Below are 113,666 nucleotides of genomic sequence, written 5' to 3'. Positions count from 1 at the left end.
GCGTTGCAGCATCGAACCGGGGTACTTTCGGAGCCAAGCAGCGACCCCGAACACGGCAGCAAGACCGGTAATCGCACTCAACGCGGGTACGGCGTTCTCCGAAAGCACGTTGACCGTGATTCCCAACGCGACCGTGCCGAGCAAGAAGGCACAGCGGCAGCATGGTGGCACGGCTCAGCCTCCATTGTGTCTAGGCCGAACAGCTGAACCCGAACGGGCTATTCCTGATACTTTGCCGGGTCATTGGCGGGCCATTGGGGCAGGCAGAACGAGGCCACTCCAGGCCACCCCATGCACCAGCCGCCAGCACCGTCCGCACCCAGGTAGGCGATCTTGTGCGGTTCCCAAGCCGACAGTGCGGGTTCGATTCCCGTCGCCCGCTCCACACACGAAAGCCCTGGCCAGGACCGATGGTCCGCCAGGGCTTTCGTCGTTCTAGCTGGCTGAAACAGAGGGGCGTGCCTTTAACGTGCCATTAGGGGCCGGCGACGTTCTCGCAGTTCACGGCCGTGTCGCCGGTCCAGAGTTCGCAGCCGTCGGTGTCCGGCCCGCCGTCCAGCTGCTCGGCCGCGCTGTCCTCGTCGCCGCCGTCCAGGAAGTCGTCGCCGGCTTCGCCGAACAGGTGGTCGGTGCCGGGGCCGCCGAAGAGGTAGTCGGCGCCTGCGCCGCCGCGGAGTGTGTCGTTGCCGGGGCCGCCGTCGAGGCTCTGGTCGCCGGCGCCGCCGGAGAGCGTGTCGTTGCCGTTGCCGCCCCAGATGCTCTCGACGTCGGTGGCGATGGTGTCGCCCTCGCCATTTGCGCCGTCGTCGCCCTTGACGCCGTCTGCGTCGGCCGTGATGTCCTCGGAGTACTGGGTGTAGATCACGGAGTCCAGCTCACGGCCGGGGCCGCCGGAGTAGTAGTCGGCGCCCTTGGCGTTGCCGTTGATGGCGCTTGCGTAGATGAAGTCCGGCCCCGGGCCGCCGTAGACCCGGTCGTTGCCGTCCTCGGGACGCAGCTCGTCCTCGCCGTCACCGCCGGAGAGGAAGTCGTCACCGGCGCTGCCGTCGAGGTAGTCGTCGCCGGTGCCGCCCCAGATCGAGTCGTTGCCGGCCTCGCCGATCAGCCAGTCTCGTTCGGCGCCGCCGTCGATGACGTCGTTGCCTTTGGCGCCGAAGATCTCGTCCCTGCCGCTGCCGCCGTAGATCCGGTCGACGCCGCTACCGCCGAAGATGGTGTCCTTCGCGGCGTCGCCGTAGATCGTGTTGGTGCCGGACCAGTCCCAGATGTGGTCCTCGCCGCCGCCACCGTGGATCCGGTCGGAGCCGGTCCAGCCGTGCAGCTTGTCGTTGCCCGAGCCTCCGGTGATCACATCGTTGCCGGTGCCGCCGTCGAAGTCGGCCGGCACGCTGGTGCTGTTGCGGATCGAGTCGCTGCGGTCGTACGTGTAGATCTTCACCAGCTTGGGCGCCTTCGAGGTGCGGCACTTGACCTTGGTCTTGTCGCCCTTGACCTTCTTGCAGCCCTTGCCCGCCCGGACCGCGACCCGGTCGTCGATCGTCACGGTGTTGCCGGAGCGGGTCACTACCACCTTGTTCTGGGTCTTCTGGGCGGCCTTGTACTGCACTGTGCTGACGCCCGCGGTGGCCACGCCGGTGGTGGCGGCCTGTGCGGGCGTGCCGGCGAGCAGGCCGGCTGAGGCGGTGGCGAACAGGATGACAGCGAGATGCGCGGAGCGTCGCATGGATTCTCCCCCGTGGATCCGGCGGCGAGCGCCGCGCGGATCACGAGCATAGAGCTCGATGAGATCCGATCTGGATCGTACGAATGGACCGGCCCCGCGCTGCCGTGACGGCGTGAGAGGCAGCGCGGGACAGGGCCGAGTGATCGCCGTTGATGGTGTGACCGAACGCTGTCGGCCACACCACGGAGCCGATCAAACGAGTTTCAGACCACGACAATCGTCAGGCCGAGGTCGGTATTGCCGTGGGCGGAGCCGTAGAGCGACACGTTCCCAGCCGCGTCGGTCAGCTTCACACCGGTGACGGTGCAGCGGCCGGTGAGACTGCGGATCTCGATTTTGACCGACGCCCGGCCATCCGCGCCGATGACCGGCGTGTGTGACACCTGCGTGCAGACATCCGAGTCGAGGTCGACCGAGGCGAGGCCACCGACCGCGCCCGACACCGCGAAGGTGAGATCGGCGCTCGGAACCCCCTGCGCCGGGGCCGACACCGTGGCCGGGAGTTGGAAGTCCGAAGCGGTGATCACGTCGTTGCGGCTGACCGTGATCGCCGGGACGGTCTCGGGGGCGATGAGCCGGGTCAGGTTGCCGGCCCGGTCCCAGACGTCAACGCGAGCCGGGGCCCACGTCCCGCTCGGGCTGCCGGCCGGCACCTGCACCGTGGCCGTGCACGACAGGTTGAACGGACCGTAGAAGTAGGACCCGTCACCACAGGTCTTCTCGTATCCGTTGTCCGCGACCTGGAACGTGCCGGTCAGAGTCCTGCCGGCCGGGCCGCGTAGGACGATCCGCCCCTTGGCCGGCGTGGAGCCCTCGTCCATGATCTCGAACCGGTAGCGCAGCGCGACGCCAGTGCCCGGGTCGTAGACCTCGCGGAGCTGGCCGACGTCGGCCGACGCGATCCCGATCTCCGGGCCTGTGGTGTCCACCAGCCCAGTGACCGCCAGTTCGGCGCCGGGCATCTTGAACGTGCGTTTGTGGCCCTGGTCGTCCTCGGCGGTGACCTTGATGACCCGCCAGACCACGTTCGCGGCCACGCCCTCACGCGGTACCAGGAACTCGAAGCGATAGGCGGAGCTCTGCGCGTTCCCGGATTCGGAACTCACGTACGGGTAACCGAGACCGAGGCCGAAAGCGATCGTGCGGGCCGACTCGACCGGCTGGTCGCCGACGAACGGCCGCAACTCGACGGTGCCGCGCAGCTCCCGCGCGGCAGCGTCCGAGTCGGTGATGGTCCAGGTGAGGTCCGTCGCCGCAAAATCCTGGGTGACGTCGACCTGGCCAGTGGCGAATCCGATCGGGCCGAGCCCGATCGGGTTTCCGCGAGCAGCGACCGCCGCCTGTGTCGGTAGGAGAGCGATCGTGGCGGCTGCCGCCAGGGCAGACCACTTTCGGACACGTGACATCGAATGAATCCTCCGACTCGATCAGCGCGCCTCGATGAGGCCGGGCGCCAGGATAGCCTCCGGATCTTGCGGAAATCTTGGCTATTTCGACGGGCCGCGACCGCCATGATCGACATGTTCGCCTGAGGGCGTAGGGTGCCGGGCATTCATGATCTTGGTTGCGGGGGCCGTTGTGCGTGCTGTCTCGTCTTCTTTGTTGGGCGTTCTGCTGGCTACGAGCCTGGGCGCACCTGCTGTCGCGGCGGAGGGCGATTCGGTACGGCTTGATGTTGGGCTAAGTGCCGGCGCTGACTCTGCCGCCGTGGTCGGGGTGCTCGGCGATGCCGTGCTGAGCGCGCGGCCGGTTGTGGGGCTGCAAGCGATAACGGTCGAGGTGGCTGCGGATCAGGCCGACGCGGCTCTGAGCACGCTGGCCGGCACGGAAGGCGTCCGGTATGCCGAGCGCAGTGCTCTGTTGGGTGCAGACGGCGAGATCCTGCCCGCGGTGCTGCCTCCGGTGGAGGTTCCGCAGGCGTGGACATGGAGCCGGGGCGATGCCGGCGTCACGGTTGCGGTCGTCGACAGTGGTGTCAGCCCGAACCTCGATCTGAAAGCGAGCCGTCTTACCGCGGGCCGTGACTTCGTGGACGGGGACGAGGACCCGGCGGACGATGATGGACACGGCACGATGATGGCCAACTTCATCGCGGCGCAGAGTGGGAACAATGTCGGCACGATCGGCGTGTGCGGCGTCTGCCAGATCATGCCGGTGCGAGTCCTGAAGAACGGGCAGGGCACAACTGCGGACGCCGCCGCCGGCATCGCCTGGGCGGCCGACCACGGCGCCCAGGTGATCAACTTTTCGGCGAGCACCGCGTCACCCAGTCAGTTGTTGCAGGACGCGGTGGAACATGCGCACGCCAAGGGTGCGCTGCTCATCGCCTCCGCAGGCAACGAGGCCTCGACCAGGCGGCGCTACCCCGCCGCGTTCGAGCCGGCCCTGGCCGTCACCGAGGACGATCCGTACCACTACTTCCCAGAGAAGAACACCTCGACACGGCAGTGGGTCGACATCAACGCCTGGGGACAAGCCTCAGTGCTGAGCAAGGACGGCCAGGTCGTTCTGACCCAGGGCTCCTCGGTAGCGACCGCCGTGGTGTCGGGAATCGCCGCACTGGCGTTCGCCATGAAGCCGGACGCCACCGCGACCGAGGTGAACGCTCTGATCCGGCGCGCCGCGGACCGGCAGCCGGCCTCGCCCGCGTATCGGACGCCCACCGTCAACGCGGCCCAGGTGATGTACGACCTCGGCGGCACCGATACCAACCCGCCCGCCATCTACAAGACGGATCTGACCGACAACCAACTCGTCTCCGCCGGCGGCGTCTACGTTCGCCCCATCGCCACCGACGATCACGGCATCGAGCACATCGACCTGGTCATCGACGGTCACGTCGTCGCCACCGTGCAGCAGCCGCATGTCAGCGCGAGCAGCACCGCACGCGTACCCGTGCCCGCCGGTTACAACGGGCCGTTGCCGGTGACCGTCGCGGCCTATGACTACGCCGGGAACACCACCGCGGCGACCACCACGGTCCAGGTCGACTCGACCCTGCCGACCATCACCCTCATCTCGCCCAAGCCCGCCACGCCCATGCACGGCGACACCATCGACGTCACCGTCTCGGCATCCGACGACGCGTCCTCGATCGTCGCCGACAGGCAGGGCAGCCTCCCGGCCTACTCCCTCAGCGCCGTTCCGGGCACCAACCTGTGGAAGGGCCGCGCCTCGGTGTCGCCGGAGGGGCAGATCGGATTCGGGTTCTGGGACGAGGCCGGCAACTACGACAGCGTCGTGTACACCCTTCCCGTCGACAACGCGCCACCCGCCGGCGGCACCATCACCCCCGGTGCCGGGGCCAAGGTGCGCGGCACGTTCGTCAGCGCCCTGGGCGGCGTCACCGACGCCAGCGGCGTGGCCAAGGCCGAACTCTGGGCCAACGGACGCTTCATCGGCGCCGACGCATCCGCGCCCTATTCCCTCGCCGTACCCACCGGTGCCTACAGCGGCACACTGCAGCTCATCTGGCGGGTCACGGACGGGTGGGGACAGAGCCGCACCCTGCCCGCCCGCACCGTGATCGCAGACAACAAGCCACCCACCGTCAAGATCACCAAAGCGCCCAAGAACAAGGCCAAGGTCAAGGGAACCGTCAAGGTCTACGTCAGCGCGTCCGACAACAGCGGCATCGCCCGGGTCGAGCTGATCGTCAACGGCAAGGTCGTCGCGCGCGACACCACCGCCGCGTACGTGCTGACGGTCAACACCAAGAAGCAGAAGAAGACCATGAAGGTTCAGATCCGGGTCTACGACCGGCTCGGCAACGTGACCTACGCCGGCGCCCGCACCTGGCACCGCAGCTAGGGCGGTCGGGCGAGGCTGCGCGAACTCCGGGTCAGCGCGCACGGGGCAACGGCTTGCATCGATTTGTGTAACCATGGGTCGCTTCTAAACGATCAACATGGGGGAAATGCATGGATTTCAGGCCTTCGCTGCGCCGAACCGGATCCGCGGCCACTGTGGTCGTCGCCGGCCTCGCCACTGTGGTGCAGGTCGCCGGTCCGGCAGCCGCCGCGGCGCCGTCGCTGCGGACCGAGCGGGTCAGCGTGTCCAGCACCGGCGCGCAGGGGGATGCCTCCACCATCGTGGGTGATCTGAGTTCCAACGGCCGATACGTGGTCTTCGATTCAGATTCCTCCGGGCTGGTGCCCGGCGACACCAACGAGACCGGCGACGTCTTCCTGCGGGACCGGCAGACGGACACCACCACCCGGCTCAGCGTTTCCGCCGCCGGGGAGCAGAGCAACGGCTCGAGCGGCTCCCCTCGGATCAGCGCCGACGGGCGGTACGTCACGTTCATCTCGTACGCGTCGAACCTCGTGGCCGGTGGTTCTCGACCGGAGATCGGGTACGACGTCTACCTGCTCGACCGGCAAGACGGAACGCTCGACCGGATCAGTGAGACCCCGGACGGCAAGCCGGGCGACGGCGACAACTTCAACCCGTCGATCAGCGCCGACGGGCGGTACGTCGCCTTCGAGACGTACGCGAGCAACCTGGTTCCCGGCGTCGGCGCCGGCAACGTCGTGATCTACGACCGGACGACCGCCCAGCTCAGCCCGGTCAGCGTGGCGGCCGACGGCACGGCCACCGGGTCGGGCAGCTTCGCCCCGGCCATCAGCGACAACGGTCGTTACGTTGCCTTCGTCTCGTTCTCGGCCGACCTGGCACCCGGCGACACCAACGGGGTGGGCGACATCTATGTCCGCGACCTCGTGGCCGGAACGACCGTGCGCGCCAGCGTGTCCGACGACGATCACGAGATCGCCGGCGACAGCCGTGGCGGCGAAGTCAGCAACAACGGCCGCTACGTGACCTTCTGGTCCGACGACAGCACCCTGGTCCCCGGCGACTCCAACGGCGCATCCGACGTCTTCGTCCGCGACCTGCAGGCCGGCACGACCCGGTTGGTCAGCACGTCGACCGACGGGGTGCCGGCCAACAGCTCCAGCGACCAGCCGAGCATCACCGCGAACGGCCGTTACGTGGTCTTCGACAGCGCCGCGACGAATCTCGTCGCGGGGGACACCAACGGCGTCTTCGACGTGTTCCGTAAAGACCTGCAAACCGGCACGACCACGCTCGTCAGCCGCCGCACCAACGGCACGCAGGGCGACAGCGACAGCGTCAACCCGAACGTCACCCCGAACGGCAAGATCGTCGCCTACGGCTCGGACGCGACGAACCTGACCGCCGGCGACACCAACGGGCAGACCGACCTCTTCGTCACCAAGCTGCTCGGCTGATCCCTCGGCGGTGACCTGACTGTCAGGCGGGACAGCACGCCGAGTGCCGGCCCGCAGGCTTCCCAAGCTGACGGTGCGGGTTCGATTCCCGTCACCCGTTCCAACGACTGAGGCCCAGGCCAGCGGCATGATCCGTGGCCTGGGCCTCGTCATATCTGATCTCTGTTCGGCGGGCGTGCCCTCCGGGCTCGCGTGCCGAGTCCGGGTGGAGCGGTGTTGCTCGGGGATACCGTCTGTGACGTGGCTTCGCTTGGTGGGCTTGTGGGGGCGGTCCGCTGTTGCTCGACTTTGATGGGCCGGTGTGCAGCGTCTTCGCGGGCTTGCCTGCGGCGCGTGTGGCGGCGGAGTTGGTCGGGCTACTGCGTGCTGAGCGTGTCGACCTACCGAGCGATGTCGCGGCGGAGTCGGATCCGCTGGCGGTGATTCGGTGGACGGGGTACCACTGCGACTCGGCGTTGACGGCTGCTGTCGAGGACGCGTTGACCGCGCTGGAGCTGCGTGCTGTCGCGTCGGCAGTGCCGACGCCGTATGGGCACGATGTGATCCGGTCGGGTCGGGGTGTTGGCCTGGCGGTCGCGATCGTCAGTAACAACTCGGGCCGGGCGGTGTCGGCGTACCTTGCGGCGCACGGGCTTGCCGATCAGGTCGTGCGGGTCGTAGGGCGTCTCTACGCTCGGCCCGAGCTGATGAAGCCGGAACCTGGAATGGTCCTCGACGCGGTCCGGGCAGTCGGGGGTGAGCCGAGGGCTTGCGTGCTCGTCGGGGACTCGATGAGCGACATCGTTGCGGCGCGGGCGGCCGGGGCTCGTGTCGTCGGCTACGCGAATCGGCCGAGCAAGGTCGTACCGTTCGCGGTGGCCGATGCGTTGATCACAACCATGGCGGATGTGGTGGCCGCGTTGTCCCCGGACAACCTCTGAGCGGCGGCAGGCAGATCTATCGTCGCTTCCCATCGAGCCGTAGGTGGGTGCGGGCCTGCTCCCGCTGCCACTCCACCGACCTCAACGTTCACCCCGACCGGCCCAGGACGCCCACAGCGTGCCGTTGACGGTGCGCCAGAGGGGGATTGAAGTGCGAAAACGAGGGATCCGTGTGATGGCAGGTGTCTCCGAACGGGCGCGACCTCGATCCGAAGGGCGGAACGTCGCCCTGGCCAGGCGGGGCTAGAGTCCCGTTGATCTAGGGGTGAGGATGCGGTGATCAGAGACAATTTGGGTTGGCTGACAGCGGCGGCGCTGGAGGCGGTCTTCTATCCCCTCAATCAGTGGCTCGTTCGCCGCAAGGGTCTGGATCACCGGCCGTATTTCGTCCCGAGCCTGTGGGGACTGGTAGGAACCCTGATCATCGTCATGGCCGAGCCGATGGGTTGGCGCCCAGCCAATCGTTCAGCGATCCAGCCGGGTGTAGCGCCGGCCGCCCTGTCGCCCGACTCCCCGGGCCGTTAGCGGGCGGGGGCGAGCCGCCGGACCCCAGGGCTGCCGCCGTCTCGGCGTGATCGACTTTCGTCGGGTCGGGGCCGTATCCTCGTCGGGATATTCATGGGTGTCATGGGGGAGCGGTTGTGGGTAAGGGGCGTGCTGCGGCGGTTGCCGGGCTTGTCGGGTTGCTGATCGTGACGGGTGCGGGGCCTGCGGCCGCGGACTCGGTGCCGGTGGTGACCTCGACGGGGCTTGCCGAGGGGCAGTTGATCGGGATTCAGCAGACCGTGCGGCCTTCGGTGAGTGCCGACACGGTGAGGATCGATGTGCTGGTCGACGACAGGCTCGTCGCCAGGTCGCGGACCGCGCCGTTCGCCGTGACCCTGTACGCCCCGGTCGATCTTGATGACCGCGACGTGGACGTGACGGTTCGGGCCTATGACGTGGCGGGGGTGACCGGGGAGGCCAAGACCCGGGTTCACGTCGACGCCGAGAGGCCGGACGCGAACTTCACTCCGCGGATGGTCTCGGTCGTGCACGGTCCCACCACGATCACCGTTGACGTGCCGGACGACGTCGTCAGCGTTGTGCTGAGCGACGACGCCGGCGAGATCGACCGGGCGACCGGCGCGCCGTGGACTCTCGACTGGGACGCGACGGGTCACAACGGCAAGGTTCGGTTCGCGGTGACCGACCGGGCCGGGAACGTCTCGACCTTCAAGGGTGGCTACCGGGTGGACGACCTGGGTCCGCAGATCTCCTTGTACCGCCACCCGGATTCGCCGGAGACCCAGCCCGCCGGGGAGAGCTACCTGGATGCCGAGGTCAAGGACCTCACCGGGTTGAGCCGCATCGAGTGGTGGGTCGAGGGTGCGATCCGGTCGACGGATCGGGCGCTGCGGTACGACTTCGGTCCGCGCAGCCGTACCGTGCCGATCGAGGTGCGCGCCTGGGACACGTGGGGCAACGCCTCGGTCACCGCGTTGTCCGTCGTCATCGACGCGGACGCTCCCCGCGTCACCTCGATCACGCCGGCGAACCTCGCCCTCGTCCGCGGCTCGCGGATCACCAGCACCGTGCAGGCGACGGACGCCACCGGCGTCTCGTGGGCGACGCTGGACGGCGCCGCCTCGGACCTCACGGCCCCGTACACCTCGTCGATCCCGGCGGGCCGCGACGGCAGGAAGACCCTCACCTGGTACGTGATCGACTACTGGGGCTACACCACCACGGCTCGGCGGGTGGTCATCGTCGACAACACGAAGCCCACGCTGAAGATCACCAAGGGGCCCAAGAACAAGGCGAAGGTGAAGGGCACGGTCAAGGTCACCGCGTCGGCCGGCGACCGCAACGGCGTCGGCCGGGTGGAGCTGCTGATCAACGGCAAGGTCGTCGCCAAGGACGTGAAGCCGGGGTACAGCTTCTCGATCAAGACCAGCAGGTACGGCAAGAAGCTCAAGGTCGTGCTGCGCGCCTACGACAAGGCGGGCAACTCGACCAAGACCGCGACCCGCACCTGGTACCGCTGAGGCCGGCCGCTCGAACCCGCACGTCATCGCGTTGGTGGAGATCTCGACGAGTTGTCCGATGTGGACTAGCGTCCGATCTGATCACCGACGTCGATGCGGTGACGCACGGAGACGGGGGAACGGAATTGATCAAGACAATTGTCAAACGGACCTGGCGGGTCGCCGGAGGTGCGTTCCTGGCGGCGGTTCTGACGGCCGGACTGGTCGCGGTGCCCGTGTCGCCGGCGTCCGCGGCCATCGACTGCTCGGTCAGTCACTCCAGGAACGGCGAGGGTAGCGGCTACACCGAGGTGTCCAAGCCGCTCAAGGTCGGCCCGTACGGTGACTGCGCCAAGACCGGCGCCAACACCGGCGCCTGGGGCAAGGTCTGGCTGCACTGCTACGAGTACAACAGCTACGGCAACCTGTGGTGGTGGGTCCGCATCGACGGCACCAACAGCGCCGGCTGGATCTACTCGGACCACCTGACCGGCGTCGACTTCGACGACAACGACGACGGCCACGAGGACATCACCTACTGCTGATCGGCCCGGTCTGGCCCTCGTGCAAGCCACGGGGGCCAGCCGCGATCGTAGGATCGCGGTGAGTTTTCCGCGGCTGAGAGGAACACACCGTGTACCTGATGATCTCGACCTATCTCGCGCCCCTCGACCAGGTCGACCAGGCTCGGGACGCGCACATCGCCTTCGTCGAAGAACTCGGGCGGGCCGGCGTGCTCGTCTCCGCCGGCCGGCAGGATCCGCCCGTCGGCGGCGTCATCATTCTCGACGCTGACACCGAGGCCGAGGCGCGGGAGCTGCTGGCGCCCGACCCCTACCTGCTCCAGGGCCTGGCCGAATACACGGCCACGGGCTGGACGCCGGCCCGCGGCGCCCTCGTGGACTGGAAAAGCTAGACAAACCGGTGGACTGGAAAAGCTAGACATACCGGCGACCGGCCACGGGAGTCGTGGCCGGTCGTCCGCCGGGATGATCAGTTCGCCCGGTGCTCCACGTGCCCCTCGGGGCCGGGGAACACGAGCGCCTCGTGGTCGGTGTCCAGCCAGCGGACCCGGTACGGCGGGGTGCCGTCGGGGTGCGGGACCTCGACGATGTCGCCGACCCGCTGGGGGTCGCCGACGTGGATACCCTTCAGGACGAGCCGGTCTCCGGTGTGCGCGATCATCGTTCCTCCCGTCTGGGTCGGGGCCCGAGGGCCCGCGGGCCGCGGTCGCGCCCGAAACCGGACTTCCAGCGCCGTCCGGTCGCACCCCCGGGGGTGATTCGCCTCACAAGTGCGGGGCGTGCGCGCGGTCAGAACCACCATCGCACAGATGTGACCGCCGACACCCATGGTCGGCGATTCCGGGCGGTGGCCAGGAGATCGACCACCGTGGACCTCGGCGAGGGGGCGTCACGCCCCGTGGGAGCGGAGCCGGCCGACCTGGCCGGCGATCGTGTTGATCAGCAGGGTGTTGAGCAGGGCGCCGGCGGCCACGCTCAGCCAGAGCATCGCGACCGCGAGCCAGCCGTCGCCGAGCAGGAAGACCGGCGCGAAGATCACCGAGACCGGCGCGGTGAGGCCGATGAGGTAGGCCGCCGCGGTGGACGGCTCGTGGTTGCCGGTCGCGAGGTTGCCGCCGATCAGGATGACCGCGGCGACCGCGACGGCGAACAGATAGATGCGGGTCGCCCAGTTGCCGAAGAAGAACTGCGTCATGCCGTCCATCGTGGTGAGACCGGGGTGGCCGCTCCTGAGTAGCGCTACTCAGCGCGTACGTGTGCTCAGCTCAGATCTTCGCCGGTCAGCAGGCCGCGGATGCGCAGCTCGGCCGAGACCGCCGGGTCGCACTCGTCGACGATGACCGCGGTGCCGACGGCCTTCGCGCCCAGCGATTCGACAAGGGTGTACAGGCCGCGGGCCTGTGCGCCGGTGGCGGCCCAATCGTCCACGACCAGGACGCGGTCGTCGAGGCCGATCAGCCGGCTGCGCAGCCCGAGGTGCTGCTGATCGCCGCGATGATCGGCCGGGACGGCCGCCCAGGCCATCGGCTCGGCGATCGGCCGCCGCGCACCCGCGCGGTACGCCTCCACGAATCCGACGCCGAGCGCGCGGGCCACCAGCGGGCCGACGAGGAACCCGGTCACCTCGGGCGAGACCACCACGGTCGGCTCGGCGTCGGAGAAAAGTGCGGCGAGTCCGGGACCGAGTTCGTCGAGCACCAGCGGGTCGCGCCACCAGCCGGAGCGGTCGCTGACAAGCAGATCGGTGTCCGGACCGGGGTCTGTCCAACGGAATCCGGCGCGCAGCCGGCCGCGCAGTTCTGAAGCCACACCGCCATCGTGTCATCGCGGGTGGGGTTCGCCGGCGACGAGTGGGCAGAACCCGCTCAGACTAGGGGTCAAGATGATGCAGCCGCCCTGGTCGATCAGGCATGCTGTTCGGCGTACCCATGCCTATTATCCCGGCGGGCCGCCACCCGCTCAGCCCAGGATCCCGCGCCGGCCTCGGCGCGGCCCTCGCGCTGCTCGTCGTCGTGTCGGCCGTGGAGCTGGCGGACGGTCCTCAGGCGAACTTCGTCGGGCTGTACGCGGCCGCGCCGTTCCTGGCCGCCGTGTTCGCCTACTGGCAGACGGTGCTCGCGGTCGGCGCGCTCGCCACGGTCGTCGGCATGGTCTTCTCCGGTGCCGACGCCCGGTTCGACACGATCGGCATGGTCAACGTCGCCGGCATCATGCTGGCCACCGGGATCGCGGCCGCGGTCGCCACCGTCCGGCAGCGTCAGGCCAACCGGATCGCCGAGCTGGTGCGCCTGGCGGCGGTCGCGCAGCAGGCCGTGCTGCGACCGCTCGGCCCGCAGGTCGGCAACCTCGCGGTGGCGGGCCGCTACATCTCGGCGTCGGCCGCGGCGGACATCGGCGGAGACCTCTACGAGGCCCTCGACACCCCGTACGGGGTGCGGATCATCATCGGCGACGTGCGCGGGAAGGGGCTCGAGGCGGTACGGCTGGCGAGCATCGTGCTGGGCTCGTACCGGCATGTCGCGTTCGAACGGTCGGACCTGCGGGCGATCGTCACCGACCTGGATCGGGCCGTGGCCCGCAGCGTCGGCGACGAGGACTTCGTCACCGCTGCCCTGGTCGAGGAGCGCGGCGGCACGCTCACCATCGTCAATTGTGGACATCCGGCGCCGCTGCTGTTGCGGCGTGGTCAGGTCATCGCGCTGGACCCGCCCGCTCCGGCGCCCCCGCTGGGGTTCATGCCGGTGGCGCGGCCCCGGGTGGAACGTCTCGAGCCGGGTGACCGGCTGCTGCTCTTCACGGACGGGCTGGGCGAGGCGCGACGTGAGGGCGAGTTCTTTCCCACCACCGACCGGGCGTGGCGGCTGTTGGGACATGGCACGGTCGGCGACGGCCTGGCGTCGCTCGAGACCGCGCTTGTCGACTGGGTGCACGGGCAGCTCGAGGACGACATCGCCCTGGTGCTGCTCGAGTACGGCGGCCCCGACGGCAGCGCGGCGGCAGCTATGCCGAGCTGGGAGGTCGGCGCGGCCGGCAGCTAGCTCAGGTCGTCGTCGGCGGGCTCTTCCGCGGCGGGCGAGTCCTCGGGGGCGGGCAGAGGCGCAGGGATCACGGGTACCGATGCCCGGGCGGCGACGGCGTCCGGCTGCCGGTGCCGGCCGACGTAGTGGCGCGGCTGGTCCGCCTGGCGCGGCTCCGGAATCAGGCTTTTGATCGTGGCGAACATGGTGACCTCCCCGGGTCGGCGCGTACGTGCCTTGCTGTACATCCGGAGCAACGAACCGCTGAGCACGTCGATACGTGTATGCGGCGCGGCGGCTTGCAAATGACCGAACGGTTGTCCTGTTTCCCACCCGATCGGAGACGTTTGACCCCCAATCCGACGGACAACCGAAGATCGAAGCCGACTTGTCGATACCTACCCGCGGGTAATACAGTGTTAGTTACTGACGGGTAACTCGCGTCCGGAGGGCGGGGCCAAAACGACATGAGCCACTACAAGAGCAACCTGCGCGACCTCGAGTTCAACCTCTTCGAGGTCTTCGGGGCTGATCGTGCGTTCGGTCAGGCGCCGTTCGACGGCATCGACGCGGACACCGCGCGCGACGTCCTCGCCGAGGTGAACCGCCTCGCGCGTGAGGACCTCGCGGCGAGCTACACCGACTCCGACCGCAATCCTCCGCGGTTCGACCCGGTGAACAACACGGCGGACCTGCCGGAGTCGTTCAAGAAGTCCTACGCGGCCTTCATGGCGTCCGAGTTCTGGCGCCTGGACCTGCCGGAGAGCCTGGGCGGCACGCTCGCGCCCCGCACCCTGTGGTGGGCGCTCGCTGAGCAGATTCTCGGCGCCAACGCCCCGGTCTGGATGTACTCGTCCGGTCCGTCCTTCGCGCACGTCGTGCACGTCGAGGGCACCGACGAGCAGAAGAAGTGGGCCGAGCTCTTCATCGACAAGCAGTGGGGCTCGACGATGGTGCTCACCGAGCCCGACGCCGGCTCCGACGTCGGCGCGGGCCGCACCCGGGCCATCCCCCAGGCGGACGGCTCCTGGCACATCGAGGGCGTCAAGCGCTTCATCACCTCGGGTGAGCACGACCTCACCGACAACATCATCCACTACGTGCTGGCCCGTCCGGTCGGCGTAGAGGGCGTCGGCGGTCCGGGCACCAAGGGCCTGTCGCTGTTCATCGTGCCGAAGTACCACTTCGACGCGGAGACCGGCGAGCTGGGCGACCGCAACGGCGTCTACGCCACGAACGTCGAGCACAAGATGGGCCTCAAGGTCTCCAACACCTGCGAGATGACCTTCGGCGAGAACGGCACGCCCGCCAAGGGCTGGCTGCTCGGCGAGGTGCACCAGGGCATCCGCCAGATGTTCATGATCATCGAGTACGCCCGGATGATGGTCGGCACGAAGGCGATCGCCACCCTCTCGACGGGTTACCTCAACGCGCTCGAGTACGCGAAGAACCGCGTACAGGGCGCCGACCTGGTCGAGAACAACGACAAGGCGGCCCCGCGCGTCACGATCACCCACCACCCCGACGTTCGCCGCTCGCTGATGCTCCAGAAGGCGTACGCGGAGGGCCTGCGCTCGCTGGTCATCTACACGGCTTCCTGGCAGGACAAGGTCGCCATCGCGGAGGCCGCCGGCGACACCAAGGGTGCCAAGATCGCAAGCGGCGTCAACGACTTCCTGCTGCCGCTGGTCAAGGGCGTCGGCTCGGAGCGGGCGTACGAACTGCTCGGACACGAGTCGTTGCAGACCTTCGGTGGCTCCGGCTTCCTCCAGGACTACCCGCTCGAGCAGTACGTCCGCGACGCCAAGATCGACACCCTGTACGAGGGCACGACGGCGATCCAGAGCCTCGACCTGATCTTCCGCAAGATCGTGAAGGACAACGGCCGGTCGCTCGCCGTCATCGCCACCGAGATCCAGGAGTTCATCGAGACCGAGGCCGGCAACGGCCAGCTCAAGGTCGAGCGCGCCTCGCTCGGCAGGGCGCTCGGTGAGCTGCAGAACATCCTCGGCATCCAGATGACCTGGCTGCAGGCGGCGCAGGGCGGTGACGCCCGTGAGCTGTACAAGGTCGGCCTCACCTCGCGGCGGGTGCTGCTCGCGCTCGGCGACGTCGTGGTCTCCTGGCTGCTGCTGCGCGGCGCCGAGGTCGCCCTCCGGGCGCTGGGCACCGAGATCTCCGAGGCGGACAAGTCCTTCTACGAGGGCAAGGTCGCCGCGGCGCGGTTCTTCGCCCGCGAGATCCTGCCCCGGATCGGCTCGGACCGCCGGATCATCGAGAACACCACTCTCGACGTGATGGACCTGTCCGAAGACGCGTTCTGATCTTCGTACTCTCCTGACAGCCGAAGCCGGCGGACAATGTTGTCCGCCGGCTTCGGCTTTTCCGCTTATCCGCGTGCGGTGTGCGTGAGCGCCAGGGGCATGGAGCCCGGCTCGGTCTGCGACCAGGAGGCCTCCGTGCGGTGCACCGCCATCCCGGAGGTCTTCAGGCCCTCCAGCACGGCGTCCCCGTCGTAGGGGCGCAGCAGGATGGACACATCGGACATCGTCGGGTTGTGCCCGATGACCAGCACGGTGTGCACCTCGTCCGGTACGGCCCGGAGCAGGTCGATGACCTCCGTTCGCCCGCCGTAGTAGAGGTCACGCTCGTAGTGCACCTCCGGCGACTGGGCATCGCGATCGGCCTGCGCCAGCGCCACCGCGACGCCGTGCCACGTCTGCCGCGTCCGGGTCGCCGTCGAACAGATCACCAGCCCCGGGCGCAGCCGCTCGTCCGCCAGCCAGGCACCGGCCGCGTCCGCGTTCGCCCTGCCGACTCCGGTGAGTTGTCGCTCGAAGTCGGGCAGCTCGCCGGGCGTCTCGGCCTTGGCGTGGCGCAGCAGTACGAGGGTCCGAACCGTCATGGGATCAGCTTGCCTGATTGAGCGTTCCGCCGTGTGGGTAGACACACCCATCGACGTTTTGCCGCCACCGAGTGCGGCAGCCAGGAGTCACGGAGGCCACTATGGGCATCGGCGGAAGCATCTTCCTACTCGCCCTGGGAGCGATCCTCGCGTTCGCCGTCAACGCGGATATCAGCGGGCTCGACATCAACGTCGTCGGCTATGTGCTGATGCTGGCCGGGCTGGTCGGCCTCGTCGTCACGATCTGGTTCTGGAACAGCCGCCGCCGTCCGGCCGTCGTGCGGACCGAGCGGCCGGTGGTGAGCGGCAACCCGGCTTACCGCGAGGGCGAGGTCGTCGAGGAGTACCGCGAGACCACCCGTCGTCAGCCCCCGCCGCCCCCGCCGTACGCCAGCTGATCGCACGGCGGGTGCCACCACAGCGTCGTGGTGGCACCCGTCGTCGTACTCAGGCGAGGGCCGCGCGGACGGCGTCGGCCAGCGGGGTTGCCGGGCGGCCGAGAAGCTTCGCCAGGTCCGCGGTGCCGGTGTCCAGCAGACCGGCGGACGCGCCGCGGTCCGAGTCGGCAAGGATCGCGGCGAACTGCTCGGGCAGGCCGACCCCGACCAGGAGCTCGGCGTACTTCTCCTGGGACAGATCGGTGTAGGTGACCTCCCGGCCGGACTGCCGGGAGACCTCGGCGGCCAGCTCGGCCAGGGTCACGGCCTCGCCGCCCAGCTCGTACGCCTGCTTGTCGTGCACGTCGGCGACGACGGCCGCCGCGGCGGCCTCGGCCAGGTCGGCGCGGGTGGCGAGGCTGATCCTTCCGTCGCCCGCTGCGCCGAACAGGCCCCGCTCGAGCGCGCCCTTGAGGTCGTAGTTCTCCACGTACCAGCCGTTGCGCAGGAAGACCGACGGGATGCCGGAGGCCTCCAGCGCCCGCTCGGTGGCCAGGTGCTCGCCGGCCAGGATCAGGTCGGACGTGTCGGCGTGCGGCGCGCTGGTGTAGAAGATCCGGCCGACGCCGGCGTCCTTGGCGGCCGCGATCACGTTGGCGTGCTGCTCGATCCGCCGGCCGACCTCGCTGCCGGAGACGAAGAGCAGCCGGTCGGCGCCCGCGAAGGCCGCGCGCAGCGACTCCGGCTCGTCGTACGACGCCCGCACGACGCGTACGCCGCGGTCGGCGAGGTCCTGGATCTTCTCGACGCTGCGGCCGCCCGCCACGATCTGGTCGGCGGGTACGCCGCGCGCGAGCAGCGACTCGACGGCGAGACGGCCCAGGTGCCCGGTGGCGCCGGTGACGACGATGGTCATGTGCGAACTCCCTCAATGTGGCGATGGCGGCGGCCGAGTGGCCGCCATCGTGCACAACAGGGCAGTTCGAGGATCACTTCCCAATAGAGAGTGAGCACCTTGAAGTGCAGTACGCACTCCAGGGATAGTGACCTGGTGGAACCTTTCGCGTACGAGAAGGACTGCCCGGGCCGGCAGCTGCTGGACCGGATCGGAGACGCCTGGAGCGTGCTCATCGTCTGCTCGCTGGCCGACGGCGACCTGCGCTACACGGAGCTGGCGCAGCGCATCCCCGCGGTGAGCCCGAAGATGCTGACCCAGACGCTGCGCGGCCTCGAACGCGACGGCCTGGTCACCCGGACGGTCCATGCGGTCGTCCCGCCGCGCGTCGACTACGCGCTGACCGCGCTGGGGCGCAGCCTGCTCGGCCTGGTCGGCGGGCTGCTGGACTGGGCCGAGACGAACATCACCGACGTGCTCAAGGCCCGCGAGGCCTACGACTCCAGAATCTAGGCGTAGAGCGCGAAGTAGATCGCGATGTGGTGGCAGATCGCCGCGACCAGCGTGCAGGCGTGGAAGAACTCGTGGTGGCCGAAGACGGTCGGCCAGGGGTTGGGCCGGCGCAGCGCGTAGAAGACCGCGCCGACGCTGTAGATCAGGCCGCCGACGGCGAGCAGCACGAGGCACGTCACGCCGCCGTTGTGCAGGATGTCCGGCAGGATCGCGACCGCGGCCCAGCCCAGCGCGAGGTAGAGCGGGGCGCCGACCCAGCGGGGCCCGTGCGGCCAGATCAGCTTCAGGGCCACCCCGCCGAGCGCGCCGCCCCAGATCAGGCTCAGCATCAGCACGGTCTTGTCCGGATCCAGGAGCAGGACGCAGAACGGTGTGTAGGTACCCGCGATGAAGATGAAGATCATCGAGTGGTCCATGCGCCGCATGATCTGGTAGCCGCGCTCGCTCCAGGCGCGCCGGTGGTACAGCGCGCTGGTGCCGAACAGGCCGCAGACGGTGATGCTGTAGATGAGGGTGCTCACGAACGGCGCGATGCCCGGACGGGTCGCGGCGATCGAGCAGAGGACTATGCCGCAGACCAGCGCCACGAAGAAGGCGTACTGGTGCAGGCGGCCGCGCAGCCGTGGTTTGCCGAGATCAGCGCGCTTCATGCGGAACGGAGCTGAGGTCGTCACGGCTACTAGGTTACGGCACCGTAGGTTACTCGTGGGTAGTGTTCCGCCTCACGTGGCATGACCAGCAGGTTTCAGGCGTCCAACCCGCGCAGGATCAGGGGGAGCCGGCTCGGCGCGCCCGGCTCGATCAGTACCGGGACACCCCAGTCCTGGCGGGTCAGGTGGCAGGCGGCGTGCTCCACGTCCGCGTCGCACGTCGCGGCCTGGGCCACCACCTGGAGGATGCCCTTGGGCACGGCCGGGTTGAGCACCAGCCGCCGGGACAGCTCGGTGGTGGTGCCCTCGCCCTCCAGCAGCAGCTCGGGCGGGGAGGCGGAGACCACCAGGCGGGTCGACGGCCCGTAGGTGGTGTCGAGCTTCTGACCCGGCGCCGGGGTGAAGACCACGTCCAGGACCACCTCGCCCGGTGCCAGCGGGGACGGCGGCCGCTCGGTGCGGTGCCGCTCCCCGGCGACGGTGGTGACCGCGCCGGGTGCCAGGCGGACCAGGCGGTGCGCACCCGACTCGACGACGAAGACCGCGCCGTCGCGGGTCACCAGGATGTCGCTCGGCTCGGCCAGGCCGGAATCCACGGTGGACACCGTGCCGGTCGCCGGGTCGAGGCGGCGGACGGCGCCGTTGTAGGTGTCCGCGATCAGCACCGAGCCGTCCGGCAGGGGGCCGACGCCCAGCGGATGCTGGAACAGGGCGTCCCCGGCCGGGCCGTCGACGTGGCCGAAGTCGAAGAGGCCCTGGCCGACGGCGGTGTGCAGCTCGCCCGCCTCGATCCAGCGCAGCGCGGACGTCTCGCTGTCCGCGATCCACAGCCGGTCGCCGGCGGCGGCGAGCCCGGACGGCTGCGCCATCCAGACGTCGGGCAGCTTGCCGTCGCGCAGGGCCTCGACGGTGGTGCCCGCGTACACGCCGGCGGCGCCGGTTGCCGGGTCGAACCACCACAGCTGGTGGATGCCGGCCATCGCGACGATCACCTGGCCCTCGAACCAGGCGACGTCCCACGGCGAGGAGAGCGACTCGCCGTCGTCCTCGGCGGAACGCCACTGGCGGCCGGTGCCCGCGACGGTGGTGACCTCGCCGGTGTCCAGCCGCAGGCCGCGCAGCAGGTGGTTCACCGTGTCCGCGACGACCACGTCGTAGCCGGCGGTGCCGGCGGGCAGCAGGCACAGGCCCTGCGGCTCGGAGAAGCTCGCCGCCGCGGCCGGGCCGTCCGCGCGGCCGCGCTCGCCCGTGCCGATGCGGCGGATCAGGGTCTCGCCGTCCGGGGCCAGCTCGACGAGGGAGTGGCGGGCAGAGTCCGAGACGAGCAGGTTGCCGTTCGGCAGCTCGATCGCCTTGCCCGGGAAGCGCAGGGTGGTTTCGGCGGCGGCCGGCGGGACGTACGGCCCGTCGCCGCGGTGCAGGGAGCCCTTCGCCTCGTGCGTGGCGATCAGCTCGTCCAGCAGGCGCCGGAGTCCCTCGGCGTGGCCCTCGCCGGCCATCGAGGCGACCAGGTAGCCCTCCGGGTCCAGCACGGCGAGGGTTGGCCAGGCCTTGCTGGCGTACTGCTGCCACATCGCCATGTCGGCGTCGTCGAGGACGGGGTGGTGCACGCCGTAGCGCTCGACGGCGGCGGCCAGGGCCTGCGGGTCGCGCTCGTGCTCGAACTTCGGCGAGTGCACGCCGATGACGACCAGCGCGTCGCCGTACTCCTGCTCAAGCGGGCGCAGCTCGTCCAGCACGTGCAGGCAGTTGATGCAGCAGAACGTCCAGAAGTCCAGCAGGACGATCTTGCCGCGCACGTCGGCGAGCTTCAGCTCCCGGCCGCCGGTGTTCAGCCAGTTGCGGCCCTGGAACTCGGGCGCCCGTACTCGCGCAGTCATGATCCCATCGTGCCGGATACCCGGGAATCGGCTCACGCGGGGCGGATCCGGGCCCGGAAACCGCCACGCGCCCGACGCGCGGCCACCGGGCGAGCCGGGATGACCGCGCCTCGAGCGCGTCGTGTGCTCAGGCGCGGGGCTTGAGGCAGAGCACCTGGGAGCCGCCGCCGGTGGTCGGGTTGACCACGTACGGCTGGTTGAGGTCGGGGCACTTCTCCTTGGCGTCGACGATCGCCGTCACCTCGAAGGAGCCCGCGTCGGTGCAGTTCGCGGTGACCGCCGCGGTGCCCTCGCGCTTGACGCAGTCGCCGGCCTTGACCGAGAAGCCGCTGCCGCCGGTGTCGCCGTCGTGCGAACCCCGGGCGATCAGCCAGGTGATGCCGAGGGTGAGGCCGACGAGCAGGCCGGCGCCGAGGATGACGCCGAGGATCACCGGGAGCATCCGCACGTGCGGGGTCTCCGGCTTGGCCGCCTCGGCGGGTGCCGGCTCCGGCGCGTCCGGCCGGAACGAGTCGAACCGGCCCTGGTCGGCCTCCCCGGGTGCGGGGCGGCTCGGCCAGTTGGCGGTCTGCTCCGGGTCCGGGGGTGCCACGGTCGCGCGGCTGGCCGGGCCCGGGAAGACGCCGCCCATCCGCGGGCGCTCGCCGAACGGCTGGGTGGAGTCCGGTGCCGGCGCGGGCGGGAAGCCGTTCTCCAGCGGCGGCGCGGCGTGCATCGTCGGCAGGGCGGGCGCGGGCACGTACGGCTGGCCCGGCGGCTGGTTGCGGCCCGCCACGTCGGTGGTGTGCTCGCCGTACTGCTCCGGCGGGGCCGTGCGGGCGGCGGGGCTGCCCGGCGCCGGAACGGCCTGGCCGCGGCCGGCTATGTCGGTGGTGAACTCGCTGAACGCCTGGGGGCCGCGCTCGTTCGGCTGGTCGGCCGGTGCGGGCGGGGCGAAGGGCTGCGCGGGCGGACTGACCCGGGCGCTGGCGGTGGCACGGGCCGCCGGGCGTTCGGGCGGCTGATCGCTACCCGGTGCCGGCACCGCGCCGAACGCGCCGGAGCCCGGTGCGCCGTCGGGCGCGCCGGTACGGCCGTCGAAGGGGCTGACCGGCGCGGCGCCGTATGGGCTTACGGGCGCGGCGCCGAAGGCGTCCGGGGACGGCCGGGTGGCGAACTGGTCCGACGGGGAGTCGGGCAGCCCGGACGCCGGTCCGCCGCCGAAGGGAGCCTCGGCCGGGCGGCCGTAGGTGCCGTCGGGGCTCTCCGCCGGTGGGGCGTAGAGGCTCTCGGGTGTCTGTTCGTAGGCGCCGGAGTTAGTGGCCGCGCCCCTGGCGCCGGAAGTGGGCGCGGCACGACGTGCACCGGACCCCGGTGCCGAGCCGTACGTGCCACCGGCCGAATGGTCATCGTCGTGGTAGGGATGTCCGGCGTCCCGGTAGGGATGCTCGGGTGCGGCCGGGGCCTCCTCGGCGGGTGCCGGGCGGCCGTAGACCCGCGACTGCGGGTTGGCCTGCGGCGGCGGCAGTTCCTCGGCCTCCGGGGGCGGTGCGACCCGGCTGGACACCGGAACGGAGGCGCTGGCCGAGACCGGGCGGGCCGTGCCCTTGGCCGGTCCGGAGTGCTCGGCGGGCGGCTCGGCGGCGGACTCCAGGCGCTCGGCTGGGTCGCGCGGCAGCGGAACGGACGCGGCGCTGCGCGGCTCCGCGACGACGGGTGCGCCGCCGCTGCCGAACGAGGCGCCCGGCACGCGCTGGGCGTAGCCGGCGCTGCCGCCGTCGGGCTGGCCGAGATCCGGTGAGCCGGCGGCCGCGTAGGAGGTGCCGGGGACCCGCTGCGGGTAGCCGCCGTCCTGGTCGGCGCGGGCGAACGGTGCGGACTGGTCCGGCTCGGCCGGGCGGTCGCCAAAGGGGCGGCGCGGGGGCAGGGCCGGAGCCGGCTGGCTGTCGTGTCCCGGGCCGTCGAAGGCGCCGCGGGCCGGGAAGCCGCCGCTGTCCGGCGAGCCCGGCGCGCCGAAGCCCGGTGCGTCGCCGGTGGACCCGAACGGGCTGCCGTCGGCGTCGCCGCGCTGGACGGGGGAGCCCGCCTCGCCGGGCGGGGCGAACTGGCCACGGGCGGCGAACGCGCCGCTGTCACTACGGGCGGCGAACGCGCCGCTGTCACTACGGGCGGCGAACGCGCCGCTGTCACCGCGGGCCGTGAACGCGCCACCGTCGGCGCGGGACGCGAAGGCTCCGCTGTCGGTGCCGGCCGCGAACGCGCCGCCGTCGGCCGGGGCCGCGTAGCCGACGCTGCCGCTGTCCGGGCCGCCGCGGACCGGGAAGCTGCCGCTGCCCGTTCCGCCGCGCAGCGGGAAGCCGCCGCTGTCGGAGCCGCCGCGGGGCCGGTCCGCGCCGCCGCGGGTGGGCAGGCCACCGCTCTCGTCGGCGTCACGGGGCGGGAGGCCGTCGGCGGGCGACGTGTCGGGCAGGCCGGTCAGGGTCGCGCCGGGCACCCGGATGCGCTGGTCGCCGAACGCGGACACGCCCGGCGCCCGGCCGGACTGACCGTCGGCGTCGTCGGGGCGTGCCGAGCCGAAGGGCTGCGGCGTTGCGGATCCGAACGCCGGGCGGGGCTCGCCGCCCGGCTGGGGCGCGCCGTAGCTGCCGGGCCGGCCGAACGACGGGGCGGGCGGCGCGGCCTCGGCGGGCTTGCGGGTGGGTGCGAAGCCGTTGAAGTCGCCGACCGGGCCGTCGAGCGGTCCGCCGGCGATGCCGGGCGAGCGCTGCGGCAGGTCGCCGGCGCCGCCGCCGTAGGGGTGCGGCTCGGCCACCCGGGGCACGAACGGGTTGTCCTCCGGCGCCGCGCTGGGCTGTGCCGGCGGCGGGGCCCACGCGGACTCCGGCGCCGGGTAGGCGCCGCCCTGTGCGGACGGGGCCGGTGGCCGCTGCGGAAGCTGGCCGGGCTCGGGCACGCGGGCGGAGCCGCTGGAGGAGAACTTGGCCGCGCCCGGCCCGAACGTCGGCCCGGGGAGCTGGGGCGCGGGGGACCCGGGCGGCGGCGTCTGGCCGGCCGGCGGGACCGCGGGCACCACGAAGGGCGAGCCGCCGTTAGGGGTGGCTTGTGGCGGCGGGCCGTACGCGCTGGGGAAAGACTCCTGCGCGTGCGGATAGGACGGGCCGCGATCGGCGGCCTGCCGACCGTCGAGGTCGGGTGGGAAACCGTCGGCGCCGAACGGGTCGACCCCGCCGCCCGACATGGCCCCCGGCTGCTGACCGGCGTGCTGGCCCTCGGACGTCATACCGCCTCCTCCATGACTGTCGGCCGTGCCAGCTTCGCACGGAGCGGCCGACCCTGCCGAGCTGGGCGTCGCCCGGTCGCTGTTGCCCGGCCGGCCGAGCCAGGGCGGCGACCGGGACCAACCGTACCGGTCGTAGCGGGTTCGAGGAATCCCGGTGTACGCCGTCCGGAGCGCAGTGGTGAGGCGAAAATCACGTCCCCGGGCGACGGTTAATCCCTAATTGCCCCGGTTGATGTGCCGACGGCCCGCCCGGAACCCGGGCGGGCCGTTCGATTGCGACGTCGATCAGAAATTGATCAGAAGACGCGGTGCTGGCTGAAGATGGCGATCTCGTCACGCATCGACTGCGTGGGTGCGGACGTCATCGCGCGCTCGATGGCGCGGGCGTCACGCTTGGCGATGCGGCGGTTGCGGATGCGCTCGATGGTGCTCATGGTGGTGCTCACTCCCTCGGCCTGCCTGGCCTCGTCTTTGGTGCCGTGTTCCGGCGCTAGATCTATTTAACTGCGCCGGAACACGACCCACCAACGATTTAGGGGGTGATCCCGCTTACCTGCCTAAGGATCGAAGGCTCCATAGCCCACCCGCCAGAAGAAACTCAGGTCCAGGAGAGCAGTGCGCCCTCCGGGTCCTCGAGGAAGGCGCCGATGTCGCGCAGGAACTTCGAGCCCAGTTCGCCGTCCACCATGCGGTGGTCGAAGGACAGGCCCAGGGTGGTGACCTGGCGAATCTTGATCTTCCCCTTGTGCACCCACGGCGTGGGACGGATCGCCCCGAACACCAGGATGGCCGCCTCGCCCGGCGGCAGGATCGGCGTGCCGGTGTCCACGCCGAACACGCCGACGTTGGTGATCGAGAGGGTTCCGCCCGACATGTCCGACGGCGGCGTCTTGCCCGACTTAGCGGTTTGCACAAGGGCGTTCAAAGCATCTGCCAGCTCACGCAGCGTGAGCCGCCCGGCGTCCTTGACGTTCGGCACGATCAGGCCGCGCTCGGTCGCCGCCGCGATGCCCAGGTTGACGTAGTCCTTGACGATGATCTCGTTCGTCGCCGCGGACCAGGTCGAGTTGACCATCGGGTGCCGCTTGACCGCCAGCAGCACCGCCTTCGCCACGAGCAGCAGCGGCGAGATCCGGACGTCGCGGAACTCGGGCCGTGCCTTGATCCGCTCGAGCGACTTCATCGACCGGGTCACGTCCACGGTCAGGAACTCGGTAACGTGCGGCGCCGTGAACGCCGAGGCGACCATGTTCTCGGCCGTCAGCTTGCGCACGCCCTTGATCGGGATGCGCTGCTCCCGCGAGGCGTCGAAGACCGCGGCCGGCGCGGAGGCCGGCCGGGCGGCGACGGCCTCGGCGGGCGCCGCCACGGTCCGCTGCACGTCCTCACGCGTCACCGAACCCAGCGGGCCGGTGCCGGCGATCGTCGACAGGTCGACGCCGAGGTCCCGGGCGAGCTTGCGCACCGGCGGCTTGGCCAGCACGGGCCCGGCGGGCCGGACGCGTGCCGCCGGAGAGGCGGGTGCCGGTGCGGCCGGCGCCGGTGCGGCCACCGGAGCCGGAGCCGGCGCAACGGCCGCGGGTGCCGCCGGGGCCGCCACCGCGGTAGCCGCCGCAGGCGGGGTTGCCGGTGCTGCGGTTGTCAGGCCGGTGGGCGTACCGATGCGGGGTCGGCGCTTCGCGGCGGCGGTCTTCGGGCCGTAGCCGACCAGGACGGCCGTGCGGCCGCCCGGAGCCGGACCACCGATCAGGCCGGGCTCGACCGCGCCCTCCGCCGGCGCGACCTCGACGGCCGCGAGTGACTCGGCCGAGGGGATCGGGCCCGCGCCGGGCTGGGTGTCGATCGAGATGATCGGCGAGCCGACCTCGACCGTCGTGCCGGCCTCGTGGAAGATCTGCGTGACGACGCCCGCCCACTTCGCGGGGATCTCGACCGCCGCCTTCGCCGTCTCCACCTCGACGATCGGCTGATTGAGCTCGATCGTCTCGCCGACCTGGACCAGCCAGGTCAGGATCTCGCCCTCGGTCAACCCCTCGCCCAGGTCGGGCAGGTTGAACTCCTTGATCCGCGACATCCCCGTCACCAGCCGAACGAGCGGTCGACGGCGTCGAGCACCCGGTCCAGGTCGGGCAGGTACTCCTCCTCGACGCGCGCGGCCGGGTAGGGCACGTCGTAGCCCGAGACCCGCAGGACCGGCGCCTCGAGGGAGTAGAAGCACTCCTGGGTGATCCGGGCGGCGATCTCGGCGCCGAGGCCGAGGTTGCCGGGGGCCTCGTGCACGACAACGGCACGGCCCGTCTTGCGGACGGAGTCGTACACCGGGCCCAGGTCGAGCGGCGAGAGGGTGCGCAGGTCGATGACCTCGAGCGTGCGCCCGTCCTCGGCCGCGGCCTGCGCCGCGTCCAGGGCCGTCTTGACCATCGGGCCGTAGGCGATGACGGTGGCGTCCGAGCCCTCGCGGGCGACCCGCGACGCGTGCAGCGGGAACGAGGCCGGAGCGTCGAGGTCGACCTCGCCCTTGTCCCAGTAGCGGCGCTTCGGCTCGAAGAACACGATCGGGTCGTCGGAGTCGATCGACTGCTGGATCATTCCGTACGCGTCGGCCGGGTTCGAGCAGGTCACGACCTTGAGGCCGGGGGTGTGCGCGAAGTACGCCTCGGGCGACTCGGAGTGGTGCTCCACCGCGCCGATGCCGCCGCCATACGGGATCCGGATGACGATCGGCAGCCGGACGTTGCCGCGCGAGCGGTAGTACATCTTCGCGACCTGGGCGACGATCTGGTTGTACGCCGGGAAGACGAACCCGTCGAACTGGATCTCGCAGACCGGCCGGTAGCCGCGGATGGCCAGGCCGACCGCGGTGCCGATGATGCCGGCCTCGGCCAGCGGGGTGTCGATGACGCGGTCGTCGCCGAAGTCCTTCTGGAGGCCGTCGGTGATCCGGAAGACGCCGCCGAGCTTGCCGACGTCCTCGCCCATGATGACGACCTTGGGGTCGTTCTCGAGCGCGCGGCGCAGGCCGTGGTTCAGGGCCTTACCTAGGGTCAGAGTCTCGGACATCAGTGTGCGCTCCCTTCGAACGAGGCCTCGTAGGCGGCGAACTGGGCGCGCTGTGCGTCGATCTCGGGCGAGCCGTTCGGGTAGACGTGGTCGAACATCGAGACGGGTTGGGGATCCGGCATCGCCAGGACCCGTTCGCGCAGGTCGAGCGCGAGGGTGCGGGCCGAGTCGTCGACCTCGCCGAAGAACGTGTCGTCGGCGATCTGCTGCTTGGTCAGGAACGCCTTCAGCCGGCTGATCGGGTCCTTGGCCTTCCAGGACTCGACCTCGCTGGCGATGCGGTAGCGGGTCGGGTCGTCGGAGCTGGTGTGCGCGCCCATCCGGTAGGTGTACGCCTCGATCAGGGTCGGGCCCTGGCCGTTGCGCGCCTGGTCCAGCGCCGCGCGGGTCACCGCGTAGGTGGCAAGCACGTCGTTGCCGTCGATCCGTACGCCGGGGAAGCCGAAGCCCGCCGCGCGCCGGTAGAGCGGGATGCGGGTCTGCCGCTCGAGCGGCTCGGAGATCGCGTACTGGTTGTTCTGGCAGAAGAAGACCATCGGGGCGTGGAACACCCCGGCCCAGACGAACGACTCGTTGACCTCGCCCTGGCTGGTGGCGCCGTCGCCGAAGTAGGCGATGACCGCCTCGCCGTCCGGGGTGCCGGTCTTGCCGTCCATGGTGATGCCCATGGCGTAGCCGGTGGCGTGCAGCGTCTGCGACCCGATGACGATCGTGTAGCCGTTGAACTTGTACTTGTTCGCGTCCCAGCCGCCCTGATCGACGCCGCGGAACAGGCCGAACGGCATGATCGGGTCGATACCGCGGGTGTAGAGCACGCCGTGCTCGCGGTAGGTGGGGAACGCCATGTCCTGCGGTCGCAGCGCGCGGCCCGAGCCGACCTGTGCGGCCTCCTGGCCCAGCAGGCTGGCCCAGATGCCCAGCTCGCCCTGCCGTTGCAGCGCGGTCGCCTCGGCGTCGAGGCGGCGGACCGTCACGAGGTCCCGGTAGAGCTCGCGGTACTCGTCGTCGGTGAAGTCGACCGAGTACGTCACGCCGTCCGCCGTGGTGGCGCTGTCCACGCGCTCACCGTCGGGCGTGAGCAGCTGAACGAAACCGCCCGCCGGGGCGTCTGCCCCGACTTCGCTTTCGCCGTTCGCCATCCGTGTCTCCCTGTTTCATCTCTCTGGCCCACGGCGGGTGTTGCCCGTCCGCGCGGCTGACCGCTGGGGTGCGCCGCGCCTGGCCCGGGTGGGGTTGCCGCGCGGCTGGCAGGCGTGGTGGAAGACCCCGCCTGGGGGAGTAACGACGACCACCGCCTTCCGCTGATGTACAGCCGGCGACGGCGGTGCCGTCGTCACCATCCTCGCAGAGAACGTGAGTGGCGCCACAGGTCAGGTCGATCACAGATACGAAATCTCGGCTCGGCCATTGGTGCCCACTTTTGTCCTATTAAGCGGTTTTCGTACGGTCACTTCCGTCTGAACGGGCACTTTTCGCCGCTGCCCGGACGGGCATGCGTCGTTCACCTCGATAGCCGAGTCCGATCCAAGTCGATCTTTATGTGCAGGGGGTGCAGGCCGTGCCGGAGCAACCGGGCGACGACGGGCTCGTCCCGCCGGTCAAGGTGATGCGCAGGCGCTTGAACGGTGTCTACAGTGCCGAGCACGGATTCGCCGGAACCACGCGCCGATATGTACTGATTGTTGCCATGTTGGTCGGTTTGGCATCATTGCCGACGCTGGCGGCGATCACCGCGGGATCCAACGAACTCGAGGAGAACCGCGGCGGGGCGATGGACGTGCCGTTCCTTCCGCCGGCGTCGTCCGGGCCCGTGCGGGTCTCGCCGCAGGCCTCGGCCGGGCCGGGCGCCGGAACACCGGACGCCTCGGCGTCCGCCGGGTCGTCGTCACCGGGCGGGCCCGGGGTCGTGCGGGGTCACGCTCAGAAACAGAAGACCAGACCCAAGGGGTACGGCCAGAGCACGCGCCGCCGGACGCCGGCCAAGGGGCTCGTCCCGGCGCACTCGACCTGGCGGCCCGCCGGCTCCGGCCGGGGCGGATGGTCCGGGGTCTCCGGCCCGTCGGCCGGCAGGCCCGCGAGGCCGGTGCGGCCCACCAAGCCGTCGGCGCCCGGCCTTCCGCAGCTGCCGGTGCAGCCGGCCGTGCCGGACGAGTCCCGGCAGATCCCCGGCTTCCCGCCCGCGCGGGATCTCCCGCCCGTGCCGGATCTGCCGACCGTGCCGGATCTCCCGGCCGTGCCGGATCTGCCCGCCGTGCCGGACCTGCCGACCGTGCCGGACCTGCCGGTCGTGGCGGATCTGCCGGCCGTGCCGGATCTGCCCGCCGTGCCGGACTCCCCGGACGGCGGTTCGGGCCGGCCGTCCGGGGACGGCGGTTCGGGCGGCTCGCCGCGCGGCGGTTCGGACGACCCGGACGGTTCGCCGGGCGGCGGCGAGCCGCAGGAGCCGCCGGCGAAGCCGGTCCATCCGGCGTGGTGCATGGACCGCACCGACTGCTCGGCCCGGCCGGCGCACCATCACCGCCCGGCACGGCTCCGGCGCGGGAAGTGCGACGACCCGGCCCGCCGCGCGCGCCGGTCGCAGCACCGCGCGGGCCGGGACCGGACGATCAAGGTCCACATCGAACCCGCCGACGGGGACGGCCGCCGCGTGACGATCGCGGCCGTACCCGAGCGCGTCCTCGACGCCGTACGCGACCGGCCGGAACCGGCCGGGAAAACCGTCACCATCCGGGTCGCGAAGCCCGCGCCCGGCCCGACTCCCGCCGGAGGTCAGCAGTGACCGAACGCCCGCAGAACGTCCGACCCGCCCGCAGCGCGGAACGCACACACAACAGCCACCGATATCAGCCGGCGGGCCCCGATGGTGGCCTGGCCGCGACGGCGGTCCGCGCCTATCGCGGCAGCCACCGGGCGGAGCTCATGCACCGCGCCGACGACCGCACGGGCGCGCTGCACCGCAGCTCCCGGATGGGACGGCACCACGCCGACCCGCAGCCGCAGGACCACCAGAACCGCTGGTGAACAGGCCCCTCACCCGGCGACGTGGAGGTTCGCCGGGTGAGGTAACCCCGCTCAGGAGTCGTCGGTGAGGCGGTGCCGGTTGTTCTCGATCCAGGCGTCTATGGCCGCCGTGTCGTTCGGGTCGACGCCCTCCGAGATCAGCTGGGCCACCGCCGCCGTCGCCGGGCTGCGCCTCTCGCCGGTGGCGTACAGCCGGGCGAACTCCGGGATCATCTCCTCGACCACGGTGTCCGTCTGCTCCCAGGCGGCGGCCGGCAGGCCGCGCTTGCGGGTCGCGTAGGCCGACCAGGCCCGGGTCACCCGGGGCAGCATCGCCGCGTCGTCCATGTCGAGCACCGCGCGGCGGTGCACCCAGTCCTGGAGGAACAGGCCCGCGACCGCCGGGCTCCAGCGCAGCGGGTCCGGCTCCGGCAGGCTCGCCGCGTGGTCGAGGATCAGGCTCAGGCAGAAGTGCAGCGACGCCAGCTCGTCGTCGGCCGACACGTCGTTGAGGGTGAAGCGGGCCGCCTCCGGAGAGGACAGGAAGTCGCGCAGCAGCCGCTCGCGATCCGGACCGCTGAGCTCCGGCGGCTCCGCCAGCGCCGGGACCGTCGACGCCGGCAGCAGGGCGAGCCGGGCCGTGGCCAGCGCCCGGTCCGTGGCCAGGTTGCCGTCCGACGGCAGGTCGCTGAGGCCGTCGGTGATCTCCAGGTACTTGCTCACCTCGCCGCGCAGGCGGCCGGGGTCCTCCTCGCGGAACCAGGTCAGCTCGTCGCTCGCGCACATCTCGCGGACCTGGGCCAGCACGCGTTCGGCCGGGCCGCCTACGAAGATGTCCTTGGTGATGCCGATGTTGTGGTCGACGAGCGCCACCACGGCGTGCGCCGGCCCGCCGTCCTCTTCGTCGTCGTAGGCGAAGGTGACCAGGTAGGACGTCTGGTCGCCGTACACGTCGCCGTACGCGTAGCAGCCGGTCGGACGCACCCGGCCGAGCTGCTCCGTCCAGGCCGGAGCCTGCGCGCCGCGGCGGACCTCGGCCGCGCCCGGCGCGTCCGGCACGAGCGCCGCGAAGACCTCGCGGATGGTCGTCGCCGAGGCCGTGCGGCGCCGGGCGGTCGTGGTCAGGAATTGTCCGACGAACTCCCGGACCGCCGCGGCGCGGTCGGTGGTCGCCACGGAGTAGACGCTGCCGAGGAGTGCGGTGCCCAGCATCTCGGCGTCCAGGGCGCAGTCGAGCTTCGCCACGTCGCGGGCCGCGTGCAGGACCGCGTCGTAGGGATTCTGGGGTGCCGCCATGCGGCCGAGCCTACCGGTAACGCAGGCCGGGGACCCTATTCCGAACGGACGACGGTCAACGCCTCACGCGCCTGCGCGTAGGAGTTCAGCACCTCGCGGACCGGCGCGACAACGTACTCGCGTGCCACCTCGGTGACCGAGACGCGCAGCCGCTGCTCGGCCCGCCGGCCGGCCCGCTTGGCGCCCAGGTCGATGATCGGGTGAATCAGCAACGCCAGCAACGCGCCGAACAGCAGGCCGCCGAGCAGCAGCAACGTCGGCAGCGGCACCGCGCCGACCTTGGGGTTGTCGAACGCCGGCAGGCCGAGGATGCGCACCACGTAACCGGCGATGAGCCAGCCCAGGCCGACGACCGCGGAGACGGTGAACAGCCACTGGAGCAGCCCGACCGCGGTCCACCAGTACGGCTTGCGGCTCATGCCAAGGTCGGTGCGGGCGACGGCCCGGTCGAGCGCGTCGGGCAGGTCGCCCAGCCGGGACCGGGCCGCGGCGTTCAGCGCGGGTGCCCAGACCTCGGGGATCGGCGCGGCCGCCCGCGCGGCCACGGCGCGCACGGACAGACCGACCGCGGACTTCTGCGCCGCGTCGGCCTCCGGCAGGGAGGTGCGCGATACGGGTACGAGGTCGGTCGACGGCGCGGGCTTCTCGGTCGACAGGTGCAGGCGCTTGAGCGGGTCCGGCCGCAGCTTGCGTACCCCTCGGACCAGCGGCCAGCCGGTGCTGGCGACCGCCCGGTGCCGGTACGCGCCCGTGGTCGCCGACGCCACCGCCGGCACGCCCGCCGAGGCGGCGAGCGCCTCGCTGAGCTGCCGCACCGTCGCGCGGTCGACCTCGTCCTCCGCGGCCGGCGGGCCGATCGTCACCCCGAGCTGCTCGGCGACCTGGTCGAGGTCGCCGGCGAGGCGGCGCAGCGCCGACTGTCGTTCGGCGACCGTCTTCTCCAGGGCCGCGCGCAGCTCGGTCAGCATGCCGGGCTGCTTCGCGGAGGTCGCCATCGCGGGGACGTCGGTCATGCCGTCCTCGGTGAGCAGCCGCCGCAGGTCGGTGAGGACGATCTCGGTGTCGCCGGGCGAGAGCCGGTCCGCCTGGTTGAGCACGACGATCGTGATGTCGCTGTGCTGCTTGAACTGCCGCAGGTAGGCGTTGTGCAGGATCCGGTCGCCGTACTTCTGCGGGTCGACCACCCAGACCACCTGGTCGACGAGGCCGAGCAGGCGGTCGACCTCGAGCCGGTGCCCGCGCTCGATCGAGTCGAAGTCGGGCAGGTCGAGCAGGACGAGCCCGTGCAGCGTGGCCTCGTCGTCGCCGTCGAGGGCGCTCTCCCGGATGTAGCGCTGCCGCGGCAGCACGCCCACCCAGTCCAGCAGCTTGTTCGCCGGGCCGAGCGGGCCCCAGACGCAGGCGTGCGCGACGCCGGTCGTCGGCCGCCGCACGCCGACCGGCGAGAGCTTCAGCCGGGCGAGCGCGTTGAACAGGCTGGACTTGCCGCTGCCGGTGCTGCCGGCGAGGGCGACGACCGTGTGGTCCTGCGAGAGCGCGAGCCGGCTGCCCGCCCGCTCGACAAGCGTGTGCGCGGCGACCAGATCGTTGTCCGGCAGGTACGGGTCGGTCACGCGCAGGAAGCGCCGCAGGGCGTCGAGCCGCGTGACAAGCTGCTCGGGATCCACCCGGTCGTCGCGCGACACGGTGTTCTTGACCCGCTCGACGAGGCTCATGACGGCGTCCCGGTCAACGCGACTTCCTCCCTGGCACGCTCCACATCGGCCGCGGCCCGCCGGAGGGCGGTGCCCGGTTCCAGTTCCAGCCGCGCGGCACCGGTGCGGTCCGTGTAACGGGCCGCCTCCTTCTCCAGCAGCACGTCGATCCGCTTGAGAAGCTCCTCGCGTGCCCGGGCGGCCAGGGTGCGGATCGCCTGGTCGCCGAAGAGCGCCTCGAGCACCTTCTGCGCGGCGATCGTGGTGCCCGCGCCGACGGCAAGCTCGGCGCCGGTCGGTATGAACGCGGTCGTGGTGAAGACGGCGACCATCACGGTCAGGCCGACACCGTTCACCGCGTACGCGGTGCCGCGCGCGAGGGTCCGCTTGTCGCCGGCCTCGCTGCGCACCAGTTCGAGCACGAACTGCTGCCAGTCGCGAACCACCCGCTCGGCGCGCTGCGGCAGGTCTGCGGAGGCCTTCTGGAGGCCCGGCTCCAGCAGCGCCGCACCGGCCGGGTGCGCCTGCCACGCCGAGTACGCCTGCTCCGCGGCGTCCGCGGCGACCCCGCGCAGCAGGGTGACCAGCTGGGTCTCCAGGGCCGCCTGCAGGTTGCGCCCGGGCGCCGGGCGGCCGGTGACCGCCGCGACGACCTTGTCGCGCAGCTGGCCGACCCGCGACTCCAGGGCACGGAGGAACTCGCCGGTGCCGATGAACTCCTGCCATCGGGCCAGCACCTCACCGCGGAGCAGGCGCCCGTCCTGTAGGCCGGCCTCAATCGTGCGGCGGCCGGTGCGGTAGGCCGCGGTCACCCGCTCCTCCAGCGCCTGTGCCGCGAGGGCCTGCTCGTCCGCGGCGTCGGCGAGCCCGGCCACGGCCGGGCCCAGCGCGGCCAGCGCGCCGTTGAGCGTCTGCCGGACGACGGTCGCGCGCGCGTCGGAGTCGGCCGCGAGCTGTGCGAACCAGTCGCGCAGCGGCCGCATCGCGGTCTCCGGCAACAGCCCCTGCCCGTCCAGCGTGGACTCCGGCAGCACGAACAGCGGCGCGGCGTCCATGTCGCGGGCGGCGAGCATCTCGCCGAGGTGCGTGGTGACCTCGCCGGCGGCCTCGGGCGGAACCCGGTCCAGCACCAGCGCGATGACCGTGCCGCGCAGCCGGGCGGTGGTCAGCAGCTCCCACGGCACGGCGTCCGCGTAGCGCGCGGCGGTCGTGACGAACAGCCACAGGTCGGCCGCGGCGAGGAGCTGGGCGGCCAGCTGCCGGTTCCCCTCGACGACCGAGTCGATGTCCGGGGCGTCGAGGAAGGCCAGGCCGGCGCCGAGCGCGGGCGCGGAGACCAGTTGCAGCGCCCGCGGGTCCGAGGAGACCTCGGCCGTACGGACGAGGCCCGGCAGGAGCCGGCCGGTGCGGAACCAGGACGAGTCGGACGGGTGGCTGACCAGGACCGGCGAACGGGTCGTCGGGCGCAGCACGCCGGCGGTGCTGACGGGCGCCCGGACCAGGCTGTTGACCAGGGTGGACTTGCCCGCGCCGGTGGAGCCGCCGACGACGACCAGCAGCGGCGCGTCGAGCCGGGCCAGGCGCGGCAGCAGGTAGTCGTCCAACTGCGACACCAGGGCGGTGCCGATCCGCCGCGCCTCGTCCGCCGACGGCATGACCAGCGGGTACGTGGCGCCGCCGATCGTCGCGCGGAGCCGGGATAGCGCGGTGGCGAGCTCACCGACGGCGGCGGGCGGCTCGACCGGCAGGTCCGGCGCCGCCGGGCCCGGCCGGGCAACGGCCCTGGTCGGCGCCGGGGTCGCCGGCGCCGCGGCCGGCCGCCTCCCGGCCGTTGGCACGCCGACCGGCGGGTCCGCGGCAGGGGCCGGGTCGGAATCCGCGTCAATCGCGTCTGCGGGCATCGGCTCATCGACCGGCTTCGTTTCGCCGTCCTCGGAGCCGTCCTCGGGCGCGTCCCGGTCGGTGACCGCGGGAGCGCTCCCCTGCCGGTCCTCGGCGGCGGTGCCGGCCTCGGCCGTCGACTCGTCCGGGGCATCGACCTCGGCGGGCCGTTTCGACTTCGTCGTCACGACGTTTCCCGTGGTGGAGGCCGTGGCCGGGGGCCACTCCGGCTTCGGCGGCTCGGCGGCGGCCGGCTCCCGCACCGCGTCGGCCTCCGGCTCCTCGGCCCCGCTGGGCGGGGCTGCGGCGTCGGAGGTTGGTGCAGTATGGGATGGTTTGTCGGAGTTTTTGCGGGCCGGGGCCGTCGAAGCGCCGTTCGCCTGGGCTTTTGTGGGGAGCGGGTCGGCTACGGCGGGAGTGGCCGACGGACCGACCGCGTCACCGTGCGTCGTCACGGGTAAAGCGTGCCCGATCTATGCATCGCAGACAACAGGTACCCCACGGCCGTGACCGGACAGGTACCTCCCGACCGTGACTTGCGCCGCCCTGACTCAACTTTGACTTGCACCCGTGCGACCCCGTGGCATCATTGAGCCCGGTCCACTCAACTTGAGAACCCAACCACTCGAAGTTTTTGGCAAGAAGCGAGGAAGCGAACATGGCACGAGCGGTCGGCATCGACCTCGGCACCACGAACTCCTGCGTCAGCGTTCTGGAGGGCGGTGAGCCCACCGTCGTCGCGAACGCGGAGGGTTCCCGGACGACGCCGTCCATCGTCGCCTTCGCCCGCAACGGCGAGGTGCTCGTCGGCGAGGTCGCCAAGCGCCAGGCGGTGACCAACCCCGATCGGACGATCCGGTCGGTCAAGCGCGAGGTCGGCACGAACTGGTCCGTCGACATCGACAGCAAGAAGTACACCCCGCAGGAGATCTCGGCGCGGGTGCTCATGAAGCTCAAGCGCGACTCCGAGGCGTACCTCGGCGAGTCGGTCACGGACGCGGTCATCACCGTCCCGGCCTACTTCAACGACGCCCAGCGCCAGGCCACCAAGGAGGCCGGCGAGATCGCGGGCTTCAACGTCCTGCGCATCGTCAACGAGCCCACCGCCGCCGCCCTCGCGTACGGCCTGGACAAGGGCTCCAAGGAGCAGACCGTTCTGGTCTTCGACCTCGGCGGCGGCACCTTCGACGTCTCCCTGCTCGAGCTGGGCGAGGGCGTCATCGAGGTCAAGGCGACCTCCGGCGACAACCACCTCGGCGGCGACGACTGGGACCAGCGGGTCATCGACCACCTGGTCAAGACGTTCCGCGGCGAGCACGGCATCGACCTGGGCAACGACAAGATGGCGTTGCAGCGTCTGCGCGAGGCCGCCGAGAAGGCCAAGATCGAGCTGTCGGCCGCGTCGACCACCAGCATCAACCTGCCCTACATCACGGCCGGCCCGGCCGGCCCGCTGCACCTCGACGTGAACCTGAGCCGCTCCGAGTTCCAGCGCATGACGCAGGACCTGCTGGACCGCTGCAAGGGCCCGTTCGAGCAGGCCATCAAGGACGCCAACATCAAGGTCGCCGACGTCGACCACGTCATCCTGGTCGGCGGCTCGACCCGGATGCCCGCCGTCTCCGACCTGGTCAAGTCGATGACCGGCCGCGACCCGAACAAGGGCGTCAACCCGGACGAGGTCGTCGCCGTCGGCGCCGCCCTCCAGGCCGGCGTGCTCAAGGGCGAGGTCAAGGACGTCCTGCTGCTCGACGTGACCCCGCTGTCGCTGGGCATCGAGACCAAGGGCGGCATCTTCACCAAGCTCATCGAGCGCAACACCACGATCCCGACCAAGCGCTCCGAGGTCTTCACCACGGCCGACGACAACCAGCCGTCCGTGCTGATCCAGGTCTTCCAGGGCGAGCGTGAGATCGCGGCCTACAACAAGAAGCTCGGCACCTTCGAGCTGACCGGCCTGCCGCCGGCGCCGCGCAACGTGCCCCAGATCGAGGTCACCTTCGACATCGACGCGAACGGCATCGTGCACGTCGCCGCGAAGGACATGGGCACCGGCAAGGAGCAGAAGATGACGATCACCGGCGGCTCCGCGCTGCCGAAGGACGACATCGAGCGCATGATGCGCGACGCGCAGGACCACGCCGACGAGGACAAGCAGCGCAAGGACGACGCGGAGACGCGCAACCTGGCCGAGCAGCTGCAGTGGCAGACCGAGAAGTTCCTCGCCGAGAGCGGCGACAAGCTGCCGGACGAGAGCAAGGGTCAGATCAGCGAGGCGCTGGGCGACCTGCGCGGCGCGCTGGGCGGCAGCGACATCGAGAAGATCAAGACCGCGCACGAGAAGCTGGCCTCGGTCTCGCAGCAGGCCGGTTCCCTGCTGTACGCGCAGCAGAACCAGGACGGCACCCAGGACGCGCCGGGTCCCGACGGCACGCAGGGCGCGCCCGGCGGCGCCGGCGCGAGCGCGGGCCCGTCCGCCGGTGCTGACGATGTGGTGGACGCCGAGATCGTCGAGGACGACAAGAAGTGAGCCGCTCGGACGACGAGAACGACGGTCAGGGCACCGAGCGCGTCGTCATCCGGGACCGGCGCAAGATCGATGTGAAGGGTAAGGGCGCCGCGGTGGCCAAGCAGGCCGAGGAGGGGTCCACGGGAGGCGCGCACCGCGCGGCCGAGGAGCCGGAGGAGGACGTGGCCGTCATCGCCGCGACCGCCCTCGGCGCCGAGCTGGCGGCGTTGCGCACCGAGCTCGACGAGCGCACCCGGGACCTCCAACGGGTGACGGCCGAGTACGCCAACTACCGCAAGCGGGTCGACCGCGACCGGAGTGCGGCGGCCGAGCAGACCACCGGCGCGGTGCTCACCGCGCTGCTGCCGGTGCTGGACGACATCGACCGGGCCCGCGAGCACGGCGACCTGGTCGGTCCGTTCGCCACCGTGGCCGAGGCGCTCGCCGCCTCGGTCGGCAAGCTCGGGATCGTGGCGTTCGGCGAGAAGGGCGACCCGTTCGACCCGACCCGCCACGAGGCGGTCGCGCACCTGACGTCCGCGGACGTCACGGAGCCGACCTGCGTCGAGGTCATGCGCCGCGGTTACAGCCTGGGCGAGCGGCTGTTGCGGCCCGCCCTGGTCGCGGTCGCCGACCCCGCGTGACGATCACTCGTCCCGCCCGCCGTGAGGCGGGCGGGACCCGTCATCCGTTGGAGGAGGTGGACTAGATGAGTTCGAAGGACTGGCTGGAGAAGGACTTCTACGCCGTTCTCGGGGTGGGCAAGTCCGCCTCCGCCGACGAGATCAAGAAGGCATACCGGAAGCTGGCCCGGGCGAACCACCCGGATCACAACCCCGGCAACACCGACGCCGAGGACCGGTTCAAGGCCGCGTCCGAGGCTTACGACGTGCTCTCCGACGACAAGAAGCGCAAAGAGTACGACGAGATGCGCTCCCTGTTCGGCTCGGGCGCCTTCCGCCGCGGCGCCCGCGCGGGCGGCACCACGTTCGACCCGTCCGACCTGTTCGGCGGCGGGTTCAGCGGTGCCGGCCAGGCCGGCGGTGCCGGTGACCGCCGGTTCGGCGGCGCGGGCTTCTCCGACATCTTCAGCTCCATCTTCTCCGGCGGCGGTGGCGCCGGCGGGGCGGGAGCCGGCGGGCGCCGGGGACCCCAGCGCGGGCGGGACGTCGAGGCCGAGGTCACGCTCGACTTCGGGCACGCGGTCAAGGGCACGACCCTGCCGCTCACGCTGCGATCGCCGGGCGTGTGCGACACCTGCCACGGCAACGGCGCGAAGCCCGGCACGGTGCCGCGGACCTGTCCGCAGTGCCACGGCTCGGGGCTGATCTCCCGCAACCAGGGGTCGTTCAGCTTCTCCGAGCCGTGCCGCGAGTGCCAGGGCGCGGGCAGCATCGTCGAACACAAGTGTCCCGAATGCCGCGGCACGGGCGGGGTCACCAAGAACCGCACGATAAACGTCCGCTTCCCCGCCGGCGTCGCCGACGGCCAGCGGATCCGGCTCAGCGGCCGGGGCGAGCCGGGCGACAAGGGCGGCCCGGCCGGCGACCTGTACGTGCAGGTCAAGGTCCGGCCGGACGAGCTGTTCGGGCGCAACGGCGACGACATCACGCTGACCGTGCCGATCACGTTCGCGGAGGCGGTGCTCGGCACCGACCTGCGAGTGCCCACGCTGGACAGTCCGGTCACGCTGCGGGTGCCGCCTGGCACTCCGAGCGGCCGCACGCTGCGGGCGCGCGGCAAGGGCGTGCAGCGCCGCGACGGCCAGGTCGGCGATCTGCTGGTCACCGTCGAGGTGCAGGTACCCGCCGCGACCGCGGTGAGCACCGAGGCCCGCGACGCGCTGGAACAGTTCGCCAAGCTCACGCCCAACGCCGAGCGGGAGCGCATCGAGGCCCGGCTGCGCCGGGGCTGATTCAGGAACCTGTCAGGAGGTGGCACATGTATGAAGAGATCAGCATCTCGGTGGAGCAGGCCTCCGACGCGAAGGTTCTGATCATTTCCGTCGCCGCGAGGCTGGCCGGGATGCATCCGCAGACCCTGCGCCAGTACGACCGGCTCGGCCTGGTGCAACCGGGCCGGGCCGGCGGCGGCGGCCGGCGCTACAGCGAGCGCGACGTCGCCCTGCTCCGCGAGGTGCAGAAGCTGAGCCAGGAGGACGGCGTCAACCTGGCCGGCATCAAGCGGATCATCGGGCTCGAGCAGCTCGTCGGAGAGTTGCAGGAACGCGTTGCCGAGCTGGAACAGCAGCTCGGCAACGCGTATCAGCAGATCGCCCAGTTCGAGGCGATGCGCGCCTACCCGGGCCGTGACCTGGTCCGCCAGGAGCGTCCGTCGACGGCCCTGGTGGTGTGGCGGCCCCGTCGCGCGGGCGACAAATAGGACCGCGAGGGCTCAGCGCCGACCGAAGGCGGCGAGGCGGCGCGGGTGGCGGACCAGGCCACCCTCGATCCAGTCCTCGTAGTCGAACAGCTCGGGGCGGTTCATCAGCACCCGGCAGTTGTGCGCCCACGTCGCCATCTGCTCGTCGCCGACCTCTTCCGCGCGCTCCACGTACTTCTTCATGCGGCGCTTGCGCTGCGCCGTCGCGTTCTGCCGGACGCCGTCCGCGGCATAGATGTACATGCAGTGCAGCGCGAACCGGCGGGCCGGGCACTGCCGGTCCATCGCCAGCTCGTAGAGGGTCGGTGCGAGCACGTCACCGGCGATGAGCAGGTCCCAGTCGGATGGCATCGCGTCCAGCGGCACGGCCTCGGGGTGGTATGCCCAGGCCTGTAGCTCCTCTGGCCGCGGATCGACCGGGTTGGCGAACCCGAAAAATGTCGACTCACTCACGGTCACGACGCCGCCTCGTTTAGCTCACTCATGCCGCCGTCCTCCCCGGCAGAGGGCCGTGCTGCCCCGTCGGGAGGTAGTCCTCATCCGGCGAGTCGCTGGTCACCCGATAACACGTTGTTGTCGCGGCGACACGTTAGCGCGCCGTGTGTGGGTAACGGAAGTCATAGGAGATCACTTTCGGATACTAATCAGTAGCGCTCGGCTGCCCGGCCGGTCAGCGGTCATTCAGCGGCGGTGACAGGCTCCACAGGACGCCGCAAGACCATGCGTTTGCGGACCATAGCCTTGAACCAGGTGTAGTCGGTCAAACGCGCAAGCAACGGGCCGGTGACGACGGTGATGAGTACGTACGCCGTCGCGAGCGGCGCCAACTCGGGCTCGACCCCGGAGGCGACGGCCAGCCCGGCGATGACGATCGAGAACTCGCCACGGGGCATCAGCGCAAGTCCGGCGCGGACCTGGCCGGGCAGCGCGATGCCGGCGCGCCGGGCGGCGAGGCCGCCGGTGAACACCTTGGTCAGCATGGTCAGCACGGCCAGCCCCAGGGCCGGCAGGAGCACCGCCGGCATCGCCGCTGGATCGGTGGACAGCCCGAAGAAGACGAAGAACACCGCGGCGAACAGATCCCGCAGCGGCGTCAGGATCTGGGTCGCGTTGTGCGCCACCGGGCCGGAGAGCGCGATGCCCACGAGGAACGCGCCCACGGCGGCGGACACCTGTAGCTGTGCGGCGACGCCGGCCACGAACAGAGTCAGGCCCAGCACGCTGAGCAGCAGCGCCTCGGGGTCCTTCACCGAGATGAAGCTCGAGATGGCGTGGCCGTACCGGATCGCGACGACCAGCACCGCGATCACCGTGAGCACCGCGACGGAGAGCGCCTTCACCCCGCCGAGCAGGCCGACCCCGGCCAGCACTGCGGTGACCAGCGGCAGGTAGAACGCCATCGCGAGGTCCTCGATCACGAGGATCGAGAGGATCACCGGTGTCTCGCGGTTACCGAGCCGGCCCAGGTCGCCGAGGACCTTGGCGATCACGCCGGACGACGACACCCAGGTGATGCCGGCCAGCACCAGTGCCGCCTCCCAGCTCCAGCCGAGCAGGAACGCGAAGGCGGCGCCGGGCAGGGCGTTGAGCAGAGCGTCGATCACGCCGGCGGGCGCGGCCGAGCGCAGGTTGCCGACGAGCTCGCTCGCCGAGTACTCCAGGCCCAGCATGACCAGCAGCAGGATGACGCCGATCTCGGCGCCGACCTCGATGAACTCCGTGCTGGCCGGGAGCGGGCGCAGGCCGCCCTGCCCGAAGGCGAGCCCGGCGAGCAGGTAGAGCGGGATGGGTGAGAGCCCGAAGCGGCGACTGATGCGACCGAGCATGCCGAGCGCGAAGAGGAGCGCGCCGACCTCGATCAGCAGGGCCGTGGTGCTGTGCACCTCAGTCGCCGGTGTCGCCGGCCAGGATGGCGGTGACACCGTCCAGGCCGTCGCGGGTCCCGACGGCGACGACCACGTCGTTCGCCTCGAACTGGAACGACGGTCCGGGGGAGGCGATCACCTCGCGGTCCCGCAGGACCGCGACGATCGACGCGCTGGTGCGGGTCCGGGCGCGGGTGTCGCCCAGGCGTCGGCCGACGAACGGCGAGCCGGCGGGCAGGGCGACCTGCTCGGTGAGCAGGCCCGCGGCCTGCTGCCGGAGTCCGGCCAGCTGGCCGAGCATGAGGGAGGCGCCGAGCACGTCGGCGAGCGCCTCCGCCTCGTCGTCGGTGAGCGGGATCGACGCCAGGCAGGCGTCGGGATCGTCGACGTCGTAGAGCACGAGGTCGCGGCGGCCGTTGCGGTGAGAGACCACGCCGACCGTGCGGCCGGACGAGGTGATCAGGTCATGCCTGACACCGATGCCAGGAAGCGATGTTTGCTCTACCCGTACGCGCACGGGACCAACGGTAACGGATCTGTCATGCGTGCCGTGTCGGGCGGTCGTTACGCACCACGATCAGGAGCAGCAGGCCGGCCGCGCACAGGGCCGTGCAGAGCCAGTACGCCAGCCGGTAGTCGAAGTGCTGCGCCAGCCCGAACAGCGGCCCGGCCAGCATCGCGCCGAGCGGGAACCCGTTGGTGAACAGCGTTGTGGCCCGTCCCGGGTGCCCCGGCAGCATGTTCTGCATGTAGGAGATGCCCAGCCCGGTGACGGCGGCGATGAACATGGCGTTGAGCGCCTGCCCGGCGACCAGCGCCCCGAGGCCGGTGGCCGTGGCGGCCACCGTGTAGTACGCGATGCCGCAGGCCGCGCCCGCGAACAGCAGCCGGCGCAGCGGCACGCGGACGGCGAGCATGCCGAGGCCGAGCATCAGGGGGATCTCCAGCGCGGCGCAGAGCCCGAGCAGCAGCCCGGCATCGCCGACGTCGCCCTGTAGCTCGGTGCCGATGAACAGCGGCAGGGCCTGCACCGCGAGCGTCAGCGGGGTTTGCAGGAGGGTGAACGCGGCCGCGGTCAGCCACAGCGTCCACCTGCCGGCGTCGACCGGCCGGTCGGCCGGATCGTCCGATGCGCGGTGCGCCCGGGCCGGCACCTCGTCCAGCCAGAAGACCGCGACAAGGGCCGCGAGCGCGTACATCAGCGCGGCCGTTCCGTAGATCCATACGAAACCGCCGGTGGCGAGCAGGAACGCGCCCAGCGGCGGCCCGGCGACCCAGGCCAGGGAGAAGACCGTCCGCAGCGCGCTGATGCCCATCGGCGCGCGCGCCGGGTCGTCGCGCTCGAGGACCTGCCGGGCGTACGCGAACGACTGCGGGAAGAGCGAGCCGGCGATCGCGAAGGCGGTGACCGAGAGGGCGAGCAGCACCCAGTAGTCGCGGACCACCGCGGTCACGCCGGTGCCGAACACGCCGGCCGCCGCGCCGCTGATCAACAGCGCGCGCCGGATCGGCCGCCGGTCGGAGAACCGGCCGATTATCGAGGAGGCGAGCACGCCACCGAGCGGCGCGACGATCAGGAAGATCGTGATCTTGATCGGGCCCGCGTCCACCTCGGTGCTGAGAAACAGCGACAGGAACGGGTTGAACAGCGCCACCGAGACGCCGACGGAGAGGAAGAGCAGGCCGAGCGGAAGCAGTGTGCGACCGAGACGTGACGCCGGCCGAGCGGATGTCTCCTGGGTCACCGCGGCCACGCTACGGCGCACGGGACGCGTTGCGCATCGTGTTTCCCGTTACGGTCGGTGCTGGTGGGGTATGCGAGCCGGCCGGGGAGCCCTCGTGTGGTGTCGCCGACCTAGAGTTGAGTGGAATACGCTCAAGTCTCGGATTGCTGAACTACTCGGGAAAAGATCCGATCCAGGGGAGCTCATGAACACCGAACGTCTGACCACCAAGAGCCGTGACGTCATCACCGGCGCGGTTGCCGACGCGAACCAGCGTGGACACGCCACCGTCGAGCCGTGGCATCTGCTGCTCTCGTTGCTCGACACCGGCGGCTCCACCGCGGCGGCCCTGTTGCGCGCGGTCGGCGCCAATCCCGCTGACGTGCGGCGCGCGGCCGTACGCGCGGTCGAGCAGCAGCCCTCCGCCCGCGGCGCGAGCACCGCCGAGCCCAGCCTGTCGCGGGAGTTCGTCAACGCGATCGGCGAGGCCGAGTTGATCGCCAAGCCGCTGGGCGACGAGTACGTATCCACCGAGCACCTGCTGGCCGGCCTGTCCCGCGTCGGCGGCGCGGTCGGCAAGGCCCTGCGCGACGTCGGTGCCACCGAGGAGACCCTGGTCGGGGCGTTCCCCGCCGTCCGTGGCGGCGACCGCCGGGTCACCACCGCCGAACCCGAGCAGACCTACAAGGCGCTGGAGAAGTACAGCGTCGACCTGACCGCGCTGGCCCGCGACGGCAAGATCGACCCCGTCATCGGGCGTGACGCCGAGATCCGTCGCGTGGTGCAGGTGCTCTCCCGGCGTACCAAGAACAACCCGGTGCTGATCGGTGAGCCCGGCGTCGGCAAGACCGCGATCGTCGAGGGCCTGGCGCAGCGCATCGTGGCCGGGGACGTCCCCGAGTCGCTGCGCGACAAGAAGCTGGTCTCGCTCGACCTCGGCGCGATGGTCGCCGGCGCGCAGTACCGGGGCCAGTTCGAGGAGCGGCTCAAGAGCGTGCTCGAGGAGATCCGCAACTCCAACGGCCAGGTCGTCACGTTCCTCGACGAGCTGCACACCGTCGTCGGCGCGGGCAAGGGCGAGGGCTCGATGGACGCCGGCAACATGCTCAAGCCGATGCTTGCCCGTGGCGAGCTGCGGATGGTCGGCGCGACAACGCTTGACGAGTACCGCGAGCACATCGAGAAGGACCCGGCCCTCGAGCGGCGCTTCCAGCCGGTCGTCGTCGGCGAGCCGACCGTCGAGGACACGATCGGCATCCTGCGCGGGCTCAAGGGCCGCTACGAGGCGCACCACCGGGTGCAGATCACCGACGCCGCGCTGGTCGCGGCGGCCGCGCTGTCCGACCGCTACATCAGCGACCGGTTCCTGCCCGACAAGGCCATCGACCTGATCGACGAGGCGGCCTCGCGGCTGCGCATGGAGATCGACTCCCGGCCGGTCGAGCTGGACCAGCTACAGCGCCAGGTCGACCGGATGCGCGTCGAGAAGCTCGCCCTGGCGAAGGAGACCGATCCGGCGTCGATCGCCCGGCTCCAGCGGCTGGAGCGCGATCTCGCCGACCGCGAGGAGGAGCTCACCGCGCTCAACGCCCGCTGGGAGCGCGAGCGCAGCGGCCTGAACCGGGTCGGCGAGCTGAAGAAGCGGCTCGACGAGGCGCAGGCCGATCTCGAGCGGGCACAGCGCGACGCGGAGTGGGAGAAGGCGTCCCGCCTGCAATATCAGGAGATCCCCGCGCTGATCGCGGAGATCGAGGACGCCTCGGCGGCCGAGGAGGAGAAGACCGAGCCGCCGATGGTCAAGGAGGAGGTCGCCGCCGACGCCGTCGCCGAGGTCATCGCGTCGTGGACCGGCATCCCGGCCGGCCGGATGATGGAGGGCGAGACCGCCAAGCTGCTCCGCATGGAGGAGTCGCTACAGGCCAAGGTGGTCGGCCAGGCCGAGGCCGTCGCCGCGGTCTCCGGCGCCGTGCGCCGGGCGCGCGCGGGCGTCGCCGACCCGGACCGGCCGACCGGCAGCTTCCTGTTCCTGGGCCCCACCGGCGTCGGCAAGACCGAGCTGGCCAAGGCCCTCGCGGGCTTCCTCTTCGACGACGAACGCGCGATGGTCCGCATCGACATGAGCGAGTACGGCGAGAAGCACTCCGTCGCGCGGCTGCTCGGCGCCCCGCCCGGGTACGTCGGGTACGAGGAGGGCGGGCAGCTCACCGAGGCGGTGCGGCGGCGGCCCTACTCGGTGGTGCTGCTCGACGAGGTCGAGAAGGCGCACCCGGACGTCTTCGACACGCTGCTCCAGGTGCTCGACGACGGCCGGCTCACGGACGGCCAGGGCCGCACCGTCGACTTCCGCAACGCGATCCTGGTGCTGACCTCGAACCTGGGCTCGTCGGTCATCTCCGACTTCACCCTGGGCGACGAGGAGCGGCGCGAGGAGGTCATGGCGGCCGTGCGGGCGCACTTCAAGCCCGAGTTCCTCAACCGGCTCGACGACATCGTGGTGTTCCAGGCGCTGACCGCGCAGGACCTGGCCGCCATCGTGGACATCCAGCTGGGCCGGCTGCGCAACCGGCTCGCCGACCGGCGGCTCAGTCTCGAGGTCTCGGAGGCGGCGGTGCTGTGGCTGGGCGAGCGGGGCTACGACCCGGTCTACGGCGCCCGGCCGCTGCGCCGGCTGGTGCAGTCCTCGATCGGTGACTCGCTGGCGAAGGCGCTGCTCGCGGGGGAGATCGTCGACGGCGACACCGTCGTGGTGGATCTGAACGAGACGAAGGACGGGCTCTCGGTACGGTCCTGAACGGCGAGAAGGGGCCCCGCTCACAGAGCGGGGCCCCTTCGGCGTTTCCTAGCTCGCCTGTGCCTCCCGTTGCCGGTAGGCGTGTGTCATGAGGATGTCCGTGAAGGCGTGCTCGCCGTCTTCGGACCAGATCCTGATCCCGTCGCGGTGCAACTGGTAGCGGACGTCGGTGTAGCTGGTTCTCGTGTCGTCGTGGTGCACCACGGTCAGGGTGTCTGCGTGCGGCATGGGACTCACCGGTCCTTGTCGAGTCTGGGCGGCCGCGGCATGGTCACGCGGCTCGCGTAATCGGGAGGGTGCCCGTGTCCGGTCTGCCTGGGCCCCGGCTGTTTCTGAGCGGGGGCGGCGACGCGGTCGGGCAGGGGGCGCCGCCGGAGCTCTCTGCTGCCTACGGCACGCCACGAGATGGAAGTGTATGGCCGGCGATCGAGTTCTGTCGCCCCCTGAACGAGCGACCTATATCGTCCGATTTAGTGCTACATCGGGCGATGTTGTCATACGGGATGGTCCGATGTCGGCCGGTCGACGGATCTGGCGTGCGCCCGATACCGTAAGTGGATCTAGGAGGGAGCGCCGTGTCTGATCCGATGTACCCGGGAATGTCAGCGCCGAGATCGCGTCCATCGGTGGTGACGGTCTCGTCCTACCTGCTCTACCTAAGTGCCGCCGCGTCGATCATCGCGGCGGTGCTGTCCCTGACCACCGTCGGGACCGTCCGGGACGTCTACGCGGATCTGTACGACGGCACCGCGAACGCCGGCATGGAGACCTTCATCGTCGCGGCCACCGTCGGCGCCGTGGTGATCAACATCCTGTTCGCCGGTGCCCTGGCGATTCTCGCGATCTACAACAACCGCGGCAAGCAGCCCGCCCGGATCACCACCTGGGTGGTCGGCGGCATTTTCCTCTGCTGTAACGGCTTCGGCCTGCTCGGCACCGCCCTGTCCGGCGTGTCCGGCCTGGACTCCGGCGGCACTGGCGGGCCGAGCGCCAAGGAGATCCAGGCGCGGCTCTCCAGCGAGCTGCCGGGCTGGCTCGAGCCGGTCTCGACGCTGCTGACCGTCCTGGTCGTGCTCGCCCTGCTGGCCGCCGTGATCCTGCTGGCGCTGCCGGCGGCGAACGAGTATTTCCGCAAGCCGCAGGTCGCCTGGGACCCGCTGAACCAGTACCCGGGATACCCGGCCCAGCAGCCGCCCTACCCGGGCCAGCCCCATCCGGGTCAGCCCTATCCGGGGCAGCCCTACCCGGGCCAGCCGGCGTACCCGCCGTATCCCGGCGGGGATCCGTCCTATCCGGGCGGCACGCCCACGCCGCCGGCCCCGCCCGCCGCCCCGCCGGCGCCGCCCGCCGCCCCGCCGGCTTCCGGCGAGGGCCCGGGTGCCGCCCCGGAGCCGAACCTTCCCGGTACGCCGCCCAACGATCCGTGGAGCGCGCCGCCGCCCCCGCCGCCCGGTGAGGACAAGCCGGGCCGGTCGCCGACCGATCCCGCCTGACCCCGCTCGCAGCGCGCCGCCGGCTTGCCCGGCGGCGCGCTGCGCGTCCGGGTAGGTTCGTCCGCAACGGATCACCGGGAGACGTCCATGTCGTACGCAATGCAGCCGCCGGTCGCCGCGCCGCCCCTCGCCGCGCCCCGCCGGCCGGTTTCGGTGGCGTTCGCCTCCATCCTGTTGGTCGTGATGGCGGTGGCCGGGCTCGCGTACGCGATCGCCGCGATCGCGATCGCGCCCGGCACGATCGACCGGTTCCGCGCCGCGACCGGCGGCTCGGGCGGCGCGGACGTCGACGGCATGGTCACGGTCGTCTGGATCGTCGCCGCGGTGGGCGCCGTGCTCGCCGTGATCCTCTTCGCCCTCTACATCGTGCTGGCGCTCGGCCTGCGGCGGGGCAGCAACGCCGCCCGGATCGCCGCCTGGGTGGTCTCCGGCCTCGGGCTGCTCGCCGGCTGCGCGTCGACGGTCGTCATGACCGTCCAGCTGAGCGGCGCCGACGCCGCTCAGGGCACGCCGGAGGCCGCGCTGGCCGACGCCTACCCCGGGTCGTGGTTCGGGCTCAACGTCGTGCTGTGCGTCGCGCAGATGGCCGGGTACGTGGTCGTCGGGATGCTGCTGCTCGCCGCGCCGGGCACGTTCTTCGGCCGGGCGCCGAAGCCGCTGCCGCCGGACCCCTTCGCCTCACCGGCCCTCGCCGGCTATCCGCGGGTGCCGGCCGGCTACGGCCCGCAGCCCACGGGTGGCTACTCGGCGCCGCCCGCCGGGGGCTACGGATCGCCGTACCCGTCGGCGCCGCCCGCCGCGGGGCAGCCGATCCAGCCGGGCGGGCGCCCGCAGCCGGGCCCCGACGATGAATACTGGTCGCGTCCGTCCAACTGACGGGCGACACGCATCGACGAACGTGCGTCACCCGAACGGGTAACGTTGTACGCCGAGGATGTGCCTGATTTCGCTGTCTGGCCGATTTTGGCTTGCCGCTCGGTGGGTGTTTTCCGCTGGACGGGTAGACGTGCGGCGATGACAACGGTGTCGGTGCGTACTCGTTCGATGACCGTCGTTGTCTGCCGACCCTGGAACGGCACCACGAAAACGTGCTTTGAGCTGCGTCTATGCCTCTTTGAAAGGGTGGGCCGCGACCGCTTCAGTTAACAACATTTCCAGTACCCTCCGGCCAATGCCGTGGGTCAATAGTTCCTTTCCGCCCTGGCGGGGCAGAACGTTCCGGTTTCCCGTCAGGAAGTACGCTCGAAGGCATGGAAGCCCGCCACGACCTGCGTAAATTCATCGCTGAATTGCCCGTCGCGTAGCGTTGTGTCGTGCTTTCATCGGGTCGTGAAGTTGACTGTGACCTCGACCCGCGCCGTGTGACGGTGCAGTACACGGGCCCTTCCGACGACCGGGCGGACGTCGGACGGTCACCGTCCTGATCGTGAATCGACAATGTGGGGCGTCTCACTCCGGGGGCGGGGATCGAGAGCTCGACGGCGATGAGCAGCGACCAGACGGCGGCTGAGGCGTTGCAGGAGGCAGAGACCGAAGTCGGTGTCGCGGGAATGGTTGATCGGGGTGCGGACGCTGCCGTGCGGGGTGCCGGACAGACGTACCGATCGGCCTACCGTTCGACCGATCTCGGCCTTACGGCCTGAAAGTTAGCCGGTTCGTTCCTGCGCACATGCAGGAGAATCGATGCAGTTGGTGGAAGGATGGAGATCGTGGGAACTGCGTTGGCGGAAATGACAATGCCTCAGATCTCGCCGCTTGCCGGCGAGCCAATTGAACGTGCGGATGCCGAGCGGCTGGCGGGGGTGCTGAAGGCACTCGCCGACCCGGCTCGGCTTCGGCTGCTGAGCCTCATCCAGTCCGCAACGGACGGCGAAGCGTGTGTCTGCGACCTGACTGCCCCGCTCGGGCTGTCGCAGCCGACCGTGAGCCACCACCTGCGGATCCTGACGGAGGCCGGCCTGCTCGAGCGCGAGAAGCGCGGCGTGTGGGCTTACTACCGGCTGGTCCCGTCCGCGATCGCTACCATCGCGGACCTGCTCACCCCGCCACGCAAGCGGGCCACGAAGAAGGCACGCTGAAAGTAGACCCGACAAAGCCTGGCGTCACCGTTTATCAGGCGTGACGCCAGGCCGGCCACCTCCATCAGGATCCACCCCCCCGGACCCTAGGAGTTAACGGGTGAACTATGTGCCCGGCGATCTGCGCGACCAGCTCGCGCATGTGGGCTATGACGTGGTGCAGGCCGGACTGGTCTGCGGCTCCGGCGGCAATCTCTCCGCCCGGATCCCGGACGAGGACGACGCCTGCTGGGTGACCGCGAGCGGCGCCTGGCTGGACAGACTCAGCCGGACGGCCTTCACGGCGGTACAGATCTCCGACGGCGCGCCTGCGGCCATCGGGGTGATTCCGGCCCCACGCATAGCACCGACAAGCGAAATCGCCCTCCATCTTGCGTTGTACCGTGCCCGCCCGGACGTGAACGCGGTAGTACACCTGCACCCACAGACGGCGCTGCTACTGGATGCGCTCGGTGAGCACATCCGCATCGTCACCACCGACCATGCCTTCTACCTGAAGCGCGTCTCCACCGTGCCGTTCCGCCTGCCGGGCAGCACCGAGGTTGCGGCGCTGACGGCGGCGATGGCCGCCGACGGCACAGACTGCCTGGTGCTGAGCCAGCATGGCTGCGTCGTGATGGCGGACACCGTTGAGCTGGCCCACAAGAGGGCCCGCAACCTGGAAGAGGCCGCGGCGCTGACCTACAAGGCGCTGACCATGGGCCGCCTGGGCGACCTCCGCGAAGTCCCGGAGGAGTTCCTGGACCGCCTGGCCTCGCACACACCGGTCACGGTCTGACGAAGAACGCCCCGCGTCCCGGCTCTCCCCGGAGCCGGGCCGCGGGGCGTTCCCGTCGTCGTTTCAGCTAGGCCCAGGGCCGTGGCTCCTGGGTGCCGTCGTCGTAGTGACCGGACCGGTAGTGGCCGGATCCGTGTGGCTCCGCCTGGTGGTGACCGGCCTGGTGGTGACCGGCCTCGTGGTGGCCGTGGTGGCCGGCCTCGTGGTGGCCGTGGTGGCCGGGCTCGTGGTCCGTGATCGCCTCTGCCATGCCGACCACGGTCGCGGCCGCCACCACGCCGATCGCGGTGGCCGGGCCGGCCTCGTGAACCGCGTTCTTCTTCGCTCGCCGCTCGCGGATGATCTCGATCAGGATCGGGAGCACCGAGATCAGGACGATCAGTGCGACCACCGGCAGGATGTAGTGGTCGATCTTGTCGCCGATGGCGTCGTAGATCTGCTGGGCCAGCAGGTAGCCGAGCAGGATCACGCCGTCGCACCAGAGGACCGCGCCGACCACGTTCCAGATGAAGAACTGGCGGGCCGGCATGCCGAGGGTGCCGGCGACCGGGTTCAGGAAGGTGCGGACGATCGGGATGAACCGGGCCAGAACCACTGCCTTGGCCGGGCCGAACTTCTCGAAGTAGTACTCCGCCTTCTCCACGTACTCGCGCTTGAACAGCTTGCTGTCCGGGCGTTCGAACATGCGGCGGCCGTACCTCGCGCCGAGCCAGTGGCCCAGCTGGGCGCCGGCGATGGCGCACAGGGGCGCGCCGATCAGCAGCCCGGCCAGCGAGAGCCGGGTGCCGTTGCCGAAGATCGAGTCCGCCACCGGCGAGGCCGCGACGCCCGCCAGGAACAGCAGCGAGTCACCCGGGAAGAAGAACCCGACGAGCAGGCCCGTCTCCGCGAAGAGAATCGCCCAGACGCCGATCAGCCCGAAGGTCTGTAGCAGATCCTTCGGGTCCATCGGGTTCAGGGCAAGCTGCTCGGAGAGCGCACGGATGTCCACGAGGAGCCAGGGTACCGGCCGCCGCCACGCAGTGACCTGTTCGAATGCTGTGGATTACAGGCGCGGGTCCACCGGCTCCGACTCCGCCGCGAGGATGGCGAAGACAAGCTCGTGAATGCGCCACAGCGGTGCGCCCTCGGCCAGCCGGTCCAGCGCCGCAAGGCCGAGGCCGTGCTCGCGCAGTGCCAGGCCGCGCTTGCGGCCCAGCGAGCGCTGCCGCAGCCGTTCGAGCTGCTCCGGGCGGGTGTACTCCGGGCCGTAGATGATCCGCAGATACTCCCGGCCGCGGCACTTCACGCCCGGCTGCACCAGCCGGCCCTTCGCGTCGGTCGCGCCCGGCCCGGCGTACGGCTTGACGACCATCCCCTCGCCGCCCGCCGCGGTCAGGGCCAGCCACCAGTCGGTGGCGGCCAGTTCCGCCGCGGGATCGCCCAGGTCGACCACCATGCGGCGGGTCGGCGTGAACAGCTCCGGGTCGGCACGCACCAGCCGGTCCGCGATGCCGAGGTGCCAGCCGTGGTCCCGGTCCCGGTAGCTGACCCCCGCGCCGGCCAGCACCGCGAACGGCGCCAGCGTCACGCCGGTCAGCCCGTCGGTCGGCTGGACGTACGCGCGGTAAGCCGCCGAGTAGCCCGCGATCTCCGTCGACCGCAGCTCGAGCCGGTCCCGCAGCCCGGACACGTCCAGGCCGCGCCCGGAGGCCTTCCGGAGCACCTCGAGGGCGGCCGGGAGCGCGGCTCGCCCGGCGGCGCCGACGCCCGCGTACCGTTCGCGGATCAGGCCGCCGGCCTTGGCCGACCAGGGCAGCAGCTCGGTGTCGAGCAGCAGCCACCCGGTGTCGAGCTCTTCGAAGATCTTGTCGGCCGCCCGGCGGACGCGGGCCAGCAGCGCGAGGTTGCGCTCGGCGTCGAAGAACGGCCGCCCGGTACGGGTCCAGATCGCGTCGCCGTCGCCGGACTTCGAGACCCGCACCACCGCGCGGGACCCCATGTGCTTCTCCTCACAGATCACCGTCGGGACGCCGGCCGAGCGGAGGTCCGCGAGCGCCGTCGACGGATGCTCGAGGTAGCCCTCGACCGTCGACGTCGAGCACGGCGCCATCGTCGGCGGCAGCCACACCAGCGTCGCCGGGTCGAGCGCGAAGCGGCTCATCACCTCGAGCGCCGCGGCGGCGTTCTCCGCGGCGACCGTGGTGCGGCCGTACCCGTAGTCGAGGTGCCGGCGGCCGGTGACGTCCGCCAGGTCGATGCCCTCGTCGGGCCGAGTGTCGACCGGGACCAGCGGGCGGGCCGGCGCGTAGTACTCCCGCTCGGCCGGCACAGAGACGAGCTCGCGGGACGGCCAGCGCAGGGCCGTCAGCCGTCCGCCGAACACGCACCCGGTGTCGAGGCAGATGGTGTTGTTGATCCACTCCGGTTCCGGCGTCGGCGTGTGGCCGTAGACGACCGCCGCCGAGCCGCGGTAGTCGCGGGCCCACGGGTAGCGGACCGGGAGGCCGTACTCGTCGGTCTCGCCGGTGGTCTCGCCGTACAGGGCGAACGCGCGGACGCGGCCGGACGCGCGGCCCTGGTATGCCTCCTTGAGCCCGGCGTGCGCCACCACCAGCTTGCCGCCGTCCAGCACGTAGTGGCTGACCAGGCCGTCGATGAACGATCGGACCTCGGCGGTGAACGCCTCGCCCTCCCGGGAGAGCTGTTCGAGCGTCTCCGGCAGGCCATGCGTGAGCTGCACGTTGCGGCCAGCCAGCTTGCGGGCCAGCTTCTGCTCGTGGTTGCCCGGCACGCAGATCGCCGTTCCGGCGGCCACCATGCCCATGACCAGGCGCAGCACCCCCGGTGAGTCCGGGCCGCGGTCCACCAGGTCGCCGACGAAGACGGCGGTACGGCCGTCAGGATGCACCGCGTCGACGGGCCGGCCGTCGTCGTCGCGGACGAGCCGGTAGCCAAGGGTGGTCAGCAGGGTCTCCAGCTCGGCGCGGCAGCCGTGCACGTCGCCGATGATGTCGAACGGGCCGGTGACCTCGCGCCTGTCGTTGAACAGCTTCTCGTAGCGGATCGTGGCCGCCGCGATCTCGTCCGCGCCGCGCAGCACGTGGATCTTGCGGAAGCCCTCGCGGGACAGCTGACCCAGCGAGCGCCGCAGGTCGCGGTGCATCCGGCCGAGTACCTGGCGGCCGAACGTGCGGTCGTCGCGGCCCTGCGTGCGTTCCCAGGCCAGCGCCTCCGGCACGTCCAGCACCACCGCGACGGGCAGCACGTCGTGTTCGCGGGCGACCCTGATCAGGCCGGCCCGCGCGTGTGTCTGGAGGTTGGTGGCGTCGACGACGGTCAGCCGGCCGGCGGCCAGCCGCTTGCCGGCGACGTAGTGCAGCACGTCGAAGGCGTCCGCGGAAGCGGACTGGTCGTTCTCGTCGTCGGCGACCAGGCCGCGGAAGTAGTCGGAGGAGAGCACCTGGGTCGCCTTGAAGTGCTCCCGGGCGAACGTCGACTTGCCCGACCCGGAGATGCCGACCAGCGCGACGAGCGCGAGCTCCGGGATGTCGATCTCGGTCATGCCTTCTCCTCCTTCGTGAAGATCGCCATCTGGGTCGGTGTGCCCCGCACGGCATCGTCGTCGCCAACGCCGCGGAAGGCGACCCCGTAGCCGTATCCGGCTGCGACGCGGGTGGCCCAGGCCTGGAATTCCGCGCGGGTCCACTCGAAGCGGTGGTCCGAGTGGCGCATGCCGGTCAGTCCCTCGTAGAGCACGTTGTACTCGACGTTCGGCGTGGTCACGACGGCCGTCGCCGGGTTCGCATGCCCGAAGACCGAGGCCTCCAGCGCGGGTAGCCGGGCCGGGTCCAGGTGCTCGATGACCTCCATCAGCACCGCCGCGTCGTAACCGCGCAGCCGGTCGTCGCGGTAGGTCAGCGCGGACTGCCACAGCGTCACCCGGCCGCGCTGCCGCTCGGGCAGCCGGTCCAGTCGCAGCCGGCGGTGCGCCAGGTCGAGGGCGTGCGACGACACGTCGGTGCCGACGATCTCCGTGTAGCGGCGGTCGGCCATCAGCCCGGCCAGCAGCGCGCCGCCGCCGCAGCCGAGGTCGAGCACGCGGGCCGCGCCGGACTCGGCGAGCGCGGCCAGGACCGCGTCGCGCCGCTGCTCGGCCAGCGGCCGCCGGCGGGCCACCGGCAGCTCGGCCTCCTCGTCCGCGACCGTGTCGGCCGGTGCGTCGACGGAGTCCGGGTCGGCCCGGTCCAGCCGCTCGAGCGCGCTGGCGGCCAGCCCGCGCCGGTGCGCCAGGTAGCGCCGGGTGATCAGCACCTTCTCCGGGTGGCCGGCCAGCCAGCCCTCGCCGGCGCGCAGCAGCTTGTCGATCTCGTCGGGCGCCACCCAGTAGTGCTTGGCGTCGTCGAGGACGGGCATCAGCACGTACAGATGGTTGAGTGCGTCGCAGAGCCGCAGCGTGCCGGTCAGGGTGAGGCTCACGTACGGGCTGTCGCCGGCGAGCGGGTGCCCTTCGGGCACGTCGTCGAGCGGGATCGGGTCGGCGGTGACCGTCCAGCCCAGCGGCGCGAACAGCGCGGCGGCGTCGCCACGGCAGCGCAGCACCGGCACCCGGATCTCCAGCGGGATGGCCTCGCCGGCCAGCTCCGGGCGGTCCTTCGACTCGCCACGCAGCGCGCTGCGGAAGACCTTGGCCAGCGCGCCGGCGAGCAGGCTGGACGCCGCGTACGGGCGGTCGTTGACGAATCGGCCCAGCGTGAACGACTCCGGCGCCTGCTGCTGCGCGCGGGCGCCGCGCGCGGCACCGAGCCGCTGCGGATCGACGTCCAGCAGCAGCGCGGCCGTGCACCGGTCCTCGGCCGCGTCCGGGAACAGGACGTAGGCCGTGCCGGTGGGCACGTCGAAGGAGTGCACCCGGTCGGGGTGCTTGACCAGCAGGTATCCGAGGTCGGTAGCCGGCCGTCGGGTGGTCGTCACGGTGAGCAGCACCGGCCGATGATCGCAGCGAGCGGGCGCCGGCGGCGACCTATTTGACGGCCACCGCAATGATTCCCGGGCCCGGATCCGTCGTATGAGCGGAGGTGCCCGTGACCTACGAGGAATTCGCCGACAGCCGGCTCGGCGCGCTGCTGCGCTACGCCGTCATGCTCACCGGCGACGAGCACACGGCGCAGGATCTGGTGCAGGAGACCATGGTCCGCGTCCAGCTCAACTGGCGCCGCGTGGCCCGCAGCGATTCGCCCGACGGTTACGTGCGCAAGATGCTCACCAACCAGTTCATCGACCTGCGCCGGGGCTCCTGGCTCAAGCGCGTGCTGCTGCGCGCCGAGCCCGCGCCGGTGCGGGCGGTGCCCGGCGATCACGCCGACGAGACCGCCGAGCGGGACCGGGTCTGGAGCATGTTGGCCGGGCTGCCGCGCCAGCAGCGGGCCGCCCTGGTCCTGCGCTACTACGAGGACCTGCCCGACGGTGACATCGCCGAGGTGCTCGGCTGCGCCGTCGGCACGGTCCGTTCGTCGATATCGCGAGCGCTCGCCGCGCTGCGCACCGAGCTGGTGGAGGTCCGATGAGCAGCCCGATCGAGGATGAACTGCGGGCCGTCTTCCGGCGGCACGAGGTCGAGGTCCCGGCCGCCGGCCCGGTGCGGGCCCGGATCGACGTGGCCTGGGTGCGGGCGAGGCGCCGCCGGCTGGTGCGCCGCGCCGCCGGTGCGGCCGCCGCCGTGCTGATGGCCGGCGCCGCGGTGCCGGTGGCGGTGGAGAGTTGGCAGCACGAGGCGCCGCTGACGGACCTCACCACCGGGGTCCTGACCACGCCCGCCGAGCCGGGACCGGTGAACGTGCTGCTGATCGGCGGCGACAACCGGCAGCGCAACCCCAACCCGGGTGATCGGCGCGCCGACACGGTGATGATCATCCACGTGCCGGCGGATCGCAGCCGGGCCTACCTGGTCAGCCTGCCCCGCGACGGGGAGGTGGAGCTGCCCGGCGGCGTGCGGGGCAAGCTCAACGAGACGCTGCGGATCGGCGGGCCGGAGCTCACCGAAAAGATCGTCACCGGCCTGACCGGGGTCGAGTTCGACGCCACCGTCACGATCGACTTCCGGGCCCTGCGCGCGGTCACCAAGGCCGTCGGCGGGGTCGAGGTGTGCCTGCCGCAGTCGTTCACGTCCGTGCACAACGGCAGGAGATATCCCAGGGGCTGCCAGCGCCTGGGTGCCGACGACGTCACGCCGGTCCTACAGGCCCGATACGGGCTCGAGAACGGCAGCTACGACCGCGACCGCAACGGCCAGCGCTTCCTGCGCGCGCTGTTCGCCAAGCTGACCACCGACGGCACGTTCCGCAGCCCGATCCGGATGAACGAGCTGTTGATGGCGGGCCGGGACGGCATCGAGATCGACGGTGAGCCCGCCACGCTGCTTCGCGCCATACCGCGGGGGTCGACCGAGGTCGTCGGCGTGAGCGAGCCGGGCTTCCAGTCGATCGGCAACGGCCGTGAGCGGATCTACCCCAGGGTGGGCCCGGAGCTGTACGCGGCCATCCAGGACGACGACCTGGCCGCGTGGACGGGGGCCAACCCCACCTACCTCCTGAGGTAAGGACGGACGGGGCCTCCGGCGCCGCCGGGCCGGCGATGGCTCGGCGGCGCCGCCGCGAGATGCGAGCATCGGGATGATTACGGGTCAAATATCTGACTAATCCCCGGTGACCCGTTTGCCGTCAGCGGTACTCGTCCTCCAGGTGCACGATTTTGGCCTGCTCCAGGGCGTCCCATTCGGAGACCTCGGCCGACCGCGGGAGCACAGGCTCCTCGTCGGCCTCGTCGTCCGCGCTGGGGTCGGCAACCGTCGCCTGCTCGGCGGCGTCTCCCTCCGGCGCCTCAAGGTCGCGCTCGTCCTCCAGGTAATTCATCGTGACTCCCTCCGGCTTGCGGGCACCCCCTTCATGCTGCCGGGTCCCCCGCTGTACCGCGCGTAAACGGTCGCTCAGGTATCGGCCCGATTTCCGTCGCGGACGGTGACTGCGGAATACTCTGCCTGCTGGAGGACAGCGCGGTCCTGCCCTCTTTTCCGCTTGAGATCAAGGAGCGCACCGATGCCCATCGCTTCCCCTGAGGTCTACGCCGAGATGCTCGACCGCGCCAAGGCGGGCGCGTTCGCGTACCCCGCGATCAACGTGACGTCCTCGCAGACGCTGAACGCGGCCCTGCAGGGCTTCGCCGAGGCCGGCAGCGACGGCATCGTCCAGGTATCCACGGGCGGAGCCGAGTACGCGTCCGGCCCGACGGTGAAGAACATGATCACCGGCGCCGTCGCCCTCGCCGAGTACGCGACCGAGGTGGCCAAGAACTACCCGGTCAACATCGCGCTGCACACCGACCACTGCCCGAAGAACAAGCTCGACTCGTACGTGCGCCCGCTGCTCGCGCTCTCCAAGGAGCGGGTCGCGAACGGCCGGGCGCCGCTGTTCCAGTCGCACATGTGGGACGGCTCCGCCGTGCCGGTCGACGAGAACCTCCAGATCGCCGAGGAGCTGCTCGCCCTGTCCGCCGCCGCGCACATCATCCTCGAGATCGAGGTCGGCGTGGTCGGTGGCGAGGAGGACGGCGTCACCGCCGCGATCGACGACAAGCTCTACTCGACGGTCGAGGACGGCCTCGCCACGGCCGCCGCGCTGGGCCTTGGCGAGAAGGGCCGCTACATGACGGCCCTGACCTTCGGCAACGTGCACGGCGTCTACAAGCCCGGCAACGTCAAGCTGCGCCCGGAGATCCTCAAGGAGATCCAGGAGGCGGTCGGCGCCAAGTACGGCAAGGACAAGCCGTTCGACCTGGTCTTCCACGGCGGCTCCGGCTCGCTGCTCTCGGAGATCCACGGCGCCCTGGACTACGGCGTGGTCAAGATGAACATCGACACCGACACGCAGTACGCGTTCACCCGCCCGGTCGCGGACCACATGTTCCGCAACTACGACGGCGTGCTGAAGATCGACGGCGAGGTCGGCAACAAGAAGCAGTACGACCCGCGGGCCTGGGGCAAGCTGGCCGAGGACGGTCTCGCCAAGCGCGTCGTCGAGGCGTGCGAGCACCTGCGTTCGACGGGCACCACTCTCAAGAAGTGACTCACCGGTAACGGCCGGTCCCCGGACGTGGGGACCGGCCGTTCCTGTGTTGCGGCATTACGCAGAGGCATGGGTACGATCGTCGTCTTGTCCCGGACGAGGGCGGTGATCATGCTCGGCATCGGGGGGTACGATCCCGTTTGGCACCACGACGCCGAGGCGTTGGCCGCGGTGCACAGGGCGCGGTTTTCCCGGCTCATCGGGCGTGAGCTCGTCGCCGGATGGCTGATGTGGGACCTCTCCGAACGCGGCTGGTTCGCGGACGGTCCGGTGATCCTCGGCTTTGGCGACACAAACGTCGAAATAACCCACCGTAAGTTCGACGAATGTGCAATCACCTGGGACCAGGTGGACATGAGCTCACCCATCGAGTGGTACTCGACGGGCATCCAGCTCGACTGGCGCGCCGATCCGCACGCGGCGCTGCGCAACGCCCGCGGCAAGGTGCTGCGCGAGGTCAACATCGTGGAGCGGACCACCCTCACCGAGTGGCGTCCCAGGGTGCTGCACGCGGTCGAGTTCCTCTTCGAGGGTGCGCGACTGGCGGTCTTCAACGCCATGGACGAGAACGGCCTGACCGACGTACCGGAGATGGATCTCCCGGTGAACAGCTGGCGCCGGGTCCGCATCGCCTGACGGCCGGCGCCCGCTCAGGCGTCGTCGACGCTCAGGGCTCGCATCGCCTCGTCCAGGTCGTCGGTGACCAGGATCAGGTCCGACTGGTCGCCGTGCGGCGAGCGGGCCAGCAGGGGCCTGAGCAGGGCCTCGACCGGCAGCGCCGCCCAATGGTCGACGCCGAGGAAGACGAACGCGCCGGACGGGCCGTCGGTGCGGTAGAACGTCTTGGTCGCCGCCTGGAAGATCTCCTGCACCGTCCCCGCCCAGCCCGGCGCGAAGACGATGCCGCCGCGGGACAGGCGCAGGATCGAGTCCTCCCGGACCGCGTTCGAGAAGTACTTGCCGATCTGGCCGGCGAAGAGGTTGGCCGGCTCGTGCCCGTACAGCCAGGTCGGCAGCGCCAGGCCGCCGTGGGTGAGATGTCCGACCACGTCGCCGACGACGGCGGCCGGCGCCGGATAGGCGGCCCGCACCGCGAGCGCCGCCGCCGTGTACGGGTCGTGGTCCAGGAAGTTCGGCGTTCCCGCGAGCCGGTCGATCGCCTCGGACAACTCCCCGGACGTGCGGGTTGCGAAGTAGGAGCCCAGGTTGGCGGCCTCCATGACACCCGGCCCGCCGCCGGTCACGATCAGCCGGCCGGCACCGGCCAGGCGCCACGCCAGGGTCGCGGCCATCCGGTACGCGTCCGAGCCGCGCGGTTCCGCGTGGCCGCCCATGATCCCGACCGCGCCGCGGGCGCCGTGCGCGTGCACCCAGGCCGCGAGGGCCTTGCCCAGCGCGTTGTCGATGCCGGCGTCGTGCAGCCGCTGCGCGATCGCCTCCCGCAGGTCGGGCGCCGCGCCGCCGTGCTCGAGAAAGTGCTCGTAGACGCAGGTGTCGTACATGCCGGCGAAGCCGTCCTGCGCGAAGCCGTACGCGAGATCCTCCGGCGTGTACAGATGCGCCGGATGGGTCGGGTACGGCCGGGCGTCGAACGGCGGCACCAGGTGCGCGCCGCGGCTGATCAGGTCGATCTCGACCTCGGGCGCGGCCAGCCGGCAGCCGACGAACAGGGTGCCCTTGACGTCGACGCCGGTGAAGTCGGGCGGGTCGAGGTCGAGCCGGAGCCCGAGCACGATCAGCCCGGCGAGCGACCGCTTGGCGTGGTGCACGTTGAACTCGGCGCGGGACTCGACCTCACCAGCGGTGCCGTCGAAGGGGATGTCGCCGCCGAAAACGGGCTGCAATGGATCACCGGGCATCATCGTAGGGTAGTCACCGTGGAAAAGGCCTCCGGTTCGTTGTTAGGACTGGCGTACGGGGACTCGCTCGGAAAACCGACCGAGTTCCAGGACTACGCCGCCATCGTCGCCGAGTACGGTCCGGCCGGGCCGCTCGCGCTCAGCGGCGATCCCGCGCTGGTCACCGACGACACGCAGATGATGCTCGCGGTCGGGGAAGCCCTGGTCGCGGCCGGTGAGCCGACCCCGGAACGCCTCGAGCCGGCGCTGCGGCAGGCTTTTCTCGACTGGGCGATCAGCCCCGACAACAACCGTGCGCCCGGCATGACCTGCCTGCGCGCCTGCGGTGCGCTCGCGGACGGCCGGCCCTGGCAGCAGGCGTCGCAGATTCATTCGAAGGGATGCGGCGCGAACATGCGCGTCACCCCCGTTGGCCTGATGCCCGGGCTCACACCCGCGCAGCGCGCCGGGGCCGCGCAGCTACAGGCCGGCCTCACACACGGGCACGCGACCGGGCTGGCGGCCAGCGAGCTGACCGCCTTCGCCGTACGGTGGCTCGCCGACGGCCTCGCGCCGAAAGATCTCCTGGCCCGGCTGCTCGCGCACTGCGCCGAGCAGCGCTCGGTCTATCACCACGACTGGCTCGGCGACCTGTGGCAGCGGCCGACGGTACGGACGCCGGAGGAATTCATCGCGCGCGGCTGGGACGAGAGCGCGGCCGCCCTCGGCCGGGTCGACGACGCGCTGCGCCGCGGCGACTTCGCCGGCGATCCGTGCCTCGCCACCGGCGCCGGCTGGATCGCGGAGGAGGCACTGGCCACGGCCCTGTACTGCTATCTCATCTCGCCGGACGAGCCGGTCGCCGTCCTCGGCCGCGCCGCGGCCTCCTCCGGCGACTCCGACTCCATCGCCTGTCTGGCGGGCGGCTTCGCGGGCGCGTCGCTCGGCCTGGCCGCCTGGCCGCCGGCCTGGCGGGAGCGGATCGAGTACGCCGACCGCCTGCGCGCACTCGGCGACGCGTGGGATTGAGTGGGTGACCTGTGCGACCCGCGCCCGGAAGCGTGGGTGCAACGGGGTTGAATAGGGCAATGCAGAACCTCCTTCCCGAGCCACCGGCCACCCGTCTCCCCGCCGAAGTCGAGGCCGACGCGGCCCTGGCCGAGGCGGCGAGGGCCGGCACCGACGACGCCTACAAGTCCGTCGCGGCCCGCTTCCCCTCCTACAGCGGCGGCTGGGCGGCGCTCGCCGCGAGCGCGCTGGCGGAGAAGCAGCCGGTGACGGCCTACGCGTACGCCCGCACGGGTTACCACCGCGGCCTGGACGCGCTGCGCCGCAACGGCTGGAAGGGCCACGGCCCGGTGCCGTGGTCGCACGCGCCGAACCAGGGCTTCCTGCGCTGCCTGCACAGCCTGTCGCTGGCGGCCACGGAGATCGGCGAGTCGGACGAGGCCGCCCGCTGCGCCCAGTTCCTGCGCGACAGCGACCCGGCGGCGGCCGACGCACTCACCTGATCCGTACGGTAAAGGCCAGGCCGCGCGGTGCGGCCTGGCCTTCGTGTCGACCCGGCGGTTACAGACCCTCGGCGACCGCTGCGGCGATCTTGAGCCAGGAGTCGCGGGTGCCGGCCGACAGGTGGCCGTAGCGCAGCGGCTCGCCCGAGTCGATCAGCTTCTCGTAGGGCGCCAGCAGCACCGCGCGGGTGCGGGCCGCGAAGTGGCGCTGGATCGCCGGCAGGTCGATGTCCTTGCGGGTCGGCGGCATCGTCACCACGCTCACCGCCTGGCGGACCAGCCGCTGCCGGCCGCTCTGCTCCAGGTGGTCGAGCATGCGCGCCGCCGTCTCGGCCGAGTCGTTACGGGCCGACATCGTGATCACCAACTGGTCGGTGGCGTCCATCGCCGCCTGCCAGTTCTGCGCCCGGACGTTGTTGCCGGTGTCCACGAAGATCAGCTTGTAGAACCGGCTGACGATCTCGCGGATCTCCGCGAACGCGCTGGCCGTGAGCATCTCGCCGGCCGTCGCGGACTCGTCGGACGCGAGCACGTCGAACATGCCCTCGCCCTGCGCCCGCACGTACTGGCTCAGGTCGCCGACCCTGCCGTGCGAGCCACGGAACAGCTGGAGGTCACGCATCATGTCGCGGACCGTTCGGGCGTGGAAGTCCTGCTGCGCCCGCATGCCGAGGGTGCCCTGGGTCTCGTTGTTGTCCCAGGCCAGCACGTAGCCGCCGCGCTTCTGCCCGAAGGTCATCGCCAGCAGCAGCACCGCGACGGTCTTGCCGGCGCCGCCCTTCGGGTTGACCACGGTGACCTGCCGCAGCCCGCCGAAGTTGCGCCGGACCATCTCGACGTCCTGCTTGTACTCCTGCTCGCGCTTGCCCGGCGCCAGCCGGACCAGGCCCATCGTGCCCTTCTGGAGCATCGCCCGTGCGCCCATTGTCGCGGTCGGCTCGGCCGGCTTCGCCAGCCGGCGCCGGGCGAACTCCTCCGCGGTCGGCGTGCCGTCCGACACCCACGGCAGCTGCTGGTACGGGTCGGCGGGCGGCGGCTGGAACGGCCCGGGCGCGGGCTGCTCGCCGTGTACCGGGGGCGGGGGCTGCGGGTGCGGTCGCGCGGCCCGCGGGTCGACCGCGGGCGGGTAGGGGCCGGGTGGCGCGGGCGCGACCTGGCCGTTCGCCGCCCACTGCGGTGGCGGGGCGGCCGGCCCGGGTGCGGGCTGACCATGGTGGTGCGGCACGCCGGGGTGGCCCTGCTGCTGCGGCGGCGGTCCGGGCTGCTGGGGTCCGGGCTGCTGGGGCACCGCGTGCTGCGGTCCCGGCTGCTGCGGTCCCGGCTGCTGCGGTCCCGGCTGCTGCGGTCCCGGCTGCTGGGGGCCGCGCTGCTGTGGGACGGCCGGGCTTGGGACGGCCGGGCTTGGGACGGCCGGGCTTGGGAGCGCCGGGCCGGGGCCGCTCTCCGGGGGCGCCGGGAGCTGGTGGGCGCCGTTCGGGCCGACCGGGCCCGGGCGGTAGACCGCGCCCTGGTGCTGCGCGTCGGCGCTCTCGGGGCTCTGCCGCGGTGTGACCGCCGGGTAGTAGGCGGCGCCGAGGCTCGGCACGTTCGCGCTCACCCCGGCCCGCGGCTCGGTGCCCTCCGGCCCGGTGCGCCGCTCGGGAACCGGGCGGCCGTCCGCGGCCGCGGGCTGAGTGGGCGCCGGGCGCTGCGGCGGCTGGGCCCACGGCGAGTCCGGCGCGGCCATCGCCGGCGCGTCGCTGATCGGTGCGGCGGGCAAACCACCGCCCGCTCCGGCGTCCGAAACGGGCGAGGCGCCGCCGCCCGCGGCGCTCATGCCGACGGTGGCGTCATCGTCCGAAGTGGGCGGAGCGGGTGAGACGTGCGCGGAACCCGAGAAGTGGCCGGATTCCGCGGTGTGCCGCGGCCCTATGTTCGGCCAGGGCTGGGCCGGCCCTTCCGGGCTCGCGGTCGGCAGCGGCCGCGGCGGCTGCGGCGCGGGTGTCTGCTGGTGGTACACCGGCGGCGCCGGCCGGGGCGGCACGGGCCGGTCCGCGGGGCGGTACACCGCGGGGTCGCCGTGCTGGGGTACGGACACCGGCGTGGCCGGCGGGAGCGGGAAGGCCGGCGGCGCGTCCCGGGGCACCGGGACGCCGCCGTGCACCGGGGCGCTCAGCTCCTCCGGCGGCCAGAACGGCTCGACGTCCCGGTCAGGTGGCGTGCCGTTGGTGCCCGGGACGTAGACGCGGTCGGCGTTCTCGTCCTCCACGGATGCGACCTCCCCGTATGCCAGAGACTCGTGCCTTAATGCCGTTTCAGACTCGCACAGGCGGTCATCCCGCGTACACCGCCCAGGCGCCCGGCTCGGTCCACCACGAGCGCTTGCGGCTCATCGTCCCGGCCACGCCGTCGTCGAGGAACTGCAGCTCACCGTCGCGGGGGAGCACCGACACCGCGCGTCCGCGGGCACGACGCACCTCGATGCGTACCCGTGGCTTCCTGAATCGTCGCTCGACCAGGACCGGAACCGCCACCGCGACCTCGACCCGGCCGTCGGTCGGGTCCGGTTCGGTGAGCAGCGGCAGGCCGTCGAACTCGGCGTAGGCGCCGGCGTTGCCGATCGCGCACGCGATGATCCGGTCGGTGCCGTCGGAGAGCACGGCGTCGTCGACCTCGATGCGGCCGCGCCACGGCACGGCGGCGCCGCTGTCGTCGGAGCCGCCGATCAGCGCGCCGTCGACGGTCACCGAGCCGCCGTCGTTGCGGAGCAGGTCGAGCCGCCGGACGGTGCCGCCGAGCACGGCCGCGGCGACCGCGGCCGGCTCACGCGGCAGGCCAAGCTGGGCGGCGAGGTCGGTGGTGCTGGCCGGGTCGAGCGGCAGGATCGCGATCGGCGGCAGGTCGGGCAGGGTGCGGTTGTCGGCCAGGTCGGCCGGTCGCTTGCTGGGCGGCGGGGCGTACCGCCGGACCAGCCGCCGCATCACGGCGCGGAGCTGGCCGTCCGCCGCCGTCGCGACCACCAGCCGCACCTTGCTGTCCGGGTCGGGCCAGGACAGGCCGTCGGGGCGGTCCGCGACGTCGAACCGCGCGATGACCGCGTCGATCTCCGCGTCGGAGGACGCGGTCACGGTCTCGACCCGCGCACCGGCCTGGGTGAGCGCGTCCGCGCACTTGAGCACGGGCACCCGCGGGGTGTCACAGGCCTGTGCCTCCGCGGGGCCGCAGCCGCCACAGGCCGAGCCGCAGGCGCCCGCGGCGGAGCCGGCGCCCTCGGCGAGGCTGAGCAGGACGACGTCGTACACGTCAGGAGCCGCTCAGCACCGAGTGCCGCTCGATGACTTCCTCGCGGCCCGGGCCGACGCCGACCACGGAGATCCGCGCGCCGATCCGCGCCTCGACGAACTCGACGAACCGCTGGGCGTTCTCCGGGAGATCGGCGAAGACGCGGGCGCCGCTGATGTCCTTCTTCCAGCCCGGCAGCGTCTCGTAGATCGGCGTCGCGTGGTGGAAGTCGCTCTGGCTGTACGGCATCTCGTCGTGCCGCACGCCGTTGACGTCGTACGCGACGCAGACCGGAATCTCGTCCAGCCCGTCGTAATTGTCCAGTTTGGTCAGGACGAAGTCGGTGACGCCGTTGATGCGCTGCGCGTACCGGCCCATGACCAGGTCGAGCCAGCCGATCCGGCGCGGGCGGCCGGTGGTCGTGCCGTACTCGTGGCCGACCTTCCGCAGGTAGTCGCCGACCTCGTCGTGCAGTTCGGTCGGGAACGGCCCCTCGCCGACCCGGCTGGTGAACGCCTTCAGCACCGCGACCACCCGGTCGACCCGCGTCGGCGGGATGCCGGAGCCCGTGCAGGCGCCGCCGGCGGTCGCGTTCGAGCTGGTCACGAACGGGTAGGTGCCGTGGTCGACGTCGAGCAGCGTGGCCTGGCCGGCCTCGCAGAGCACGACCTTGCCGGCGTCGAGAGCCTGCGACAGCTCGAGCGCGGTGTCGGCGACCATGGGCCGCAGCCGCTCGGTGTACGACAGCAGGTCGGCGATCACCTCGTCGGGCTTGATCGCGCTGCGGTTGTAGATCTTCGAGAGCACCTGGTTCTTGAACGACAGGGCCGCCTCGACCTTCTGCCGCAGGATCGAGGAGTCGAAGAGGTCCTGCACCCGCACGCCGAGGCGGTTCATCTTGTCGGCGTACGTCGGGCCGATGCCGCGGCCCGTCGTGCCGATCCGCCGCGCGCCGAGGTAGCGCTCGCTGACCTTGTCGAGGGTGCGGTTGTAGGAGGCGATGACGTGTGCGTTCGCGCTGATCCGCAGCCGGGACGTGTCGATGCCGCGGGCTTCGAGCCCGTCGATCTCCTGGAACAGCACCGCGAGGTCGACCACGACGCCGTTGCCGATCACCGGCGTGACGCCGGGGGTGAGGATGCCGCTCGGTAGCAGGTGCAGGGCGTATTTCTCGCCCTCGATGACGACGGTGTGGCCGGCGTTGTTGCCGCCGTTGAACTTGACCACGTAGTCGATCCGGTCGCCCAGGAGGTCCGTGGCCTTGCCCTTGCCCTCGTCGCCCCACTGGGCGCCGACCAACACGATCACCGGCACTTGACTGACGCCTTCCGTTGACACACGTCGTACGCGGAGAGGCCCGGGTACTGCCGAAGTTTACGCGACCCCGCAGCTCACCGCCGTGGGGTCCCGGCAGGTGGCACCCGGTTATCCACAGGCGGGGGCGAGTTATCCACAGGCGGTCATCCGGCCGTAGCAGCACGTTCACTGTGGACCGGTGGACGACCGCGATGGTGATCGGCGGCGGGCCGTAGGATCTGCGGCGTGCGTGTACTTCTGATCGGATCCGGCGGCCGCGAGCACGCCCTTGCCGTCGGCCTGGCCGCGGACCCCTCGGTGGAGCGCCTGACGGCGGCCCCGGGCAATCCCGGCATCGCCACCGTCGCCGACCTTCGTGAGGTCAGGGCCGACGACCCGGCCGCCGTGGCGGCGCTCGCCGTCGAGCTGGCCGCCGACCTGGTGGTGATCGGCCCGGAGGCGCCGCTGGTGGCCGGCGTCGCCGACGCCGTGCGGGCCAAGGGCATCGCCTGCTTCGGCCCGAGCGCCGCGGCCGCCCGGCTGGAGGGCTCGAAGGCGTTCGCCAAGGACGTGATGGCGGCGGCCGGCGTGCCGACCGGCCGCTCGCACGCCTGCACCACTCCGGAGCAGGCCGCGGCCGCGCTCGACGAGTTCGGCGCGCCCTACGTGGTGAAGAACGACGGCCTCGCCGCGGGCAAGGGCGTCGTGGTGACGTCGGACCGCGAGGTCGCGCTGGAGCACGCCCGCGACTGCGGCCGGGTCGTCATCGAGGAGTTCCTGGACGGGCCCGAGGTGTCGCTGTTCGTGGTGACCGACGGGACGGCCGCGGTGCCGCTGATGCCCGCGCAGGACTTCAAGCGGGTGGCCGACGGCGACGAGGGGCCCAACACCGGCGGCATGGGCGCGTACGCGCCGCTGCCCTGGGCGCCGGCCGACCTGGTCGAGCGGGTGATGGCCGAGACCGTGATGCCGACGCTCGCCGAGATGCGCGAGCGGGGCACGCCGTTCGCCGGTCTGCTCTACGTGGGGCTGGCGCTGACCGGCAAGGGCCCCCGGGTCATCGAGTTCAACGCCCGCTTCGGCGACCCGGAGACCCAGGTTGTGCTGGCGCTGCTGGCCTCGCCGCTGGGCGGGCTGCTGCACGCGGCGGCGACCGGCACGCTGGCCGACCTCCCGCCCCTGCGCTGGCACGGCGGCTCGGCGGTCACGGTGGTGGTGGCCGGCCACAACTACCCGGGCACGCCGCGTACGGGTGATGTCATCTCCGGCGGCGAGCAGCCCGGCGTGATCCACGCGGGCACCGCCCGCCGGGCGGACGGCGCGCTGGTGTCGGCGGGTGGCCGGGTGCTCAGCGCGACGGCGACCGGGCCGGACCTGGCCGCGGCGCGCGCGGCGGCGTACGCCCTGGTGGACGGCATCAAGCTGGAAGGCTCCCACCACCGCACCGACATCGCCCTCGGCGCGGTGGAAGGCCGGATCAAGCTCTGAGACGCCAAACGCCCCGGCCGGGCCGCTCGGTCCGCCGGGGCGTTTCGTGCCGGGTGCGCCGCTGCGCGGGTACTCCGGTCAGTTCTTCGGGATGTCGAAGAGCTTGGCCACCTGGGCCGCCAGGCCGAGGTCGCCCTTCGCCTTGATCTTGCCCGTCATGAACATCATCATCGGGTTGCCGTCGCCCGTCACGACCTTGAGGAACGTCACCGGCTCCATGGTCATGCTGAGCTTCGGCTCGCGGGCCGGCTGGTTCGTGACGGTGCAGGCGCCGTTCTCGATCACCGTCTCGTAGCTGTCCGTGCTGCCGCCCGGGCCGCCCGAGATGTTCCAGTGGATGACGGCCTGCGTCGCACCGGCGCGGTCCGCGCGGAACAGCGTGGGCATCCGGTTGAACACCTCGTCGAGAATCTTGTTCCGATTCTCCGCGGCCATCACCTCGGCGAGCTTGGAGTCCGGAGTGGACTTCACGAGCTGTGCGAACTCCGCGGGGCCGATCGCGGCGAACGACTCTGGGCTGAAATCAGTCATCGGTGGACCTTTCGGAATGAGCGCCAAACCTACTCGCGGGTAACCCTAGCGATAACCGCGTCATATTGCAGTGTCTCAACCCCCGAACGGTTGGTGGACAGTGAGGCCGGTCTCTGCCAGACTCCCCAACATGTCTTTGGGAGATGCGCCCCGCCAGGCCGCGCTGCGGGCGATGGCACACCCGCTCCGGCTACAGATGCTGTCGCTGCTGGCGAGCGCGCCGCTCACCGCGGCGGACGTCGCCCGCGAGCTCGCGCTCACCCACGCCAACGCCAGCTACCACCTGCGCAACCTGCTGTCCGCCGGCCTGATCGTGCAGGCCGGCGAGGAGCGCATCCGCGGTGGCGTCGCCAAGCGCTACCGCTACGACGCGGATCGCGGGCGTGACCCCGGGGGTTTCCCGGACCAGCACGCCGCGGACGCCCAGCGCGCCCTGATCGCGGCGGTGGCCAACGAGCTGATCCGGCGCACGGCCGAGGCCGACTGGTCCGTCGGCGGCCTGATGGTCGACGCCGAGCTGTGGGTCGACCCCCAGGTCTGGCGCGAGACCCGCGACCGGATCGCCGAGGCCGCCCGCGGCCTGCACGACGCGGCGAGGGCGCCGCACACCCCCGGCACGGTCCGCGCCAACACCACCATCGCGATGTTCCACATGGAGGACCAATGAGCGAGCTGAAAGGCGCGGGTACGGGTGCTCTCGCGCCGCTGCGTCTCGCGCCGTTCCGGTTCCTGCTCGCCGGGCGCACGATCAACGCCCTCGGTAACGCGATCGCGCCCATCGCCTTGGCCTTCGCGGTCCTCGACCTGACCGGGTCGCCGAGCGACCTCGGCCTCGTCGTCGGCGCCCGGATGCTCTTCAACGTCGTGTTCCTGCTCTTCGGCGGCGCACTCGCCGACCGCCTGCCGAAACACCTGCTGATGGTCGGCGCGAGCGTCGCGGCGGCGATCACCCAGGCGGCGGTGGCCGCGCTGGTCCTCTCCGGCGCGGCGACGGTGCCGCTGCTGATCGCCCTGTCCGCGGCAAACGGCATGGTCAGCGCGCTGGCCCTGCCGGCCTCGTCGGCGATCGTGCCGCAGCTCGTCCCGGCCGACATCCGCCAGCAGGCGAACGCCCTGAACCGCCTCTTCCTCAACGGCGCGATCATCGTCGGCGCCCCGGTCGGCGGCGTGATCGTCGCGGCCGCCGGCCCGGGCTGGGGCATCGCGATCGACGCCGCCACCTTCGCCCTCTCGGCGTTCGCCTTCGGGCTGCTCCGCCTGCCGCCCGCGGCCGCCGCGCCGGCCGCCGCCGCGCCGGACGCCGCGCCGGGCGGGATCCTCACGGACCTGCGTACCGGCTGGACCGAGTTCCGGAGCCGCACCTGGCTGTGGGTCGTCGTCGCCGGCTTCAGCGTCATCAACCTGGCGCTCAACGGCGGGATCAGCGTGCTCGGCCCCGTGGTGGCCGACGACACCGTCGGCCGCCGGGCCTGGGGCCTCGTGCTCGCCGCGCAGACCGTCGGCATGGTGCTCGGCGGCGTCCTCGCCCTGCGGCTGCGGGCGCGCCGGCTGCTCTTCGTCGGCGTGCTCTGTACCGCGTTCGAGGTGCTGCCGATGCTCACCCTCGGCGTCGCGCCGCATCTCGGGCTGCTCATCGGCGCCGCGTTCCTGGCGGGTCTCGGCATCGAGCAGTTCTGCGTCGCGTGGGAGACGACGATGCAGGAGCACATCCCCGCCGACCGGCTCGCGCGCGTCTACTCCTACGACATGGTCGGCTCGTTCGTCGCGATCCCCGTCGGGCAGGTCGCCGCCGGGCCGATCGCGGAGGTCATCGGCGTCGAGTCGACGCTCGTGGGCGCTGCCGCGCTCATCGCGCTCGCCGTGGCCTGGATGCTGAGCAGCGGTTCCGTGCGTAACCTGCGGCACCGTCTCCCGACGAGCCCGGAGGCCGCCGAGCGGACCATGGAAGAATCGGCGCCGTGAGCATCCCGAACGTCCTCGCCAGCCGCTACGCGTCCGCCGACCTCGTCGACCTCTGGTCGCCGGAGGAGAAGATCCGGATGGAGCGCCGGCTGTGGCTCGCGGTGCTGCGGGCGCAGCGAGACCTCGGCATCGCGCTGCCGGACGGCGTGGTCGAGGCGTACGAGGCGGTGGTCGACGATGTCGATCTCGCGAGCATCGCCCGGCGCGAGCGGGTCACCCGGCACGACGTGAAGGCGCGCATCGAGGAGTTCAGCGCGCTGGCCGGGCACGAGCACATTCACAAGGGCATGACCTCGCGCGACCTCACCGAAAACGTCGAGCAGCTGCAGATCCGGGCCTCCCTCGAGCTGGTACGCAGCCGCGTCGTCACTACGCTGGCCCGGCTCGCCGAGCGGGCGCTCGAATACGGCGACCTGGTGCTGACCGGCCGCTCGCACAACGTCGCGGCACAGGCGACCACGCTGGGCAAGCGGTTCGCCAGCGCCGCCGAGGAGCTGCTCATCGCGTACGAGCGGCTGGACGACCTGATCAGGCGCTACCCGCTGCGCGGCATCAAGGGTCCGGTCGGCACGGCCGCCGACCAGCTCGACCTGCTCGACGGCGACGCGACGAAGCTGGCCGAGCTGGAGCGCAAGGTCGCGGCGCATCTCGGCTTCGAGCGGGTGCTGACCAGCGTCGGCCAGGTCTACCCGCGGTCGCTCGACTTCGACGTGGTGTCGGCGCTGGCACAGGTCGTCGCCGCGCCGTCGTCGCTGGCCACCACGATCCGGCTGATGGTCGGCCAGGAGCTGGCCACCGAGGGCTTCAAGCCGGGTCAGGTCGGCTCGTCGGCGATGCCGCACAAGATGAACACGCGCTCGTCGGAGCGGGTCAACGGCCTCGCGGTGATCGTCCGCGGTTACCTGTCGATGGTCGGCGAGCTGGCCGGCGACCAGTGGAACGAGGGCGACGTCTCCTGCTCGGTGGTCCGCCGGGTGGCCCTGCCGGACGCGTTCTTCGCGACCGACGGCCTGTTCCAGACCTTCCTGACGGTGCTCGACGAGTTCGGGGCGTACCCGGCGGTGACCGCGCGCGAGCTGGACCGCTTCCTGCCCTTCCTCACCACCACCAAGCTGCTGGTCGCGGCGGTGCGCAAGGGTGTCGGCCGCGAGCTGGCGCACGAGGTGATCAAGGAGCACGCGGTGGCCGTCGCGCTGGCGATGCGCGAGCAGGGCATCGCGGAGAACGACCTCTTCGACCGCCTGGCGGCGGACGGCCGGCTACAGCTCTCCCGTGCGGAGATCGACGCGCTGGTGGCGGACCGGGCGGCCTTCGTCGGCGCGGCACCGGCGCAGGTTCAGGCGGTGGCGGAGCGGGTGGCGGAGATCGTCGCGGCCCACCCGGAGGCGGCGAAGTACGCCCCGGCGCCGATTCTCTAGGCCGATGATGCCGTCAGGGTGCGGCGGAGCTTCCATCGCGCCGCACCCCGACGGAGATCTCAGACGCCCGCGACCGAGGTGATCCACGCCCGGTTGTAGGCGACGCTGCCGTAGTACTGCCGGCTCTGGCCGTCCGCGGTCGACGCCACGCCGACCTGGGCGCCGTTGTAGACCTCCGGGCCGCCGGAGTCGCCGCGCCACGCGTTGCCGTTGATCCGGCTCGACGCGATCGCCCGGCCGCCGTACGCGTCGGTGACGTTCGTCGAGGTGACCTGGACCGTCGCGGTCTTCAGCACCGTCGAGGCGCCGCACCCGCTGTAGCAGGTCTGTCCCCAGCCGTAGAGCGAGTTCGTCGAGCCGACGGGCGGGTACGAGCTGGACAGCGGCATGTAGCTGGTCGAGACGGAGCTGCTCAGCCGCATCAGCGCGAGGTCGTTCTGGGTCGTGGTGGAGCTCACCGTGCGGGTGACGCCGCCCGAGGTGCGGTTGACGCTGCCGACCCGGACCGACATCGTGCCGCTGATGCAGTGCCGGGCGGTGAGGACGTAGTTCGCCGAGATGATCGTGCCGGAGCAGGTGAAGCTGCCGTTGCTGAAGACGGCGGCGGCCCAGGGCGCCGAGGAGACGGTGCTGCCGCCGATGATCTGGTCAGGCCCGGACTCCGCCGCGTTCGCGGCGGCGGGGATGGCCAGGCTGCCGGCCAGGGCGGTGGCCAGAGAGGCGACGACGATGCGGATGCGCACGTCGGGCTCCTTCCGAAGGTCAGTCGATGCGGGGGATTCATCGAACTATTTCGACCGAACGTTAAGGTTGACCGCGTTCCGCGACAAGACTCCAGTTCACACATATCACCGTGTGATGACGCGAGTGACCGAACGTGATCATCCGACACCTCGCCGTGATCTCCCCGGTGGTCGAGATCACCAGCGAGATTCCCTGCTCAGCGCCCCTGGCGTCGGCCTGCCGACACCGGCCGATGGGCCGCACGGGAGTCGTACAGGGTAGGCTGTGGCCGCTCGCCCCTTAGAGGGCCACCCAACTGCGGACCTACACAGTCAGGAGTGCCCGTGGCTCGCGTCGTCGTCGACGTCATGCTCAAGCCGGAGATTCTCGATCCGCAGGGCCAGGCAGTCGCCAACGCGCTGCCGCGGCTCGGTGTCAGTGACATCTCCTCTGTACGCATCGGGCGCCGGATCGAGATCGAGTTCGCTGGTGAACCCGACCTCGACACCGCTCGCGAGATCGCCGATAAGTTGCTCGCCAACCCGGTCATCGAGGACTTCTCGATCCGGGTCGACGAGGCCGCCGGTGACGCCGCTCAGATGAGCGCGTGACCATGCGGATCGGAGTCGTCACCTTCCCGGGTTCGCTCGACGACGGCGACGCGGCACGCGCCGCGCGGATCGCCGGCGCCGAGTCCGTGCGCCTCTGGCACGGCGACCCGGACCTGCACGGCGTCGATGCCGTGATCCTGCCCGGCGGTTTCTCCTACGGCGACGCGCTGCGCTGCGGCGCCATCGCCCGGTTCGCGCCGGTCATGGAGACCATCGCCGACGCCGCCCGCGGCGGCCTGCCGGTGCTCGGCATCTGCAACGGTTTCCAGATCCTCTGCGAGGCCCACCTGCTGCCGGGCGCGCTCACCCGCAACCAGCACCTGCACTTCCGCAACCGCGACCAGCACCTGCGCGTCGAGTCGGCGTCGACGGCGTGGACGAACGCGTTCACCGCCGGGAGCGAGATCCTGATCCCGGTGAAGAACGGCGAGGGCTGCTTCGTCGCGGACAAGCGCACCCTCGACGAGCTCGAGGGCGAGGGCCGGGTCGTCGCCCGATACACGCGCGGCAACCCGAACGGCTCGCAGCGTGACATCGCCGCGATCACCAACGCGGCCGGCAACGTGGTCGGCATCATGCCGCACCCGGAACACGCGGTGGAGGCGCTGACCGGCCCGTCGCTCGACGGCCTCGGCTTCTTCACCTCCGCACTGCGGCACCTGGCCGGGACGGCCGCGGGCGGGCAGCTCACAGGGGGAGCCCAGCGATGACCACCCAGCACGACACGGCGACCAGCGACGCCGCAGCGCCGGGGCTACCGAACCAGCCGCCGGCGGCGTCCGGCCAGCCGGCCAAGCCGACCGGCTTCGCCGCCACCGACGTGCTGGTCAACCAGTTCGACGGGGGTCCCGACACCGTCGAGCGGGCGCTGAACACCGGCGACGAGCTTCAGCCGCACACCGAGCTCGGCCTCAAGGACGACGAGTACGACCGGATCCGCCAGATCCTCGGTCGCCGTCCGACCGCCTCCGAGCTGGCGATGTACTCGATCATGTGGAGCGAGCACTGCTCCTACAAGTCGAGCAAGGTGCACCTGCGCCAGTTCGGCGAGAAGGCCCCGAAGAACACCCGGATGCTCGCGGGAATCGGCGAGAACGCGGGCGTGGTCCAGATCTCCGACGAGCTCGCGGTCACCTTCAAGGTCGAATCGCACAACCACCCGAGCTTCGTCGAGCCCTACCAGGGCGCGGCGACCGGCATCGGCGGCATCGTCCGCGACATTCTCGCGATGGGCGCCCGCCCGATCGCCGTGATGGACCCGCTGCGCTTCGGTGCCGCGGACCACCCGGACACCGCGCGCGTGCTGCCCGGCGTCGTCGCCGGCATCGGCGGCTACGGCAACTGCCTCGGCCTGCCCAACATCGGCGGCGAGATCGTCTTCGACCCCTGCTACCAGGGCAACCCGCTGATCAACGCGCTGAGCATCGGCGTGCTGCCGGTCGAGCGCCTCCAGCGCAAGGAGGCGGCCGGCGTCGGCAACGTCGTCGTCCTGATGGGCGCGCGCACCGGCCGCGACGGCATCGGCGGCGTCTCCGTCCTCGCCTCCGCGACCTTCGACGAGGGCGCCGAGCAGCGCCGTCCGTCGGTGCAGGTCGGCGACCCGTTCATGGAGAAGCTGCTCATCGAGAGCTGCCTCGAGCTGTACGACGCCGGCCTGGTCGTCGGCATCCAGGACCTCGGCGGCGCGGGCCTGACCTGCGCGCTCACCGAGACCGCCGCCGCCGCGGGCACGGGCATGCGGGTCTACCTGGAGCGCGTGCCGCTGCGCGAGGCCTCGATGTCGCCGACCGAGATCCTGGCCAGCGAGTCGCAGGAGCGCATGCTCCTGATCGTCGCGCCGGAGAAGCTTGAGGACGTGCTCAAGGTCGCCGAGAAGTGGGGCGTCTGGGCCACGAACATCGGCGAGGTTACCCCCAGCGAGACCGACGGCCAGCCCGGCCGCCTGGTGATCAGCTGGAACGACCACATCGTCGTGGACGTGCCGCCCGGCTCGCTCGCCGACGACGGCCCGGTCTACGCCCGGCCGATCCGCGAGCCCGCCGACCTGATCCTGCTCCAGGCCGACCGCGCCGAGACGCTGCCGCGCCCGTCCACCCCGGACGACCTGCGCGCGACGGTGCTGCGGATGATCGCGTCGCCGAACCTGTGCGACAAGAGCTGGGTCACCGAGCAGTACGACCGGTACGTGCTCGGCAACACCGTGCTCGCCCAGCCCGAGGACGCCGGCGTGCTGCGCATCGACGAGCGCACCGGGCTCGGCGTCGCGCTCTCCGTCGACGGCAACGGCCGCTACGCCCGGCTCGACCCCTACGAGGGCGCGAGGCTGGCACTGGCCGAGGCGTACCGCAACGTCGCCGTCACCGGTGCCGAGCCGATCGCCGTGACCGACTGCCTGAACTTCGGCTCGCCCGAGGACCCGGCGGTCATGTGGCAGTTCGCCGAGGCCGTCCGCGGTCTCGCCGACGGCTGCCAGCAGCTCGGCATCCCGGTCACCGGCGGCAACGTCAGCTTCTACAACCAGACCGGCGCGGCCGCGATCCACCCGACCCCGGTGGTCGGTGTGCTCGGCGTCTTCGCCGACGTGGCGCGCCGCGTGCCGATGGGCTTCCCGCCGCCGGCCGGCGACGGCGACCTGCTCTTCCTGCTCGGCGACACCCGGTGCGAGCTGTCCGGCTCCGAGTGGGCGTGGGTCACCCACGGCCACCTGGGCGGACGCCCCCCGAAGGTCGACCTGGCACACGAGCAGGCGCTGGGCCGGATGATGGCCCAGGCGGCCGAGCGCGAGCTCGTCGTCGCGGCGCACGACCTCTCCGACGGCGGCCTCGCCCAGGTGCTCGTCGAGTCCTGCCTGCGGCGCAACGTCGGCGCCCGGATCGCGCTCCCCGACCTGGACGCGACCACCACGCCGTTCGTGTGGCTGTTCAGCGAGTCGGCGGGCCGTGCCCTGGTGACGGTGCCCCGCGGCCACGACAAGGCCTTCGTGGCGCTCGCGGCGGAGCACAACGTCGCCTGCGCGCAGATCGGCGTCACCGCGGCGGAGCCCGTGCTCGAGGTGCAGAACGAGTTCTCGATCGGGCTCGACGAGCTGCGCGAGGCCTTCACGGCGACGCTGCGCAACCTGTTCGGCGGCCCGGCCGAGACGATCGCTGCCCCGGCCGCGCCGTCCCAGCCGACCGCATCGGCCCAGTCGGCCGCGCCGGTCGCCGAGGTCGGCGGTCAGTCGGTCACGCTGGAGATCGGGGAGCCCGCTACCGCTCAGCCCGAGCCGGCCGCGTCCGCCGCGGCGCAGGAGGCCGGCGGTTCGGCGACGGCCGGGGCCGGTGAGGTGCCGGGCGGTCCGATCACGCCGGAGCCGGGCCAGTCCGACGAGCCGGAGAGCAAGGACTGACAGCAGAACGATCCAGAACGCCACGGCAGGGCACCAGCCCGGTCGTGGCGTTCTGCTTTCCCGGCCCACGAATGCCGGGCGGTCTCTCGTAGGGCAGGAAAAAGCCGGCCCCGTCAACTGACGGGGCCGGCTTCGGTGATTCGGTGGGTCAGTCGTCCATCCAGTCGAGGGGACGTCGCTGGCCCGGGCGCGTCGCCTCCGGCGGCGGTCCGCCGTGGCGGCCGCCCCCCTGCTGCTCCGCGCCGTAGTAGCCACCCTGGTCGGCTCCGTAGCCGCCCTGGCCGACCGGGCCGCCGTAGCCGCCGCCGGGGGGCTGCTGACCCCGGCCGCCGCCCTGCTGCGGGTCGTAGCCGTCCGGCCGCCCATATGCCGCCCGGGGGTCGTAACCGCCCTGCTCGGCGCCGTAGCCGTCGGCCTGGTCGTAGCCGCCGCCCGCGGGAGCGCCGTAGTTGGGGTTGCCGTAGGCCTGGCCGCCCTGCGGAGCGCCGTACGCGCCACCGCCGGCGGGGGCGCCGTAGGCGTTGCCGTTGTCGACCGCGCCGCCCTGGCCGTCCCACTGGCCGTAGCCGCCACCCTGGTCGGCCGGCTCGGCGGGAGCGCCGTAAGCGCCACCGGCGTAGCCGTTTCCGCCGCCCGGGTAGGCGCCGCCCCGGGCCGGTGCCTGGCCGGCGTAGTCGTCGCCGCCCTGGCCGTAGCCGGCGTTCTGGCCGTACGCCGGCTCCGCGCCGCCGTAGCCACCCTGGTCGGCGTAGCCGGCCTCCTGCGGGTAGCCGCCGGGCTCCGGCCGGTACATGCCGGTCGGCTCGTCGTAGCGCTGCTGCGGCTGCTGCTCGTAGCCACCCTGGGGAGCGCCGTACGGCGCCGCCTGGTCGTAGCCGTCCGGCTCGTTGTAGCCGCCCTGGGGAGCGCCGTAGGGCGCCGCCTGGTCGTAGCCGGCCTGCTCCGGGTAGCCGCCCTGCGCCGGCACCTGAGCGCCGCCGTACTGGCCGGCCGCGCCGTACGCGCCCGGCACCGCACCCGCGGCACCGGCGGCGCCCGCGGCACCCCAGCCACCGGGCGCGTTGTAGCCGCCGCCCTGAGGCATCGGCGCGCCGTACGGGTCCGGGAACTCGTCGACGACCGGGGGCGCGCGGTGGATCATCGTCGGAGCGTCCCCGATGGACGGTGCGCCCGAGCGCGGAGCGATCATCGTGGCCTGTGCGCCACCCATCGGCGCACCGGCCAGCCGGGTCTCCCCGGCGCCGGGGTACCGGTTGCCGGCCGCGGCAGGCTGTGCTCCGCCGAGGGGTGCGTCCGCGCCGTCGGCGCCGTCCGCGTCCTCGCCGGCCTTGCGGCGCATCAGGACCAGCACGATCGCGCCGATGCCGGCCGCGACGAGCAGGCCGCCGAGGATGATGAAGAGCATCGAGCCGGAGCCCTCGTCCTCGCCCGAGGTCGGGGTCTGGTCGAGAGCGGCGGCGCTGTCGTCGGTGGCGGGGTCCGTGGCGTCCTCGCTGACCTCCTCGGTCGGCTCGGCGCTCGCGCTGGCCGTCGCGGAGGGGCTGGTGGACGGCGACGCGCCGGCCTTCAGCTTGATGGTGAGCGGCACGTTGATCGACTTGCCGGAGCTGCCCTGCGCGTTCACCGAGGCGACGTCGTAGCCGCCCTTGGTGGCGGCCACGGCCAGCGCGCCGACCGCGATCGGCTTGCTGTCGGTGCTGGTGAAGGAGTAGCCACCGTCGCCGTTCGTGGTGGTGTCGTACTGGTGGTTCTGGCTGTCGCGCAGGCCGACCAGCGCGCCCGCGACGGCCTTGCCTTCCTGGTCCTTCACCTTGCCGCTGACCTGGCGCACGGTCTGCGCCTGTTCGGGGCCGCGCAGCGTGACGTTGCGGCCGGCGTTGCCGCTCTCCCCGCCGATGTCCGCCGAGACCTGGATCCGGGTGTCCTTGGTCTGGCCCGGGTCGACGTTGCCGGCCTTCAGCTTCGCCGTGTATTCCTTGGCCTCGTTGGGGCCGATCGGCTCGTCGAAGTTGCACTGTCCACTGCAGGACATGCCGTTGGCGCTGACCACGACCGTCACGGTCCCGGCCTCTGCGTTCCGATTTGTCACCTTGTAGGTGAGCGTGGTCTCGCCGCCCGAGGGGACGTCACCCGACGACAGTGAGCTCACGGTTACAGTCGGTGCTGTCGCTAGAGCAGCTGAGGGTGCGGCAACGAGAACGCCACCGATCAGTGCCAGGAACGCACCGGCCTGGAGGGCCCTGGCTCGTAGGTGCGTTGTCACGTCCACCGCCTTCCGGGTCGCACGGTCACCGGGCGCTTTCGAACTGCCCTAAGATCCCGCTACGAGTACACACCGTCGGCCACTATGCCCTGTCACACGACGTCGGCGCGACCCAGGGCCGCCTGGTTCTTATCCGAAGCCGGGTCGTATTGTCCCGACGTGTCTCCTGCGCACAATAAATCCGAGTCCGTGACAGACGCGTTGGACGCGCTGGATCGGGGCGATGAACCCGAGCGCACAGTGCTGCGCGACGCTGTCCGGGCGCTGCTCGGCGAGTTGGCGCGGACCGCGCCCGGCCGATCGGTGGAGGTCCGTATTCCACCTTTCGGTGCGATTCAGTGCGTAGCCGGTCCGCGTCATACCCGGGGCACCCCGCCCAACGTGGTCGAGACGGATCCGATGACCTGGCTGCTGGTCGCCACGGGGCGTCTGACCTGGGACGACGCCGTGGAGTCCGGCCGGGTTCGGGCCAGTGGAATACGCACAGATCTGACTCCGTACCTCCCTGTGCACCCGAGTTGACCGCTCCCCGGCTCGCGTACACTGGGCGGTCGGAAGAGACCCGCAAGTCCGAGCAGATCAGCATGAGGGAGCAAGCGCGTGCCCCGAGGCGACGGCCGGTTGACCGACGATCTCGACCCCCAGGACCGCGGACCTCGCGATGCCTGCGGCGTCTTCGGGGTCTGGGCCCCTGAGGAAGAGGTCGCGAAACTTACCTATTTCGGCCTTTTCGCACTCCAGCACCGGGGCCAGGAGGCAGCGGGCATCGCCGTCAGCGACGGCTCGGGCGTGGTCGTCTATAAGGATCTCGGACTCGTCTCGCAGGTCTTCGACGAGCCGACCCTCGCCAGCCTGCGCGGGCACCTGGCCATCGGGCACACCCGCTACTCGACCACCGGCGGCTCGAACTGGGAGAACGCCCAGCCGACGATCCGGGCCACCACCGCCGGCACGACGATCGCGCTGGCGCACAACGGCAACCTGGTCAACACCGCCGAGCTCGCCCGCGAGATCGCCGAGCGCGGGCTCGAGGCCGACATGGGCACCTCCGACACCGCGCTGGTGACGACGCTGCTGGCCAGCCGCCCCGACCTGTCGGTCGAGGCCGCGGCCGTCGAGGTGCTCCCGCGCCTGCGCGGCGCGTTCAGCTTCGTCTTCATGGACGAGAGCACCCTGTACGCGGCCCGCGACGCCCAGGGCGTCCGTCCGCTGGTGCTCGGCCGGATGGAGCGCGGCTGGGCCGTGGCCAGCGAGACCGCCGCCCTCGACATCGTCGGCGCCAGCTTCGTCCGCGAGGTCGAGCCGGGCGAGATCATCGCGATAGACGAGCACGGCCTGCGCTCCACCCGCTTCGCGGCGCCGGAGCCCAAGGGCTGCCTCTTCGAGTACGTCTATCTCGCCCGTCCGGACACCACGATCGCGGGCCGCAACATCTACTCGGCCCGGGTCGCGGTCGGCCGCAAGCTGGCCAAGGAGCACCCGGTCGAGGCCGATCTCGTCATCGGCGTACCGGAGTCGGGCATTCCGGCCGCGATCGGCTACGCGGAGGCCTCCGGAATCCCCTACAGCGCGGGCTTCATGAAGAACGCCTACGTCGGCCGCACCTTCATCCAGCCCTCGCAGACAATCCGCCAGCTCGGGATCCGGCTGAAGCTGAACCCGCTGCGCGAGGTCGTGCGCGGCAAGCGGATCGTCGTGATCGACGACTCGATCGTGCGCGGCAACACCCAGCGGGCCCAGATCCGGATGCTGCGCGAGGCCGGCGCCCTCGAGGTGCACGTGCGGATCTCGTCTCCGCCGGTGAAATGGCCCTGTTTCTACGGCATCGACTTCGCGACCCGGGCCGAGTTGATCGCCAACGGCCTGGAGATCGACGGCATCCGGCGCTCGATCGGCGCGGACTCGCTCGGCTACGTTTCGCTGGACGGCCTGGTCCAGGCGACCGAGCAGCCGAAGACGCGGCTCTGCATGGCCTGTTTCGATGGGCAGTATCCGATCGAACTGCCGGCGGGTCACCTTATCGGTAAGCACCTGCTCGAGGGTGTCGGCAAGCGCGCCACCATGCCCGACGCCACTGCGCAGGGCACCGGTGCCGCGCTGGCCGGGCTCGACCAGGATCATGAAGACGAGCAGTACCCGGAGGATGAGCGGGAGACCGCGAAACCCCTGGTGGGCAGCCCTGGCGGCGCCGACGCCCTGCGTCGCCCGTAGTTGACAGGTCCGCACACCGGAACCACCAGCACCACCCGAGACGTCGTAGACCGCGGCACCGGCAGTTGCAACCGCGCGGGTACCCGCGCACTAAGGGGAGAACCGTGACGCACGTGTCCGAGCGCAACAGTGCCGGATCCAGCGGTGCTGAAGGCGCCGACCACCAGCCGTGGTCGGCGGGTGCCGGCCGGAGCGGACGCAAGCGCACGGTGACGTACGCGGACGCCGGTGTCTCGATCGACGCCGGCGAGCGCGCGGTCGAACTGCTGAAGTCCAAGGTCAAGCGGACCACCCGCCCCGAGGTCATGGGCGACCTGGGCGGCTTCGCCGGTCTCTTCAAGCTCAACACCCAGAAGTACAAGAGCCCGATCCTGGCCTCGTCCACCGACGGCGTCGGCACCAAGCTGGTGATCGCCCAGCAGCTCAACATCCACGACACGATCGGCATCGACCTGGTCGCCATGGTCGTCGACGACCTGGTGGCGTGCGGTGCCGAGCCGCTCTTCCTGCTCGACTACATCGCCTGCGGCGAGGTCGTGCCGGACAAGGTCGCGGAGATCGGCGCGGGCATCGCGGACGGCTGCCGCTACGCCGGCTGCGCGCTGCTGGGCGGCGAGACCGCCGAGCACCCCGGCGTGCTGCGCCCGGACGAGTACGACGTCTCGGCGACCGGCGTCGGCGTGGTCGAGGAGAGCGAGATCCTCGGTGCCCACCGGGTCGAGATCGGCGACGCCGTCATCGCCATGCGCTCGTCCGGCCTGCACTCCAACGGCTACTCGCTGGTGCGCCACGTGCTACTCGGCGCCGGCCGGATGCGCCTGGACACGGTGGTCGAGGACTTCGGCCGGCAGCGCACCCTCGGCGAGGAGCTGCTGACGCCGACCAAGATCTACGCCAAGGACTGCCTCGGCCTGATCGAGGAGGCCGACGTCCGCGCGTTCTCGCACGTCACGGGCGGTGGCATCCCCGGCAACCTGGTCCGGATCCTGCCGGAGCACGCCGACGCGGTCGTCGACCGCTCGTCGTGGCGGCCGCAGTCGATCTTCGACCTGATCCAGGCCAAGGGCCGGATCGAGGACACGGAGATGGAGGCCACGTTCAACATGGGCGTCGGCATGTTCGCGATCGTCTCCTCGGACGACGCCGACCGGGCGATGGCCTACCTGACCGGCCGCGGCGTCGAGGCCTGGCAGGTCGGCGAGGTCATCGAAGGCACCGGCCAGGTGCAGATGGTCGGCCAGTACACCCGAGGCTGAAATTTCCCTTGCCTGATGTGAAATGATCCGCGCGTGTCGATGTGTTGGCACGCGCGGATCATTTTTTCAACAGAAGGGTGGACGACGGCACCTAGCCTGACGAAGAACGGGGGTGTATGAGCGGTGGCAGGCCTTTGGAGCGGCATGCGGGGCATCGCGCCGGTGCCCACCTATGTCGTCATGCAACCCACCACCCTCTGCAACCTCGACTGTTCCTACTGCTACCTGCCCTTCCGGCAGGTGGACCGGAGGATGTCCGTCGAGGTCGCGCAGGCCGTCGCCGCGTCCGTGAACCCCTGGTCGCGTACGGGAAGGTTCTCGGTGGTCTGGCACGGCGGCGAACCGCTCGCCGCGGGCCGGGCCCACTTCGCTGACCTGCTGGCGCCGTTCGACGCCGGCGTCGAGCACCACGTGCAGACCAACGCGACGCTCATCGACGACGCCTGGTGCGAGTTCCTCGCCGACCGGCAGATCCGGGTCAGCGTGAGCGTGGACGGGCCGGAGGCGCGCAACGGCGACCGGGTGACCCGCGGCGACCGGCCGGCCTATGACCGGATCGTGCGCGGCATCGACGCCCTGCGCCGCCACGGGATCCCGTTCTCGGCGCTCTGCGTGGTGGGGCGGCCGGAGCCCGGCCTGGCCACCGAGCTCTACGACTACTTCCTCGACCTCGGCTGCGACGTCCTCGGCATCAACGTCGAGGAGCTCGAGGGGGTCAACAAGCGCGACAACCGGCATCCGGCGGGCGCCGTGACGGCCTTCTGGGCCGAACTGGTCGGCGCCTGGCGCCGCGACCCCCGGATTCACCTGCGCGAGATCGAATGGTCGTTGCGGTACGCGGCCGCGGCCCTCGACGGCACCGCCGACGAGGTGCTGCCCCGGCGGCTGGACCCGATACCGACCGTCGCGCACGACGGCAGTGTGGTGTTGCTCTCACCCGAGCTGGCCGGCTTCGACGACCCCCGGTACGGCGACTTCTCCAGCGGCAACGTGCTCACCACCCCGCTGGGCGAGATCCTGGCCCGGGCGACGGAGACGCCGTGGATCCGTGAGTTCCTGGACGGCGTCGAGTCCTGCCGGGCACAGTGCCCGTACTTCGGCTTCTGCGGCGGCGCGCACGCCGCCAACCGCTACTTCGAGCATGGCCGGTTCGACGTCACCGAGACGGACCACTGCCGCAACAGCAAGATTCGCCTACTGGAGGGAGTGCTGGACCATGCCCGAGATCACGAGCCCACGGCCGTCTGACCGCGTGGAGACGGATCCCGTGACGGCACGGCTGGACCAGACCCGGACCGGGCTGGCCGCGCTCATCGACGAGGCGGAGGAGGCCCGGCAGAGGCGCGCGGAGGCCACGACGAAGGACGGCTCGGCGGTCTGCGCCTGGAACCACTTCGAGAACATCCCGACCTTCTACAACTGGAACAACCGCCCCCGCTGAGGGTTCGGTTCATGAAGCCCACGCGGTGTTCACCGCGTGGGCTTCATAGTTCCCGCCGGAATGACCAGGGATTGACCACGACACACGGAAGCACGCGGTAAGCCGCGTGCTCTGTGCAATACGGGTCAGCGCCTTGTAGGCGACCAGGGGTCCTGGTCGTCGTCCGCGTCGTCCTCGTCATCGTCGTCGACGAACTGATCATCGTCGTCGTTGAAATGATGGTCGGACTTACCACCGGCACCCGCCAGTTCGCGCTGCAAGGCGGTGAGGTCGGTGTTCGGGGAGTGGTACTTCAACTCCCGGGCCACCTTCGTCTGCTTGGCCTTAGCACGGCCGCGCCCCATGGCTCGACCCCCTCGCACAGAATTCGGGGCAGCCCGAAGGCGGGCCCCGATGACGTCAGGCATCTCTCGTGGGTCTTACGGTACATGGACGATGCCTGCTTCGGCACCTCGGGTTGCGTGTACCACCATCGCGCGTCCTCGCTTGTCACGGACCCGACGCGCGATGGTGTACAAACCGCACAACCTTCCGGGGGCGCCGCCCCGGCCTCCGCGGCGGGTCAGCTCAGGAAGATGCTCCGGAGCCGGCCCACCTCCGCCATGCGCCGCTCGGCGAGCCGGTCGGCGGCGACCGCCGGCGGAACGCCCTCGTTCTCGGCGAGGCGCAGGATCTCTCCCGTGGTGGCGAAGATCCGGGTCGCCCGCAGCTTGGCCCGCTCGAAGTTGAAGCCCTCGATCTCGTCGGCCACCTGGATCACGCCGCCGGCGTTGACCACATAGTCGGGTGTGTAGAGGATGCCGCGCTCCTCGAGGAGCTTCTCGATGCCGGAGTGGGCCAGCTGGTTGTTGGCGCCACCGGTGACGATCTTGGCGCGCAGCGCTGGCACGGTGTCGTCGTTGAGCGCACCGCCGAGCGCGCAGGGCGCGTACACGTCGATGTCGCTGGTGATCAGGGTCTGGGTGTCCGCGACGAGGTCGATCTGCGGGTACGTGGTGCGTGCCCACTCGATCGCGGCCTCGTTGACGTCGGTGGCGACCACCGAGGCGCCGTCCTCGATGAGGTGACCCGCCAGGTACTTGCCGACCTTGCCCAGCCCGGCGATGCCGACCCGGCGCCCGGCCAGCGTCGGCGTGCCCCAGGTGTGCTCGGCCGCGGCGCGCATGCCCTGGAAGACGCCCCACGCGGTCAGGATCGACGAGTCGCCCGCGCCGCCGTACTCGAGGCTGCGGCCGGTCACGTAGCTGGTCTCGCGGGCGATGACGTCCATGTCCGGCACGTAGGTGCCGACGTCGCAGGCGGTGTAGTAGCGGCCACGGAGCGACTCCACGAAGCGTCCGTACGCCCGCAGCAGCCCCTCGGTCTTGATCTGGTTCGGGTCGCCCCAGATGACGGCCTTGCCGCCGCCGAGGTCGAGCCCGGCCAGCGCGTTCTTGTACGCCATGCCGCGGGAGAGGTTGAGGACGTCGGCGAGCGCCGCCTCCTCGTTCTCGTACGGGTAGAACCGGGTGCCGCCCAGCGCGGGCCCGAGGGCCGTCGAGTAGATACCGATGATCGCCTTCAGGCCGGTGTGCCGGTCCTGACAGAAGACGACCTGCTCGTGCCCGGCGGCATCGGTGCCGTCGCTGCTTACGAACACGCCCATGACTGCTCACTCCTACAGGTGTGTGGGTCGGCCCTTGTGGGGCCTGGCTGCCTGCTCCGGCTTGGTGTGCCGGACATCAGCGAGCCTAGTGCCTGTTTCGGACAGGTGGCTTGGGCCCGCCGCGGCCCGGCCGCCTGTCCGGAACAGGCACCAGCCGTGGATCGGGCCATCCGATTGGCCCCGTGGCACGAGTCAATCCCGGGCGATTTCGTGAAAGGATCGCGCCGTGCCGTCACTGTTCGCGTCGTACCTGCGGGTTTACGAACCGCTGACCGCCTTCGACCGGGACCGACAGGTTTTCTGGCGTCGCTATGCGCGGGAGGGCCGGGCGCTGGGTCCGCTCGAGGGACCGGTCCGGCAGCGCACCGCCGTGCTCGAGGCGCTGGGCGCGGGCTGGACCCGCCTGCCCGACCTGCCCGACGAGGCGTACGTGCTGGAGTGGGGCGACACGCTGCTGGTCTGCCCCTGGAACCTGCGCCTGCGCGTGGCCGAGGCCGCGCTGAACGCCCGGGACGGCGTGCCCAGCGTGCTGGCCGACGCCTTCGTGCCGCCGGTCCTGGCCGGCCAGGCCAAGGCCATCGTGGAGGACTGGCGCAGCGGGGCGAAGGTGCTGGAGCACGGGGTGCCCCGGGTGCACGAGCAGATCGCCACCTGGGGCGTGCCGCTGCGCTGGTTCGTCTTCGTGGATCTCGACGAGCGGGAGATCAACCTGACCGGCGGCAAGCGCACGCTGCGGTACCGGACGGAGATCTCCAAGGCCCGCCGCCGGGCGCACCGGGCGGTCTCGGTGCTGCGCAAGTCGCTGGGCGACGCCCCGATCACGGACGCCGTCGAGGAGGGCACCCGCTGGCTGGAGGAGTTCCACCCGCGGTCGGTCGTCGAGCTGGACTACGGCGGCCTGACCGGCCTGCTCGGCGAGGAGGCCCTGGCCGAGGACGATTCACCCGGACTGGCGGCGGCGGGGCTCTCGGCACTCTCCCGTGGCGATGCCGATGCGGCGACCGAGGCCTACGAGAAGCTCGTCGCGCGGTGGCGCGCCGTCCAGCTTCTCGAGCGTTGCAACTGATCGACACATGTAAGCCTGTGACCAGCGAAAATGGGACGAACGGGTATGGAAGCGGTCGCGAGAGAGCGCTCTCTAGGCGAACACTCTTCGTAATCGCCGATCCGCGAAGCGTGATAATCGGTCCAAACAAGACGCTTTCTGGCGTAGAAAACAGGTAAAAATCGGGCATGCTTCAACCGTCTATCTAGGGACGTTCGGCCGTTCGGCCCATGTCGGACATCGGGGACTAGCCGGACCATGAGAGACGCACCGGCCGGCGGGACCCCGGCCGATGTCTTTAGGTACCTGTGGAGGAGTGACCGATGGCATCGCGTACGCATGATCCTGAGCCGCTACTCACGCCGGCCGAGGTGGCATCGATGTTCCGCGTCGACCCGAAAACCGTCACCCGGTGGGCCAAGGCGGGCAAGCTCAGTGCAATTCGCACTCTGGGCGGGCACCGTCGCTACCGTGAGTCGGAGGTTCGTGCCCTGCTGCAGGGGCAGATCCCCACGCAGCGTCAGGGCGACTGAAAACGAACCTCAGTCGGCCGAGAGATCGATAGCAGGGGCGAATGCCGAAAGGCAGTCGCCCCTTCTTCGTCTTCTCAGGCGATCGGCCCCTCAGGTGACCGGTTCCGCGGAGACCAGGACGGCGACCGTGCCGTCGATGCCCCGGCGCAGCCGGCTGCCGAGCAGGGTGAGCCGGGCGATCATGCCGTACTTGCGCTTGAGGCCCTCGCCGACCCGGCGGCGGTCCGCGGCGTCGCCGATCCGCGCCCGCGCCTCGATCGGCTCTCCCGTGGCGTTGCCGCGCATGTCGCAGGCCGCCACCGTGACGCGTCCGCTGTTGCGGATCCGCTTGAGCTTGCCGGCGCCGTTCGGCGTCCAGAACGCCAGCCCGGCCCCGTCGGGCACCACCCAGAGGGGGGTCGGCACCGCCCGGCCGTCCCGGCGGAACGTCGTCAGAAGGACGTACTTCTCGGAACCGAGTTGCTCGAGCGTCGCCATGGACCAAGAGTAGTGACAATGGATCAGCCACTGCTGGGTGACGTGTTCGGGGAGATGATCCGGGACGCGTACGCGGTGCGTACCGGGATCGGGCCGCGGCCGCTGGCCGGTGGGCGGGTGCCCCGGCCGGTCGTCGAGGTGATCGAGCGTGACGACGGACTGATCAACGGCGCGCCCGCCGACCACTACCTGGCCGGGCCGGACGAGTGGCAGCCGCACGACCACCGCGCGCTGCGGCTGGTCCGCGGCGCGGTGCTCGACATCGGCGTGGGTGCCGGGCGCACCGCGCTGGAGCTGCAGAAGCGCGGCATGGCCGTCACCGGGCTGGACACCTCGGCCGGCGCGATCGAGGTCGCCCGCAAGCGAGGCCTGCGGGACACGGTGCTCAACACCGTCGACGCGTACGCCCGCTCGGGTGCCGGCTACGACACGTTTCTGTTGCTGGGCAACAACCTCGGGCTGATCGAGGGGCCGGAACGGGCGCCGGCCTTCCTGGCCGCGCTCGCGAGCCTGGCCCGCCCGGGTGCCCAGATCATCGCGCAGGGCACCGATCCGTACGGGACCACCGATCCGGTGCACGTCGCCTACCAGCGCCGCAACGCCGAGCGGGGCCGGCTCGGCGGGCAACTCCGGCTGCGGCTGCGCTACCGGCTCCTGGCCACCGAGTGGTTCGACTACCTGAACTGCTCGGTGGACGAGCTGGAGAAGCTGCTCGACGGCACCCGGTGGCGTCTCGCGTCGGTCGACACCGAGGACCGGCCCTACTACGTCGCGGTCATGGAGCTGTGCGCGTGACCGCGTTGACGCCCGAGCAGGTTCGGCTCAGCAAGCGCATGTCGCTGGTGCTGCGCCACCGGCCCGAGGCCGCCGGCCTCGCCCTGGACCCCAACGGCTGGGTGCCGGTCGCCGAGCTGCTCGCCGCCCTGAACATCTCCCGCGCCGACCTGGACGCCGTGGTCGCGGGCAATGACAAGTCCCGCTTCGCGATCGAGGCGGACCCGGGCGGCGTCGAACGGATCCGTGCCAGCCAGGGCCACTCCCGCCGGGTGAACGTCGACCTCGGGCTGCCCGTCGTCGAGCCGCCGGCCACGCTGTTCCACGGCACGCCCCGCGCCAACCTCGAATCGATCATGAGGGACGGGCTCCGGCCGCGGAGCCGGGACCACGTACACCTGTCGCCCGATGTCGCGACGGCCCTCGTCGTCGGCCGCCGCCGCGCCACGGAAGTGGTGATCCTCGAGGTGGCGGCGGGCGCCATGGCCCGGGCCGGGCACGCCTTCCACCGCAGCGAGAACGGGGTCTGGCTGACCGGGACCGTGCCACCGGGGATGCTGCACGAACGTTTGGAGTAAACGGACAAAACGTTCTATGCCGAGAGTCCACCCGAATGGGCCGTTAGCGTATTGGGATGGGGTGGGTCACTCGGCGTCAGCTGACGAACCTTCTCGGTGCGCTCAGCCTCGTCGCGGCCCTCGCCGGCCTCGCCTTCGGGCTACCCGCGTTCGACCGCGCCCTGCCCGCCGACCGCCCGGTGCCGACCGACCGCCCGTACGTGATCGGCGGTGGGGTGACGGTCGTCCCGCCGCCCGGCGCGCGCATCGACGTCACCGAGACCCGGCCCACCGAGGAAGCGGGGACGGTGCTGTTCCGGCTCGGCCCGGTCCGCTATCTGATCACCGTCCGCCCGTTCGACGGTGACCTGAGCGCCGCGGCGATCCGGCTCCGCCAGCGGATCACCGGCACGCCCGGCTACCAGGTCACCGGCACCGAGCTGACCGTCGCCACCGGCACCGGCCTGGCCGGCCTGCAGGGCGGCTACACCGCGCCCGGCCGCGGCGGCCGGTACGCCGTCTTCGTCGCCGACGGCCGCACCATCGAGGTCACCGTCAGCGGCGCCGACCTGGACCTCGGCCGGATCCTGCCCGCGATCGACGCCAGCACCAGGACGCTGCGATACGTGCCGAGGGCCGGGCAATGACGGCCGAACCCCGGCTGCGCAGTGCCCGGAGCGCACCCGTGCAGCCGGGGTACGCGCCGGGCGAGGGGCTGATGCGGCTACCCGCGTTCTGGGTCGTGCTCGCCCTGCTGGTCACCGGTGGCGTCCGGATGACGATGATCGCCGGACGGTTCGCCGGCACCTACCCGGTGGCGACGATGACCGCTATCGCCCTCTTCGCGCTGCTCGCGGTCCCGTTCTGGCTGGTCGTCACCGAGCTCGACTTCCTCGAACGCGAGCCGCCCGCCCTGCTGGTGCTGGCCTTCGCCTGGGGTGGCCTGGTGGCCACCACCGTGTCCCTGCCCGGCAGCGCGGCCCTCGACGACCTCATCGCGAAGCTTGGCTCGCCGCACCTCGCGGCCGACTGGGGTGCCGCGCTGGCCGGCCCGACCGTCGAGGAGATCGCCAAGACCCTCGGCGTGGTGGCGATCGTGCTGATCGCTCGCGCGCAGGTCAACAGCGTGCTCGACGGCGTCGTCTACGGCGCGATGGTCGGCCTGGGCTTCCAGATCATCGAGGACATCGTGTACGCGCTCGGCGCGGTCGCCCTGGCCGGCCGCGGCGACCACGTGGAGCCGGTGATCACGACGTTCCTGCTCCGCGGCTTCCTCTCCGGGGTGTGGAGCCACACGCTCTTCGGCGCGCTGGCCGGCGCCGGCATCGGCTATCTGGTCGTCCGCGCGGATCGCGGCTGGCGCACCCGGCTGGGGGTCGCCATGCTCGCCGTCCTCGGCGCCTGGGCCTCGCACGTGCTCTGGAACTCGCCGCTCTTCCGCGACGGCCTCGGCAACGGCGCGCTGGCGCTGCTCGCGGTGCTCCTCTTCAAGGGCCTTCCGCCGCTACTGCTGATCATGGTGCTGGTGAGGTCCGCGCACGACCGCGAGGCGGACTACTACGCCGACCAGCTGGCCAAGCTCGACGACCCGGAGCTGATCACGCCGGACGAGCTCGAGGTCCTGAAGTCGGGCTCGCGCCGGGCGACCGCGCGCTGGCACGCCCGCATCCGGGCGGGCCTGCGGGCCCGGTCGGCCGTGCGGCGGTTGCAGCGCGCGCAGGCCCGGCTCGCGGTCGAGCTCAGCCGCGGCACGCCGGACCTGGGTCGCTGGTGTCACGAGGTACGCCGGCAGCGTCGCATCCTCGTCGGGCTCGGCCACCCGGAGGCGACGGCGCCCGAGGGCAAGGGGCCGTGGCGGCGCACCGCCTCGACGGTCTTCACCACGGCCCTCGCCATCGCCGTGCTCTGGGCCGCCATCAGCACGCTCGGCGGCGGGTAGGACGGGTCAGACCGCCGGGGGCAGCCCGCCGTCGCCGTCGACGACCTTGTCCGGGGTGCCGTCCTCGTCCAGGTCGACCATGGTGATGTCGACCTTGCCGTCGCCGTCGGTGTCGAACTGGAACAGGTCGGCCTTGCCGTCGCCGTCGGTGTCGGAGACCCAGACGTCCGGCCTGCCGTCGCCGTTGGTGTCGCCCGTCAGCAGGTCGACACGGTCGTCGCCGCGAGTCTCGACGATCTCCTGGGGCTCGCTCATGAGTTTCTCCTCGGTGATGCGGCGGAGGTGGGTCCTGCCCAACCTAGGGCCCGGGCCGCCCCCTCGCGACCCGAGACCGAGATCGAACTCTAGGTATGCGCCGGGCGGGACTGCTCCCGGGAACGTGCCAGCCCGGTGTGACAGAAGTCGCTGGCCCCCACGCGACTCGCCGGTAACGTTGCCCGACATGAGTACAGCGGCGGACGGCTTGCAGAGGCTATTCGGCAGTGCGGGCGGCGGTTCGCTCGGCGAGCGGATGGGCATCGAGATCACCGAGGCGACCCCGGAGCGGGTCGTCGCCACGATGCCGGTCGAGGGCAACACCCAGCCGTACGGCCTGCTGCACGGCGGCGCGTCCTGCGTGCTCGCGGAGACCCTCGGCTCGGTCGGCGCGGTGCTGCACGGCGCGACGGTCGACCGGCCGTTCGCGGTGGGCGTCGACATCAACGCCACCCATCACAAGGGTGTGCGTTCCGGGGTCGTCACCGGCGTCGCGACGCCCGTGCACCGGGGCCGCACGGCGGTCACCTACGAGATCGTCATCACCGACGAGGACGGCGAGCGGGTCTGCACGGCCCGGCTCACGTGCCTACTCAGGGGCGTCTGAGCCGCATTTCTTGACGGATCCGCGTACCTTTTCCACGTGACGGAAATACCACAGCACGCATTCGACGACGCGACGCAGGTCTTGGACTGCGCGCTCAGCGGCGACAGCGACGCTGTGGTGGGCACCTTCGACGCCGTTGTCGACCGCTCCGGGGTCGTCGGCGCCTACGACGTGGCCTGGTGTCTCGCCGCGACGATGGTGGGACAGAACGTGCCCAAGGGCGGCGCCTGGACCCTCGACTTCCCCGGGATCGACGACGCGCGCTACGACAAGCGCTGGGTCGCGCGGTTCGTCAGCGCGTACGTCAACGGGGACATCTTCACCGGTGAGGCGCTGTTCGGCGCCGCGATCGCCGACGGCCAGCTCCCGGACTGCCTGCTCGCCCTCGCGGGCTCGACGGTGGCCACGCTGCGCCACCGGGCGGCATGACCGACGATCCCCTGCTCGCCCGGGTACGCAAGCTGCTCGCCAAGGCCGAGGATCCCGCCTGCACGCCGGCCGAGGCCGAGGCGTTCACCGCGAAGGCGGCGCAGCTCATCGCCAAGTACGGCGTCGACCAGGCGCTGCTGGCGGGCGCCGATCCCGCCCTCGACCCGGTCGGGGACAAGCTGGTGACGATCGAGGCGCCGTACGCCCGGGACAAGGCCGGGTTGCTCGGGGCCGTCGCCGTCGCGATGCGCTCGCGGGTCGTCTACCTGGAGCGCCGCGGCACGGCGCGGATCCATCTCTTCGGCCACGTCGCCGACCTGGAACGGATCGAGTTGCTGTTCACGTCGCTGCTCGTGCAGGCCGCACACGGCCTGGCGGCGACGCAGGTCCCGGACTTCGACCACCCGGCCGCGTTCCGGCGATCCTGGCTGTGGGGCTTCACCGAGGCGATCCGGGCCCGGCTGACCGAGGCGGAGCGGGAGGCGGCCGCCGACGTCCCGGGCGCCGAGCTCGTCCTGGTCGACCGCACCGAGCAGGTGGATCGCCGGCGCGACGAGACCTACCCGAACCTGGCCCGGCTCGGGCCCCGCCGCCTGGCCGGCACCGGCCGCCGGCTGGGCTACGCGGCCGGCCGGACCGCCTCACTCGGCGGCACCGGCCTGCCGGCGACCTAGGCCTCATCGCAGTTCTTCAGGTAGAGCGCCTTCGCGTACTGCGCCGCGGCGGCCTCGTTGTACATGGTCGCCTGCGACATGTACCAGCCGTTGTCGGACAGCGCCTTCTTCGCCGCGGTCATCCCTGACCAGCGGATGTCGGCATCCACCTCGGACAGGCCGCGTGCCTTGAAGTTGCGCCGCATCTGCATCTTGCCCACCCGGAAGTTCTCGGCGGCCTCCTCCGCCTGTCGCATACAGGAGAAGCCCTTCTCGCTCAGGGCCTCCGCCATGTTCCAGGCCGCCTGTTCTTCCACATTCTTGAACTTCAGCACGTTCGTTCCTCCCGTGAACTTTGTTCCCGGTTAGCTGTACGGAACGCGACGCCGCAGCGCTAGGTCACCACGCAGACTGCAAGAAAGGTCAAACTGCCCCTGGGGGCCTCTGGCCAGGCGATTAGACGCCCTTCAGGCGGCCGGTCCGGGCCGCCGACCTGCCGGACGGCCGCGCCGACGGATCTCTCCATGTACCCGTATGTGATAGCCAACGTTCACCGTGAGTTACGTCTTTCGGCGCTTGACCATCATCATTAAGCTGCCGTCAGTCGATGTGAGAAACGTTCGCACGGCTTTCACGGGGGAGGTTCCATGTCACGTCCACAATGGCTGGCCGGGGTCGGTCTGGCGCTGCTCGCCACCGTCTCGACCGGCGCCCTTGCGTCGCCCGCGCAGGCCGCCAGCACCGGCAAGGCCTACGTGCAGACCGGCGGCAAGGTCTGGTACAAGGCGGCCACCGGCAAGACCAACAAGGTCGTCATCACGCTGTCCGGCAACACCGTGACGATCGACGACCGGGTCGCGATCAAGGCGGGTGCCGGCTGCAAGAAGGTCAAGGGCGACAAGACCAAGGTTCGCTGCACCGCCAAGGTCAAGCTGGTCAGCGTCCGCGTCTATCTGCGCGACGGCAACGACACCCTGGTGAACAAGTCCACGCTGAGCCTGGCCGGCGACGGCGGCAGCGGCAAGGACAAGATCACCGGCGGTGAAGGCCGGGACACCCTCTGGGGTGGCGCCGGCGCGGACATCCTGCGCGGGGTCGGCGGCATCGACTTCATCTACGGCGACGTCTCCAACGCCGGCGCCACCGGCGGGGACGTCCGGCGCGAGGGCGGCAACGACACCATCTACGGCGGCGACGGCAACGACTACATCGAGGCGAACGCCGGCCCCAACACGATCTACGGCCAGGCCGGCAACGACGAGATCCACGGCAGCACCGGGGCCGACCTCGTCTACGCGGGCGCCGGAAACGACAGCTTCTGGGACTACGGCGGCGCCGACCGGGTGCACGGAAACAGCGGCAACGACGTCCTGCGGGGCGGTCCCGGAAACGACCACCTGTACGGCGAAGCCGGCAACGACACCCTCTTCGGCGAGGGCGGCAGCGACCGGATCTACGGCCACGCCGGCGACGACGAGCTCTACGGCGCCGACGGCACCGCCACCGGGGTCGCCGACCAGCTGGACGGCGGCACGAACGGCACCGCCGCCGGCGACGGCTGCCTCGCGCTGGAGAACGACGTCAGGCTGAACTGCGAACGCTGATCAGCGCACGTGAAGGGGAGGTCCGATCCGGGCCTCCCCTTCTGCGTACATCAGGTGCAAGGTCATCCCGGCGTCGGCGTGCGGCAGGTTGTGGCAGTGGTTGGCCCACATCCCGGGGTTGTCGGCGCGGAACCCCACCTCCCACACGTCACCGGGCCGCACGTCGAACGAGTCCAGCCAGAGTGGACTCCCGGTCGCCGGGCTGCCGTTGCGGGACAGCACCAGGACGTGGTGGCCGTGCAGATGCCAGGGGTGCACCACCAGCGAACGGTTCACGATCGTGAACTTGACGACGTCGCCCAGGCGCACGACCTGCGGCGGGATGTCGGGATCGGCCTTGCCGTTGACGGTGTGCGCGTATCGCGGCAGCAGCCCGTGCAGGTCGAGGCCGCGGTCGAGCGTGAGGGTGAACCGCCGGTCGAACCGGGGCCACGGCACCGGCGAACGGGCGCCGTAGGTGAGCGGATCCAGCACCGGCCATCCGGCGGTCGCCGCGGGCGCAGTCCCGGTCGCGTAGACCGCCCGGCCGTCGACGAACAGCGCCACGGGCGTGGCCGGCGCGCTGAACACCAGGTCGTAGCGGCCCCCGGCGGGGATCAGGACGGCGGTGTCCACGAGCGGCGCCGGCTCCCGCAGGTCGAATCCGTCGATCGCGGCGACCCGGAACGGGGTCCCGGCCAGGGCGTACCGGTGCGTCGTGTCGTCGGTGTTGACCAGTCGCAGCCGCACGGGCGCCGCCGCCTCGACCGGCTCCGTCCTCGGCACGGGAAGCGGGAGGCCGGCCAGCGTGTGCACCGCGACGGTGACATCGACGCCGGTCGCCGGGGCCGGGCGCACCACGAGCACGCCGTACAGCCCCATCCGCACGCCGACGTCGGAGACCGCGTGCGTGTGGTACCAGTAGGTGCCGGCCTGACCGGCCCGGAACCGATAGACGAACTCGGCTCCGGGCCGCACCGCCGCCTGCGTCACGCCGGGCACCCCGTCCTGACCGTTCGGCACGTCGTACCCGTGCCAGTGCAGCGTGACCCCCCGATCGATGTTTCGGTTACGCAGCACCACCTCGATGACGTCGCCGACAGTCGCGGTGAGTTCCGGCCCGGGAACCTGCCCGTTGAACGCCCACGCCGCGATGTCGCGGCCGCTCACGTTCACCGTCGCGGTCCCCGCCGTCAGGGTGAATCTCCTGGTCGGCTCGCCCAGTGCTCGCGCATCCCGATACTCGTGGTGGTGCGGCGCGCCGGACGTGGCGCCCGGCGCGGCGGCGAGCCCGGTACCGGCCACCAGCGCACCGACCGCCAGCACGAGGGCCGCCCGGTACGCCGCCCGGGACGGGCGGGTGCCGAGGACGCGCCACGAGATCGTGGTCGCCGCGACGACCCCGGCGACCGCCAGCAGACCCGCGCCCGCCGACGCCGGATAGCCGTGCAGCACCGTCACGAGCAGCGCGGCGCTCTGCGCGTACCCGGCGAAGAGGAGCGGGACCGCGACGGACCGGATGTCGACCGGGGGCCGTAAGAGCCGCGGCCCGGCGACGGCCACGGCCGCGAGCGACAACGGGGCCGCGATGAGGATCTTCTCCGCCGCGAACCACCAGCCGGCGCGGGCCAGCGCGGTCACGGTGATCGCGCGGGCGAGCGTGGCGAGCAGCGCGAAGAGGGCCAGCCCCAGCGCGAGCGGGCGGCGCCGGGCGGCCGCCGCGGCGCCCCCGCCCAGCCATCCGGCGGCCGCGAGGACCGCGATGACGAGGTCGGTCGCGATCAGCCCGCCGGTGCTCACGACGCCTCCCCGGCCAGCCTCTGCGCTCCCCGGAGTACGCCGAGCGCCACGTGCACGGCGACGATCCCGTTGACGGCGTGCAGCCCGCCGACGGTCAGGCCGAGCGCGGTGCTGGCGCCCGCGGCGTCGGTGAACGCGTTCGCCAGCGCCGCGATCAGCGCTTGCAGGACGACGAGGCCGAGCACCAGGGCCGCCAGCCCGATGAGCCGGCCCGGCGCCTTCGCCAGCGCGGCGAACAGCAGGGTGAGCAGGGTCAGGACGGGGATCACCGCCATACCGTTGATGCTGTGCAGGGCGTAGGAGTCGTCGCCCGCGGGCTTGGTGAACGCGCCGACGGCGGCGAAGACGAACTGGAGGACGAACGAGCCGAGCAACAGAAGGCTGACGACGACCAGGGCCTTGCGCATGGCGATCTCCTAACGGGGAGCCGGGATCAGCGCCCGGGCGACGTGGTCGGTTGCCGTGATCGCGCCGTACGCGACAAGCCGCACCAGGTCGGCGTCGGCCGGATGGGACAGCCGCCAAAGGGCGACGTCGCCCGGGTCGATGGCGCTCGGCGCGAACGCCGCAAGCAGCGCCATCCGCGCGCCGACCCGGTCGGCGCCGGGCAGATCCTGAACCAGTTCGGCGGCCCACTCCGCGGGCCGCTCCGGGTGCCGCCCGTCCTCCCAGCGCACGGTCGCCGCGACGGTCTGCCGGGCCAGATCGCTGAGGACTTCCCCGCCCGCCGTTGCGGCGTTCCGCAGCGACGCGTACGCGATGCCGACCGGGCTGCCCCCGGCCCAGGCCGGTGCCGCCGTCGTGCCGTCGAGGAGCGGAAGGCTGCGGCCCGGCTCCCTCGGCACCCGGGCGATCCTGGCGTACAGCCGGCCGCCGGCCGACCGCACCACCGGGGAGCGCTGTAGCCCGCCCGGCAGCAGATCCGGGTCGAGCAGTGCCGAGACGATCCGGTTGATGAAATGGAACGCGAGCAGCGTGCCGGTGACCTCGGCGCCGTAAGGGCTGGTCCACGCGGCGGCCCGGGGGTTGCGGCTGGCCCGCGCCCAGGCGGCGAGCTCGGCGTGCCGCGGCCGCGACGGGGTGCCGCCCCCGGCGACGACCTCGGCCAGCCCGTGCTCGCCCAGCGCGTGCAGCAGCATCACGTGTGCGTCGACGCAGAACCGGCAGCGGTTGGCCCGGGACACCGCCGCCGCGACGAGCTCGCGCTCGACCCGGGAGACGTCGCCGGCCAGCAGGGCCTCGCGCATCAGCGCCCAGGTCGCGGCCAGCAACTCCGGCGCCGCCGACAGCGCCCGGAAGGTCGGCACCGGCCCGAGGAACTCGTCGCGCAGCTGCCCGTACACCTGCGCGGTCCGGCCTGCCGCCGCCGAGGCCCTCGCCGGCGTGAAGAAGCGGTATGTCATGCGCTCGATGCTTGCCCCGCCCCGCCGGGAAAGCGTCGTGCCGCCGCAGGCACTTGCCCGGGCGCCGATACCGCGTTCGCAGTACGCCGGTCCTACGACCAGCGCGGGATGTTCGCCCGCGACGGCCGTTCTACAGTGCGATCGTGCGCCAAGACCTGCCATACGCCGCCGGCGGCCTCGCCATCGGCGCCTTCCTGCTCGGCAACGCCGCGCTCGCACCGGACGCCGATCCGGTCGGGGTGATCGACGTAGCCCTGGTGCTGGTCATGGCGGCGGCCCTGGCGGTGTGCCGCCGGTACCCGGTGGCGGCGCTGATCGTGGTGACCACGGCCATGCTGGCCTTCCACGTCCGCGTGCACGCCGGGGTGTCAGCCGCGTTCGCCGTGCTCGGCGTGGTCTACCTGGCCGCGTGGCGTGGACACCGGCTGGCCGCCGCGACGGCCAGCGTCCTGTTCCTCGGCGGCTTCCTGGCACACGACATCTCGGCCGCGCCCGCCGACCGGGCCGGCCAGCAGATCCTCGAACGCACGGCGCTGCTACTCGGCTGGTTCGTGGCGGCCAACGTCGCCGGGCTCGTCGCGCGCCAGCGCCGGGCCTACCTGGACCAGGTCGAGCAGCGGGCGGTCGACGCCGAACGCACCCGCGAGGAGACGGCGCTGCGCCGCGCCGGCGAGGAACGCCTGCGCATCGCCCGGGACCTGCACGACTCGCTGACACACTGCATCTCCGTGATCAAGGTGCAGGCCGGGATCGCCGTACACCTGGCCCGCAAGCGCGGCGAGGAACCGGAGGCCGCGCTGCTGGCGATCCAGGAGGCCAGCGGCACCGCGATGCGGGAACTGCGCGCGACCCTGGACGTCCTGCGCACGCCGTCGGACGCGGACTGCGTCGGCCTGACCCAGGTGGGCGAGCTGGCCGAGCGGACCCGGGCCGCGGGGGTGCCGGTGCACATGACCGTCTCCGGGCAGCCCGAGGAGCTGCCCGGCGAGGTGGACCAGGCCGGGTACCGCGTCGTGCAGGAGGCCCTCACCAACGTCGCCCGGCACGCCGGGCCGGCCACCGCCCGCATCCACGTCGAGTACGCCCCCGACCGGCTCATCGTCTCGGTCACCGACGACGGCCAGGCGTCACCGGCCCGGCCGGTGACCCCCGGCGTGGGCCTGCACGGCATGCGGGAACGGGTCACCGGGCTCGGCGGCACGCTGCACGCCGCACCGCATGACGACGGCGGATTCGCGGTACGGGCCACGTTCCCGCTGGGCGGCCCGGAGTGATCCGGGTTCTGCTCGCCGACGACCAGGCGCTGATGCGGGCCGGATTCCGCGCGCTGCTCGACGCCGAGGACGATCTGGAGGTCGTCGGTGAGGCCGCCGACGGCGCCGAGGCCGTCGAGCTGTCGCGCCGCCTGCTGCCGGACGTCGTGCTGATGGATGTGCAGATGCCGGGACTCGACGGCATCGAGGCCACCCGGCGGATCGCGGCCGATCCTGACCTTGTCGCGGTGCGGGTTCTCATCCTCACGAACTACGGGCTGGACTCCTATGTGTTCTCCGCTCTGCGGGCGGGCGCGAGCGGGTTTCTTCTCAAAGATGCCGACCCCGCCGATCTGCTCCAGGCCGTGGCGGTGGTGGCGCGCGGGGACGCGCTGCTGGCGCCGGCGGTCACCCGCACACTCATCAGCGAGTTCATCGCCGATCCGGCGCCGGCCGATCCGGCGGCCGGGCGTGATGTGCTGACCGCCCGGGAACAGGAGATCGTCGAGCTTGTCGCGCGGGGACTCAGCAATGGTGAGATCGCCGAGCGCATGGTGATCAGTCCGTTCACGGCCAAGACACACATCAACCGGGCGATGATGAAGCTGTACTGCCGCGACCGCGCTCAACTGGTCGTTTGGGCGTACGAGTCGGGGCTGATTACACCACGCAGCCGATGAGGCATCGGCCTCGTTCCTGTCTGCTTCTTGGCACGCCCATATGGCTCTTTGTTCTTGGCACGCCCGTTTGGGCTTCGCGCAGTGGCTGTGCCGGCGATCGCTTTGCGGCCACCCATCGGAGAGCAGCGACGGGTGGCCGCAAAGCGAAACGCTGGACCGCTTGGAGGCGGTGGCGCGGTCAGGCGCCGGCGTTGACGGCGACCTGGAGGGCTTCGTCGGCGACGCGCTGAATCTCAGCGGCGGTGAAACCGTCGCCGATCGCCATGTCGAATCGAAGATGCAAGACCGTGCCACCCGACATGAGCACCCAGTTCTCACGTGCGTCGTCTGCCGCGATCTTCCAGCGGCGCACCCCGTCCTTCCCCTTCTGTTGCTCATTCCCGCACGTCGACGCGAAGCGGGCGAGTTGGGTCAGCGCGGGCGAGGTCTTGTCGAAGACGACAAGGTTCTGGTGAAGGCGCCCATCAACGTTGGCGTTCGCCACGAGTCGTGCACCGGCGGCGCCGAGAACCTGCATGCGATGGTCGCTGTCCCCGTCGATCCAGGGAAAGACGCCGGCGCATATCGCGGTCAGCGGGATGGCGGTCAACCCTGTTGCGGTCTGGCAGACCTCAGGATCCAGCCCGTACGCCTCGACGCCGAACGACGTGCTGTCCTTGTCCAGCCTGCGCAGAACCCGCTTCCCGGCCTCAGCTTCGGGAATCGGCACGGTGCACCCTGCGGCAGCAACGCCGGAGGCTGTGCCCGAAGGGGTCCCGCCTGTAGTGCTCGGGCCGGCCTGGGATGCCGGGGTCGACGACGGAGCCGGGTCACGTCGCACGTCACCCACGGTGCAGGCTGACACCGCCAGCACGGTGGCCGTGCAGAGCAGTCCTGCGGCCGCCCGTCGAGCGCCCTGTCGTGCGATCAGCAAAATTCCTTCGCCTTCGCCTGCATGGAGCCCGCCTTGTAACTGGAAGCGCAATTGATGGCGCCTTCGTGGCCGATCGCCCAGGAGTTTGCCTTGCCGGTGCCCGCGTTCAGGATCGCCGTGCCGTTGCTGTTGCACTTCGATCCGACCCAGTTACCCGATGCCGTCTCGACACCGTCGAAGACCACGTAGGTTCCCGGCTTGTTGAAGTTCATGGTGAACGTCTGCGTCGAGCTGGACGTTACTGCGAGGTTCGCTGCCAGGCTCAGGCCCGTCGTGCCTTCCAGGGACGCAATGACGATGTCGGCGGACACAGTGGCACTCTGGTTGAAGGTGACACTCGCGGTCACCTGCCTTTCCATGGCGGTGGTGATGCTCCTCTGTCCCGTCGCGCCATCCGGGATGCTGACCTTCTTCTTGTGAGTGATCACGTTCGACTTCACGTGGGACGAGAACCGCACGGTCTTCGAACCCACTTCACAGATGACCGGAGCGAAGTCGGGCCCGGGAGGCGCCGCTGAGGCTGCCGTCGGCATTGCCCAAATCGCCATGATGGCCGTACCGGCGAAGAAGATCCTGGTGTTTCGCAAACTGATGTCGCTCCTCAAGTCGTCACGGAGGCCCCGTGTCCTCCGGTCGGGGAATCTACAACAGTTGATCAATCTGCGACTCCGGCTGTCGTGATCAACACAAGCGGCAGGGAGCCGGCACCTTGTTCACCAGGGTCTAAGTCCTGGCCTGCTACTCCGGCACTCGGGCGACGTAGCGGACCTGGTAGATGACCGAGTGGTCCGATCGCATACGACAAGGCGAAGATCCACCAACCCGAACAGGCGGCGGAACACCTCGCCTCTGGCCTAGTCCTACCCGCCGACGTTGGAACTTCAGGTCGAGCGGCATGGGTGGCTACTGACGCACCCCGGATGAGGCAAAACCGAGACCACGGGATTGTTGGTGGGCACGACTAGCCCTCGGACAGCAAAACGCCCACCGTGCGTTTCCGCAGGTGGGCGGTGCTCAAAGCCCGGCGAGAGGCTTGGTGGCCAGGGGCGGGGTCGAACCGCCGACCTTCCGATTTTCAGTCGGACGCTCGTACCAACTGAGCTACCTGGCCTTGCGCCGCGCAATGGTGCACGCGGTTTCTGGCTAGTTGCGGTCCTGACGGGACTTGAACCCGCGACCTCCGCCTTGACAGGGCGGCGAGCACTCCAACTGCTCCACAGGACCTTGCTGTACTACTTCTTACCACTTCCCCGACCGAGGTCGGTTCGTACCCCCAACGGGATTCGAACCCGTGCTACCGCCTTGAAAGGGCGGCGTCCTGGGCCACTAGACGATGAGGGCAACCCCGCCATCATTGCATATTTCAACTTCCGGCGGCGTGGGCCCCAACCGGCCCCGCTTGAGGCTTGGAAAGCATACGTGATCCCCCCGCCGTCATCCAAACCGGTATCCCCAGCGCCACTCCTAGGGCTCTGACCTGCGGTTATGTCGATGGTTGGCCGGCGGGGCGGCGAGTGACACCAGGCGTACCGCCTCCGGGAGGCTGTCCAGCGGGGTGACGTCTTCGGGAAGTTCGTGCCTCGGCCAGCCTGGTCCGGCAGCCGCGGCGAGCAGTGGTCGGTGCGGTCCGGTGAGCAGGCTCACCCATTGTTCCGGGCTTCCGGTGCTCGGCAGGTGGGACCACAGAACGACCGCGACCGGTCCTGTCCGGGAGACGGCGTCGGAGAGAGCCTGCGGCGGCACCCGGGCGCCGAGGAGCCGGCTGGGGACGCCGACCTCGGCCAGCGCGGCGGCCAGGGCCTCCAGGGGGAGCGTGTGCTGCTCCTCATCGGCGGCGGCAAGCAGGACCTGCGGCGAGCGGAGGCCCGGCGGCCGGGGAACCGAGCCGAGCACCTCCGTGATGCTGCGCGAGATTAGGTGTTCAACCTCGATGAAGCGCTTGGTCGCTGCGTATCGGTCGCCGATGCCGATCAGGACCGGCTTGATCACTTCCTCCCAGGCTGCGACCACGCCGCGGTCGGCGACGCTCGCCTCGAGAATTTCGCGCAGGGCCGGGGCGTCGAGGCGCATGGCGGCCCGGGCGAGGCCGCGCGCGGCGGGTCCGGCCCTTCCGGTGCGGATGGCGTTCCCACCACCGTCGCGGGTGGCGCGGAGAAGGCCGGGCCACACGGCATCCACCCTGGTGACCGGCCCGGTCTCAAGCCCAAATTCCCGCCCAGTTTCCGGCCCGAATTGCTGCGCGGCTTCTGCCCCGGCCTGCTGCCCGGTCTGGGGCCTGGACTGCTGCGCGGTCTCTGGCCCGGATTGCTGCGCGGTCTGTGGCCCGGACTGCTGCCCGGACTCTGGTCCTGATAGCTGCGCGGTCTCTGGCCCGGATTGCCGCCCGGTTTCCGGAGGCAGGGAGGCTTCGGTGGGGGGCGACGGGCGCTTGAGCGGCCTGACGTTGGGGCCGCTGTCGTGATCGTTCGGTGGTTGTCGAGGGTCCTCGTGCGGAGTCTTCTCGTCGTCCGCGGCCTGCGACGGGGCCTCATATGTCGCGGCGGGTTCGGCTGGCTCGTGAGTGGTCGGCGGTGGCACCGCGAAGACGCCGGGTGGGGGCGCGGCGACGTCGATTGACACGGGCGCGTGTCGGGCCCAGGCGGCGGCTTCGGCAGGCGTCACGCCTCGGGCGGTCAGCCGTCGCATTACCTGTAGACGGGCCATGTCCTCCGGGGTGTAGCGCCGGTGGTGCCCGGGCACGTGATGGCTGGGGCCGAGCCCGTACCGCTGGTGCCAGGTGCGCAGCGTGGTTACGGCGACGCCCAGACGGCGGGCGACGGCCCCGGCGGTCAGGGCCTCATCGGCCACTCGGCGGCTCCGGTGCGTCGTCGGCCGGGCGCGGCCGGGCCTCGAGGTGGCGGATCAGGGAACCGGTGACTCCTTGCAGCCAGGGGGCGTAGGACCGGGGGTCCTCGTTCAGGCTGGCGGTCAACTCCTCGATCGAGACCCAGCGGACGGCCGCGACCTCGGCAGGGTCGAGCAGCAGGGCCAGGTCTGCCGAGACGTCGCCCACCAGCACGTGGTCGTACTCGTACTCCACCCGGCCGGTCGACGGGTCCTCCGCGTAGTACGAGTACACGCCCGTCTCGGTCAGGTCGACACCGTGCACGCCGACCTCCTCGACCAGGCGGCGGGCGGCGGCCGTCGCCGGTGCCTCGCCCGGCAGGGGATGACCGCAGCACGTGTTGGCCCAGCGCAGCGGGAACCTGGTCTTGATCGCGGCCCGCTGTTGCAGGAGTACCCGGCCCGACGGATCGCGGAGGAACACGGAGAACGCCCGGTGCAGCCGGCCGGGTACCCGGTGCGCCTCGTCGACCGTGGCGGCGCCGGTCGGCTCGCCGAGGGTGTCGACCAGTTCGACGAGGTGAGCCTCGCGGGAGACGGTCATGCCACCCTCCCGCCGTGGTTCTTCGCGACGCCGGTTACGCGGGACGCCGCCAGTTTTCCGGAGATCAGCACCATCGGGACGCCGACGCCCGGCTGGGTGCCGGAGCCGGTGAAGACCACGTTCTCCAGGGTCGGGTGCAGATTTGCCGGGCGGAACGGTCCGGTCTGGGAAAAGGTGTGCGCCGACGCGAACGGGGTGCCGGCGGCCATGCCCTGGGCGGCCCAGTCGTCAGGAGTGATCACGCGCTCGACTTCGATGCCGTCCCGGAAGCCGATATAGCCGCGCTGCTCCAGCACCCCGACCAGCTCGTCGGCGTAGCGGCGGCCGAGGCCGCCCCGCCAGTCCAGCGGCGCCACGTCGAGGTTCGGTGTCGGGGCCAGCACGTAGTAGGTCTGCCGTCCGGCCGGCGCCGCGGCGGGATCGCTGTGGCTGGGGTTGGTGACCAGCAAAGACGGGTCGCTCATCAACAGGCCCTGGTTGATGACTTCATCGAAGGTGCCCTTCCAGGCCGTTCCGAAGTGGATGTTGTGGTGGGCGATCTTCGAATAGTGTCGCGTCGACCCGACGTGGAGCACGACACAGGACGGCGAGTACTTCAGCCGGCGTGGACGGCGGGACCCGGGCAGCAGGTCGCGATAGGCGACGGGGAGATCCGGGTTGAGCACCACGACGTCGGCCGGGAGGCGCTCGCCGTCATCGGTCAACACGGCTGTGGCCCGGCCGTTGGCAGTCTCCACCCCGGTCACCGTCGTCTCGTAGCGGAACCGCACGCCGTGCTTCTCCGCCGCGCCCGCGAGCGCCTTCGGCACCGCGTGCATGCCGCCGCGCGGGTAGAAGACGCCGGCCACCGAGTCGAGGTACGCGATGACCGCGTAGATGGCGAGGGCGTCGTGCGGTGCCAAGCCCGCGTACATGGCCTGGAAGGAGAAGATGCGCTGGGTGCGGTGATCGCGGAAGAATTGGTTGATCTTCGGCTGGAGTCGGCGGAAGCCGCCCATGCCGAGCAGCTTGAGCAGGCTGAGATTGACCAGATCGAGCGGGGTATCCAGGTTGCGGTCGATGAAAGCGTCCCGCTCGAGACGCCACAGGCCGCCCGCGAAATCGACGAAGCGCAGGTAGCCGTCGGCCTCGCGGGGGCCGCAGAGCCGCGAGATCTCGGCGGCCATCCGGACCGTGTCGGTGCGCACGTCCAGCGTGGAACCGTCCGGGTAGTGGGCCCGGTATGCCGGGTCGAGCGGGGTCAGCTCGAGCCAGTCGGACAGCTCCTCGCCGACGGCCGCGAGCGGCTCGGCGATCAGCTCGGGCATGGTCAGCACGGTCGGCCCGGTGTCGAACTCGTATCCGTCGACGGAGAGCCTGCCGGCGCGGCCGCCCGGCACCGCCTCGCGCTCGACGACCGTCACCTGCCGACCGGCCGCCGCGAGGTGCAGCGCGCAGGCCAGGCCGCCCAGCCCGGCGCCCACCACGACCACGTGGTCGGTCGGTCCCGTCACTCTTCGCACTTCACAGCTCCCAGGTCGGCGAGAGGCTCATCATGTCGGGCGGTGGGTCGCGGTGACAGCCAGGTCCGTCAGCGCGACGCGGGTCTCGTCGTGGATCGGCGCGTCCGCGAGCGCATCGATGCCCTCGGCCACCCGAAGCTGGATCAGGGCCTCCACCCGCGCGACGGCGCCGGTCTCGGCGATCACCTCGGCCCGCCGGGCGACCGGTTCGGCGCAGTCCCGGGCGAGTTCGGCCCGCTGCGCGGGGTCGGCGAGCTCGTGCGCCAGCATCAGCAGGGCGGTGGGCTTGCCGGTACGCAGGTCGTCGCCGGCCGGCTTGCCGGTGACGACGGGGTCGCCGTACACACCCAGGAGGTCGTCGCGGAGCTGGAAAGCTTCGCCCACCGCGAGGCCGTAGCGGTTGTAGGCCTCGTCGACCGCCGCCACGCCGGCTTCGGTCCGGCCGGCCAGCGCGAGCCCGAACTGCAGCGGGCGCTGCACGGTGTAGCTCGCCGTCTTGTGCCGCGCGACCAGCCGCGCGCGCTCGAGGGACCAGGTGCCGGGCGCGGCCTCGCCGAGGACGTCGAGATACTGCCCCGCGATGGCCTCGGCGCGCATACGGTCGTAGCCGGCGCGCGCCGCGAACAACGTCGCCGCGGGTAGCGCGGCCCGGGCCAGGAGCTGATCGGCCCAGACCAGGCAGAGGTCGCCGACGAGGATCGCCGACGTCACGCCGAACTGGTCCGGATCGCCGAGCAGGCCCGCGTCGCTGTGCTGGCCGGCGAAGACCCGGTGCGCTGTCGGGTTGCCCCGCCGGGTCGCCGAGCCGTCCATGACGTCGTCCTGGACCAGCGCGAACGTGTGCATCAGCTCCAGCGCGGCGAGGGCCGGCAGCACCGGTTCGACGGGCTCGCCCGGGGCCGCGACTCCGCGCCAGCCCCAGTAGGCGAACGTCGGACGTAGTCGCTTGCCGCGAGCCAGCACGAGATCCCGGGTCGTGGTGGCGAAGCGGCCGAGCGCCGGATCCACGCCGCCCAGCGCCGAGATCTGGCCGTCCAGGAACTCGGTCAGAGTGCCCTCGACGGCGGGCACGAGATCAACCTCAGGGGCTGTCTGGCGAGGTAACCCGAAACGAGGGCTTGCCTCGAGGATGTCGTTGGCCACGGCAGCGAGAGTACCGTAGGATTCCAGTTGCGTCGATTGGTGAGTCGATTTGATGGGAGAGGCCATGGAGATCGATCTTGCTGCCGCGTACGAACGGTGTCGCGGGATCCACAAGCGCCACGGCCGCACCTATTACCTGGCCACCCGGTTGCTGCCCGCCTGGAAGCGCCGCCACGTGCACGCGCTCTATGGCTTCGCGCGCTACGCCGACGAGATCGTCGACAGCACCGATGACCTGCGCCCGGCGGCACGCGCGGCGCGGCTCACCGCCTGGTCCGAAGGGTTCCTCGCCGGGCTGGCCGGCGGGCCGGCCGAGGACCCGTTGCTGCCCGCGGTTCTCCACACGATCGCAGTCTTTGACCTGGATCATGCCGACTTCGCGTCGTTCCTGCGCAGCATGGCGATGGATCTCACCATCACGTCCTACGCGACTTATGACGACCTGCTCGACTACATGGAGGGCTCGGCCGCCGTCATCGGCACGATGATGCTGCCCATCCTGGGTTCGAGCGACCCGGTCGCCGCCCGCGAGCCGGCCCGCCAGCTCGGCTTCGCCTTCCAGCTCACCAACTTCATCCGCGATGTCGCCGAGGACCTCGATCGCGGCCGCACCTACCTGCCCGACGATCACCTGGCCGAGTTCGGCGTCACCCGCGACGACCTGCGCGCCGCTCGAGCGCAGCGCCGTTCGAGCCCCCGGATCAGATCCCTGATCCGGGCCGCGGTGGCCCGCGCCGACGAGCACTACGCCGCCGCGGCTCCCGGAGTCACCCTGCTGCTGCCCGGCTCGCAGGCCTGCCTGCGCACGGCCTTCCAGCTGTACCGCGGCATCCTCGACGAGGTCGTCGCGGCCGACTACGACGTCTTCGCCCGCCGGGCGACGGTCCCCGCTCCGCGCCGTGCCCGGGTGGCGGCGCGCTCCATGCTGACCAGGGCGGGCACGCCGATGGTCGCGTCGGTGCGGGGCTGAGATGCGGACCGCGGTGGTTCTGTTCACCCGCGACCTGCGGGTGCGCGACAACCCGGCCCTCGCCGCCGCCTGCGCGGCCGCCGAGCAGGTGGTGCCGCTCTTCGTGCTCGATCCGCGCCTGCGAGGGATCTCGCCGAACCGGGCGCTCTTCCTGCACCAGAGCCTCACCGACCTGCGCGAGACCCTGCGTCGAAAGGGCGCCGACCTGGTCGTCCGCGAGGGCGAGCCGGTCGCGGAGGCGATCAGGCTGGCGCGCGAGGTCGGCGCCGAGGGAATCGCGCTCGCCGCCGACGTCAGCGGGTACGCCCGGCGCAGGGAGCAGCGCCTCGACCGGGAGTGCGAGCGGCACCGCATCTCGCTGCGGCTTCTGCCCGGCACCACGGTCGTCCCGCCGGGCGGCGTGCGGCCGGGCGGCGGGGGCGACCACTACCGGGTCTTCTCGCCCTACCACCGGGCCTGGGAGTCGGCGCGGTGGCGAGACGAGGCCGCCACCCCTCACAAGATCACCCTGCCGCCGGGCATCGCCGTCGGCCGGCTTCCGAAGGCGCCGGACAGCGAGTCGCCCGGGGCGGCGCCGGGCGGCGAGAGCGAGGGGCAGCGACGGCTCAAGGCCTGGCTCCGGCACCTCGGGCCCTACGACGACCTGCACGACCAGATGGCCATGGACGGAACCTCACGGCTGAGCGGCTACCTGCGGTTCGGATGTGTCTCGCCGCTGGCCGTGGCGAACGCGGCCCGGGAGATCGGCGGGCCGGGACCGGACGCCTTCGTCCGCCAACTCTGCTGGCGCGACTTCTACTACCAGGCCACCGCCGCGTTCCCGGCGATGTCCACGGAGGCCTACCGCAAGGCGGGCGACTACAGGTGGCGAGCCGACGAGGACGCGCTGAAGCACTGGCAGGATGGCTCGACCGGGGTGCCGGTGGTGGACGCGGGCATGCGGCAGCTGCGCGCCGAGGGATGGATGCACAATCGCGCCCGGCTGATCACCGCGTCATTCCTCACCAAGCATCTGGGCCTGGACTGGCGCGACGGCGTGAAGTGGTTCTTCCGCTGGCTGATCGACGGCGACGTGCCGAACAACTCCGGCAACTGGCAGTGGGTGGCCGGCACCGGCCACGACACCAGACCCCACCGGCGGTTCAATCCGATCAGGCAGGCCGAGCGCTTCGACCCCGATGGCGCGTATGTTCGTCGTTACGTTCCCGAGCTCAAATCCGTCGATGGAAAGGCCGTGCACCAGCCCTGGCGTCTGCCGGAGGCGGTGCGCTCAGGCCTCGACTATCCCGGGCCGCTCGAGTCGCACCGCGACGACGCGGTCTGGCTGCGGCCGTGACTCGGCGGCGTAGCTCCGTCCGGTACGCCGGGCGGCAGTGGAAGCGGGTCCTGCCGGCCCGTTGCGTTCGTCCGTTGATGGTCGGCAGGACCCGCGACCACCTGTCCGGTGGGCGTGGCCGCGCAAACCTAGGCCGGCAACGTCCGCCAGGCGCGGTAGTGGTGTACGGCGATCCCGCCGAAGGCCGCGGTCCTGCGCGTCGCCGCGTCCACCTTGGCCAGTTCTCGGACGAGCCGGGTCGCGCCCTCCTCGTGGAAGGTGCAGTGCGGGCAGTCCGCCAGCGGCCCGGTCTCCGCGCCCAGGCGCACCCGCTTGCCGGCGGCCCTGCCCCGCGCGAGCCAGTCCTGACTGATCGACAGGATGGAGTTCGTCCCGGTCGCGGTGTCCCGGTAGCTCATCACGGTCACGCCGTTCACCCGGCGCAACACCTCGTCGGCCAGGTTCCTCGAGCCGACCTTGTACTCGCCGAGCCAGAACGGCACGTCGGCCTCGATCGGGAGCGTGCCGGCCACCCGCATCTCGTCCAGCAGCCTCAGGTACGCGATCAGGGTGGCCTGCCGGTCGGTGGTCCAGCCGTCGCCCAGGTACGGCTCGACGTCCAGGTGGACGCCGGAGAAGAGCCCGGTGGACGACGCGGCCCGCTGCCAGTCGAGCGCCGCGGCGTGATCGTCGATCCAGCCCGGGTCGCCACCCAGAGCGCGCAGTTTGATCTTCAGGGCATCGGCGTAGCGCTTCATCTCCCGCAGCCGCGTGAGGTCACCGCCGGCCAGCACCGACGGCGGGACGTGCACGAAGATCTCGGAGACGTGCTGCCGTACGGCCCAGGCCACCACCTCGGCGGCGGGGTCGTCGTCCCACAACCACATGGCGCGGGTGTTCGGCGGCGCCGCGGTGAGGCCGGCGCCACCCGCGGTCGAGGCCCCGGGCAGCGTCACGTTGGCGGCCATGAGGACGGCAGACACCAGTGCTGCCCGCCATCGTCCTCGCATGGCCGCCTCCGTCACCCTGGTGATTCCACTCGCGCAGGGAGCCCCATGCCCCGTGGGGGACAGAATCGGCGGCGATCCTGGTCAGTTGAGAGGTCGCACCGAGGCGATCGCGGCGTCGATCGCCTCGACCCGGTCGAAGTCGCCGAGTTGCCGCGTCACGAAGGCGATCGCGTGGCCCGTCGCCGGGTCCGCCCACGCCGCGTTGCCGCCGAGGCCACCCATGCCCCAAGTCCCGTCGGGCTCCAGCTGCACGCCGAGGCCCCACGTCGTCGAACTCTCGATGAAGTGGTCATGACCCGAGAAGTGCGCCGACGTCAGGTCATCGACGAGCGCCTCGCTCAGCAACCGGCGGTCGTCCAGCACCCCGCCGGCGAGCAGCCCGGCATAGAAACGCGCGAGGGAAGGCGCCGTGGCGTGCAGATTCACCGCGGGAACGACGGCATTTCGCCAGAGCGGGCTGTTGACGACCGCGAGGTCGCGTGCGCCCGGCGGGTTCAGGACCGATCGCGTACGCACCGACCCGGGCTCGCCGAGCATGAGCGCGGGCCGGTCCGGCCGGTCGAACTCGAGCTCGGCGCATCGCTCCGGCTCGGCGGCCCCGAAACCGAAGTCCAGGCCCCACGGCGCCGCGATCTCCTCGGCGACGAAACGCGCCGGCGGCCGGCCGTCGACCCGACGGACGACCTCGCCCAGCAAATGCCCGTAGGTCAGCGCGTGCTCGGCCGCCACCGTGCCCGGCGGCCACTGCGGGCTCGCGCCGGCCAGGTCCGCACAGAGCAGGTCCCAATCGCCCCAGTCCGACGCCTCCCGGCGTACCGGAAAAAAGGGCAGACCGGCCGTATGGGTGAGCACCTGCCGTACCGAAGCGGGGGTCAGGAATTCGGGCCAGTGACGCGCGATCGGATCATCGAGCCCGACCAGGCCGCGGTCGACAAGCAGCAGCACCGCAAGCGCGATCACCGGCTTGCCCACCGAATACACATTGACCAGGGTCTCCTCGACCCACGGCCGGGTACGGGCGGCGTCCGCCCAACCCTCACGCAGATCCACCATCCGCTCGCCGTGGCGCAGCACGCAGAGGGCGGAACCGCCGCTGGGATGTGCCGCGAACACCTCCCGGACGACTTCATATCCGGGCGCCACGAAGCCGTGGGCATCATCGTCCGCTGACATGCACGCACGGTACCGGCGAAAAGTGGAAGGCTGGTCGCATGGGCGAAGGACAGCAAGTGGATGTCGTGGTCGTCGGCCTTGGTGTGGGCGGCGAGGAGGCCGCCGGGAGGCTCGCGGAGGCGGGCCTCAACGTGGTCGGCGTCGAGCACACGCTGGTCGGCGGCGAGTGTCCCTATTGGGGATGCATCCCGACCAAGATGATGATCCGTGCCGGAAACGCGCTCGCCGAGGCACGCCGCATTCCCGGCTTGGCCGGCAACGCTCAGGTGCAGCCCGACTGGGCGCCCGTCGCGCGCAGAATCCGGGACGAGGCGACCGACACCTGGGACGACAAGGTCGCGGTCGACCGGTTCACCGCCAAAGGCGGCCACTTCGTCCGCGGCCGGGCCGCCATCGTCGGCCCGGGGCGCGTCCGCGTGAACGACCAGGAGTGGACGGCGAGCCGCGGCATCGTGATCGCCACCGGCACGACGGCGGTCATCCCGCCGATCGACGGCCTCGCCGGCACCCCCTACTGGACCAACCGCGAGGCCGTCGAGGCCGAGACCCTGCCCGCCACGCTGCTCGTCCTCGGCGGCGGCGCGATCGGACTCGAGCTCTCCCACGTCATGGCCCGCTTCGGCGTGCAGGTCACGGTCATCGAGGGCAGCGCCCGCGTGCTCTCGATGGAAGAGCCCGAATCCTCCGCGACGGCCACCGCGGCCTTGGCGGCCGACGGCGTCAAAATCCTCACCGGGGTACGCGCACAGCGCGTCTCCCACTCCGGCGCGAGCTTCACCGTCGTACTCTCCGACGGCTCGACCGTCACCGGGGAACGGCTGCTCGTCGCCACCGGCCGCGCGGCTCGCCTCGACGGCCTGGGCCTCGACACGATCGGCCTGGACCCGGCGGCCCGGTTCCTCGGCACCGACGACCGGATGCGCGCCGCCGACAAGGTCTGGGCGGTCGGCGACGTGACCGGCAACGGCGCGTTCACCCACATGGCGATGTACGAGGCGGACGTCGCCGTCCGGGACATCCTCGGCCAGGGCGGCCCCGCCGCCGACTTCCACGCGAAGCCCCGCGTCACGTTTATCGATCCGGAGATCGGCGCGGTCGGGTACACGGAGAAGCAGGCCCGCGACGCCGGCGTCGACGTGCAGGTCGGCTATTCGAGCCTGCCGTCTTCTTCGCGTGGGTTTATCCATGGCCCGGGCAACGAGGGCTTCATCAAGGTCATCGCTGATCGGGGCCGCGGGGTCCTGGTGGGCGCCACCTCGGCCGGACCGTCGGGTGGCGAGATGCTGGGTGCTCTTGCGGTGGCGGTGAAGGCCGAGGTTCCGGTGGCCACGCTCAAGGCCACTATCTGGGCGTATCCAACGTTCCACCGAGCAATCGGCGATGCCCTGCGAAGCCTCTAGCCTGCGGCGCCTCTAGGCAGTGCTTCCGTCGATCCTCAGGACCCTGAGGTCGTGGAACCCGAACAACGCCGTCCACCCAACCAATCGCAGGACGGAAGCTTGATCGCGGGACGGCCGTTTGTAGAGAAGCGGCACGTTCGACGCAACTACCTTCCAACGCCTTCCAAGATCCGCTCGCCCTGCCCAGATTTCCCAATATGGCCAGGTCACCATGCCCTGCGCAGGCCTCATTACCCAGGCCTCCCAGCCAGGCCGTTTCCAGTCGCGTCGGCTGGCATCGACTCGGCCTCGCCATCAGGGCGTAGTTGTCGGGTTGCCCTGGCGGGTTGCCCTGGCGGGTTGCCCTGGCGGGTTGCCCTGGCGGGTTGCCCTGGCGGGTTGCCCTGGCGGGTTGCCCTGGCGGGTTGGGTGTCCTCGGAGCCTCGTCTTGGTCCTGGAGTCCCGGATTCTGTCGAGGCGGGGATCCGGGTCGGGAGGGTGTTGGGCGTGGGACGCCGGGTGTGGGGTCAATGAGGACAGCGGCGGAGTGGGTTGGGGTGGTGCGTGAGGCGGGTTTCGGCCTGTGGTGGTTGCGTGGCGGTTGGGTTGGCGGGCGATTGTGTGCACGCTGGGTGCCTTGATCGGCGACGTTGCGTTGTCCGGGGTGGCGCAAAAATGCGTTTGCGCAGGTCGCGGCATTGTGGTCTGGGACACGGGGGGCCGATTTGGAGCCTGGGAAACGACCGGGTAATGTTTTGCGAGCCGGCAGGGAAACGGGCGAGGCAAGCGGAACGAACCGAGAGATCGGGGAGATCAGCTAGCGGCCGTCCTGCCAAATCCTTCGAACTTCGGGATCGTAACGATGCTGCCTTGTGCGGCTCACCGCGGGCCCGGGCTCAAGGATGGGCTAGCTAGGGACGAACGGCACGAACCGGGAGATACCGGTTGACAGGGCCTGAAAGACCTAGTAAAGTTGAGCGAGTGCCCCGGGAACGGGTTACCTGGTCAGGTGGCTGGTTTTCCGGTGTGTGGTTGTTCTTTGAGAACTCAACAGGGTGCTTGATAAGCCAGTGCCATTAGGATTTTGGCCATGGCTGTGTCCACTAGTTTTTGGTGGGTGTGGTTGTGGTGTCCTTTGGCAGCAAGTTTTTTGTTGCCGGGATGATTTTCCACAGTTTTTGTTGGAGAGTTTGATCCTGGCTCAGGACGAACGCTGGCGGCGTGCTTAACACATGCAAGTCGAGCGGAAAGGCCCTTCGGGGTACTCGAGCGGCGAACGGGTGAGTAACACGTGAGTAACCTGCCCTGGACTTTGGGATAACCCTCGGAAACGGGGGCTAATACCGGATATGACTTTTCCTCGCATGAGGTTTGGTGGAAAGTTTTTCGGTCTGGGATGGGCTCGCGGCCTATCAGCTTGTTGGTGGGGTAA

General features: G+C 71.2%; 105 protein-coding genes, 3 tRNA genes, 1 rRNA gene and 1 pseudogene (1 of these 110 running past the window's edge). 56 read left to right on the top strand and 54 right to left on the bottom strand.

Annotated elements, in window-relative coordinates; all coding sequences use genetic code 11:
• Positions 1-475: 475 nt before the first annotated feature.
• Positions 476-1,723, bottom strand: a complete 1,248-nt coding sequence (locus BJ971_RS42435) for a calcium-binding protein (RefSeq protein WP_184998257.1) — start codon at positions 1,721-1,723, stop codon at positions 476-478.
• 203 nt (positions 1,724-1,926) lie between these two features.
• Positions 1,927-3,129, bottom strand: coding sequence for a hypothetical protein (locus tag BJ971_RS38775; protein WP_184998256.1), 1,203 nt, complete (start codon positions 3,127-3,129; stop codon positions 1,927-1,929).
• 301 nt (positions 3,130-3,430) lie between these two features.
• On the opposite strand from BJ971_RS38775, the gene BJ971_RS38770 reads away from it, so the two are divergent.
• From BJ971_RS38770 to BJ971_RS38740, 7 genes are all read left to right on the top strand, one after another.
• On the top strand, positions 3,431-5,533 hold the full coding sequence (locus BJ971_RS38770; RefSeq protein WP_184998255.1) for a S8 family serine peptidase: 2,103 nt from the start codon (positions 3,431-3,433) through the stop codon (positions 5,531-5,533).
• A gap of 110 nt (positions 5,534-5,643) precedes the next feature.
• Positions 5,644-6,975: a TolB family protein gene (locus BJ971_RS38765; RefSeq protein ID WP_184998254.1), complete on the top strand. Its 1,332-nt coding sequence runs from the start codon at positions 5,644-5,646 to the stop codon at positions 6,973-6,975.
• A 275-nt stretch (positions 6,976-7,250) separates the two neighbouring features.
• Positions 7,251-7,895, top strand: coding sequence for an HAD family hydrolase (locus BJ971_RS38760; protein WP_184999323.1), 645 nt, complete (start codon positions 7,251-7,253; stop codon positions 7,893-7,895).
• A 276-nt stretch (positions 7,896-8,171) separates the two neighbouring features.
• A complete protein-coding gene (locus BJ971_RS38755) occupies positions 8,172-8,420 on the top strand; it encodes a hypothetical protein (RefSeq protein ID WP_184998253.1) in 249 nt (82 codons plus the stop codon).
• 116 nt (positions 8,421-8,536) lie between these two features.
• Positions 8,537-9,922 (top strand): Ig-like domain-containing protein, encoded by a 1,386-nt coding sequence (locus tag BJ971_RS38750; protein ID WP_184998252.1) that lies wholly within the window; start codon positions 8,537-8,539, stop codon positions 9,920-9,922.
• A 125-nt stretch (positions 9,923-10,047) separates the two neighbouring features.
• Positions 10,048-10,446, top strand: a complete 399-nt coding sequence (locus BJ971_RS38745; RefSeq protein WP_184998251.1) for an SH3 domain-containing protein — start codon at positions 10,048-10,050, stop codon at positions 10,444-10,446.
• A gap of 98 nt (positions 10,447-10,544) precedes the next feature.
• Positions 10,545-10,817, top strand: a complete 273-nt coding sequence (locus BJ971_RS38740; RefSeq protein ID WP_184998250.1) for a YciI family protein — start codon at positions 10,545-10,547, stop codon at positions 10,815-10,817.
• 77 nt (positions 10,818-10,894) lie between these two features.
• Here the strand turns inward: BJ971_RS38740 and BJ971_RS38735 are convergent, their stop codons facing one another.
• The 3 genes from BJ971_RS38735 to BJ971_RS38725 all read right to left on the bottom strand — a co-directional run bounded on the left by BJ971_RS38735 (position 10,895) and on the right by BJ971_RS38725 (position 12,234).
• Positions 10,895-11,086 (bottom strand): DUF1918 domain-containing protein, encoded by a 192-nt coding sequence (locus tag BJ971_RS38735; protein WP_184998249.1) that lies wholly within the window; start codon positions 11,084-11,086, stop codon positions 10,895-10,897.
• Positions 11,087-11,314: 228 nt separating this feature from the next.
• On the bottom strand, positions 11,315-11,620 hold the full coding sequence (locus BJ971_RS38730) for an SCO4225 family membrane protein (protein WP_184998248.1): 306 nt from the start codon (positions 11,618-11,620) through the stop codon (positions 11,315-11,317).
• Between the two features lie 65 nt (positions 11,621-11,685).
• Positions 11,686-12,234 carry a phosphoribosyltransferase family protein gene (locus tag BJ971_RS38725; protein WP_184998247.1) on the bottom strand — a complete coding sequence of 183 codons (549 nt, stop codon included), beginning with the start codon at positions 12,232-12,234 and terminating at the stop codon, positions 11,686-11,688.
• A 101-nt stretch (positions 12,235-12,335) separates the two neighbouring features.
• On the opposite strand from BJ971_RS38725, the gene BJ971_RS38720 reads away from it, so the two are divergent.
• Positions 12,336-13,463, top strand: coding sequence for a PP2C family protein-serine/threonine phosphatase (locus tag BJ971_RS38720; protein ID WP_184998246.1), 1,128 nt, complete (start codon positions 12,336-12,338; stop codon positions 13,461-13,463).
• On the opposite strand, the gene BJ971_RS38715 is transcribed toward BJ971_RS38720, so the two are convergent.
• A complete protein-coding gene (locus BJ971_RS38715) occupies positions 13,460-13,648 on the bottom strand; it encodes a hypothetical protein (RefSeq protein WP_184998245.1) in 189 nt (62 codons plus the stop codon). The genes BJ971_RS38720 and BJ971_RS38715 overlap by 4 nt on opposite strands.
• A gap of 261 nt (positions 13,649-13,909) precedes the next feature.
• On the opposite strand from BJ971_RS38715, the gene BJ971_RS38710 reads away from it, so the two are divergent.
• Entirely contained in the window at positions 13,910-15,766 is a 1,857-nt protein-coding gene (locus BJ971_RS38710) for an acyl-CoA dehydrogenase (RefSeq protein WP_184998244.1), read from the top strand.
• Positions 15,767-15,831: 65 nt separating this feature from the next.
• Here BJ971_RS38710 and BJ971_RS38705 read toward each other — a convergent pair whose 3' ends face one another.
• Positions 15,832-16,347, bottom strand: coding sequence for a SixA phosphatase family protein (locus BJ971_RS38705; RefSeq protein WP_184998243.1), 516 nt, complete (start codon positions 16,345-16,347; stop codon positions 15,832-15,834).
• 101 nt (positions 16,348-16,448) lie between these two features.
• Here BJ971_RS38705 and BJ971_RS38700 point away from each other — a divergent pair, with 101 nt between their 5' ends.
• Complete coding sequence (locus BJ971_RS38700; RefSeq protein ID WP_184998242.1) at positions 16,449-16,745, top strand: DUF6458 family protein; 297 nt, start codon at positions 16,449-16,451, stop codon at positions 16,743-16,745.
• A 49-nt stretch (positions 16,746-16,794) separates the two neighbouring features.
• Here the strand turns inward: BJ971_RS38700 and BJ971_RS38695 are convergent, their stop codons facing one another.
• Positions 16,795-17,640 (bottom strand): SDR family oxidoreductase, encoded by an 846-nt coding sequence (locus BJ971_RS38695; RefSeq protein ID WP_184998241.1) that lies wholly within the window; start codon positions 17,638-17,640, stop codon positions 16,795-16,797.
• A gap of 135 nt (positions 17,641-17,775) precedes the next feature.
• Between BJ971_RS38695 and BJ971_RS38690 the strand changes: the two genes are divergently transcribed.
• Entirely contained in the window at positions 17,776-18,132 is a 357-nt protein-coding gene (locus BJ971_RS38690; protein WP_184998240.1) for a winged helix-turn-helix transcriptional regulator, read from the top strand.
• Here BJ971_RS38690 and trhA read toward each other — a convergent pair.
• From trhA to pdhA, 7 genes are all read right to left on the bottom strand, one after another.
• Positions 18,129-18,806, bottom strand: coding sequence for a PAQR family membrane homeostasis protein TrhA (trhA, locus tag BJ971_RS38685; protein ID WP_184998239.1), 678 nt, complete (start codon positions 18,804-18,806; stop codon positions 18,129-18,131). The genes BJ971_RS38690 and trhA overlap by 4 nt on opposite strands.
• A 71-nt stretch (positions 18,807-18,877) precedes the next feature.
• Entirely contained in the window at positions 18,878-20,662 is a 1,785-nt protein-coding gene (locus BJ971_RS38680) for an NHL domain-containing thioredoxin family protein (protein WP_221478935.1), read from the bottom strand.
• 127 nt (positions 20,663-20,789) lie between these two features.
• A complete protein-coding gene (locus BJ971_RS38675) occupies positions 20,790-23,921 on the bottom strand; it encodes an LppU/SCO3897 family protein (protein ID WP_184998238.1) in 3,132 nt (1,043 codons plus the stop codon).
• Between the two features lie 296 nt (positions 23,922-24,217).
• A complete protein-coding gene (locus BJ971_RS38670) occupies positions 24,218-24,355 on the bottom strand; it encodes a hypothetical protein (protein ID WP_184998237.1) in 138 nt (45 codons plus the stop codon).
• 164 nt (positions 24,356-24,519) lie between these two features.
• Positions 24,520-25,995 carry a dihydrolipoamide acetyltransferase family protein gene (locus tag BJ971_RS38665; RefSeq protein ID WP_184998236.1) on the bottom strand — a complete coding sequence of 492 codons (1,476 nt, stop codon included), beginning with the start codon at positions 25,993-25,995 and terminating at the stop codon, positions 24,520-24,522.
• Between the two features lie 5 nt (positions 25,996-26,000).
• A complete protein-coding gene (locus BJ971_RS38660) occupies positions 26,001-26,984 on the bottom strand; it encodes an alpha-ketoacid dehydrogenase subunit beta (RefSeq protein ID WP_184999321.1) in 984 nt (327 codons plus the stop codon).
• Entirely contained in the window at positions 26,981-28,120 is a 1,140-nt protein-coding gene (pdhA, locus tag BJ971_RS38655) for a pyruvate dehydrogenase (acetyl-transferring) E1 component subunit alpha (protein ID WP_184998235.1), read from the bottom strand. The genes BJ971_RS38660 and pdhA overlap by 4 nt, the downstream gene beginning before the upstream one ends.
• Before the next feature lie 560 nt (positions 28,121-28,680).
• Here pdhA and BJ971_RS38650 point away from each other — a divergent pair.
• Complete coding sequence (locus BJ971_RS38650) at positions 28,681-29,760, top strand: hypothetical protein (protein WP_184998234.1); 1,080 nt, start codon at positions 28,681-28,683, stop codon at positions 29,758-29,760.
• Entirely contained in the window at positions 29,757-30,002 is a 246-nt protein-coding gene (locus BJ971_RS38645; RefSeq protein ID WP_184998233.1) for a hypothetical protein, read from the top strand. The genes BJ971_RS38650 and BJ971_RS38645 overlap by 4 nt, the downstream gene beginning before the upstream one ends.
• Positions 30,003-30,053: 51 nt before the next feature.
• Here BJ971_RS38645 and BJ971_RS38640 read toward each other — a convergent pair whose 3' ends face one another.
• The 3 genes from BJ971_RS38640 to BJ971_RS38630 are packed head-to-tail and all read right to left on the bottom strand — an operon-like array spanning position 30,054 to position 34,626.
• Positions 30,054-31,277, bottom strand: a complete 1,224-nt coding sequence (locus tag BJ971_RS38640) for a hypothetical protein (protein ID WP_184998232.1) — start codon at positions 31,275-31,277, stop codon at positions 30,054-30,056.
• Positions 31,278-31,312: 35 nt separating this feature from the next.
• A complete protein-coding gene (locus BJ971_RS38635) occupies positions 31,313-32,992 on the bottom strand; it encodes a GTPase (RefSeq protein WP_184998231.1) in 1,680 nt (559 codons plus the stop codon).
• On the bottom strand, positions 32,989-34,626 hold the full coding sequence (locus tag BJ971_RS38630; RefSeq protein WP_260416079.1) for an ABC transporter: 1,638 nt from the start codon (positions 34,624-34,626) through the stop codon (positions 32,989-32,991). Before BJ971_RS38630 ends, BJ971_RS38635 begins: the two co-directional genes overlap by 4 nt.
• An 884-nt stretch (positions 34,627-35,510) precedes the next feature.
• Here BJ971_RS38630 and dnaK point away from each other — a divergent pair.
• The 4 genes from dnaK to BJ971_RS38610 all read left to right on the top strand — a co-directional run bounded on the left by dnaK (position 35,511) and on the right by BJ971_RS38610 (position 39,743).
• Positions 35,511-37,382 (top strand): molecular chaperone DnaK, encoded by a 1,872-nt coding sequence (gene dnaK / locus BJ971_RS38625; RefSeq protein WP_184998230.1) that lies wholly within the window; start codon positions 35,511-35,513, stop codon positions 37,380-37,382.
• Entirely contained in the window at positions 37,379-38,005 is a 627-nt protein-coding gene (grpE, locus tag BJ971_RS38620) for a nucleotide exchange factor GrpE (RefSeq protein ID WP_184998229.1), read from the top strand. Before dnaK ends, grpE begins: the two co-directional genes overlap by 4 nt.
• Positions 38,006-38,070: 65 nt before the next feature.
• Positions 38,071-39,276 (top strand): molecular chaperone DnaJ, encoded by a 1,206-nt coding sequence (gene dnaJ / locus BJ971_RS38615; RefSeq protein ID WP_184998228.1) that lies wholly within the window; start codon positions 38,071-38,073, stop codon positions 39,274-39,276.
• A 26-nt stretch (positions 39,277-39,302) separates the two neighbouring features.
• Entirely contained in the window at positions 39,303-39,743 is a 441-nt protein-coding gene (locus BJ971_RS38610; RefSeq protein WP_184998227.1) for a heat shock protein transcriptional repressor HspR, read from the top strand.
• 12 nt (positions 39,744-39,755) lie between these two features.
• Here the strand turns inward: BJ971_RS38610 and BJ971_RS38605 are convergent, their stop codons facing one another.
• The 4 genes from BJ971_RS38605 to BJ971_RS38590 form a co-directional block, all read right to left on the bottom strand.
• Positions 39,756-40,202, bottom strand: a complete 447-nt coding sequence (locus BJ971_RS38605; protein ID WP_184998226.1) for a hypothetical protein — start codon at positions 40,200-40,202, stop codon at positions 39,756-39,758.
• 218 nt (positions 40,203-40,420) lie between these two features.
• A complete protein-coding gene (locus BJ971_RS38600; RefSeq protein WP_184998225.1) occupies positions 40,421-41,626 on the bottom strand; it encodes a cation:proton antiporter in 1,206 nt (401 codons plus the stop codon).
• A 1-nt stretch (position 41,627) separates the two neighbouring features.
• On the bottom strand, positions 41,628-42,125 hold the full coding sequence (locus tag BJ971_RS38595) for a cation:proton antiporter regulatory subunit (RefSeq protein ID WP_184998224.1): 498 nt from the start codon (positions 42,123-42,125) through the stop codon (positions 41,628-41,630).
• A gap of 22 nt (positions 42,126-42,147) precedes the next feature.
• Entirely contained in the window at positions 42,148-43,353 is a 1,206-nt protein-coding gene (locus BJ971_RS38590) for a sugar efflux transporter (protein WP_184998223.1), read from the bottom strand.
• 184 nt (positions 43,354-43,537) lie between these two features.
• On the opposite strand from BJ971_RS38590, the gene clpB reads away from it, so the two are divergent.
• Entirely contained in the window at positions 43,538-46,123 is a 2,586-nt protein-coding gene (clpB, locus tag BJ971_RS38585) for an ATP-dependent chaperone ClpB (protein ID WP_184998222.1), read from the top strand.
• A gap of 48 nt (positions 46,124-46,171) precedes the next feature.
• Here the strand turns inward: clpB and BJ971_RS38580 are convergent, their stop codons facing one another.
• Entirely contained in the window at positions 46,172-46,351 is a 180-nt protein-coding gene (locus BJ971_RS38580; protein WP_184998221.1) for a hypothetical protein, read from the bottom strand.
• Positions 46,352-46,749: 398 nt separating this feature from the next.
• Here BJ971_RS38580 and BJ971_RS38575 point away from each other — a divergent pair, with 398 nt between their 5' ends.
• The 4 genes from BJ971_RS38575 to BJ971_RS38560 all read left to right on the top strand — a co-directional run bounded on the left by BJ971_RS38575 (position 46,750) and on the right by BJ971_RS38560 (position 50,472).
• On the top strand, positions 46,750-47,616 hold the full coding sequence (locus BJ971_RS38575) for a DUF3824 domain-containing protein (protein ID WP_184998220.1): 867 nt from the start codon (positions 46,750-46,752) through the stop codon (positions 47,614-47,616).
• Positions 47,617-47,703: 87 nt separating this feature from the next.
• Entirely contained in the window at positions 47,704-48,492 is a 789-nt protein-coding gene (locus BJ971_RS38570; protein WP_184998219.1) for a hypothetical protein, read from the top strand.
• Between the two features lie 824 nt (positions 48,493-49,316).
• Entirely contained in the window at positions 49,317-49,694 is a 378-nt protein-coding gene (locus BJ971_RS38565) for an ArsR/SmtB family transcription factor (protein WP_092549981.1), read from the top strand.
• Between the two features lie 100 nt (positions 49,695-49,794).
• The gene (locus BJ971_RS38560; RefSeq protein ID WP_184998218.1) at positions 49,795-50,472 is read left to right on the top strand and encodes a class II aldolase/adducin family protein; all 678 of its coding nucleotides are present in this window, start codon (positions 49,795-49,797) and stop codon (positions 50,470-50,472) included.
• A 67-nt stretch (positions 50,473-50,539) separates the two neighbouring features.
• Here BJ971_RS38560 and BJ971_RS38555 read toward each other — a convergent pair whose 3' ends face one another.
• From BJ971_RS38555 to BJ971_RS38545, 3 genes are read right to left on the bottom strand one after another with little or no spacing between them, the layout of a single operon-like run.
• Complete coding sequence (locus BJ971_RS38555) at positions 50,540-51,463, bottom strand: DedA family protein (protein ID WP_239087535.1); 924 nt, start codon at positions 51,461-51,463, stop codon at positions 50,540-50,542.
• A gap of 54 nt (positions 51,464-51,517) precedes the next feature.
• On the bottom strand, positions 51,518-54,016 hold the full coding sequence (locus BJ971_RS38550) for a polynucleotide kinase-phosphatase (protein WP_184998217.1): 2,499 nt from the start codon (positions 54,014-54,016) through the stop codon (positions 51,518-51,520).
• Positions 54,013-55,437: a 3' terminal RNA ribose 2'-O-methyltransferase Hen1 gene (locus tag BJ971_RS38545; protein WP_184998216.1), complete on the bottom strand. Its 1,425-nt coding sequence runs from the start codon at positions 55,435-55,437 to the stop codon at positions 54,013-54,015. The genes BJ971_RS38550 and BJ971_RS38545 overlap by 4 nt, the downstream gene beginning before the upstream one ends.
• A 98-nt stretch (positions 55,438-55,535) precedes the next feature.
• On the opposite strand from BJ971_RS38545, the gene BJ971_RS38540 reads away from it, so the two are divergent.
• Entirely contained in the window at positions 55,536-56,018 is a 483-nt protein-coding gene (locus BJ971_RS38540) for a SigE family RNA polymerase sigma factor (protein ID WP_184998215.1), read from the top strand.
• On the top strand, positions 56,015-57,049 hold the full coding sequence (locus BJ971_RS38535; protein WP_184998214.1) for an LCP family protein: 1,035 nt from the start codon (positions 56,015-56,017) through the stop codon (positions 57,047-57,049). The genes BJ971_RS38540 and BJ971_RS38535 overlap by 4 nt, the downstream gene beginning before the upstream one ends.
• A gap of 121 nt (positions 57,050-57,170) precedes the next feature.
• On the opposite strand, the gene BJ971_RS38530 is transcribed toward BJ971_RS38535, so the two are convergent.
• A complete protein-coding gene (locus BJ971_RS38530) occupies positions 57,171-57,362 on the bottom strand; it encodes an Rv3202a family protein (protein ID WP_184998213.1) in 192 nt (63 codons plus the stop codon).
• 183 nt (positions 57,363-57,545) lie between these two features.
• On the opposite strand from BJ971_RS38530, the gene fbaA reads away from it, so the two are divergent.
• Together fbaA and BJ971_RS38520 are read left to right on the top strand one after the other, a co-directional pair.
• Entirely contained in the window at positions 57,546-58,571 is a 1,026-nt protein-coding gene (fbaA, locus tag BJ971_RS38525; RefSeq protein ID WP_184998212.1) for a class II fructose-bisphosphate aldolase, read from the top strand.
• An 87-nt stretch (positions 58,572-58,658) separates the two neighbouring features.
• Complete coding sequence (locus tag BJ971_RS38520) at positions 58,659-59,207, top strand: hypothetical protein (RefSeq protein ID WP_239087534.1); 549 nt, start codon at positions 58,659-58,661, stop codon at positions 59,205-59,207.
• A gap of 14 nt (positions 59,208-59,221) precedes the next feature.
• Here BJ971_RS38520 and BJ971_RS38515 read toward each other — a convergent pair whose 3' ends face one another.
• Positions 59,222-60,430, bottom strand: coding sequence for an LOG family protein (locus tag BJ971_RS38515; protein WP_184998211.1), 1,209 nt, complete (start codon positions 60,428-60,430; stop codon positions 59,222-59,224).
• Positions 60,431-60,448: 18 nt separating this feature from the next.
• Here BJ971_RS38515 and BJ971_RS38510 point away from each other — a divergent pair, with 18 nt between their 5' ends.
• Positions 60,449-61,438 carry an ADP-ribosylglycohydrolase family protein gene (locus BJ971_RS38510; RefSeq protein ID WP_184998210.1) on the top strand — a complete coding sequence of 330 codons (990 nt, stop codon included), beginning with the start codon at positions 60,449-60,451 and terminating at the stop codon, positions 61,436-61,438.
• Positions 61,439-61,497: 59 nt separating this feature from the next.
• Positions 61,498-61,920 carry a DUF3151 domain-containing protein gene (locus tag BJ971_RS38505; protein ID WP_184998209.1) on the top strand — a complete coding sequence of 141 codons (423 nt, stop codon included), beginning with the start codon at positions 61,498-61,500 and terminating at the stop codon, positions 61,918-61,920.
• 58 nt (positions 61,921-61,978) lie between these two features.
• On the opposite strand, the gene BJ971_RS38500 is transcribed toward BJ971_RS38505, so the two are convergent.
• The 3 genes from BJ971_RS38500 to BJ971_RS38490 all read right to left on the bottom strand — a co-directional run bounded on the left by BJ971_RS38500 (position 61,979) and on the right by BJ971_RS38490 (position 66,495).
• Entirely contained in the window at positions 61,979-64,168 is a 2,190-nt protein-coding gene (locus tag BJ971_RS38500; RefSeq protein WP_184998208.1) for a chromosome partitioning protein, read from the bottom strand.
• 64 nt (positions 64,169-64,232) lie between these two features.
• Positions 64,233-65,201, bottom strand: coding sequence for a diacylglycerol kinase family protein (locus tag BJ971_RS38495; protein WP_184998207.1), 969 nt, complete (start codon positions 65,199-65,201; stop codon positions 64,233-64,235).
• A gap of 1 nt (position 65,202) precedes the next feature.
• Entirely contained in the window at positions 65,203-66,495 is a 1,293-nt protein-coding gene (locus BJ971_RS38490) for an adenylosuccinate synthase (RefSeq protein WP_184998206.1), read from the bottom strand.
• Between the two features lie 228 nt (positions 66,496-66,723).
• Here BJ971_RS38490 and purD point away from each other — a divergent pair, with 228 nt between their 5' ends.
• Positions 66,724-67,965, top strand: coding sequence for a phosphoribosylamine--glycine ligase (gene purD / locus BJ971_RS38485; protein WP_184998205.1), 1,242 nt, complete (start codon positions 66,724-66,726; stop codon positions 67,963-67,965).
• A 78-nt stretch (positions 67,966-68,043) separates the two neighbouring features.
• Here purD and BJ971_RS38480 read toward each other — a convergent pair whose 3' ends face one another.
• Positions 68,044-68,496: an SCP2 sterol-binding domain-containing protein gene (locus BJ971_RS38480; RefSeq protein ID WP_184998204.1), complete on the bottom strand. Its 453-nt coding sequence runs from the start codon at positions 68,494-68,496 to the stop codon at positions 68,044-68,046.
• Between the two features lie 130 nt (positions 68,497-68,626).
• On the opposite strand from BJ971_RS38480, the gene BJ971_RS38475 reads away from it, so the two are divergent.
• From BJ971_RS38475 to purB, 3 genes are read left to right on the top strand one after another with little or no spacing between them, the layout of a single operon-like run.
• Positions 68,627-69,163 (top strand): ArsR/SmtB family transcription factor, encoded by a 537-nt coding sequence (locus tag BJ971_RS38475; protein WP_239087533.1) that lies wholly within the window; start codon positions 68,627-68,629, stop codon positions 69,161-69,163.
• Positions 69,160-70,458 (top strand): MFS transporter, encoded by a 1,299-nt coding sequence (locus BJ971_RS38470; RefSeq protein WP_184998203.1) that lies wholly within the window; start codon positions 69,160-69,162, stop codon positions 70,456-70,458. The genes BJ971_RS38475 and BJ971_RS38470 overlap by 4 nt, the downstream gene beginning before the upstream one ends.
• Positions 70,455-71,876: an adenylosuccinate lyase gene (gene purB, locus BJ971_RS38465; protein WP_184998202.1), complete on the top strand. Its 1,422-nt coding sequence runs from the start codon at positions 70,455-70,457 to the stop codon at positions 71,874-71,876. Before BJ971_RS38470 ends, purB begins: the two co-directional genes overlap by 4 nt.
• Before the next feature lie 59 nt (positions 71,877-71,935).
• On the opposite strand, the gene BJ971_RS38460 is transcribed toward purB, so the two are convergent.
• A complete protein-coding gene (locus tag BJ971_RS38460) occupies positions 71,936-72,619 on the bottom strand; it encodes a S1 family peptidase (RefSeq protein WP_184998201.1) in 684 nt (227 codons plus the stop codon).
• Positions 72,620-72,943: 324 nt separating this feature from the next.
• Between BJ971_RS38460 and purS the strand changes: the two genes are divergently transcribed.
• The 3 genes from purS to purL are packed head-to-tail and all read left to right on the top strand — an operon-like array spanning position 72,944 to position 76,598.
• Positions 72,944-73,210, top strand: coding sequence for a phosphoribosylformylglycinamidine synthase subunit PurS (purS, locus tag BJ971_RS38455; RefSeq protein WP_184998200.1), 267 nt, complete (start codon positions 72,944-72,946; stop codon positions 73,208-73,210).
• The gene (gene purQ / locus BJ971_RS38450) at positions 73,207-73,920 is read left to right on the top strand and encodes a phosphoribosylformylglycinamidine synthase subunit PurQ (protein WP_184998199.1); all 714 of its coding nucleotides are present in this window, start codon (positions 73,207-73,209) and stop codon (positions 73,918-73,920) included. The genes purS and purQ overlap by 4 nt, the downstream gene beginning before the upstream one ends.
• Positions 73,917-76,598 carry a phosphoribosylformylglycinamidine synthase subunit PurL gene (gene purL / locus BJ971_RS38445; RefSeq protein WP_239087532.1) on the top strand — a complete coding sequence of 894 codons (2,682 nt, stop codon included), beginning with the start codon at positions 73,917-73,919 and terminating at the stop codon, positions 76,596-76,598. Before purQ ends, purL begins: the two co-directional genes overlap by 4 nt.
• 148 nt (positions 76,599-76,746) lie before the next feature.
• Here the strand turns inward: purL and BJ971_RS42430 are convergent, their stop codons facing one another.
• The gene (locus BJ971_RS42430; protein ID WP_184998198.1) at positions 76,747-78,747 is read right to left on the bottom strand and encodes a carboxypeptidase regulatory-like domain-containing protein; all 2,001 of its coding nucleotides are present in this window, start codon (positions 78,745-78,747) and stop codon (positions 76,747-76,749) included.
• Between the two features lie 273 nt (positions 78,748-79,020).
• Here BJ971_RS42430 and BJ971_RS38435 point away from each other — a divergent pair, with 273 nt between their 5' ends.
• The 5 genes from BJ971_RS38435 to amcA all read left to right on the top strand — a co-directional run bounded on the left by BJ971_RS38435 (position 79,021) and on the right by amcA (position 83,769).
• Positions 79,021-79,383, top strand: a complete 363-nt coding sequence (locus tag BJ971_RS38435) for a sterol carrier family protein (protein ID WP_239087531.1) — start codon at positions 79,021-79,023, stop codon at positions 79,381-79,383.
• 78 nt (positions 79,384-79,461) lie between these two features.
• Positions 79,462-81,072 carry an amidophosphoribosyltransferase gene (purF, locus tag BJ971_RS38430; protein ID WP_184998196.1) on the top strand — a complete coding sequence of 537 codons (1,611 nt, stop codon included), beginning with the start codon at positions 79,462-79,464 and terminating at the stop codon, positions 81,070-81,072.
• 104 nt (positions 81,073-81,176) lie between these two features.
• Positions 81,177-82,328 (top strand): phosphoribosylformylglycinamidine cyclo-ligase, encoded by a 1,152-nt coding sequence (gene purM, locus BJ971_RS38425; RefSeq protein WP_184998195.1) that lies wholly within the window; start codon positions 81,177-81,179, stop codon positions 82,326-82,328.
• 144 nt (positions 82,329-82,472) lie between these two features.
• Entirely contained in the window at positions 82,473-83,576 is a 1,104-nt protein-coding gene (amcB, locus tag BJ971_RS38420; RefSeq protein ID WP_184999316.1) for a cyclophane-forming radical SAM peptide maturase AmcB, read from the top strand.
• Entirely contained in the window at positions 83,545-83,769 is a 225-nt protein-coding gene (amcA, locus tag BJ971_RS38415) for a multiple cyclophane-containing RiPP AmcA (RefSeq protein WP_184998194.1), read from the top strand. Before amcB ends, amcA begins: the two co-directional genes overlap by 32 nt.
• A 125-nt stretch (positions 83,770-83,894) precedes the next feature.
• Here the strand turns inward: amcA and BJ971_RS38410 are convergent, their stop codons facing one another.
• Positions 83,895-84,113 carry a DUF3073 domain-containing protein gene (locus BJ971_RS38410; RefSeq protein WP_184998193.1) on the bottom strand — a complete coding sequence of 73 codons (219 nt, stop codon included), beginning with the start codon at positions 84,111-84,113 and terminating at the stop codon, positions 83,895-83,897.
• A 218-nt stretch (positions 84,114-84,331) separates the two neighbouring features.
• The gene (locus BJ971_RS38405; RefSeq protein WP_184998192.1) at positions 84,332-85,414 is read right to left on the bottom strand and encodes a Glu/Leu/Phe/Val family dehydrogenase; all 1,083 of its coding nucleotides are present in this window, start codon (positions 85,412-85,414) and stop codon (positions 84,332-84,334) included.
• 226 nt (positions 85,415-85,640) lie between these two features.
• On the opposite strand from BJ971_RS38405, the gene BJ971_RS38400 reads away from it, so the two are divergent.
• Positions 85,641-86,480 (top strand): DUF8083 family protein, encoded by an 840-nt coding sequence (locus BJ971_RS38400; RefSeq protein WP_184998191.1) that lies wholly within the window; start codon positions 85,641-85,643, stop codon positions 86,478-86,480.
• Between the two features lie 302 nt (positions 86,481-86,782).
• The gene (locus tag BJ971_RS38395; RefSeq protein WP_014687221.1) at positions 86,783-86,992 is read left to right on the top strand and encodes a BldC family transcriptional regulator; all 210 of its coding nucleotides are present in this window, start codon (positions 86,783-86,785) and stop codon (positions 86,990-86,992) included.
• Positions 86,993-87,082: 90 nt separating this feature from the next.
• On the opposite strand, the gene BJ971_RS38390 is transcribed toward BJ971_RS38395, so the two are convergent.
• On the bottom strand, positions 87,083-87,469 hold the full coding sequence (locus tag BJ971_RS38390) for a PPOX class F420-dependent oxidoreductase (RefSeq protein ID WP_184998190.1): 387 nt from the start codon (positions 87,467-87,469) through the stop codon (positions 87,083-87,085).
• An 18-nt stretch (positions 87,470-87,487) separates the two neighbouring features.
• Between BJ971_RS38390 and BJ971_RS38385 the strand changes: the two genes are divergently transcribed.
• Genes BJ971_RS38385 through BJ971_RS38370 form a run of 4 tightly spaced genes read left to right on the top strand, consistent with a single transcriptional unit; the run spans position 87,488 to position 90,739 of the window.
• A complete protein-coding gene (locus BJ971_RS38385) occupies positions 87,488-88,264 on the top strand; it encodes a class I SAM-dependent methyltransferase (protein WP_184998189.1) in 777 nt (258 codons plus the stop codon).
• Complete coding sequence (locus BJ971_RS38380) at positions 88,261-88,821, top strand: RNA 2'-phosphotransferase (protein WP_184998188.1); 561 nt, start codon at positions 88,261-88,263, stop codon at positions 88,819-88,821. Before BJ971_RS38385 ends, BJ971_RS38380 begins: the two co-directional genes overlap by 4 nt.
• Positions 88,822-88,877: 56 nt before the next feature.
• A complete protein-coding gene (locus tag BJ971_RS38375; RefSeq protein WP_184998187.1) occupies positions 88,878-89,447 on the top strand; it encodes a hypothetical protein in 570 nt (189 codons plus the stop codon).
• A complete protein-coding gene (locus BJ971_RS38370) occupies positions 89,444-90,739 on the top strand; it encodes a PrsW family intramembrane metalloprotease (protein WP_184998186.1) in 1,296 nt (431 codons plus the stop codon). Before BJ971_RS38375 ends, BJ971_RS38370 begins: the two co-directional genes overlap by 4 nt.
• Before the next feature lie 6 nt (positions 90,740-90,745).
• Here the strand turns inward: BJ971_RS38370 and BJ971_RS38365 are convergent, their stop codons facing one another.
• On the bottom strand, positions 90,746-90,994 hold the full coding sequence (locus BJ971_RS38365) for a hypothetical protein (protein ID WP_184998185.1): 249 nt from the start codon (positions 90,992-90,994) through the stop codon (positions 90,746-90,748).
• A gap of 187 nt (positions 90,995-91,181) precedes the next feature.
• Between BJ971_RS38365 and BJ971_RS38360 the strand changes: the two genes are divergently transcribed.
• From BJ971_RS38360 to BJ971_RS38350, 3 genes are read left to right on the top strand one after another with little or no spacing between them, the layout of a single operon-like run.
• A complete protein-coding gene (locus BJ971_RS38360; RefSeq protein ID WP_184998184.1) occupies positions 91,182-91,601 on the top strand; it encodes a PaaI family thioesterase in 420 nt (139 codons plus the stop codon).
• A 36-nt stretch (positions 91,602-91,637) separates the two neighbouring features.
• Complete coding sequence (locus tag BJ971_RS38355) at positions 91,638-92,030, top strand: hypothetical protein (RefSeq protein ID WP_184998183.1); 393 nt, start codon at positions 91,638-91,640, stop codon at positions 92,028-92,030.
• The gene (locus tag BJ971_RS38350) at positions 92,027-92,704 is read left to right on the top strand and encodes a DUF2786 domain-containing protein (protein ID WP_184998182.1); all 678 of its coding nucleotides are present in this window, start codon (positions 92,027-92,029) and stop codon (positions 92,702-92,704) included. The genes BJ971_RS38355 and BJ971_RS38350 overlap by 4 nt, the downstream gene beginning before the upstream one ends.
• On the opposite strand, the gene BJ971_RS38345 is transcribed toward BJ971_RS38350, so the two are convergent.
• Positions 92,701-93,018, bottom strand: a complete 318-nt coding sequence (locus tag BJ971_RS38345; protein WP_184998181.1) for a hypothetical protein — start codon at positions 93,016-93,018, stop codon at positions 92,701-92,703. The two genes, BJ971_RS38350 and BJ971_RS38345, sit on opposite strands and share 4 nt — an antisense overlap.
• Before the next feature lie 312 nt (positions 93,019-93,330).
• Here BJ971_RS38345 and BJ971_RS38340 point away from each other — a divergent pair, with 312 nt between their 5' ends.
• On the top strand, positions 93,331-94,287 hold the full coding sequence (locus tag BJ971_RS38340; RefSeq protein ID WP_184998180.1) for a calcium-binding protein: 957 nt from the start codon (positions 93,331-93,333) through the stop codon (positions 94,285-94,287).
• Here BJ971_RS38340 and BJ971_RS38335 read toward each other — a convergent pair whose 3' ends face one another.
• Genes BJ971_RS38335 through BJ971_RS38325 form a run of 3 tightly spaced genes read right to left on the bottom strand, consistent with a single transcriptional unit; the run spans position 94,288 to position 97,469 of the window.
• A complete protein-coding gene (locus BJ971_RS38335; protein ID WP_184998179.1) occupies positions 94,288-96,066 on the bottom strand; it encodes a multicopper oxidase family protein in 1,779 nt (592 codons plus the stop codon). It lies immediately after the preceding gene.
• Positions 96,063-96,473, bottom strand: coding sequence for a DUF6220 domain-containing protein (locus tag BJ971_RS38330; RefSeq protein WP_184998178.1), 411 nt, complete (start codon positions 96,471-96,473; stop codon positions 96,063-96,065). The genes BJ971_RS38335 and BJ971_RS38330 overlap by 4 nt, the downstream gene beginning before the upstream one ends.
• A 9-nt stretch (positions 96,474-96,482) precedes the next feature.
• Complete coding sequence (locus tag BJ971_RS38325; protein WP_184998177.1) at positions 96,483-97,469, bottom strand: carboxymuconolactone decarboxylase family protein; 987 nt, start codon at positions 97,467-97,469, stop codon at positions 96,483-96,485.
• A 143-nt stretch (positions 97,470-97,612) separates the two neighbouring features.
• Here BJ971_RS38325 and BJ971_RS38320 point away from each other — a divergent pair, with 143 nt between their 5' ends.
• Positions 97,613-98,743: a sensor histidine kinase gene (locus BJ971_RS38320; RefSeq protein ID WP_239087529.1), complete on the top strand. Its 1,131-nt coding sequence runs from the start codon at positions 97,613-97,615 to the stop codon at positions 98,741-98,743.
• Positions 98,740-99,402: a response regulator gene (locus tag BJ971_RS38315; RefSeq protein ID WP_184998175.1), complete on the top strand. Its 663-nt coding sequence runs from the start codon at positions 98,740-98,742 to the stop codon at positions 99,400-99,402. Before BJ971_RS38320 ends, BJ971_RS38315 begins: the two co-directional genes overlap by 4 nt.
• Positions 99,403-99,580: 178 nt before the next feature.
• Here BJ971_RS38315 and BJ971_RS38310 read toward each other — a convergent pair whose 3' ends face one another.
• The 10 genes and pseudogenes from BJ971_RS38310 to BJ971_RS38270 all read right to left on the bottom strand — a co-directional run bounded on the left by BJ971_RS38310 (position 99,581) and on the right by BJ971_RS38270 (position 106,387).
• Positions 99,581-100,111 (bottom strand): hypothetical protein, encoded by a 531-nt coding sequence (locus tag BJ971_RS38310; protein ID WP_184998174.1) that lies wholly within the window; start codon positions 100,109-100,111, stop codon positions 99,581-99,583.
• A gap of 197 nt (positions 100,112-100,308) precedes the next feature.
• Complete coding sequence (locus tag BJ971_RS38305) at positions 100,309-100,920, bottom strand: hypothetical protein (protein ID WP_184998173.1); 612 nt, start codon at positions 100,918-100,920, stop codon at positions 100,309-100,311.
• Between the two features lie 429 nt (positions 100,921-101,349).
• Positions 101,350-101,426, bottom strand: a tRNA-Phe gene (locus BJ971_RS38300).
• Positions 101,427-101,465: 39 nt separating this feature from the next.
• Positions 101,466-101,539 (bottom strand) — tRNA-Asp (locus tag BJ971_RS38295).
• A 44-nt stretch (positions 101,540-101,583) separates the two neighbouring features.
• A tRNA-Glu gene (locus tag BJ971_RS38290) sits at positions 101,584-101,656 on the bottom strand.
• Between the two features lie 123 nt (positions 101,657-101,779).
• Entirely contained in the window at positions 101,780-102,385 is a 606-nt protein-coding gene (locus BJ971_RS42745) for a B12-binding domain-containing protein (RefSeq protein WP_417281806.1), read from the bottom strand.
• 513 nt (positions 102,386-102,898) lie between these two features.
• Positions 102,899-103,162: pseudogene (locus BJ971_RS41870) on the bottom strand (MerR family transcriptional regulator); the annotation flags it as partial.
• Entirely contained in the window at positions 103,152-103,742 is a 591-nt protein-coding gene (gene idi, locus BJ971_RS38280) for an isopentenyl-diphosphate Delta-isomerase (protein WP_184998172.1), read from the bottom strand. The pseudogene BJ971_RS41870 and the gene idi, both read right to left, overlap by 11 nt.
• Positions 103,739-105,244, bottom strand: coding sequence for a phytoene desaturase family protein (gene crtI, locus BJ971_RS38275; protein ID WP_184998171.1), 1,506 nt, complete (start codon positions 105,242-105,244; stop codon positions 103,739-103,741). The genes idi and crtI overlap by 4 nt, the downstream gene beginning before the upstream one ends.
• 30 nt (positions 105,245-105,274) lie before the next feature.
• Positions 105,275-106,387 carry a polyprenyl synthetase family protein gene (locus BJ971_RS38270; protein ID WP_239087528.1) on the bottom strand — a complete coding sequence of 371 codons (1,113 nt, stop codon included), beginning with the start codon at positions 106,385-106,387 and terminating at the stop codon, positions 105,275-105,277.
• 64 nt (positions 106,388-106,451) lie between these two features.
• Between BJ971_RS38270 and BJ971_RS38265 the strand changes: the two genes are divergently transcribed.
• Both BJ971_RS38265 and BJ971_RS38260 read left to right on the top strand, forming a co-directional pair.
• Positions 106,452-107,357, top strand: a complete 906-nt coding sequence (locus BJ971_RS38265) for a phytoene/squalene synthase family protein (protein WP_184998169.1) — start codon at positions 106,452-106,454, stop codon at positions 107,355-107,357.
• Position 107,358: 1 nt separating this feature from the next.
• Positions 107,359-108,693, top strand: a complete 1,335-nt coding sequence (locus BJ971_RS38260) for a cryptochrome/photolyase family protein (protein WP_184998168.1) — start codon at positions 107,359-107,361, stop codon at positions 108,691-108,693.
• A gap of 128 nt (positions 108,694-108,821) precedes the next feature.
• Here the strand turns inward: BJ971_RS38260 and BJ971_RS38255 are convergent, their stop codons facing one another.
• Entirely contained in the window at positions 108,822-109,655 is an 834-nt protein-coding gene (locus tag BJ971_RS38255) for a hypothetical protein (RefSeq protein WP_184998167.1), read from the bottom strand.
• 108 nt (positions 109,656-109,763) lie between these two features.
• Positions 109,764-110,855: a serine hydrolase domain-containing protein gene (locus tag BJ971_RS38250; protein ID WP_184998166.1), complete on the bottom strand. Its 1,092-nt coding sequence runs from the start codon at positions 110,853-110,855 to the stop codon at positions 109,764-109,766.
• Positions 110,856-110,893: 38 nt separating this feature from the next.
• Here BJ971_RS38250 and BJ971_RS38245 point away from each other — a divergent pair, with 38 nt between their 5' ends.
• Both BJ971_RS38245 and BJ971_RS38240 read left to right on the top strand, forming a co-directional pair.
• Positions 110,894-112,255 carry a dihydrolipoyl dehydrogenase family protein gene (locus BJ971_RS38245; protein WP_184998165.1) on the top strand — a complete coding sequence of 454 codons (1,362 nt, stop codon included), beginning with the start codon at positions 110,894-110,896 and terminating at the stop codon, positions 112,253-112,255.
• 1,157 nt (positions 112,256-113,412) lie between these two features.
• Positions 113,413-113,666, top strand: a 16S ribosomal RNA gene (locus BJ971_RS38240); it runs 1,262 nt beyond the window's last position.

Origin of the sequence: Amorphoplanes digitatis, from assembly GCF_014205335.1 — a bacterium.
GTDB lineage: Bacteria > Actinomycetota > Actinomycetes > Mycobacteriales > Micromonosporaceae > Actinoplanes > Actinoplanes digitatus.
The sequence above is the reverse complement of the archived record's forward strand: the minus strand, read 5'-3'. Positions and strand labels throughout refer to the sequence as shown.

Excerpts from the sequence above, each read along its gene's own strand:
- BJ971_RS38530 (WP_184998213.1), bottom strand. The coding sequence starts at position 57,362 with ATGAATTACCTGGAGGACGAGCGCGACCTTGAGGCGCCGGAGGGAGAC.
- pdhA (WP_184998235.1), bottom strand. The coding sequence starts at position 28,120 with ATGGCGAACGGCGAAAGCGAAGTCGGGGCAGACGCCCCGGCGGGCGGT.
- amcA (WP_184998194.1), top strand. The coding sequence starts at position 83,545 with ATGCCCGAGATCACGAGCCCACGGCCGTCTGACCGCGTGGAGACGGAT.
- BJ971_RS38330 (WP_184998178.1), bottom strand. The coding sequence starts at position 96,473 with ATGCGCAAGGCCCTGGTCGTCGTCAGCCTTCTGTTGCTCGGCTCGTTC.
- BJ971_RS38515 (WP_184998211.1), bottom strand. The coding sequence starts at position 60,430 with ATGCCCGGTGATCCATTGCAGCCCGTTTTCGGCGGCGACATCCCCTTC.
- BJ971_RS38700 (WP_184998242.1), top strand. The coding sequence starts at position 16,449 with ATGGGCATCGGCGGAAGCATCTTCCTACTCGCCCTGGGAGCGATCCTC.
- BJ971_RS38535 (WP_184998214.1), top strand. The coding sequence starts at position 56,015 with ATGAGCAGCCCGATCGAGGATGAACTGCGGGCCGTCTTCCGGCGGCAC.
- BJ971_RS38350 (WP_184998182.1), top strand. The coding sequence starts at position 92,027 with ATGACCGACGATCCCCTGCTCGCCCGGGTACGCAAGCTGCTCGCCAAG.
- BJ971_RS38360 (WP_184998184.1), top strand. The coding sequence starts at position 91,182 with ATGAGTACAGCGGCGGACGGCTTGCAGAGGCTATTCGGCAGTGCGGGC.
- BJ971_RS38715 (WP_184998245.1), bottom strand. The coding sequence starts at position 13,648 with ATGTTCGCCACGATCAAAAGCCTGATTCCGGAGCCGCGCCAGGCGGAC.
- BJ971_RS42745 (WP_417281806.1), bottom strand. The coding sequence starts at position 102,385 with ATGCGCCTCGACGCCCCGGCCCTGCGCGAAATTCTCGAGGCGAGCGTC.
- BJ971_RS38570 (WP_184998219.1), top strand. The coding sequence starts at position 47,704 with ATGTCGTACGCAATGCAGCCGCCGGTCGCCGCGCCGCCCCTCGCCGCG.
- BJ971_RS38390 (WP_184998190.1), bottom strand. The coding sequence starts at position 87,469 with ATGGCGACGCTCGAGCAACTCGGTTCCGAGAAGTACGTCCTTCTGACG.
- purL (WP_239087532.1), top strand. The coding sequence starts at position 73,917 with ATGACCACCCAGCACGACACGGCGACCAGCGACGCCGCAGCGCCGGGG.
- amcB (WP_184999316.1), top strand. The coding sequence starts at position 82,473 with ATGCGGGGCATCGCGCCGGTGCCCACCTATGTCGTCATGCAACCCACC.
- BJ971_RS38640 (WP_184998232.1), bottom strand. The coding sequence starts at position 31,277 with ATGGCGGCACCCCAGAATCCCTACGACGCGGTCCTGCACGCGGCCCGC.
- dnaK (WP_184998230.1), top strand. The coding sequence starts at position 35,511 with ATGGCACGAGCGGTCGGCATCGACCTCGGCACCACGAACTCCTGCGTC.
- BJ971_RS38665 (WP_184998236.1), bottom strand. The coding sequence starts at position 25,995 with ATGTCGCGGATCAAGGAGTTCAACCTGCCCGACCTGGGCGAGGGGTTG.
- fbaA (WP_184998212.1), top strand. The coding sequence starts at position 57,546 with ATGCCCATCGCTTCCCCTGAGGTCTACGCCGAGATGCTCGACCGCGCC.
- dnaJ (WP_184998228.1), top strand. The coding sequence starts at position 38,071 with ATGAGTTCGAAGGACTGGCTGGAGAAGGACTTCTACGCCGTTCTCGGG.
- idi (WP_184998172.1), bottom strand. The coding sequence starts at position 103,742 with ATGACCGTCTCCCGCGAGGCTCACCTCGTCGAACTGGTCGACACCCTC.
- BJ971_RS38470 (WP_184998203.1), top strand. The coding sequence starts at position 69,160 with ATGAGCGAGCTGAAAGGCGCGGGTACGGGTGCTCTCGCGCCGCTGCGT.
- BJ971_RS38250 (WP_184998166.1), bottom strand. The coding sequence starts at position 110,855 with ATGTCAGCGGACGATGATGCCCACGGCTTCGTGGCGCCCGGATATGAA.
- BJ971_RS38580 (WP_184998221.1), bottom strand. The coding sequence starts at position 46,351 with ATGCCGCACGCAGACACCCTGACCGTGGTGCACCACGACGACACGAGA.
- BJ971_RS38550 (WP_184998217.1), bottom strand. The coding sequence starts at position 54,016 with ATGACCGAGATCGACATCCCGGAGCTCGCGCTCGTCGCGCTGGTCGGC.
- BJ971_RS38475 (WP_239087533.1), top strand. The coding sequence starts at position 68,627 with ATGTCTTTGGGAGATGCGCCCCGCCAGGCCGCGCTGCGGGCGATGGCA.
- BJ971_RS38340 (WP_184998180.1), top strand. The coding sequence starts at position 93,331 with ATGTCACGTCCACAATGGCTGGCCGGGGTCGGTCTGGCGCTGCTCGCC.
- BJ971_RS38735 (WP_184998249.1), bottom strand. The coding sequence starts at position 11,086 with ATGATCGCGCACACCGGAGACCGGCTCGTCCTGAAGGGTATCCACGTC.
- BJ971_RS38740 (WP_184998250.1), top strand. The coding sequence starts at position 10,545 with ATGATCTCGACCTATCTCGCGCCCCTCGACCAGGTCGACCAGGCTCGG.
- BJ971_RS38410 (WP_184998193.1), bottom strand. The coding sequence starts at position 84,113 with ATGGGGCGCGGCCGTGCTAAGGCCAAGCAGACGAAGGTGGCCCGGGAG.
- BJ971_RS38670 (WP_184998237.1), bottom strand. The coding sequence starts at position 24,355 with ATGAGCACCATCGAGCGCATCCGCAACCGCCGCATCGCCAAGCGTGAC.
- BJ971_RS38365 (WP_184998185.1), bottom strand. The coding sequence starts at position 90,994 with ATGAGCGAGCCCCAGGAGATCGTCGAGACTCGCGGCGACGACCGTGTC.
- BJ971_RS38730 (WP_184998248.1), bottom strand. The coding sequence starts at position 11,620 with ATGACGCAGTTCTTCTTCGGCAACTGGGCGACCCGCATCTATCTGTTC.
- BJ971_RS38680 (WP_221478935.1), bottom strand. The coding sequence starts at position 20,662 with ATGACTGCGCGAGTACGGGCGCCCGAGTTCCAGGGCCGCAACTGGCTG.
- BJ971_RS38610 (WP_184998227.1), top strand. The coding sequence starts at position 39,303 with ATGTATGAAGAGATCAGCATCTCGGTGGAGCAGGCCTCCGACGCGAAG.
- BJ971_RS38245 (WP_184998165.1), top strand. The coding sequence starts at position 110,894 with ATGGGCGAAGGACAGCAAGTGGATGTCGTGGTCGTCGGCCTTGGTGTG.
- BJ971_RS38775 (WP_184998256.1), bottom strand. The coding sequence starts at position 3,129 with ATGTCACGTGTCCGAAAGTGGTCTGCCCTGGCGGCAGCCGCCACGATC.
- BJ971_RS38325 (WP_184998177.1), bottom strand. The coding sequence starts at position 97,469 with ATGACATACCGCTTCTTCACGCCGGCGAGGGCCTCGGCGGCGGCAGGC.
- BJ971_RS38385 (WP_184998189.1), top strand. The coding sequence starts at position 87,488 with ATGGATCAGCCACTGCTGGGTGACGTGTTCGGGGAGATGATCCGGGAC.
- BJ971_RS38480 (WP_184998204.1), bottom strand. The coding sequence starts at position 68,496 with ATGACTGATTTCAGCCCAGAGTCGTTCGCCGCGATCGGCCCCGCGGAG.
- BJ971_RS38505 (WP_184998209.1), top strand. The coding sequence starts at position 61,498 with ATGCAGAACCTCCTTCCCGAGCCACCGGCCACCCGTCTCCCCGCCGAA.
- BJ971_RS38565 (WP_092549981.1), top strand. The coding sequence starts at position 49,317 with ATGGAGATCGTGGGAACTGCGTTGGCGGAAATGACAATGCCTCAGATC.
- BJ971_RS38710 (WP_184998244.1), top strand. The coding sequence starts at position 13,910 with ATGAGCCACTACAAGAGCAACCTGCGCGACCTCGAGTTCAACCTCTTC.
- BJ971_RS38635 (WP_184998231.1), bottom strand. The coding sequence starts at position 32,992 with ATGAGCCTCGTCGAGCGGGTCAAGAACACCGTGTCGCGCGACGACCGG.
- BJ971_RS38720 (WP_184998246.1), top strand. The coding sequence starts at position 12,336 with ATGCTGTTCGGCGTACCCATGCCTATTATCCCGGCGGGCCGCCACCCG.
- BJ971_RS38370 (WP_184998186.1), top strand. The coding sequence starts at position 89,444 with ATGACGGCCGAACCCCGGCTGCGCAGTGCCCGGAGCGCACCCGTGCAG.
- BJ971_RS38260 (WP_184998168.1), top strand. The coding sequence starts at position 107,359 with ATGCGGACCGCGGTGGTTCTGTTCACCCGCGACCTGCGGGTGCGCGAC.
- BJ971_RS38695 (WP_184998241.1), bottom strand. The coding sequence starts at position 17,640 with ATGACCATCGTCGTCACCGGCGCCACCGGGCACCTGGGCCGTCTCGCC.
- BJ971_RS38705 (WP_184998243.1), bottom strand. The coding sequence starts at position 16,347 with ATGACGGTTCGGACCCTCGTACTGCTGCGCCACGCCAAGGCCGAGACG.
- BJ971_RS38675 (WP_184998238.1), bottom strand. The coding sequence starts at position 23,921 with ATGACGTCCGAGGGCCAGCACGCCGGTCAGCAGCCGGGGGCCATGTCG.
- BJ971_RS38765 (WP_184998254.1), top strand. The coding sequence starts at position 5,644 with ATGGATTTCAGGCCTTCGCTGCGCCGAACCGGATCCGCGGCCACTGTG.
- BJ971_RS38630 (WP_260416079.1), bottom strand. The coding sequence starts at position 34,626 with ATGCCGTCGGCGGACGAGGCGCGGCGGATCGGCACCGCCCTGGTGTCG.
- BJ971_RS38395 (WP_014687221.1), top strand. The coding sequence starts at position 86,783 with ATGGCATCGCGTACGCATGATCCTGAGCCGCTACTCACGCCGGCCGAG.
- clpB (WP_184998222.1), top strand. The coding sequence starts at position 43,538 with ATGAACACCGAACGTCTGACCACCAAGAGCCGTGACGTCATCACCGGC.
- BJ971_RS38405 (WP_184998192.1), bottom strand. The coding sequence starts at position 85,414 with ATGGGCGTGTTCGTAAGCAGCGACGGCACCGATGCCGCCGGGCACGAG.
- BJ971_RS42435 (WP_184998257.1), bottom strand. The coding sequence starts at position 1,723 with ATGCGACGCTCCGCGCATCTCGCTGTCATCCTGTTCGCCACCGCCTCA.
- BJ971_RS38375 (WP_184998187.1), top strand. The coding sequence starts at position 88,878 with ATGGGGTGGGTCACTCGGCGTCAGCTGACGAACCTTCTCGGTGCGCTC.
- BJ971_RS38265 (WP_184998169.1), top strand. The coding sequence starts at position 106,452 with ATGGAGATCGATCTTGCTGCCGCGTACGAACGGTGTCGCGGGATCCAC.